The 82,636-nt window shown below is 47.7% G+C and carries 77 protein-coding genes, 3 tRNA genes, 2 rRNA genes and 1 pseudogene; 24 read left to right on the plus strand and 59 right to left on the minus strand.

What is annotated here, in order from left to right:
* The 8 genes from VIC_RS01845 to VIC_RS01880 all read right to left on the minus strand — a co-directional run.
* Window positions 1–719 (minus strand): 23S ribosomal RNA (locus tag VIC_RS01845); the annotation flags it as partial.
* Between the two features lie 375 nt (window positions 720–1,094).
* Window positions 1,095–1,170, minus strand: a tRNA-Val gene (locus tag VIC_RS01850).
* A gap of 30 nt (window positions 1,171–1,200) precedes the next feature.
* Window positions 1,201–1,276 (minus strand) — tRNA-Lys (locus VIC_RS01855).
* A gap of 2 nt (window positions 1,277–1,278) precedes the next feature.
* Window positions 1,279–1,354 (minus strand) — tRNA-Glu (locus tag VIC_RS01860).
* A gap of 89 nt (window positions 1,355–1,443) precedes the next feature.
* A 16S ribosomal RNA gene (locus VIC_RS01865) occupies window positions 1,444–2,996 on the minus strand.
* Window positions 2,997–3,462: 466 nt separating this feature from the next.
* Window positions 3,463–3,990: a menaquinone-dependent protoporphyrinogen IX dehydrogenase gene (gene hemG, locus VIC_RS01870; protein ID WP_006957431.1), complete on the minus strand. Its 528-nt coding sequence runs from the start codon at window positions 3,988–3,990 to the stop codon at window positions 3,463–3,465.
* 9 nt (window positions 3,991–3,999) lie between these two features.
* Entirely contained in the window at window positions 4,000–5,457 is a 1,458-nt protein-coding gene (locus tag VIC_RS01875) for a TrkH family potassium uptake protein (protein WP_006957432.1), read from the minus strand.
* 45 nt (window positions 5,458–5,502) lie between these two features.
* Window positions 5,503–6,126, minus strand: coding sequence for a YigZ family protein (locus VIC_RS01880; RefSeq protein ID WP_006957433.1), 624 nt, complete (start codon window positions 6,124–6,126; stop codon window positions 5,503–5,505).
* Between the two features lie 257 nt (window positions 6,127–6,383).
* Between VIC_RS01880 and fadB the strand changes: the two genes are divergently transcribed.
* The gene (gene fadB / locus VIC_RS01885) at window positions 6,384–8,555 is read left to right on the plus strand and encodes a fatty acid oxidation complex subunit alpha FadB (protein WP_006957434.1); all 2,172 of its coding nucleotides are present in this window, start codon (window positions 6,384–6,386) and stop codon (window positions 8,553–8,555) included.
* A 12-nt stretch (window positions 8,556–8,567) separates the two neighbouring features.
* A complete protein-coding gene (gene fadA, locus VIC_RS01890) occupies window positions 8,568–9,743 on the plus strand; it encodes an acetyl-CoA C-acyltransferase FadA (RefSeq protein ID WP_006957435.1) in 1,176 nt (391 codons plus the stop codon).
* Between the two features lie 72 nt (window positions 9,744–9,815).
* Here fadA and VIC_RS01895 read toward each other — a convergent pair whose 3' ends face one another.
* The gene (locus VIC_RS01895; protein ID WP_050778589.1) at window positions 9,816–11,435 is read right to left on the minus strand and encodes a diguanylate cyclase; all 1,620 of its coding nucleotides are present in this window, start codon (window positions 11,433–11,435) and stop codon (window positions 9,816–9,818) included.
* 152 nt (window positions 11,436–11,587) lie between these two features.
* Window positions 11,588–12,505, minus strand: coding sequence for a DNA-binding transcriptional activator PunR (gene punR / locus VIC_RS01900; protein WP_006957437.1), 918 nt, complete (start codon window positions 12,503–12,505; stop codon window positions 11,588–11,590).
* A 141-nt stretch (window positions 12,506–12,646) separates the two neighbouring features.
* On the opposite strand from punR, the gene punC reads away from it, so the two are divergent.
* Window positions 12,647–13,846 carry a purine nucleoside transporter PunC gene (gene punC, locus VIC_RS01905; protein WP_006957438.1) on the plus strand — a complete coding sequence of 400 codons (1,200 nt, stop codon included), beginning with the start codon at window positions 12,647–12,649 and terminating at the stop codon, window positions 13,844–13,846.
* Between the two features lie 46 nt (window positions 13,847–13,892).
* Here punC and VIC_RS01910 read toward each other — a convergent pair whose 3' ends face one another.
* Window positions 13,893–14,669, minus strand: coding sequence for a transporter substrate-binding domain-containing protein (locus VIC_RS01910; protein ID WP_006957439.1), 777 nt, complete (start codon window positions 14,667–14,669; stop codon window positions 13,893–13,895).
* Between the two features lie 91 nt (window positions 14,670–14,760).
* Here VIC_RS01910 and VIC_RS01915 point away from each other — a divergent pair, with 91 nt between their 5' ends.
* Complete coding sequence (locus tag VIC_RS01915; RefSeq protein WP_006957440.1) at window positions 14,761–15,501, plus strand: amino acid ABC transporter permease; 741 nt, start codon at window positions 14,761–14,763, stop codon at window positions 15,499–15,501.
* 45 nt (window positions 15,502–15,546) lie between these two features.
* Here the strand turns inward: VIC_RS01915 and glmU are convergent, their stop codons facing one another.
* From glmU to VIC_RS02025, 23 genes and pseudogenes are all read right to left on the minus strand, one after another.
* The gene (gene glmU / locus VIC_RS01920) at window positions 15,547–16,908 is read right to left on the minus strand and encodes a bifunctional UDP-N-acetylglucosamine diphosphorylase/glucosamine-1-phosphate N-acetyltransferase GlmU (RefSeq protein ID WP_006957441.1); all 1,362 of its coding nucleotides are present in this window, start codon (window positions 16,906–16,908) and stop codon (window positions 15,547–15,549) included.
* 152 nt (window positions 16,909–17,060) lie between these two features.
* Window positions 17,061–17,483, minus strand: a complete 423-nt coding sequence (locus tag VIC_RS01925; protein WP_006957442.1) for a F0F1 ATP synthase subunit epsilon — start codon at window positions 17,481–17,483, stop codon at window positions 17,061–17,063.
* Window positions 17,484–17,501: 18 nt separating this feature from the next.
* Window positions 17,502–18,905, minus strand: a complete 1,404-nt coding sequence (atpD, locus tag VIC_RS01930; protein WP_006957443.1) for a F0F1 ATP synthase subunit beta — start codon at window positions 18,903–18,905, stop codon at window positions 17,502–17,504.
* A 35-nt stretch (window positions 18,906–18,940) separates the two neighbouring features.
* Window positions 18,941–19,807: a F0F1 ATP synthase subunit gamma gene (atpG, locus tag VIC_RS01935; protein ID WP_006957444.1), complete on the minus strand. Its 867-nt coding sequence runs from the start codon at window positions 19,805–19,807 to the stop codon at window positions 18,941–18,943.
* 43 nt (window positions 19,808–19,850) lie between these two features.
* Window positions 19,851–21,391 (minus strand): annotated as a pseudogene (gene atpA / locus VIC_RS01940) (F0F1 ATP synthase subunit alpha).
* A gap of 13 nt (window positions 21,392–21,404) precedes the next feature.
* Complete coding sequence (atpH, locus tag VIC_RS01945; RefSeq protein WP_006957446.1) at window positions 21,405–21,938, minus strand: F0F1 ATP synthase subunit delta; 534 nt, start codon at window positions 21,936–21,938, stop codon at window positions 21,405–21,407.
* A 14-nt stretch (window positions 21,939–21,952) separates the two neighbouring features.
* Window positions 21,953–22,423, minus strand: coding sequence for a F0F1 ATP synthase subunit B (gene atpF / locus VIC_RS01950; RefSeq protein ID WP_006957447.1), 471 nt, complete (start codon window positions 22,421–22,423; stop codon window positions 21,953–21,955).
* A 72-nt stretch (window positions 22,424–22,495) separates the two neighbouring features.
* The gene (gene atpE / locus VIC_RS01955; RefSeq protein WP_006957448.1) at window positions 22,496–22,750 is read right to left on the minus strand and encodes a F0F1 ATP synthase subunit C; all 255 of its coding nucleotides are present in this window, start codon (window positions 22,748–22,750) and stop codon (window positions 22,496–22,498) included.
* A gap of 57 nt (window positions 22,751–22,807) precedes the next feature.
* Window positions 22,808–23,620, minus strand: a complete 813-nt coding sequence (atpB, locus tag VIC_RS01960; RefSeq protein WP_006957449.1) for a F0F1 ATP synthase subunit A — start codon at window positions 23,618–23,620, stop codon at window positions 22,808–22,810.
* Between the two features lie 8 nt (window positions 23,621–23,628).
* The gene (locus VIC_RS01965) at window positions 23,629–24,018 is read right to left on the minus strand and encodes a F0F1 ATP synthase subunit I (RefSeq protein WP_006957450.1); all 390 of its coding nucleotides are present in this window, start codon (window positions 24,016–24,018) and stop codon (window positions 23,629–23,631) included.
* 186 nt (window positions 24,019–24,204) lie between these two features.
* Complete coding sequence (locus VIC_RS01970) at window positions 24,205–25,086, minus strand: ParB/RepB/Spo0J family partition protein (RefSeq protein ID WP_006957451.1); 882 nt, start codon at window positions 25,084–25,086, stop codon at window positions 24,205–24,207.
* A gap of 22 nt (window positions 25,087–25,108) precedes the next feature.
* On the minus strand, window positions 25,109–25,882 hold the full coding sequence (locus tag VIC_RS01975; protein ID WP_006957452.1) for a ParA family protein: 774 nt from the start codon (window positions 25,880–25,882) through the stop codon (window positions 25,109–25,111).
* Between the two features lie 14 nt (window positions 25,883–25,896).
* Complete coding sequence (gene rsmG / locus VIC_RS01980; RefSeq protein ID WP_006957453.1) at window positions 25,897–26,529, minus strand: 16S rRNA (guanine(527)-N(7))-methyltransferase RsmG; 633 nt, start codon at window positions 26,527–26,529, stop codon at window positions 25,897–25,899.
* Window positions 26,529–28,424, minus strand: a complete 1,896-nt coding sequence (gene mnmG / locus VIC_RS01985) for a tRNA uridine-5-carboxymethylaminomethyl(34) synthesis enzyme MnmG (RefSeq protein WP_006957454.1) — start codon at window positions 28,422–28,424, stop codon at window positions 26,529–26,531. Before mnmG ends, rsmG begins: the two co-directional genes overlap by 1 nt.
* A gap of 448 nt (window positions 28,425–28,872) precedes the next feature.
* A complete protein-coding gene (gene mioC, locus VIC_RS01990; protein WP_006957455.1) occupies window positions 28,873–29,307 on the minus strand; it encodes an FMN-binding protein MioC in 435 nt (144 codons plus the stop codon).
* Between the two features lie 53 nt (window positions 29,308–29,360).
* Window positions 29,361–30,722, minus strand: coding sequence for a tRNA uridine-5-carboxymethylaminomethyl(34) synthesis GTPase MnmE (mnmE, locus tag VIC_RS01995; RefSeq protein ID WP_006957456.1), 1,362 nt, complete (start codon window positions 30,720–30,722; stop codon window positions 29,361–29,363).
* Between the two features lie 120 nt (window positions 30,723–30,842).
* Window positions 30,843–32,462 carry a membrane protein insertase YidC gene (gene yidC / locus VIC_RS02000; protein ID WP_039951178.1) on the minus strand — a complete coding sequence of 540 codons (1,620 nt, stop codon included), beginning with the start codon at window positions 32,460–32,462 and terminating at the stop codon, window positions 30,843–30,845.
* Window positions 32,463–32,464: 2 nt separating this feature from the next.
* Complete coding sequence (gene yidD, locus VIC_RS26085; protein WP_080555897.1) at window positions 32,465–32,722, minus strand: membrane protein insertion efficiency factor YidD; 258 nt, start codon at window positions 32,720–32,722, stop codon at window positions 32,465–32,467.
* Window positions 32,689–33,012, minus strand: a complete 324-nt coding sequence (gene rnpA, locus VIC_RS02005; protein WP_006957457.1) for a ribonuclease P protein component — start codon at window positions 33,010–33,012, stop codon at window positions 32,689–32,691. The genes yidD and rnpA overlap by 34 nt, the downstream gene beginning before the upstream one ends.
* Before the next feature lie 45 nt (window positions 33,013–33,057).
* Window positions 33,058–33,192, minus strand: a complete 135-nt coding sequence (gene rpmH, locus VIC_RS02010) for a 50S ribosomal protein L34 (protein ID WP_004411068.1) — start codon at window positions 33,190–33,192, stop codon at window positions 33,058–33,060.
* A 230-nt stretch (window positions 33,193–33,422) separates the two neighbouring features.
* On the minus strand, window positions 33,423–34,160 hold the full coding sequence (locus tag VIC_RS02015) for an amino acid ABC transporter ATP-binding protein (protein ID WP_006957460.1): 738 nt from the start codon (window positions 34,158–34,160) through the stop codon (window positions 33,423–33,425).
* The gene (locus VIC_RS02020; protein ID WP_006957462.1) at window positions 34,157–34,828 is read right to left on the minus strand and encodes an amino acid ABC transporter permease; all 672 of its coding nucleotides are present in this window, start codon (window positions 34,826–34,828) and stop codon (window positions 34,157–34,159) included. Before VIC_RS02020 ends, VIC_RS02015 begins: the two co-directional genes overlap by 4 nt.
* Before the next feature lie 125 nt (window positions 34,829–34,953).
* The gene (locus tag VIC_RS02025) at window positions 34,954–35,700 is read right to left on the minus strand and encodes an amino acid ABC transporter substrate-binding protein (RefSeq protein WP_006957464.1); all 747 of its coding nucleotides are present in this window, start codon (window positions 35,698–35,700) and stop codon (window positions 34,954–34,956) included.
* Window positions 35,701–36,117: 417 nt separating this feature from the next.
* On the opposite strand from VIC_RS02025, the gene dnaA reads away from it, so the two are divergent.
* The 5 genes from dnaA to VIC_RS02050 all read left to right on the plus strand — a co-directional run bounded on the left by dnaA (window position 36,118) and on the right by VIC_RS02050 (window position 43,141).
* Window positions 36,118–37,524, plus strand: coding sequence for a chromosomal replication initiator protein DnaA (dnaA, locus tag VIC_RS02030; protein WP_029235934.1), 1,407 nt, complete (start codon window positions 36,118–36,120; stop codon window positions 37,522–37,524).
* A gap of 70 nt (window positions 37,525–37,594) precedes the next feature.
* Window positions 37,595–38,695: a DNA polymerase III subunit beta gene (gene dnaN / locus VIC_RS02035; protein ID WP_006957468.1), complete on the plus strand. Its 1,101-nt coding sequence runs from the start codon at window positions 37,595–37,597 to the stop codon at window positions 38,693–38,695.
* Window position 38,696: 1 nt separating this feature from the next.
* Window positions 38,697–39,779, plus strand: a complete 1,083-nt coding sequence (recF, locus tag VIC_RS02040; RefSeq protein WP_006957470.1) for a DNA replication/repair protein RecF — start codon at window positions 38,697–38,699, stop codon at window positions 39,777–39,779.
* Window positions 39,780–39,792: 13 nt separating this feature from the next.
* A complete protein-coding gene (gyrB, locus tag VIC_RS02045; protein ID WP_006957472.1) occupies window positions 39,793–42,210 on the plus strand; it encodes a DNA topoisomerase (ATP-hydrolyzing) subunit B in 2,418 nt (805 codons plus the stop codon).
* 496 nt (window positions 42,211–42,706) lie between these two features.
* The gene (locus VIC_RS02050) at window positions 42,707–43,141 is read left to right on the plus strand and encodes an Hsp20 family protein (protein WP_006957473.1); all 435 of its coding nucleotides are present in this window, start codon (window positions 42,707–42,709) and stop codon (window positions 43,139–43,141) included.
* A 108-nt stretch (window positions 43,142–43,249) separates the two neighbouring features.
* Here VIC_RS02050 and VIC_RS02055 read toward each other — a convergent pair whose 3' ends face one another.
* The 3 genes from VIC_RS02055 to glyQ all read right to left on the minus strand — a co-directional run bounded on the left by VIC_RS02055 (window position 43,250) and on the right by glyQ (window position 47,717).
* Entirely contained in the window at window positions 43,250–44,500 is a 1,251-nt protein-coding gene (locus VIC_RS02055) for a valine--pyruvate transaminase (protein WP_006957475.1), read from the minus strand.
* Window positions 44,501–44,724: 224 nt separating this feature from the next.
* On the minus strand, window positions 44,725–46,791 hold the full coding sequence (glyS, locus tag VIC_RS02060) for a glycine--tRNA ligase subunit beta (protein ID WP_006957478.1): 2,067 nt from the start codon (window positions 46,789–46,791) through the stop codon (window positions 44,725–44,727).
* Window positions 46,792–46,793: 2 nt separating this feature from the next.
* Window positions 46,794–47,717, minus strand: a complete 924-nt coding sequence (gene glyQ / locus VIC_RS02065; RefSeq protein ID WP_006957480.1) for a glycine--tRNA ligase subunit alpha — start codon at window positions 47,715–47,717, stop codon at window positions 46,794–46,796.
* Window positions 47,718–48,195: 478 nt separating this feature from the next.
* Between glyQ and VIC_RS02070 the strand changes: the two genes are divergently transcribed.
* On the plus strand, window positions 48,196–48,750 hold the full coding sequence (locus tag VIC_RS02070; RefSeq protein WP_006957482.1) for a TMEM165/GDT1 family protein: 555 nt from the start codon (window positions 48,196–48,198) through the stop codon (window positions 48,748–48,750).
* A 208-nt stretch (window positions 48,751–48,958) separates the two neighbouring features.
* The gene (locus VIC_RS02075) at window positions 48,959–49,219 is read left to right on the plus strand and encodes a hypothetical protein (RefSeq protein WP_006957484.1); all 261 of its coding nucleotides are present in this window, start codon (window positions 48,959–48,961) and stop codon (window positions 49,217–49,219) included.
* Between the two features lie 54 nt (window positions 49,220–49,273).
* On the opposite strand, the gene tusA is transcribed toward VIC_RS02075, so the two are convergent.
* Entirely contained in the window at window positions 49,274–49,522 is a 249-nt protein-coding gene (tusA, locus tag VIC_RS02080) for a sulfurtransferase TusA (protein WP_038514221.1), read from the minus strand.
* Between the two features lie 135 nt (window positions 49,523–49,657).
* Between tusA and VIC_RS02085 the strand changes: the two genes are divergently transcribed.
* Together VIC_RS02085 and VIC_RS02090 are read left to right on the plus strand one after the other, a co-directional pair.
* The gene (locus VIC_RS02085) at window positions 49,658–49,843 is read left to right on the plus strand and encodes a hypothetical protein (RefSeq protein ID WP_006957487.1); all 186 of its coding nucleotides are present in this window, start codon (window positions 49,658–49,660) and stop codon (window positions 49,841–49,843) included.
* Between the two features lie 157 nt (window positions 49,844–50,000).
* Complete coding sequence (locus VIC_RS02090) at window positions 50,001–50,942, plus strand: LysR family transcriptional regulator (protein WP_006957489.1); 942 nt, start codon at window positions 50,001–50,003, stop codon at window positions 50,940–50,942.
* Between the two features lie 62 nt (window positions 50,943–51,004).
* On the opposite strand, the gene acuI is transcribed toward VIC_RS02090, so the two are convergent.
* From acuI to ilvG, 6 genes are all read right to left on the minus strand, one after another.
* Window positions 51,005–51,985 carry an acrylyl-CoA reductase (NADPH) gene (gene acuI, locus VIC_RS02095; RefSeq protein WP_006957491.1) on the minus strand — a complete coding sequence of 327 codons (981 nt, stop codon included), beginning with the start codon at window positions 51,983–51,985 and terminating at the stop codon, window positions 51,005–51,007.
* Between the two features lie 172 nt (window positions 51,986–52,157).
* Window positions 52,158–53,705 (minus strand): threonine ammonia-lyase, biosynthetic, encoded by a 1,548-nt coding sequence (gene ilvA, locus VIC_RS02100; protein ID WP_006957492.1) that lies wholly within the window; start codon window positions 53,703–53,705, stop codon window positions 52,158–52,160.
* Between the two features lie 3 nt (window positions 53,706–53,708).
* Entirely contained in the window at window positions 53,709–55,550 is a 1,842-nt protein-coding gene (ilvD, locus tag VIC_RS02105) for a dihydroxy-acid dehydratase (RefSeq protein WP_006957493.1), read from the minus strand.
* Between the two features lie 13 nt (window positions 55,551–55,563).
* Window positions 55,564–56,508, minus strand: a complete 945-nt coding sequence (gene ilvE, locus VIC_RS02110; protein ID WP_006957494.1) for a branched-chain-amino-acid transaminase — start codon at window positions 56,506–56,508, stop codon at window positions 55,564–55,566.
* A gap of 12 nt (window positions 56,509–56,520) precedes the next feature.
* Complete coding sequence (ilvM, locus tag VIC_RS02115; protein ID WP_006957495.1) at window positions 56,521–56,805, minus strand: acetolactate synthase 2 small subunit; 285 nt, start codon at window positions 56,803–56,805, stop codon at window positions 56,521–56,523.
* 1 nt (window position 56,806) lies between these two features.
* Window positions 56,807–58,453 (minus strand): acetolactate synthase 2 catalytic subunit, encoded by a 1,647-nt coding sequence (ilvG, locus tag VIC_RS02120; protein ID WP_006957498.1) that lies wholly within the window; start codon window positions 58,451–58,453, stop codon window positions 56,807–56,809.
* Between the two features lie 504 nt (window positions 58,454–58,957).
* On the opposite strand from ilvG, the gene VIC_RS02125 reads away from it, so the two are divergent.
* Window positions 58,958–60,481: a YifB family Mg chelatase-like AAA ATPase gene (locus VIC_RS02125; protein WP_006957499.1), complete on the plus strand. Its 1,524-nt coding sequence runs from the start codon at window positions 58,958–58,960 to the stop codon at window positions 60,479–60,481.
* Window positions 60,482–60,513: 32 nt separating this feature from the next.
* Here the strand turns inward: VIC_RS02125 and VIC_RS02130 are convergent, their stop codons facing one another.
* Window positions 60,514–61,500 (minus strand): DUF2860 domain-containing protein, encoded by a 987-nt coding sequence (locus tag VIC_RS02130; RefSeq protein ID WP_006957500.1) that lies wholly within the window; start codon window positions 61,498–61,500, stop codon window positions 60,514–60,516.
* 183 nt (window positions 61,501–61,683) lie between these two features.
* Here VIC_RS02130 and VIC_RS02135 point away from each other — a divergent pair, with 183 nt between their 5' ends.
* Entirely contained in the window at window positions 61,684–62,568 is an 885-nt protein-coding gene (locus VIC_RS02135; protein ID WP_006957501.1) for an acyltransferase, read from the plus strand.
* A gap of 55 nt (window positions 62,569–62,623) precedes the next feature.
* Here VIC_RS02135 and VIC_RS02140 read toward each other — a convergent pair whose 3' ends face one another.
* The 5 genes from VIC_RS02140 to VIC_RS26830 form a co-directional block, all read right to left on the minus strand.
* Window positions 62,624–63,244, minus strand: coding sequence for a thiol:disulfide interchange protein DsbA/DsbL (locus tag VIC_RS02140; RefSeq protein WP_006957502.1), 621 nt, complete (start codon window positions 63,242–63,244; stop codon window positions 62,624–62,626).
* A gap of 30 nt (window positions 63,245–63,274) precedes the next feature.
* Window positions 63,275–64,261, minus strand: a complete 987-nt coding sequence (locus tag VIC_RS02145) for a serine/threonine protein kinase (RefSeq protein WP_006957503.1) — start codon at window positions 64,259–64,261, stop codon at window positions 63,275–63,277.
* Window positions 64,262–64,316: 55 nt separating this feature from the next.
* Window positions 64,317–65,735 (minus strand): cytochrome c oxidase accessory protein CcoG, encoded by a 1,419-nt coding sequence (gene ccoG / locus VIC_RS02150; protein WP_006957504.1) that lies wholly within the window; start codon window positions 65,733–65,735, stop codon window positions 64,317–64,319.
* Between the two features lie 250 nt (window positions 65,736–65,985).
* On the minus strand, window positions 65,986–66,252 hold the full coding sequence (locus VIC_RS02155; protein ID WP_006957505.1) for a YihD family protein: 267 nt from the start codon (window positions 66,250–66,252) through the stop codon (window positions 65,986–65,988).
* Window positions 66,253–66,376: 124 nt separating this feature from the next.
* Complete coding sequence (locus VIC_RS26830; RefSeq protein ID WP_164492178.1) at window positions 66,377–66,544, minus strand: hypothetical protein; 168 nt, start codon at window positions 66,542–66,544, stop codon at window positions 66,377–66,379.
* A gap of 312 nt (window positions 66,545–66,856) precedes the next feature.
* Here VIC_RS26830 and VIC_RS02160 point away from each other — a divergent pair, with 312 nt between their 5' ends.
* Together VIC_RS02160 and trhA are read left to right on the plus strand one after the other, a co-directional pair.
* Window positions 66,857–67,654, plus strand: coding sequence for a sporulation protein (locus VIC_RS02160; protein ID WP_006957507.1), 798 nt, complete (start codon window positions 66,857–66,859; stop codon window positions 67,652–67,654).
* 84 nt (window positions 67,655–67,738) lie between these two features.
* A complete protein-coding gene (gene trhA / locus VIC_RS02165; protein ID WP_006957508.1) occupies window positions 67,739–68,392 on the plus strand; it encodes a PAQR family membrane homeostasis protein TrhA in 654 nt (217 codons plus the stop codon).
* On the opposite strand, the gene VIC_RS02170 is transcribed toward trhA, so the two are convergent.
* Genes VIC_RS02170 through def form a run of 6 tightly spaced genes read right to left on the minus strand, consistent with a single transcriptional unit; the run spans window position 68,389 to window position 74,709 of the window.
* Window positions 68,389–68,988 carry a DUF3157 family protein gene (locus tag VIC_RS02170; RefSeq protein WP_006957509.1) on the minus strand — a complete coding sequence of 200 codons (600 nt, stop codon included), beginning with the start codon at window positions 68,986–68,988 and terminating at the stop codon, window positions 68,389–68,391. The genes trhA and VIC_RS02170 overlap by 4 nt on opposite strands.
* Window positions 68,989–68,998: 10 nt before the next feature.
* Entirely contained in the window at window positions 68,999–70,444 is a 1,446-nt protein-coding gene (locus VIC_RS02175; RefSeq protein ID WP_006957510.1) for a TrkH family potassium uptake protein, read from the minus strand.
* A 10-nt stretch (window positions 70,445–70,454) separates the two neighbouring features.
* Window positions 70,455–71,831, minus strand: a complete 1,377-nt coding sequence (trkA, locus tag VIC_RS02180; protein ID WP_006957511.1) for a Trk system potassium transporter TrkA — start codon at window positions 71,829–71,831, stop codon at window positions 70,455–70,457.
* A 49-nt stretch (window positions 71,832–71,880) separates the two neighbouring features.
* Window positions 71,881–73,161, minus strand: coding sequence for a 16S rRNA (cytosine(967)-C(5))-methyltransferase RsmB (gene rsmB / locus VIC_RS02185; RefSeq protein ID WP_006957512.1), 1,281 nt, complete (start codon window positions 73,159–73,161; stop codon window positions 71,881–71,883).
* A gap of 56 nt (window positions 73,162–73,217) precedes the next feature.
* On the minus strand, window positions 73,218–74,165 hold the full coding sequence (gene fmt, locus VIC_RS02190; protein WP_006957513.1) for a methionyl-tRNA formyltransferase: 948 nt from the start codon (window positions 74,163–74,165) through the stop codon (window positions 73,218–73,220).
* 22 nt (window positions 74,166–74,187) lie between these two features.
* The gene (gene def / locus VIC_RS02195; RefSeq protein WP_006957514.1) at window positions 74,188–74,709 is read right to left on the minus strand and encodes a peptide deformylase; all 522 of its coding nucleotides are present in this window, start codon (window positions 74,707–74,709) and stop codon (window positions 74,188–74,190) included.
* 250 nt (window positions 74,710–74,959) lie between these two features.
* Here def and dprA point away from each other — a divergent pair, with 250 nt between their 5' ends.
* Genes dprA through VIC_RS02210 form a run of 3 tightly spaced genes read left to right on the plus strand, consistent with a single transcriptional unit; the run spans window position 74,960 to window position 77,157 of the window.
* On the plus strand, window positions 74,960–76,075 hold the full coding sequence (gene dprA, locus VIC_RS02200) for a DNA-processing protein DprA (RefSeq protein ID WP_006957515.1): 1,116 nt from the start codon (window positions 74,960–74,962) through the stop codon (window positions 76,073–76,075).
* 2 nt (window positions 76,076–76,077) lie between these two features.
* On the plus strand, window positions 76,078–76,557 hold the full coding sequence (locus VIC_RS02205) for a DUF494 family protein (protein ID WP_006957516.1): 480 nt from the start codon (window positions 76,078–76,080) through the stop codon (window positions 76,555–76,557).
* A gap of 15 nt (window positions 76,558–76,572) precedes the next feature.
* Complete coding sequence (locus VIC_RS02210; protein WP_006957517.1) at window positions 76,573–77,157, plus strand: DNA topoisomerase family protein; 585 nt, start codon at window positions 76,573–76,575, stop codon at window positions 77,155–77,157.
* Between the two features lie 49 nt (window positions 77,158–77,206).
* On the opposite strand, the gene VIC_RS02215 is transcribed toward VIC_RS02210, so the two are convergent.
* Window positions 77,207–78,340 carry a 5-(carboxyamino)imidazole ribonucleotide synthase gene (locus VIC_RS02215; protein ID WP_006957518.1) on the minus strand — a complete coding sequence of 378 codons (1,134 nt, stop codon included), beginning with the start codon at window positions 78,338–78,340 and terminating at the stop codon, window positions 77,207–77,209.
* Between the two features lie 4 nt (window positions 78,341–78,344).
* Window positions 78,345–78,830, minus strand: coding sequence for a 5-(carboxyamino)imidazole ribonucleotide mutase (gene purE, locus VIC_RS02220; RefSeq protein ID WP_006957519.1), 486 nt, complete (start codon window positions 78,828–78,830; stop codon window positions 78,345–78,347).
* Between the two features lie 196 nt (window positions 78,831–79,026).
* On the opposite strand from purE, the gene VIC_RS02225 reads away from it, so the two are divergent.
* The 4 genes from VIC_RS02225 (at window position 79,027) to VIC_RS02240 (ending at window position 81,697) form a co-directional block, all read left to right on the plus strand.
* Window positions 79,027–79,584, plus strand: coding sequence for an L-threonylcarbamoyladenylate synthase type 1 TsaC (locus VIC_RS02225; protein WP_006957520.1), 558 nt, complete (start codon window positions 79,027–79,029; stop codon window positions 79,582–79,584).
* Window positions 79,585–79,605: 21 nt separating this feature from the next.
* A complete protein-coding gene (gene hemF, locus VIC_RS02230) occupies window positions 79,606–80,523 on the plus strand; it encodes an oxygen-dependent coproporphyrinogen oxidase (RefSeq protein WP_006957521.1) in 918 nt (305 codons plus the stop codon).
* 75 nt (window positions 80,524–80,598) lie between these two features.
* Complete coding sequence (gene aroE / locus VIC_RS02235; RefSeq protein ID WP_006957522.1) at window positions 80,599–81,474, plus strand: shikimate dehydrogenase; 876 nt, start codon at window positions 80,599–80,601, stop codon at window positions 81,472–81,474.
* On the plus strand, window positions 81,431–81,697 hold the full coding sequence (locus VIC_RS02240) for a DUF1488 family protein (RefSeq protein ID WP_006957523.1): 267 nt from the start codon (window positions 81,431–81,433) through the stop codon (window positions 81,695–81,697). Before aroE ends, VIC_RS02240 begins: the two co-directional genes overlap by 44 nt.
* Here VIC_RS02240 and VIC_RS02245 read toward each other — a convergent pair.
* The gene (locus tag VIC_RS02245) at window positions 81,687–82,238 is read right to left on the minus strand and encodes a gamma carbonic anhydrase family protein (protein ID WP_006957524.1); all 552 of its coding nucleotides are present in this window, start codon (window positions 82,236–82,238) and stop codon (window positions 81,687–81,689) included. The two genes, VIC_RS02240 and VIC_RS02245, sit on opposite strands and share 11 nt — an antisense overlap.
* Between the last annotated feature and the right edge of the window lie 398 nt (window positions 82,239–82,636).

Consider the following 82,636-nt stretch of genomic DNA (forward strand, 5'->3'; position numbering starts at 1 on the left):
TCCTCCAGTTGATGTTACTCAACCTTTCAACCTGCCCATGGCTAGATCACCTGGTTTCGGGTCTATATCCAGCAACTCGACGCCCAGTTAAGACTCGATTTCTCTACGGCTCCCCTAGATGGTTAACCTTGCTACTGAATATAAGTCGCTGACCCATTATACAAAAGGTACGCAGTCACACCACGAAGGTGCTCCTACTGCTTGTACGTACACGGTTTCAGGTTCTATTTCACTCCCCTCACAGGGGTTCTTTTCGCCTTTCCCTCACGGTACTGGTTCACTATCGGTCAGTCAGTAGTATTTAGCCTTGGAGGATGGTCCCCCCATATTCAGACAGGATATCACGTGTCCCGCCCTACTCGATTTCACCTAAAATGCGCTGTCGGTTACGGGGCTATCACCCTGTATCGCAGAACTTTCCAGAACTTTCACCTGACGCATTATAGGCTTAAGGGCTAATCCAATTTCGCTCGCCGCTACTTTCGGAATCTCGGTTGATTTCTTTTCCTCGGGGTACTTAGATGTTTCAGTTCCCCCGGTTCGCCTCATTACCCTATGTATTCAGGTAATGATACCTGCTTATGCAGGTGGGTTTCCCCATTCGGAAATCCCAGACTCAAATGACTTTTACTGTCTAATCTGGGCTTATCGCAAGTTAATACGTCCTTCATCGCCTCTGACTGCCAAGGCATCCACCGTGTACGCTTAGTCACTTAACCATACAACCCCAAAGGGTCTTCTAGTCAAACAACCAAAGTTGTCTGCCATTATTTAAACATGATGCAGACTCGATTTTGCCGGACTCAAATATCTTTTTACTTTACTTTTTTATAAAAAGTGAAAACAAAAAGCCAAGAACACTTGAATGTGTGTTGGTACCTAATTCAAAGAATTAGGATTTGAGAACTTTTATTGAATAACAACGCATCTCAAAGAGATGGGGATTGTTGTTATTCGTCAGCTTTCCAAATTGTTAAAGAGCATGTTTCTTCACAAGGAAGTTACATTTTCTAAAGACTTTCAGCGGCAAAAATCCAACCACGTACGTATTACTGAAGTGGTTTGGAAATTTGAATCCAAAAATACTTAGAGAATGGTGGGCGATACCGGGCTCGAACCAGTGACCCCCTGCTTGTAAGGCAGGTGCTCTCCCAACTGAGCTAATCGCCCACATAAGTTTTAATTCTTCGTGGAGAAGAATGGTGGGTCGTGCAGGATTCGAACCTGCGACCAATTGATTAAAAGTCAACTGCTCTACCAACTGAGCTAACGACCCAATGGTATCCCGTAGGGGAGTCGAACCCCTGTTACCGCCGTGAAAGGGCGGTGTCCTAGGCCTCTAGACGAACGGGACACTAAGTTGAAGATATTGGGATATCTTCGTTCTCTTAAACTACATAAACCATCAATCTGTGTGGACACTCACCGTGAGTAATCATCGTATAAGGAGGTGATCCAGCGCCAGGTTCCCCTAGCGCTACCTTGTTACGACTTCACCCCAGTCATGAACCACAAAGTGGTGAGCGTCCCCCCGAAGGTTAAACTACCCACTTCTTTTGCAGCCCACTCCCATGGTGTGACGGGCGGTGTGTACAAGGCCCGGGAACGTATTCACCGTAGCATTCTGATCTACGATTACTAGCGATTCCGACTTCATGGAGTCGAGTTGCAGACTCCAATCCGGACTACGACGCACTTTTTGGGATTCGCTCACTTTCGCAAGTTGGCCGCCCTCTGTATGCGCCATTGTAGCACGTGTGTAGCCCTACTCGTAAGGGCCATGATGACTTGACGTCGTCCCCACCTTCCTCCGGTTTATCACCGGCAGTCTCCCTGGAGTTCCCGACATGACTCGCTGGCAAACAAGGATAAGGGTTGCGCTCGTTGCGGGACTTAACCCAACATTTCACAACACGAGCTGACGACAGCCATGCAGCACCTGTCTCTCAGTTCCCGAAGGCACAAGACTGTCTCCAGTCTCTTCTGAGGATGTCAAGAGTAGGTAAGGTTCTTCGCGTTGCATCGAATTAAACCACATGCTCCACCGCTTGTGCGGGCCCCCGTCAATTCATTTGAGTTTTAATCTTGCGACCGTACTCCCCAGGCGGTCTACTTAACGCGTTAGCTCCGAAAGCCACGGCTCAAGGCCACAACCTCCAAGTAGACATCGTTTACGGCGTGGACTACCAGGGTATCTAATCCTGTTTGCTCCCCACGCTTTCGCATCTGAGTGTCAGTATCTGTCCAGGGGGCCGCCTTCGCCACCGGTATTCCTTCAGATCTCTACGCATTTCACCGCTACACCTGAAATTCTACCCCCCTCTACAGTACTCTAGTCTGCCAGTTTCAAATGCTATTCCGAGGTTGAGCCCCGGGCTTTCACATCTGACTTAACAAACCACCTGCATGCGCTTTACGCCCAGTAATTCCGATTAACGCTCGCACCCTCCGTATTACCGCGGCTGCTGGCACGGAGTTAGCCGGTGCTTCTTCTGCAGCTAACGTCAAATGAATGCGCTATTAACACATCCACCTTCCTCACTGCTGAAAGTACTTTACAACCCGAAGGCCTTCTTCATACACGCGGCATGGCTGCATCAGGCTTGCGCCCATTGTGCAATATTCCCCACTGCTGCCTCCCGTAGGAGTCTGGACCGTGTCTCAGTTCCAGTGTGGCTGATCATCCTCTCAGACCAGCTAGGGATCGTCGCCTTGGTGAGCCATTACCTCACCAACTAGCTAATCCCACCTGGGCATATCCTGACGCGAGAGGCCCGAAGGTCCCCCTCTTTGAGCCGAAGCTATTATGCGGTATTAGCCATCGTTTCCAATGGTTATCCCCCACATCAGGGCAATTTCCCAGGCATTACTCACCCGTCCGCCGCTCGACGCCGTTATCGTTCCCCGAAGGTTCAGATAACTCGTTTCCGCTCGACTTGCATGTGTTAGGCCTGCCGCCAGCGTTCAATCTGAGCCATGATCAAACTCTTCAATTTAAGATTTTGTTCGGCTCAATGAATACTGAACATTACATAAAGTAATGTTTGAATTGACTGTGCTGAATCCGAAGATTCAATGGTCACTTCGTATCATTGAAACCTAATTTGATACCGAAGTATCGAATTGGATTATCATCAACGAGTGCCCACACAGATTGATAGGTTTATATTGTTAAAGAGCTTTCGTTTTAAGCCTTACTCAAAACGGACGGCCATTTTAGCGAGATAAAGTTTAGTGTCAACCACTTTTTTCAAACTTATTTTCAAGCGTTTCCACTTGGCTAATCGACCTTGCTAACTGAGTTTTATTGTTTCGAAACATAAGCTTCGAAGCGTTCCCGTGTCAGCGAGGGGGCATTATAGAGATCGAAATAATCTTGGCAACCCCTTTTATGCATTTTTTTACGTTTTTTTGCCTTTCGGTTAATATTTAAGCCCAAGCAGCCAAATTCCAACCTTATTTTCACAAATTGCTAAACTTTTGGGCAAATAAGGCGACTTTTTTCCAGTTGGTATATTCAACTTCTTTACTGGTGTCGGTCTCGCCGCCAGTCATACTCATGATGAACTTAATCATCACTTTATCGAACCAGTTATAGCGAGGGTAATAAAGCGCACCAGCAAACACACCTATCAGTTCCGGCTTCCAAGGCGATTTGACTAAGAACTTGCGGATGTAAGCACTGCCTTCCGGCGTATCTTTACCTTGGTCTTCTTTTCTGGCGGTTAAATTCACGCAGAAAAAACCGACCTTACCGGACTCCAGTTTCTCTTTGTGTCGCTCAATAAATTGATATAAGCGCTTGTTCAAATGCCCGTACCGTATTGAAGCACCGATCAACACTTTGTCGTATTGCTCGAAGTCGATGTGCTCTGCGCTGTGCAAATCGAGTGTTTCCACAGTCAGGTGTGAAAGCTCTTGCTCAATATATCGAAGAATCTTTTTTGTCTGGCCTTCACGAGAAGAATAGAGAAATAGTGCTTTAGTCACGAAAGCTCCTTAGCTTCGCCAAAAAGTCGGAGTTAGTAGAATCAATAAAGTAAAGATCTCAAGGCGCCCAAATAGCATAGAGACAATGAGTACCCATTTGGCCTTGTCATTCACATCGCCGAAATGCAACGCCACCTCTCCTAAACCTGGCCCAAGGTTGTTGAGTGTTGCTGCCACAGCAGAGAAAGCGCTTAGCTCATCCATGCCTGTTGCAATCAAACCCAGCATACATACTACAAAAACCAGCGCGTAAGCGGAGAAAAAACCCCATACCGCATCGACCACACGTTGAGACAAGGCGGTCCCGCCAACTTTGATGGTATAGACGGCTCTCGGGTGTACTAAACGCTTTAACTCACGCGCCCCTTGCAGGGTGAGCAACAAGATACGTATGACTTTCATACCGCCACCCGTTGAACCCGCACAACCTCCTATAAAGGAAGAAAACAGTAACAATACAGGTAGAAATAGAGGCCACTCTGAAAAGCCAGTTGTCGTAAAGCCGGCTGTGGTTGAGATAGACACCGTCTGGAACAGCGCCTGATCGAACGCATCATAGACGGAATCGTAGGAATGGTGATTCAGCAGGATAAGGAAGCACACGACAAAGAGTAGTGCTTGTATAAAGATGAAAGCGCGAAACTCAGGGTCCTTCCAGTAGTATTTAGGATGGACACCACCGGATGCAAACGCGGCAAAGTGCAAAGAATAGTTACATGCCGAGATTAACAAGAACACCACGGTAATCATGTTAATCGCATAGCTATCAAAGTAGCCCATACTAGCGTCATGGGTTGAGAAGCCACCAATCGCGATGGTCGAAAAGCTATGGCCAATGGCGTCAAACGGCGTCATACCCGCCAACCAGAATGCCAAGGCACACGCGATCGTTAAGCTCAGATAGATGTACCACAGCGCTTTCGCGGTTTCAGCAATTCGAGGCGTCATTTTACTGTCTTTAACTGGCCCAGGAATCTCAGCGCGATAAAGCTGCATACCACCAATGCCTAGTACGGGCAGAATTGCCACAGCAAGTACAATGATTCCCATCCCGCCGAACCATTGAAGAAACTGCCGATAGAAGAGCAAGGCTTTAGGCAACTCATCAAGGCCGACAATGACGGTAGCTCCCGTCGTCGTTAGAGCGGAGAACGATTCAAAAAAGGCATCGGTCACCGACACATTCGGGTTATCAGATAGTAAAAATGGGATCGATCCGGCGCTGCCAATAACCGTCCAGAACAGAACTACGATCAGAAAACCATCGCGTGCTTTAAGTTCATGCTTGTGGCGACGATTGGGCCACCAGCAAATGGCACCACAGATAAACAGGACAAAGAAAGTCGTGACAAATGGCACACCCGCACCGTCACGATAGATTAACGCGACCAGCGCTGGAGCTAGCATTGAGACACTAAAAAGGGCGAGCAATAGCCCGACAATCCGAATAATTGAACGAAACTGCATGAATTGATGATTACTGAAGCTGAGCTTCCGACTTCCTGATTATCTTTATTTTCCGTCTAAAGGGGTCACCAAGGCTTTGGCACCACTTTTATTGATTATGGTTTGGGTAAAGTCACTCACATAGCGAAGCTCGATTTCCACGACCATCTTTACTTGTTCACTATAGTCAGTCTCCACTTCTTGCGCGCTAAATTGCGGCAGTAAGGCCTGAACAATAGCAATAAAGCCATAGTCTAACTCCACTAATAGCTTTGTGGTTATTTTTTTCTCAATTGTTTGAAGAGACTTGAGCGCCTGCTGGACACCGCCGCCATACGCTTTTACTAAGCCACCCGTACCAAGTTTGATTCCACCAGAGTATCGGGTCACCACTGCAGTAATCTCGCCCACTCCAGAACCAGACAGTTGAGCCAAAATGGGTTTGCCTGCCGTCCCTGAAGGTTCGCCATCGTCACTGAATCCCCATTTCATAGAGTCTTCTGGCCGACCTGCTACGAATCCCCAGCAGTTATGCCTCGCATCTGAGTGCTGAGCTTTTACCTGCTCGACAAACGCCTTGGCAGCCTCTATCGAAGGGGTATGCGCTAGCTGAGTAATAAATACACTTTTCTTAATTTCTTCTTCAAATAGAGCAAGTTGAGCAGGAATAAGGTAGGGCTGGTCGTTCATACTATAGGGTCACTTTTTACTATCATGTCAGTTTATCATGCTCGCCTAATAAGAGCCCTTAAAAGATCGGCCACAGCGCACAATGTTAAACACTTGTTTAAAAAATGTATTGAATTTAATTCTGGCTGAGTCCACACTAAAATAACTGGTCTAACCAGAATAAAAATAAAGCGACATTTCTATATGCTGGCCCGCAAGCCGTGCGCTTGAGGCCGGTATACGCGCAATCCCAAGATTGTATGTCATGGAGATAGATAATGATTTACCAAGCCGAAACCCTACAGGTAAAGGAATTACACGACGGTATCGCTGAGCTAAGTTTCTGCTCACCAAATTCTGTCAACAAGCTCGATCTAGCCACACTGGAATCACTCGATAAAGCTCTCGATGCACTGAATGCACATCAGGGTCTAAAAGGTCTATTACTGACTTCAGATAAAGATGCTTTCATTGTCGGCGCAGACATCACCGAATTCTTAGGCCTATTTGCCAAAGAAGAAGCCGAACTCGATAAGTGGCTGCAGTTTGCTAACAGCATCTTCAATAAGCTTGAAGATTTGCCAGTACCAACCATTTCTGTGCTGAAAGGCCATACTCTTGGCGGCGGATGTGAGTGTGTACTTGCTACTGACATGCGCATTGGTGACAAAACCACCAGCATTGGCTTACCAGAAACTAAGCTCGGTATCATGCCAGGCTTTGGCGGCTGTGTACGCCTACCTCGCGTCATTGGTGCTGACAGTGCAATGGAAATCATCACACAAGGTAAAGCTTGCCGCGCAGACGAAGCACTAAAAATTGGCTTGCTAGACGCTGTTGTCGACAGTGAATCACTGTATGAATCAGCGCTAGCAACGCTCACACAAGCGATTAATGAGAAGCTTGATTGGCAGCAGCGCCGTAAACAAAAAACCTCTGCACTTACCCTGAGTAAGTTAGAAGCGATGATGAGCTTCACGATGGCGAAAGGCCTAGTGGCACAAAAAGCAGGCCCACATTACCCTGCGCCAATGAAAGCGGTCATCGCCATCGAGGAAGGTTCACGCTTTGCACGTAACGAAGCCCTAGATATTGAACGTAAGTACTTCATCAAACTGGCTAAGTCCGAAGAAGCGAAAGCATTGGTTGGCCTTTTCCTTAACGACCAGTACATCAAAGGTATTGCCAAGAAAGCGGCAAAACACGCCAACAAACAGACTGCACGCGCTGCCGTGCTCGGCGCTGGCATTATGGGTGGCGGTATTGCTTACCAGTCAGCCCTGAAAGGCGTGCCGGTTATGATGAAAGACATCGCTCAGGCATCTTTAGACCTCGGTATGACAGAGGCATCCAAGCTGCTTAATAAGCGCTTGTCACGCGGCCGTATCGATGGATTTAAGATGGCAGGTATTCTGGCATCAATTACTCCTAGCCTGCATTACGCGGGGATTGAAAATTCGGATGTGATTGTTGAAGCCGTGGTAGAAAACCCGAAAGTAAAAGCCGCGGTATTGAGTGAAGTAGAACAACAGGTCAGCGAAGATACTGTTATCACTTCCAATACTTCAACGATCCCAATTAACTTGCTGGCTAAGTCGCTTCAGCGCCCAGAAAATTTCTGTGGTATGCACTTCTTCAACCCCGTGCATCGTATGCCTCTCGTTGAGATCATCCGTGGTGAGCACACCTCCGATGAAACCATCAATCGCGTTGTTGCTTACGCCGCTAAGATGGGTAAATCGCCAATCGTCGTCAATGACTGCCCAGGCTTCTTCGTTAACCGCGTACTCTTCCCGTACTTTGGCGGTTTCAGCATGCTACTTCGTGATGGCGCGGACTTTACTAAAGTCGACAAAATCATGGAGCGCCAGTTTGGCTGGCCAATGGGCCCTGCTTACCTACTGGACGTGGTGGGTATTGATACCGCACACCACGCCCAGGAAGTCATGGCGCAAGGTTTCCCTGAGCGCATGGGTAAGTCATCTCGCGATGCGATTGATGCTCTGTTCGACGTCAACAAATACGGCCAGAAGAATGGCAGCGGGTTCTATAGCTACAGCGTAGATAAACGCGGTAAACCGAAAAAAGCCTTTAGTGACAAGATTTTACCGATTTTGTCTGAGGTATGCAGCCAAGCTCAAGAGTTCGATGATCAGACCATCATTCAACGTATGATGATTCCAATGATCAACGAAGTCGTGCTGTGTTTGCAGGAAGGCATTATAGCTTCTCCACAGGAAGCTGACATGGCATTGGTATACGGTCTGGGCTTCCCTCCATTCCGTGGCGGTGTGTTCCGCTACCTAGATAGTGTGGGCATCGCTGAATTTGTTGCGATGGCAGAGCAGCACCAAGATCTTGGTGCTATGTATCAGGTTCCACAAATGCTGATTGATATGGCTGCCAAAGGCGAAACCTTCTATGGCACTCAGCAACACGGTTCTATCTAAGGAGATTCCCACATGGCTTTACAAACAAGAAACGTCGTTGTCGTAGATTGTCTGCGTACACCAATGGGGCGCTCTAAAGGTGGCGCTTTCCGACACACACGAGCTGAAGATTTATCAGCCCATTTGATGAAAGGCATTCTGGCTCGTAATCCTCAGGTTAATCCGAGCGAAATTGAAGACATCTACTGGGGCTGTGTTCAGCAGACACTAGAACAAGGCTTCAACGTCGCCCGCAATGCCGCCTTGCTAGCGGGACTACCGATTGAGATTGGTGCAGTGACCGTCAACCGCCTATGTGGTTCTTCCATGCAAGCATTGCATGACGGGACTCGCGCTATCATGACAGGTGATGCAGAAATCTGCCTGATTGGCGGTGTTGAGCACATGGGCCACGTACCGATGAATCACGGTGTCGACTTCCATCCTGGTATGTCTAAAAACGTCGCGAAAGCAGCCGGCATGATGGGTCTGACAGCCGAAATGCTAGGTAAGCTGCACGGCATTAGTCGTGAGCAGCAAGACGAATTCGCGGCACGCTCTCATGCTCGCGCTCACGCTGCTACGGTTGAGGGTCGTTTTAAAAGCGAAATCTTGCCAACAGAAGGTCACGCTGCAGACGGAACCTTGTTCACGCTAGACCACGATGAGGTGATTCGTCCAGAAACATCGGTAGAAGGGCTTTCTCAGCTTCGTCCTGTATTTGACCCTGCGAATGGTACAGTCACAGCAGGTACGTCATCCGCACTTTCAGATGGTGCGTCTGCAATGCTGATCATGAGCGAAGACAAAGCCAATGAACTCGGACTTACAATTCGAGCTCGTATCAAAGGGATGGCGATTGCGGGCTGCGATCCTTCTATCATGGGCTATGGCCCAGTACCTGCAACGCAAAAAGCTCTAAAACGCGCAGGCCTGTCAATTGAAGATATGGATGTGGTTGAGCTTAACGAAGCTTTTGCAGCACAATCGCTACCATGTGCGAAAGATCTAGGTCTGCTAGATGTGATGGATGAGAAGGTTAACCTCAATGGCGGTGCCATTGCACTAGGTCACCCATTAGGTTGTTCTGGTTCACGCATCTCAACCACACTGATCAACTTGATGGAGTCAAAAGACGCCAAGTATGGTTTAGCGACCATGTGTATCGGTCTGGGTCAAGGCATTGCGACTGTATTTGAACGCCCATAGGCGCGTTGCTTAACATAACAAAGGCCAGCAAATGCTGGCCTTTTTATTTACCTGAATTTATTTACCTAAATTCTAAGCTGGGTTTTCTTCCAGCTCTACCACTTCTAGGCCGGGCTTCTTATGTGTCCGGTATTCGTCATAGTTTACGACTCGGCTTCGACCTAAATCTTTTGCCATATACAGAGCCTGATCAGCCATCTTGACTAGAGACTCCATATCTGAGGACGGCTTTGGATACGTTGAGACACCAATCGACACACCAAGCTGACCCAAAGATAAGCCTTTATGTTCCAGGTGCAGTGAGCGCACTGCTTCACAAAGAGTATTGGCAAACTCAGTCGCCTGCTTCATATTCGATTGCGGTAACAACACCGCCAGCTCTTCACCGCCTAAACGGCAGGCAATTTCATCATCCCCGACACTACGCTTCAGCAAGGCGCTGATTTCTTTGAGAACAAAGTCTCCAGCATCATGACCAAAGTTATCGTTAAAGCGTTTAAAGTGGTCTAAATCAAGCATCAACAATGACAGCGGCTGCTCTGACGTTGCCGAGTTCATCGCATGCTCAGTCAGTTTTTGCTCGAAGAATCGACGATTAAACAGACCCGTTAATGGATCGCTCAATGCCTGAGAGCGCAATTTCTCTTGGAGACTCAAATTCGCTAATGCTAAGCCTAAATGTTCAGCCACGCTGAATGCCAGCTGTTCAGTAATCTCATCGATCTCAACCTCACTCGAACCAAAATAGAGATGCATGATACCTATGGTATTTCCGTGTGCCGTAAGTGGGATACATAGGGTTTGATTGTCTCCCACGTTTTCCATATGTTCACAAGATAAAGTGTGGAATTCATCATTAGATTGATACACCCGCCCTTTGCGTAATGACCAGCACTCATCGGGAGCAAAGCTGCGACTACCTGGCCACTCTTCCCCCCAGTCTAGCTGAGTCACAAGCTGATTACGCGACGCACGCATCAGCGACACGCTACCATTCACATTGCCAAGAATTCTCGGTAGGACATCGGAGACTATTTTCTGCGCTTCAACCATGTTGTTGCAGGCGGCAAGCATATTGGCGAGCCGATGCATCAATTCAATCTCATTGGTACGCTGGCGAATTCGCTCATCTTGCTTAGTTTGTTCTTCTTCAACCCGTAGGTTGATTCGTCGATTGCTGAGATAGGAGGTACCGACCAAAAAGCCGATACTGAGTATGACCATAATCGTCAGAATGGTCATCAGCTCAAAAGTCATCTGCTTTAAGTGGTACATAGGCGAAGACAAAACAATCACAAAGTCATTGCCATTGATGCTTTCTTTTTTCGAGTAGTAGATGCGATCCGTTGATGTCACCGTACTGAAGCGAACATCACTGCCTTCACCGGTTTCCAGCGCTTGCTGGAAATCAGGACGGTTAGCATGATTTTCTACTCGCGCTAACGCGTGATCGGATAAGTCAGTATCGGCGATAACCAAACCAGAAGGATCAATCACCTGAATGCGCATTTGCGTATTTGCTTGGGTCAGATCGCCAATGTAGTCATCAACATCTAACTCAGGAGTGAACTTGGCGCTGTCTTCACGAATGACATAAATGACATCCGACATCAGCGAAATGAGGTGAGAACGTTCGCGCTCTATGACTAAACGTTCCAAGGTGATGTAAAAACCGTACAACCCAACCAGCATAGAAACCGACAAGGTCAAAATAGGCAGTACCTGCCATTTTTTGTCTACTATCCTCAAACTGCAGTACCTTAACAATTTACAGAATCATGTATTGGATAGTATCAAGCCGCTTGTAAATAACAATCTGCTAACATTAACAATTTGAATCTGGTTCAATTTGATGCATAACGCAGCCAGTCGTTGTGTAACTTATCCCCGCTACCAAGGTAGTCCACCATCCACTGAATTAATTTGTGATTGTCATCTTTGCGCCAAACTAGGCAACAACGGCTGATCGGCTTGTCATCTGGTAATAACTTCTCAACCAACTGACCTTCATGGATCAATGGCATCGCGATATGACGCGGCATATAGCCCACCCCAACACCATTTTTTAAGCACTCAATGGCACTATACCAGTTAGGCAGCAGCAAACGGCGCTGGTGAGGATAATGACCAGTGTGACGTTTGGGCAGCACATTAGAGGTATCATCAAGGCAGATCGCCGGAAACTGACTGACAAACTCTTCAGTCAGATTTTGCTGGCGTACACAAGCGTGGCTAGGTGAAGCGACAAATGCCCAATCTAGGATTCCCATATCCCGGACTTCAAAATCTCCACCAACGGGAATCGCCGACGTCGCACCAATAACAATATCGGCTCTGCCCTGAGAGATGGCTTCCCAAGAACCGTTGAACACTTCCATATTGATCTGCAGCTCAGCATAAGGAAAGGTCTGATAAAAATCCTCTATTAATGGCTTGAGGCGCTCCAGTTTAACGACATTATCTAAAGTCAGTTTGAGTGTTTTTTGCCAGCCATGCGCCGCACGCTTGGTTTGCGCTTTCACTTCTTCCATCTGTCGAAGCATTGCCCTTGCTTGTTCAAGAAACACTTCACCCGCGGGCGTCAGTTCCACCTTTCTGGGTAAACGACGAAACAGCACCACATCCAATTCCTGTTCCATTTGGCGAATACTGTAGCTGATGGCAGATGGTACTTTGTGCAAGACCTCCGCTGCCGCTGTAAAACTGCCTAGGCGAGCCACCGTATCCACCAGCTCTAACGAAGTTTGAGAAAATACACTCATAACAACCTTTCAAATTTTTTGATGAATAACCGCAAATTTTAGCGTTTCAATTTCACTATCACGAAAAATAGAATAGCAAAGTTAATAAAAAGGTTGGTGACAACTTATAACAATCAGTGAATTTTTTTGAATGGAAAGATGATGAAAATTTCTAAATTACAACTTTTCTATTTAGCCTCGTTATCAATGCTAGGTTTTATTGCTACAGATATGTACTTACCCGCTTTCAAAGCAATGGAAGGTGACTTTGCTACTGGTCCAGAACAAATTGCACTCTCATTAACTGTATTTCTGGTCGGTATGGCGATTGGCCAGCTTTTATGGGGACTGGCATCGGACAAATTTGGCCATCGAAATACGCTAGCCGCAGGTTTAGGTTTGTTTACCGTGGCCTCTTTTGGTCTTGCTTTCAGTGATCAAGTCTGGCAATTACTGACACTGCGCTTCATTCAGGCCATCGGCGTCTGCGCTCCTGCAGTTATCTGGCAAGCCATGGTCATCAAACGTTACTCCGGCAGCAGCCAACAAATCTTCGCCACCATTATGCCGTTAGTGGCACTGTCTCCCGCTTTAGCACCGCAGTTGGGTGTTGTTCTGGCAGATAACTTCGGCTGGCACAGTATTTTTGTTGCCCTGACGCTAATGGGGTTATTGCTGGTAGCCACGACGATGGCACAAAGCAATGAAAAGGAGCCAGCTAAGCAGACTAGCATGAGTTCAGACATCAAAGCGCTAGTAGGCTCAAAGACTTATTTGGGCAACGTTATGATGTTTGCGACGGCGTCAGCTGCATTCTTCGCGTACCTGACCGGTATGCCGGAAATAATGGCTCAGCTTGGCTACGAAGCCAAAGATATCGGTCTAAGTTTTATTCCGCAGACGATCGCCTTTATGGCTGGTGGTTACTTAGGTAAAAAAGGGGTGGCCAAATATGGGGATGAAAAAGTACTGCGTCAGTTGATTGGTTTATTCAGTGTCGCTTCACTGCTCGTGTTTATCGCCTCACAATGGCAGCTAACATCCATCTGGCCGATTCTTGCACCCTTCTGCTTGATTGCCGTTGCTAACGGTGCGCTTTATCCGATTGTCGTCAACCGTGCATTGGCCAGCGCTAAGCAGAGCCCAGCCACTGCAGCAGGGCTGCAAAATAGCTTGCAGATCTGCGTCAGCAGTCTCGCCAGTGCGTTAGTCGCGGCGATGGCGAGCCAAGCTCAAGTAGTCACGGGTATCGCTATCGTGATTTGTATGAGTGGTCTATGGCTTGGTTACATTGTTTCTAACCGTCAATTGTCAGAACAGTTTACCGCCCCCGACAATTCTCGTGTCGTCAGTGACGAGTAACCAATTAAAAAGAGCCGCGTTGTGCGGCTCTTTTTCTACAAAGCAATTACTTGCTCTTCAATCCCCACTTCTCAGCAGTTTGTTTGAAAAAGCCTTGGGTCTTTTTCAGTTCTACCCAGTGGTTAATGTAGTTAATCCATACTTGGTCGTCCTGCGGTAGCAGCATCGCAATTGGGGTAGGTTTGCGCGGCTCTTTTACAGGCACAATAGCCAGTTGTTTAAACTTCTCGACTAACGTAGCCGCTTCAACGTTCGATGTCACGGATACATCTGCACGGCGAGCTAATAACTCTTGGAAATCTCGTGCTGGCGCTTCAATCACAATGTGTTTTGCCGAAGGAAAGAATTCTTTCACCATCTTTTCTTGCACCGTACCCAACGTAGCTGCAACTTTTACCTCTGCCTTGTCAAAATCGCTCCAGTCTGAGAACTTTTGCAGATCTTTTTTCTGTACCACAGGAACGAAAGCCAAGTAGAAATAAGGTTGGCTATAGCCTGCTACCTTAGCGCGAGACATATTCAGAGAGGCACTGCCCGTAATGTCGTACTTATTGGCGGTAATGCCGTTGACCAGTGTTTTCCAATCCGTTGCAACATATTCAACCTTGACGCCTAAATCTTTGGCTAGCTCAGTGGTCACGTCGATATCAAAGCCTTTATAGCTATTGGTAGCTGGATCTTTCATCGTCATCGGATTCCAGTCCCCGGTCGTCCCTACTCGTAACACCCCGCTATCAAGAATCTCATGGAGTCGGCTGGTCTCGGCGGCCGCCTGACCGATTGATAAAATACACAGTCCGAGTGCTAGGATGAACTTGTTCATTTAATCTTCCTTAAAGTTATTACGCTCTGTGATAGTTCACTGCTAACATAGCAGCAACAAAGCAGTTTTTTTAGACAATACAGGATGTAATGTGACCTATCGTTATTTCTGGCTGGCAACCATTCTCCTTCTCACCGGCTGTAGTGACTATCAATGGGGCTGGTATGTACTCGATCCTTCAACGGAGCAAGGCCAGACAAACCTGAAGTTTCTGAGTGCCGGCTTTTACGACACCATCACAATTTCTCTTCTGAGCATGACTTTGGCAATGCTGATAGGTTTATTGGTCGCCCTACCTTCATTATCAAACGCAAGGTGGCTCAATGGTCTCAATAGAGTTTATGTTGAGGTCATCCGATCGATTCCTGTGCTGGTACTGCTATTGTGGGTCTATTATGGCCTACCGACACTGCTGGATATCTCACTCGATCATTTTTGGGCAGGTGTCATCGCCCTGACAGTTGCAGAAAGTGCTTTCATGGCGGAAGTTTTTCGCGGTGGGATCCAATCCATTGCCAAGGGGCAGCACGAGGCTGCAGAGTCACTCGGACTGAATTACTGGCAAAAAATGCGCCTGGTCATACTTCCACAAGCATTTAGACAAATCCTGCCACCACTAGGTAACCAGTTCGTCTACATATTGAAAATGAGCTCGTTGGTCAGCGTGATTGGACTGAGTGATTTAACGCGGCGGGCAAATGAGCTGGTGGTCAATGAGTATTTGCCTCTTGAGATTTATACCTTTCTGGTCCTGGAGTATCTGATTTTAATTCTGTTGGTATCGCAGGCAGTAAGATGGCTAGAGCAACGTATTGCTATTCCAAGTAACTAGCTATAAAAAACGCCGCAATAAGCGGCGTTTTTTAATAATTGAGGTTTACTTTTGTTTCACTGGGCGCTGCCAGCCTGTGATTTTGCGCTCTTTCGCGCGAGTAATCACTAACTCTCCTTCTGCAACGTCTTTAGTTAATGTCGTGCCAGCGCCGACGGTTGAACCATCCGCGATAGTAACAGGAGCCACCAGCTGACTGTCAGAGCCAATAAACACATCGTTACCGATGATGGTCTTAAACTTATTCGCACCGTCATAGTTACAGGTGATTGTGCCCGCACCGATGTTTGTGCGTTGACCAATTTCCGCATCACCCAAATAGGTCAGATGGTTAGCTTTAGAACCCTCGCCAATGCGTGCATTCTTCACTTCAACAAAGTTGCCTACATGAGAGTCGTTGCGCATCTCAGCACCAGGACGTAAACGTGTAAACGGGCCAACTGTACACTCTTCACCAACCGTCGCGCCTTCAATCACACTGTAAGGGCGAATGACACTATTGTCATCGATTTCACAATCTTTCAGTACACTTCCAGTACCAATGATCACGTTGTCGCCCAAGGTTACTTTGCCTTCAATGATGACGTTGGTATCGATTTCACAATCCATACCACACTGCAACTCACCGCGCAGATCAAAACGTGCCGGATCGCGTAACATCACTCCCTGTTCTAGCAGTTTTTGAGCTTGCATAGACTGAAAAGCACGCTCTAAACGAGCTAACTGAGCACGGTCGTTAACGCCTTCTACTTCAATTGGGTTTACTGGATGAACAGCTTCCACTGCACGGCCTTCATCATGAGCCGCGGCAATCACATCTGTTAAGTAATATTCACCCTGAGCGTTATTGTTGTTCAGGCCAGATAACCAACGCTTAAGATCACCGCCAGTAGCAACCATTACACCAGTATTAATCTCTTTGATCAGCTTCTGCTCTTCAGTCGCATCTTTCTGCTCAACGATGGCAACAACAGGGCCATTCTTGCGTACGATACGTCCATATCCCATCGGGTTATCCAGTACGACCGTCAGCAGCGCAATACCACCTGTAGGCTGTGCATCCAATAGGCTTTCGATTGTCTCTTCTGAGATCAACGGTACATCACCATAAAGAACAAGGATCTTCTCGTCATCTTCAAACTGAGGAGAAGCCTGATCCACCGCGTGTCCTGTCCCTAGCTGATCAGCTTGCAGAACCCAGTTCACGGACTCCTCTGCCAGCTCAGCCTGCATCTGATCACCGCCGTGGCCGTAAACCAAATGAATATTCTGCGCGCCTAAACCAGAACAGGTATCAATCACGTGTTTGGCCATGGGTTTACCCGCCAAGGTATGCAGTACTTTTGGCTTGTTCGAGTACATGCGAGTTCCTTTACCCGCTGCGAGGATCACCGCGCTAAATTTCATTCAGTAACCTATATGTGCTTGTTGTAAAACTGAGGGGTATTCTAGACACTAATCAAGAATTAGTTAATTGATCTGGAAAAATTTCTGTTAAAAATTAAGCAAAAAGGCGGTCATATGACCGCCTTTATCATTTTTAAAACACCGTAATTAAATTAACGGCGTTTTTTTGTCAGCTCGATAACACGTAGCTGAGCAATGGCTTTCGCCAGCTCACTGGCCGCTTGAGCGAAGTCCATATCGCCGTGCTGATTCTGGATACTCTCCTCAGCGCGACGCTTGGCTTCTTCTGCCTTCGCTGCGTCTAGTTCTTCACCACGGATAGCCGTATCAGCCAGTACAGTCGCTGTACCTGGCTGAACTTCCACCATACCACCAGAAACATAAATGATTTCTTCGTGGCCGTGCTGTTTCACAATACGCACCATACCAGGCTTGATAGCGGTCAGTAGCGGAGTGTGGCCGTGGAAAATACCCAGCTCACCTTCGCTACCGGTCACCTGAAACGTTTCAACACGACCAGAGAAGATTTTCTTCTCAGCGCTTACCACGTCTAGGTGAAAGGTTATTGGTGCCATATCGCCTCCTAGTTAGCCTTATAGCTTCTTCGCATTCTCGATAGCATCGTCAATTGCACCACAGTACATGAACGCTTGCTCTGGAATGTCGTCGTAATCACCAGCTAGTAGACCTTTGAAGCCACGTAGAGTCTCTTTAAGAGGTACGTAGATACCTGGGTCACCAGTGAATACTTCCGCTACGTGGTAAGGCTGAGTTAGGAAACGCTCAATCTTACGTGCACGAGATACAACTTGCTTATCTTCTTCAGATAGCTCGTCCATACCTAGGATCGCGATGATGTCTTTCAGCTCTTTATAGCGCTGAAGTGTCTGCTGAACGTTACGAGCGATGTCGTAATGCTCTTGACCTACAACTAGAGGGTCAAGCTGACGAGACGTTGAATCTAGTGGGTCGATCGCTGGGTATAGACCCATCGCAGCGATGTTACGGTTAAGTACAACCGTTGCATCCAAGTGCGCGAACGTTGTTGCAGGAGACGGGTCAGTCAAGTCATCCGCAGGTACGTATACCGCCTGTACAGACGTGATAGAACCTTGCTTAGTTGACGTGATACGCTCCTGAAGTACACCCATTTCCTCTGCTAGAGTAGGCTGGTAACCTACCGCAGATGGCATACGACCTAGAAGTGCTGATACTTCTGTACCCGCTAGTGTGTAACGGTAGATGTTATCAACGAACAGTAGAACGTCACGACCTTCGTCACGGAAACGCTCAGCCATTGTTAGACCAGTCAGTGCAACACGTAGACGGTTACCTGGTGGCTCGTTCATCTGACCGTAAACCATCGCTACTTTTGATTCTTCAGGCTTCTCAACGTTTACAACGCCCGCTTCCTGCATTTCAAAGTAGAAATCGTTACCTTCACGAGTACGCTCACCAACACCTGCAAATACAGATAGACCAGAGTGTTGTAGTGCGATGTTGTTGATAAGTTCCATCATGTTAACGGTCTTACCTACACCTGCACCACCGAATAGACCGATTTTACCACCCTTAGCGAATGGACAAACTAGGTCGATTACTTTCACGCCAGTTTCTAGTAGAGCTGTTTCGTTTGATTGCTCTTCGTAGCTTGGTGCTTCACGGTGAATAGAGTAAGTCTCTTCTGCACCGATCTCACCACACTCGTCAATCGCGTCACCTAGAACGTTCATGATACGACCTAGGGTCTTAGTACCTACTGGTACCGAAATTGGAGCGCCAGTGTTAACCACTTCAACTCCACGACGTAAACCATCAGAGCTACCCATTACGATACAACGAACTACGCCACCGCCTAGCTGTTGTTGAACTTCAAGAACTAGACGCTCTTTTGAGTCCGTTACGTTTAGAGCGTCATATACACTAGGTACTTCGCTCTGTGGGAACTCTACGTCGACTACCGCACCGATGATCTGTACGATCTTACCTGTAGCCATCGTTAATCCTCTAAACTATTTCGTTTTACCTAAGCTTAAACCGCTGCAGCACCTGAAACGATTTCAGACAGTTCTTGTGTAATCGCAGCCTGACGGGCTTTGTTGTACACAAGTTCTAAGTCTTCAATCAGGTTGCTGGCGTTGTCTGTTGCAGCTTTCATCGCAATCATTCGAGCCGCTTGCTCACAAGCAAGGTTCTCAACCACACCTTGGTATACCTGAGACTCTACGTAACGCACTAATAGTGCATCTAGCAGAGGTTGTGGCTCAGGTTCATAGATGTAGTCCCATGAGTGCTCACGCTGCATTTCTTCGCTATCTGATTTAGGCAAAGGTAGCAATTGATCGATCGTTGGTTCTTGAACCATGGTGTTCACAAATTTGTTGAACACTACATACAGACGGTCCAGTTCACCTTCATCGTATTTCTTCAGCATTACGCTTACAGAACCGATTAGGTCTTCTAAGCTTGGGCTATCGCCCAGACCAGAAACCTGCGCAGCGACTTTAGCGCCACTGTTGTTGAAAAATGCTGTTGCTTTAGAACCAACGACTGCTAGTTCCACTTCAGCACCTTTCTCTTTCCAAGCTTGCATGTCTATAACAGCTTTCTTGAACACGTTAATGTTCAAACCACCACACAAGCCGCGGTCTGTAGAAACGATGATGTAACCAACTCGCTTCGCTTCACGCTCTTCTAGGTACGGATGACGGTACTCTAGATTTGCGTTTGCCACGTGACCGATCACTTTACGCATTGTTTCAGCGTATGGACGAGAAGCTTCCATTGCATCTTGAGAACGACGCATTTTTGAAGCTGCTACCATTTCCATCGCTTTCGTAATTTTCTGAGTGCTTTTCACACTACCGATTTTATTACGTATCTCTTTTGCGCCGGCCATCGTTACTCTCCATTAGTTGGTGGCAGAGACTGCCACCGACCTATTACCAAGTTTGGGTTGCTTTGAAGTCGTCAGTCAGTTTCTTAAGCTGAGCTTCAACTTCATCGTGTAAGCACCCGTCTTGTCGATCTCAGACGCTAGTTCAGCGTATTGACCGCGAGCATACGATAGTAGAGCCGCCTCGAAATCTAGAACTTTGTTCAGTTCTACATCATCTAGGTAACCACGCTCTGCCGCGAAGATAGTTAGCGCTTGGTCAAATACAGACATTGGAGCGTACTGCTTCTGCTTCATTAGTTCTGTTACTTTCTGACCATGGTCTAGCTGTTTCTTCGTTGCTTCATCAAGATCAGAAGAGAACTGTGCGAAAGCCGCTAGTTCACGGTATGCAGCAAGTGCTGTACGGATACCACCTGATAGTTTCTTGATGATTTTCGTCTGAGCTGAACCACCTACACGAGATACTGAGATACCTGGGTCAACCGCTGGGCGAACACCTGCGTTGAATAGCTCAGTCTGTAGGAAGATCTGACCATCGGTAATCGAGATTACGTTAGTCGGTACGAATGCTGAAACGTCACCAGCTTGAGTTTCGATGATAGGAAGAGCAGTCAAAGAACCAGTCTTACCTTTCACTTCACCGTTAGTGAACTTTTCTACGTATTCTGCGCTTACACGAGCAGCACGCTCTAGTAGACGAGAGTGAAGGTAGAAAACATCACCAGGGAAGGCTTCACGACCCGGTGGACGTTTTAGTAGTAGAGAGATCTGACGGTAAGCGACAGCTTGCTTAGATAGATCATCATAAACAATCAGTGCGTCTTCGCCGCGATCACGGAAGTATTCACCCATCGCACAACCTGCGTATGGCGCTAGGTATTGTAGCGCTGCAGATTCAGAAGCCGATGCAACAACAACGATAGTGTTCGCTAGCGCGCCGTGCTCTTCTAGTTTGCGAACTACGTTAGCGATAGTCGATGCTTTCTGACCGATTGCTACGTAGATTGAGAAAATACCAGAGTCTTTCTGGTTGATGATTGCATCGATCGCCATTGCTGTTTTACCAGTCTGACGGTCACCGATAACAAGCTCACGCTGACCACGACCGATTGGGATCATTGAGTCAACAGATTTGTAACCAGTTTGAACAGGCTGATCAACCGATTGACGGTCGATTACACCTGGTGCAATCACTTCTACAGGTGAAGACAGTTTCGCTTCGATTGGACCTTTACCATCGATAGGCTCACCTAGCGTGTTTACTACGCGACCTAGTAGTTCTGGACCAACTGGTACTTCAAGAATACGACCAGTACCTGTAACTTTCATGCCTTCCTTAAGGTCAGCATATGGGCCCATTACAACTGCACCAACCGAGTCACGCTCAAGGTTAAGTGCCAGTGCATAACGGCCACCCGGTAATTCAATCATTTCACCTTGCATCACGTCCGCTAGGCCGTGAATGCGGATGATACCATCGCTTACCGAAACGATAGTACCTTCATTGCGAGCTTCACTAACAACGTCGAAAGATTCGATACGCTGCTTGATTAGATCGCTGATTTCCGTGGAATTAAGTTGCATGCTCCAATCCCCATTAAGACTGCAATGCATCGCTCAGGCGGTTCAAACGACCACGCGCTGAGTCATCGATGACTAAGTCTCCGGCTCGAATAATCACCCCACCAAGTAGGGCCTCATCTACACTGCAATTCAGCTTAACTTTGCGTTCAAGACGCTGCTCAAGTTTGCTGCTGATACCTGCAAGCTGCTCATCAGAAAGGTCTGATGCTGAAATCACTTCAACATCCACTTCTTTCTCATGCTCTTTTTTCAGAGCAAAGAACTGTTCACAAACATCAGGAAGGGCCGCTAATCGGCCATTCTGTGCCATTACCTTCAATAGGTTTTGGCCATGAGCATCAACTTGATCGCCGCAAACTGCTACAAATACTTCTGCCAGTTTATCGGCAGAAACCGAACCCGTTAGGAGTTCGTGCATCTGTTCGTTTTTAGCTACTTCAGCAGCAAAAGAAAGCATCTGACCCCATTGGTCCAACGCGCCTTTTTCCACTGCAAAGTCGAATGCTGCTTTAGCATAGGGGCGTGCGATAGTAGTCAAATCAGACATAGGCGCCCCCAGACTTAAAGTTTTGCAGTAATGTTGTCGAGAATATCTTTGTGCGCATCTTTATCGATAGAACGCTCAATGATTTTCTCAGCACCAGCTACAGCCAGAGTTGCAACTTGTTTGCGCAGCTCATCGCGTGCACGGTTGCGTTCAGCTTCAAGTTCAGCTTCCGCCTGTGAAAGAATCTTCTGGCGTTCTGCCTGAGCTTCTTCACGAGCTTCATCTAGAATTTGAGCTTTGCGCTTGTTCGCTTGCTCGATGACCTCTGTTGCTGTGCGCTTCGCTTCTTTCATCTGTTCAGAAGCGTTTGCTTGCGCTAGATCCAAGTCTTTTGCAGCACGTTCAGCTGCTTGTAGACCGTCAGCAATTTTTTTCTGACGCTCTTCGATCGCTTGCATCAATGGCGGCCATACATACTTCATGCAGAACCACACAAACAGTGCAAACGAGATTGCTTGACCTAGCAGAGTTGCGTTTATATTCACAACAGCTACCCCTTCTATTCGGACTTAGTATTAATCAATAACAAGCCAAAGCTCGTCGAAAGTTAAGAGTGATTAACCTAGTTGACCAACGAATGGGTTCGCGAATGTGAATAGAAGTGCGATTACGATACCGATCATTGGAACCGCATCAAGTAGACCCGCGATGATGAACATCTTAACTTGTAGCATAGGAGCCATTTCTGGTTGACGTGCTGCACCTTCAAGGAATTTACCACCTAGAAGTGCGAAACCAATCGCAGTACCAAGAGAAGCAAGACCGACGATAAGACCTACGGCGATTGCAGAAAAGCTCAGTAAAGTTTCCATTACTATCTCCAATTTATAGTTGTTGGCTAGTTGCCCAAATAAAAAGCTTTAAAAAAATTAATGATCACTGTCTTCGTGTGCCATTGACAGGTAAACAATTGTCAACATCATAAACACAAAGGCTTGAATCGTGATAACCAAGACATGGAAGATTGCCCACGGTAGTGAACCCATCCATTGCAAGTACCATGGTAGCATTGCCGCACAAAGAATGAATACAACCTCACCCGCGAACATGTTACCGAATAGACGCATACCAAGAGACAGAGGTTTCGCCAGTAGCGAGACAACTTCAATCAGTAGGTTAAACGGAATCATCAGTGGGTGATTGAATGGATGTAGTGCTAATTCTTTAGCGAATCCACCTAGACCTTTCACTTTGATGCTGTAGTAAATCATCAGAGCGAAAACGCCTAGAGCCATAGCCATGGTGATATTCACATCAGCAGACGGTACAACCTTAAGGTAAGGAATACCAAGCCAATGCTCTGCTGGGTAAGGTAAGAAGTCGATTGGCACTAAGTCCATCAAGTTCATTAAGAATACCCAACAAAAGATAGTCAGTGCTAAAGGCGCGATCAGTGGGTTGCGTCCATGGAACGTGTCTTTGACGTTTTCCGCGACAAATTCAACGATCATTTCTACAGCACACTGAAGCTTACCTGGTACACCCGCTGTTGTTCTCTTTGCTACCTTGTAAAAGATTCCTAGGAAAATTAAACCAGTAAACCAAGAAAAAAACAGGCTATCGATATGTACGTTCCAGAAACTTGCCTCCTCCGCTACAAGACCTAACTTATAAGTAGAAAGGTTTGTAAGGTGGTGGGAAATGTATCCGGACGCAGTTAGCGCTTCACCTGGCGCAGCCATAACTCATCCTATTTTTTGTTGTTAATGAATAGCACTGGCGCACAGATATTAATACCTAGAGCCAGCAAATAGGTTAGCTTAAGGGGAACAAGTTCCACCTGTATATACATGTAAGCAACGGAAAAAAGCGCCACTGTGATAAGGATTTTCAGTGCTTCACCGGCATAGAAAGAGTTCGCGATACGCTTTGCAGCGCGAGCCCCACCATACATGAAAGCAAACAATGCGAACACCGCATTCGCGACAACAAAAATGCCGCCACCAATCAGTGCTGAAAGCCCCCATTCAGCATTCACAGCCACTGCCATTCCTGCCGCCATTAGTGTAACCGCGCCAAACTGGATCATTAACAATCGCTTTGCAAGCTCTCGTCCTGGTCTAGCTAACGCAGCTACCATGTATTCGTACCTCGAGTAAAATCCACAGCGTTACTACCTCATGCTGGGAAATTGGCGAAAATTATACGGTGAGTCCTATTGAATGCAATTAAAACACCGCAAAAAGTTACAATTTTGTTTACAAACCGACAACTTCCGCACAAAAATTCGTTTTTTTACATAATTGACCGAGATCAATTATCTCATTTAGCCTTCAAGCTTGGCAATCAGTTGCTCTAATTTGTGAGGCTCATCAAGACTAATCGTGACTTTCGACGCGCCGTTCTTGGCACGCACGATTGCCACTTTAGCACTGAGCATTTCACTCAATTTCTGTGACATTTGTTGTGCCTCAGTGTCTTGAAGCTCATTTTTCTCTTCAGATTGCGGCTGGAGACACTTTTTCACTAACTGTTCTGTCTGACGAACTGTCATACGCTTCTTCGCGACCAGTTCAGCAACCTCAACCTGCTCTTCCCCTTCCAACGCCAACAGCGCACGTGCGTGGCCCATTTCGAGCATTTTTTCTGAAAGGAGATACTTGACGTCCATTTCCAGCTGATTCAGTCGCAGCAAGTTACTCACGGTAGCACGCGATTTACCAATCACCTCAGCCACTTGCTGGTGGGTGAGAGAAAACTCTTCCTGAAGACGATCGAGGGCGACAGCCTCTTCGATCACATTAAGATCTTCACGTTGAATGTTCTCGATCAACGCCATAGCGATCGCTGCGCGATCGTCAACGTTTTTGATCACACACGGTACTTGTTTGAGCCCCGCTTTGCGTGCCGCACGCCAACGGCGTTCACCCGCAATGATTTCAAACTTGTCATTTTCAACCTGACGAACCACGATCGGCTGAATAATCCCCTGAGACTCTATCGAAGCCGCTAACTCTTCTAGCGCTTCGGGCTCCATATCTTTACGCGGCTGATAAACACCAGGCTTAAGGCTATTGATGCTTAAATCTGTCAGCTCCCCATCAGAAGAAAGCTCTTGGCTGTGCAAGGCACTTTGCTGTTTTTCACGCGCGAGCGAGCTCGTTGAAAGCAGAGCATCAAGCCCTTTACCTAAACCACGTTTAGACATGAGACAAATTCCTTTGGTTGGGTTATGCAGGGACTTCATCGCGGCGCAGCATTTCTCCAGCTAGAGCCAGATACGCTTTTGCGCCTGCGGAGTATTTGTCGTAGTACATGGCAGGTTTACCATGACTTGGCGCTTCGGCCAGACGAACATTACGCGGAATAACAGTGCGGTACACCTTGTTACCAAAGTGCTTTTTCAACTGATCGGATACTTCGTTTGATAAGCGGTTACGAGGGTCATACATGGTGCGAAGCAGACCTTCGATTTTAAGATTTTCATTTACCACCGCTGCCAGCTTACTGATGGTATCCATTAATGCTGTTAAACCTTCCAGTGCAAAATACTCACACTGCATAGGAACCAAGACCGAATCTGCTGCGGCCATGGCATTGATTGTAAGAAGGTTTAGCGATGGAGGACAATCGATAAAGATGAAATCATAGTTATCGCGAACTGACGCAAGTGCATGTTTGAGACGAACTTCGCGCGCAAACACTTCCATCAGTTTGATTTCAGCCGCAGTGACATCGCCGTTGGCAGCAATCAAATCATAGTTGCCAGAGGTCTTGCGACACACGACATCATCAAATGCGACATCTTCAACCAGCAGCTCATAAGCGGTGGCATCGACCTGATACTTATCGACGCCACTGGCCATAGTAGCGTTACCTTGCGGATCGAGATCAATCACCAATACCTTACGCTTGGTCGCAGCCATAGACGCGGCTAAGTTGATGCACGTTGTTGTTTTACCAACTCCACCTTTCTGGTTGGCGATTGCTACGATTTTTCCCACGGTGAACCTCGCTTTTATTCCTTGCGGGATAAGATTACTAGATGACGCTTACCTTCCAATTCAGGAACTTGCAAAGCTTTGATGTCGGTCACAGAACACCAGTCCGGAAGCTGGTCAATCTCATCCTGAGGCAGTTGGCCCTTAAGAGCCATAAAACAGCCGGTTTGGGCTTTGGGTAAGTGATGACACCACTCCACCATATCAACCATAGAGGCAAATGCTCGGCTTAAAACGCCGTCAAATTTGTCTTGCGGCTGAAACTCTTCAACACGGCTTTGAATCGGCGTGACATTTTCGATCTTTAGTTCATGCAGCACTTGTTTAATAAAACGAATGCGCTTACCAAGGCTGTCGAGCAAATAAAATTCTTTGTCTGGATTCATGATAGACAAAGGGATCCCCGGCAGGCCCGGCCCGGTGCCAACGTCAATAAAACGCTGCCCTTGTAAGTGAGAGCTGACAACAATACTATCCAGAATGTGTTTCACCAGCATGTCACTAGGATCGCGTACCGAGGTCAGATTATAAGCTTTGTTCCATTTGTTGAGCATTTCAACATAACCAACAAGTTGATCTCGTTGATTATCTGACACCTCAAGCTTAGTTTGTGCGATCAATGCGTCCAGTTCAGTACGTAATGCGCTCATTATGCTTCCTCACCTTTCTTCAGCATGCCTTGCTTTTTGAGATGAACAAGCAAGATGGAGATGGCCGCAGGCGTAATTCCAGAGATGCGTGAAGCAATACCGATAGATTCTGGCTTCGATTCATTCAATTTCGCCACCACTTCATTCGACAGGCCTTTTACGTTGGCGTAATCCATATCAAGTGGCAGGTGTGTATGTTCATGGCGTAAGGATTTTTCAATCTCGTCTTGCTGACGCTTAATGTAACCTTCGTATTTAACTTGGATTTCCACTTGCTCTGCAGCCTGTTGATCCGCCAGCGCAGGTGCAAAGGCTTCTAGCTCTGTCAGCTGCTGATAGGTCATCTCAGGGCGACGCAGCAGATCTTCACCACTGGCTTCACGCACCATTGGTGTTTTTAGCAGTTGGTTAAGTGCATCAATGCCTTGTGACTTAGGGTTCATCCAAGTGTCTTTCAGACGCTGGCGCTCTTTGGTCATATTGTCGATCTTTTCGTTGAAACGCGCCCAACGAAGATCATCGATCAAACCAAGTTCTCGCGCCTGCTCTGTTAAACGCAAATCCGCGTTATCTTCGCGCAGTAGCAAGCGATACTCGGCGCGTGAAGTGAACATGCGATACGGTTCTTTGGTGCCCATTGTTGAAAGGTCATCAATCAAAACACCGACGTAAGCCTGATCACGGCGTGGGCTCCAACCGTCTTTGTCCTGACTGTACAAACTCGCGTTCAAGCCCGCCATTAAACCTTGCGCAGCCGCTTCTTCATAGCCAGTGGTGCCGTTGATCTGGCCAGCAAAGAACAAACCATTAATAAATTTGGTTTCGTAGGTCTGTTTTAAATCACGTGGATCGAAGAAATCGTATTCTATCGCGTAGCCTGGTCGCACAATGTGGGCATTTTCAAACCCTTTCATTGAACGAACAATCTGAACTTGAACATCAAACGGCAAGCTGGTGGAGATGCCATTTGGATAGAGCTCATGTGTATTCAGTCCTTCAGGCTCGATAAAGATCTGATGGCTGTTCTTGTCAGCAAAACGCATCACTTTGTCTTCAATCGACGGACAGTAACGTGGACCAATCCCCTCGATCACACCCGCATACATCGGGCTACGATCTAAGTTATTGCGGATCACTTCGTGTGTTTGATCGTTGGTGTGGGTGATAAAGCACGGGATCTGGCGTGGGTGCTGTGTTCTTTGACCCATAAAGGAGAACACAGGTGTTGGATTATCACCATGTTGTGCTTCAAGCTGGGAGAAATCAACACTTCGCGCATCAATTCGTGGTGGAGTTCCTGTCTTAAGGCGATCAACACGGAATGGTAATTCACGTAAACGATCCGCCAGAGCTATGGAAGGAGGATCGCCCGCGCGGCCACCTGAAGAGCTTTCCATACCAATATGGATCTTACCGCCAAGGAAAGTCCCAACCGTTAATACGACTGCTTTGGCATGAAAACGTAGTCCCATCTGTGTCACAACACCTACAGCTCTGTCCTGTTCAACAATCAGATCATCAACGGATTGTTGAAATAAGGTCAGGTTAGGGGCATTTTCTAATGCTTCACGAACATAGGCTTTGTACAGAGCACGATCAGCTTGAGCACGAGTTGCTCTTACTGCTGGACCTTTAGATGCATTCAGCGTTCTGAATTGAATACCAGCATGATCGATGGCTTGGGCCATTAACCCTCCCATCGCATCCACTTCTTTGACTAGGTGACCTTTACCGATGCCACCGATGGCTGGATTACATGACATCTGACCTAAAGTGTCGATGTTATGTGTCAGTAACAGCGTCTTTTGTCCTGTGCGAGCTGATGCGAGTGCGGCTTCCGTTCCTGCGTGTCCGCCACCGACAACAATGACGTCAAATTTTTCGTGATAAAGCATGAACTGACCTCTGGTATTCAATAGAGAGATGGGCAGATAAAAAGGAGCGCTATTCTACCTGCTTTCACATTGATAGAAAATCGCTTTTCGCGTTTTTAATCTAAGCCTCTGACAAAGCTTACTAATATAGGATCTCTATATATGATCTTTTATTAGATCTATTATAAGGATCGACGATCTCTGTGGATAAGTAAAAAATGATCAACAAGATCATGGATCTTAAACAGATCAAATGATGTGATCTTGCCTTGATCAGATCGAGGATTACCTGAGATCAAAATGGCTAGTTATTCACAGGCGAAAAATAGATCAAGAGTTGTTCTTTGGATAACTATAGGTTAATCACCGGATAGTTTGCATTTTATCCACAGCTAGAGCGATTAAAATTTCACCAGATTGAGAAAGAAGAGAGGAAGTGACAATGAGCAATCACTTCCTTATTGGGGGATTATAGGCTATCAATATGATCGGATAGCCAAGCTTCAGCGGCATCTTCAGGGACATCGTGATTGAGCACATCGATTGTCAGGCAATCTGCAACCGCTGTACCACCGATGTCCGCGAGTAGCGCATGAGCATGCTGGCCCGCAGCACAGAATGTATCGTAGCTGGAGTCGCCAATCGCAATCACGGCATACTTAACCCCAGACATTCTAGGTGGGGTGTCTTGCAGGGCCTGGATAAATGGCTGAATGTTATCTGGGTATTCACCAGCACCATGGGTCGAAGTGATCAGTAGCCAAGTACCTTCAGCCGGGATCTCACTCAGCTCAGGTTGGTTGTGAATGCAGGTCTCAAAGCCTTTTTCAATCAAGAGATCACTAAGATGATCTCCAACGTATTCAGCACCACCTAATGTGCTGCCGGTAATTATTTGGATCATATGGTTTCCTTTTACCTAAAAAACACGCGACTCAAAGGTCGCGTGTATGGGGATTATTTGCCAATACAGAAGGAGGAGAAGATACGCCCGAGCAAGTCATCTGAGCTGAACTCTCCGGTGATTTCATTCAGGTGCTGCTGCGCAATTCTCAGTTCTTCTGCGAGGATTTCGCCCGCCATGTAACCTTCCAGTTGCTGCTGACCTATATCAAGGTGTTCAGCAGCTTTTTCCAGCGCTTCTAGGTGACGACGACGAGCCATAAAGCCACCTTCGTGCCCACCCGCAAAGCCCATGCACTCTTTAAGGTGCGTACGCAGTGATTCGACGCCCTGACCCGTTCTGGCCGACAGACGAATCAACGTTGGATCGTTAACATGACAGATACCAAGTGTTTCATCGGTTTGATCGACTTTATTGCGGATCACTGTCATGCCGATATTGCTCGGCAATCGATCGACGAAGTCAGGCCAAATCTCTTTCGGGTCAGTGGCATCTGTGGTGGTGCCATCGACCATAAACAAGACGCGGTCGGCTTGCTCGATTTCTTCCCACGCACGTTCGATACCTATCTTTTCGACTTCATCTGACGCATCGCGTAGACCTGCGGTATCAATGATGTGCAGTGGCATGCCATCAATATGGATATGCTCTCTCAATACATCTCGGGTGGTGCCAGCAATATCGGTCACAATGGCAGACTCTTTACCCGATAGAGCGTTTAGAAGGCTGGACTTGCCCGCATTTGGACGACCGGCGATGACTACTTTCATCCCTTCGCGCATGATAGCGCCTTGTGTCGCTTCTTTGCGCACGGCGGTGAGGTTATCAATAATCGTCTGTAGGTCGGCAGAGACTTTACCATCGGCAAGAAAATCGATTTCTTCTTCGGGGAAATCAATTGCGGCTTCGACGTAGATACGTAGGTGTATCAGAGATTCTACCAAGGTTTGAATTCGGTTTGAAAACGCGCCTTGAAGCGATTTAAGGGCCGATTTTGCCGCTTGTTCTGAGCTGGCATCAATTAAGTCCGCAATGGCTTCGGCTTGAGCTAAATCGAGCTTATCGTTGAGGAAGGCGCGCTCTGAAAACTCACCTGGGCGAGCGGTGCGGATGCCGGGAATTTGCAGGATGCGTTTGATCAGCATATCCATTACGACTGGGCCGCCATGGCCTTGCAGTTCTAGGACATCTTCGCCAGTAAAGGAGTTCGGATTAGGGAAATAGAGCGCGATCCCCTGATCGAGCTGAGTGCCATCCTGAGCCGTAAATGACAGATACTCTGCGTATCTTGGACGTAATTCTTTGCCTGTTACCTCAGAAGCGACTTTGGCCGCAAGGGGACCGGATACGCGAATAATGCCGACACCGCCTCGTCCGGGCGCAGTCGCTTGAGCGACAATGGTCTCTGTAGTCATAGTGGTAGCCTTTGCGATGCATACCCTGTGAGGGTAAATAGTGAATGAGATGAATTGTAATCAGCCAAAAACAAAAAGGCGACCTTTTGGTCGCCTTTCTCGATTATTTACGCCGACTCGTTATTTTGAGTGCAAGCCTTTCTTCTCCAGCGCCTTATAAATCAGCGTCTGTTGGATCAGAGTAACGATGTTCGACACTAACCAGTAAAGAACCAGACCTGATGGGAAGAACAGGAAGAAACCTGTGAACAGAACAGGCATGAACGTCATGATCTTCTGCTGCATTGGATCTGTCACTGTGGTTGGGCTCATCTTCTGGATCAGGAACATGGATGCACCCATCAGTAGCGGCAAGATGTAGTAAGGGTCTTGCGCTGACAAGTCAGTAATCCAACCAAAGAATGGTGAGTGACGCAGTTCCACCGATTCCATTAGTGCCCAGTAAAGTGCAATGAAAATAGGCATCTGTAGAAGTAGAGGCAGACAGCCACCCAGTGGGTTTACTTTCTCTTTCTTGTACAGTTCCATCATTTCTTGGCTCATACGCTGACGGTCATCGCCGATACGCTCACGCATCGCTTGCAGCTTAGGCTGTAGCATGCGCATTTTTGCCATTGAAGTGTACTGTGCCTTAGTCAGTGGGTACATAGCACCACGCACAATGAAGGTCAGAACGATGATCGCTAGACCCCAGTTAGACACGAAGCTTTGAATGAACGACAGTAGCGTGTGCAGTGGTTTAGCGATAAACCATAGCCAGCCATAATCCACAACCAAGTCTAGATTCGGCGCAGTTTCTGCCATTTCTTGCTGAAGTTTCGGACCTACCCAAAGTGTCGCGTTGAATTTTGCTGAGTCACCCGTTGCGATGGTTTTGTTCGGCATACGAACACCAATGTCACCCAGGTTACCAATCACGCGAGTGTACAGGTTAGTACCTGGCTCGTTGCGAGGGATCCATGCAGACGCGAAGTAGTGTTGGATCATTGCTGCCCAACCCTGACCGTCTGGTAGGGTGATTGACAGGTTACGATCCTGCATATCGTCAAAGCTGTATTTCTTGTAACGCGTTTCTTCTGTTGAGTACGCACCGCCACGGTAAGTTGGCATAGTGATGCTGCCGCCCGCGTCCATCAAGTTTTGGCGCAGGTGAGCGTACATACCAAATGTCGCGTTGCTACCTGAGTTGTTGACTACATCGTATTCAACGTCAACCGCGTAGCTGCCACGCTTAACAATAAATGTTTTGGTGTACTCAAGGCCATTTGCTTGGTATGTCATTGGGATGCGAAGTTCATCCTGACCGTCTTCCAGAGTGAAGCTATCTGCATTCACTGAGTAAGCCGGACGATTTGAGCTACTCAGATCGATACCTTGAGGACCCACTAGACCACTTTGCGCAATGAATTGGTGACCTGGCTCGTTCTTCAGTAGAACGAATGGGTCTGATGAATCCAGTTCTGCAGAGTATTGATTGAGGTCTGCAGTGATAACATCACCACCAACCGTATCAATCGACAGAGTCAAGACGTCAGTTGTCACGGTAATCGTTTTAGCAGACGCTTGCTGCGCAGGCGCGGGATCTAAATCATCCGCAAGAGTAGGGGCAGGTAGAGTACTGCTTGATTGTGCCTGTTCAACCGGCTGTGGTGCTGGGTTCTTTGCGACTTGCCATTGTTGAAACAACAAGAAAGAAACCAGTGCTAGCGCGATTAACAGGATATTACGTTGAGAATCCATCGTTATTTATCTCTGTCTTGTTTCTGGACTGGTGGAACGGGATCAAAACCGCCCTCATTCAAAGGGTGGCATTTTAATAGACGTTTGCTTGATAACCAACACCCTTTTACAAAACCGTGAGCTTTTAGTGCTTCTATGGCGTAAGTAGAGCAGGTTGGAGTAAAACGACAGCGTGGTCCGATAAGCGGACTAATGAGACCTTGATAAAGACGGACGAATCCGATTGCTACCCACGCGAAGGGCGAGACAGGCGCTGCCATAATTTATCAAACAGTTTGAACATTTCTTCATTGCTCAGATCTTGGGCGCTTTTCTTGGCAATCACAACAAAATCTTTGTGAGCAAGCTGGTGTTGATTGTTACGAAAGCTTTCACGAGCAAGGCGTTTAAAACGATTACGACCAACAGCGGTTTTAATCTGTTTTTTGGGAACGGCTAAACCTAATCGAGGGTGAGATAGGTTGTTATTGCGAGCAATGATGGTGAAATGTGGTGAGCCAGCTCGATGAGCTTGCTGGAAGACATTTTGATAATGCTCGGGAGTTAACAAACGTAACTCCCGATCGAACGCGTACGTTTTCAAAATAATCGAAGATTACTTAGAAAGACGCTTACGGCCTTTTGCACGACGTGCATTGATTGTTGCACGACCGTTCTTAGTAGCCATACGTGCACGGAAACCGTGAGTACGCTTGCGCTTTAGAACTGAAGGTTGAAAAGTGCGTTTCATGATAATTACCTTTACTGATCAGTAGTTTTAGGTTCTTAGTTAACCCGGCGTGGGCCATTTGGTCTTCTTTATATATAAAGAGGACAAACCGACGCCTCTCAACAAAGAGGCGGAATTGTAATCACAGTCACACAAAGTGTCAATCATTGAGCAACTGCTAAATTCCGGCCGGGCGATTATACGTAGTGTGAGCAAAATCTCAAGGATCAAGCGATCTTCTTTGGTGATCTTTACTCAGCGCCTACTTGGCGAAGGAATCTCTGTAAACGAGGATCCTGTGGATTATTAAAGATATCCTGTGGAGAGCCTTGCTCAACGATATTGCCTTCCGCCATAAAGATCACGCGATCCGCCACTTCTCGGGCGAACTGCATTTCGTGTGTGACCACCAGCATGGTTTGGTGTTTAGTCGCTAACTCCTTCATTAACTGAAGAACTTCGCCGACCCACTCAGGATCTAGTGCTGAGGTCGGTTCGTCAAACAGCAATAATTCGGGTTGCAGTGCCATCGCACGTCCGATACCCACACGTTGCTGCTGGCCACCAGACAGCGCCGCTGGATAACTGTCTCCTTTATCGCCAAGGCCGATGTCGTCAAGAATCTGCTGAGCGCGTGCCAATGCTTGGTCTTTCTTCCAGCCGCGAACGGTGATGAGGCCTTCAGCAATATTCTGACGGGCGGTCATATGGGCAAACAAGGCATAGTTCTGGAAAACAAACCCTGTCTTACGGCGCAGAGCTAATACTTCCGCTTTGGTGTGCTTTTCAGTATCCACGCTTACGTCATCAATGGTGATGACGCCTTTGTCGGCATTTTCTAGAAAATTCACCGTGCGCAGCAGGGTGGATTTGCCCGTACCGCTAGAGCCGATAATGACAATAATCTCGCCCTGTTTGATATCGAGATCGATGCCTTTAAGGACTTCTGTCTCACCAAAGCGTTTGTGAATGTTATCTAACTTGATCATCTTACGTATGCCTTATTCAACTTAGCTTCTGCCCAGATTTGCACGCGAGTCAGTATTACTACAACGCCCCAGTAAATCAGCGCAACGGCAAGGAAAGCTTCGAAAAAGCGGAAGCTGGATGACGCTTCCATTTGCGCTTTTGCCATGATCTCCGCCACACCTAGCGTAAAGGCCAATGAGGTCGATTTGATCATATCAATGAAGTAGTTCATCAATGACGGCAGCGCCACACGCGTTGCCTGCGGCAAGATCACTCGGCGCATCGCTTGAGTCGTTGTCATGCCCACAGACAGGCTGGCTTCCATCTGGCTACGATCGATACCAATGATCGCGGCGCGGATACTCTCCGCCATGTATGCGGCAAAGTGCAGAGTCAAACCAATCACCGCGGCGCTGAATGCATCCAGACCGACTAGGAACGGAAAAATCTGCGGTAAGCCGTAGTAAAGCAGAAACAGTTGAACCAACAGTGGTGTACCACGGAAGAAGCTGATGTACAGCTGGCTTAACTGATCAAGAACGGGAACGCGAAATACACGGATATTCGCTAAAATGACGGCCAAAATCAGTGAAAATACTAAACCCCATGTCGCCATTTCCATGGTGGTGCCCAGATACTTGAGTAGTATCGGCATCAGGTTCAGCATGTAGTTAAAATCGAATCCCATAACGTATCCCAGTTAAAAATAAGCTTCTATACAAAAAGCAAAACCCACTGCAAAGGAAGGAAAGCAGTGGGTTAAGAGCAAATCCGGTTGAGTACCTCAACCAGACGAGCAATACTCAACAGTGGTTATTTAGTGATATCAGCACCAAACCACTTCTGAGAAATTTTCTCTAGTGTACCGTCAGCACGCATTTCAGCCAGTGCTTTATTCACTTCAGCCTGAAGCTTTTTGCCGTTGTCATTGTCAACGAAAGGCCAAGCGTTTTGAATCGTCTCAAACGGTTCGCCAGCAAGTTGCAGAGGTAGACCAGTTTTTTTGATCAGCTCAAGAGCCGATAGACGGTCCATTACAAACGCGTCTGCACGACCAAGTGCTACATCGTGTTCGATACCTGTATCGTAAGTCTTGATGTTGATCTTGCCGTCTTTGTCGTAGTTGCGTAGCAACTGCTCAAAGTTTGAACCTAGGTTAACCGCCACCGTTTTGCCTTCAAGATCTTTAATACCTTGGATGCTGTCGTTGCCTTTACGAACAGTGATCTGCGCACCATCAACAACGTATGGGTCAGCAAAAAGGTATTTGGCTTTACGAGCATCCGTCATCGTGATCTGGTTTGAAATCGTATCAATACGACCTGTCTCTAGCAGACCAAACAAACCAGAAAAGTTTGCCGTAACGTATTCCACTTTGTAATCGTTACGCTTACCAATCTCATCCCATAGGTCCACTTCGAAGCCTTGCAGCTTGTCTTGCTGAACGAAAGTGAATGGGAAGTAGCGGCCAGACATACCGACTTTAACTTCAGTCGCGGCTTGAACCGTCGCAGCAGAAAGCGCAATTGCTGCTACAGCAGCTTTAATCCAGTTTTTCATAGTACAACTCCATAGTTTTATGGGCACAAATACTACTGTCACTTTAGTTAATTAGATAAATAACCAAGAGCAATAACCTAGACGCCTGTGGAATAAGATAGCTTACTAAAGGTGGCCAGTCGTGTGAGTAAAGACGTAGCAAAAAATAAAAAGACGAGATTGGAATAAAATCACACCTTGCGAAAGCTTGATTCACAGACTTATCACCAGATGGCGGATCTGTGAGAAAAAGCGCAAATGTGGATCCTTATGTGAGTAAGAATAGGGCAGCTTGTGTTGATCTAGCGGATAATGACGTAAATATTGTGAATAACTTAGATCTTATTCACTGGATCGTCGATCATTTGCTGGCGATCTTGGTTATCAACAGGTAAAATTGCCAATCTTTTTCGATCATTAACTTTGAGTGGGGGCACCGTGTCATCTTCGCTTTGGTTGCAATGTATGCAGCAGCTTCAAGAAGAGCTACCAGCTACAGAATTCAGTATGTGGGTACGTCCGTTACAAGCGGAGCTCAATGACAATACTCTCACTTTATTTGCGCCTAACCGTTTTGTAATGGATTGGGTTCGCGATCGTTACCTCAACAGCATTAATCGTTTGTTGCAGGAATACTGTGGCAATGACATCCCAAGTTTACGCTTTGAAGTGGGGAGTCGCCCTGTTTCTGCACCTAAGCCAGCGCCGAAACGTACGCCAGCTGATGTGGCGGCAGAATCTTCAGCACCCGCTCAGCTCCAAGCGCGTAAGCCAGTACACAAAACCTGGGATGACGACGAGCAACAGGTGGCAGAGATCAACCACCGCTCAAATGTAAACATCAAGCACAAGTTCAACAACTTCGTTGAAGGTAAATCAAACCAACTCGGTTTAGCGGCCGCTCGTCAGGTGGCTGATAATCCAGGTGCAGCGTACAACCCGTTATTCCTCTACGGCGGCACAGGTTTAGGTAAGACTCACCTGTTGCACGCGGTGGGCAATGCGATTGTGGATAACAAGCCGAACGCCAAAGTGGTTTACATGCACTCTGAGCGATTTGTTCAGGACATGGTAAAAGCGCTGCAAAACAACGCGATTGAAGAGTTTAAACGCTACTACCGCAGTGTTGACGCCCTGCTGATCGATGACATCCAATTCTTTGCCAATAAAGAGCGCTCTCAGGAAGAGTTCTTCCATACCTTCAATGCGCTTTTAGAAGGTAATCAACAGATCATTTTGACTTCTGACCGCTATCCAAAAGAGATCAGTGGCGTAGAAGATCGCTTAAAATCCCGCTTTGGTTGGGGATTGACGGTAGCGATCGAGCCGCCTGAATTGGAAACCCGTGTCGCGATCTTGATGAAAAAAGCCGAAGATCACCAAATACACCTTGCTGATGAAGTAGCGTTCTTTATTGCTAAACGACTGCGCTCCAACGTACGTGAACTGGAAGGCGCGTTAAACCGCGTGATTGCTAATGCCAACTTTACCGGTCGCCCAATCACCATCGATTTTGTCCGTGAAGCACTGCGTGACTTACTGGCTCTACAAGAAAAGCTGGTGACGATCGATAATATTCAAAAGACGGTGGCGGAATACTACAAAATTAAAGTCGCTGATCTGCTGTCTAAGCGTCGTTCGCGCTCGGTTGCGCGTCCGCGCCAGCTAGCGATGGCGCTTGCAAAAGAGCTGACTAACCATAGCTTGCCTGAAATTGGTGATGCTTTTGGTGGCCGAGACCATACCACTGTTCTTCACGCCTGCCGTAAAATTGAACAACTGCGCGAAGAGAGTCACGACATCAAGGAAGATTATTCTAACCTGATTCGTACCCTTTCTTCTTAAATCACAGTATTCTAAGCACTAAATAGAATAATACCGTATTAAGCTAAACGAATTCTGATAAGAGCGTACTATGAAATTTTCCATTGAACGTAACCACTTACTTAAACCGCTGCAGCAAGTGTCTGGCGCGTTAGGTGGTCGTCCAACTCTTCCTATTCTGGGTAACCTGTTACTGAAAGTTGAAGACAATATGTTGTCGATGACGGCAACGGATCTGGAAGTCGAGCTTATCAGCCGCGTTGCTCTAGAAGGCGACTTTGAAGCGGGCAGTGTGACGGTTCCCTCGCGTAAATTTTTAGATATCTGTCGTGGCTTGCCTGACGACTCTGTCATCACCTTTGTTTTAGAAGGTGATCGTGTTCAGGTGCGTTCTGGACGTAGCCGATTCTCTCTATCTACCTTACCTGCTAACGATTTCCCGAATATTGAAGATTGGCAGAGTGAAGTTGAAGTCTCGCTGACCCAAGGTGAGCTACGCGGATTGATTGAGAAAACCCAATTCTCGATGGCAAACCAGGACGTGCGTTACTACCTCAACGGTATGTTGTTCGAAATTGATGGCACGACACTCCGCAGTGTGGCCACTGATGGTCACCGTATGGCGGTGTCTCAGGTTCAGCTAGGTGCTGATTTTGCTCAGCAGCAAATCATTGTGCCACGTAAAGGTGTACTGGAACTGGTTAAGTTGTTGGATGCGCCTGAACAGCCTGTGACACTACAAATTGGTAGCTCCAATGTGCGTGCCGAAGTGAACAACTTTGTCTTTACCTCTAAGCTGGTGGATGGCCGTTTCCCGGATTACCGCCGCGTGATGCCACAAACGACGACCAAAACGCTTGAAGCGGAATGTGATGAGCTGCGTCAGGCGTTCTCGCGTGCCGCTATACTGTCGAATGAAAAATTCCGTGGGGTGCGCGTCAACTTAGCGGATACGGAAATGCGCATTACCGCCAATAACCCAGAGCAAGAAGAAGCGGAAGAGATGCTGGATGTCAGCTTCGAAGGTGATCCGATTGAGATTGGCTTTAACGTCAGCTACGTCTTGGATGTATTAAATACTCTGCGTTGTGAAAAAGTACGCGTGTCGATGTCGGACGCTAACGCCAGTGCCATGATTGAAAACGTGGATGACGACGGCGCTATGTACGTGGTAATGCCGATTCGACTCTAGCATGCCGCTTTCACGTCTTATTATTCAGCAGTTTCGCAACATTAAAGCCTGTGATATTGAACTATCAGCAGGCTTTAACTTTCTTATAGGTCCGAACGGCAGTGGCAAAACCAGTGTTCTGGAAGCCGTCTACTTGCTCGGCCACGGCCGCTCTTTTAAAAGCTCTCTAACGGGCAGAGTCATCCAAAATGACTGCGATGAGCTGTTTGTGCACGGTCGTTTTTTGAACTCGGATCAATTTGAGCTACCAATTGGCATTAATAAGCAGCGTGATGGCTCAACAGAGGTTAAAATAGGCGGTCAATCCGGACAAAAACTGGCTCAATTGGCGCAGGTTCTGCCGCTGCAATTGATCCATCCGGAAGGGTTTGATTTACTGACGGACGGACCAAAACATCGCCGAGCATTTATCGATTGGGGTGTGTTTCACACTGAGTCGGCTTTTTATGATGCTTGGGGGCGGTTTAAACGTCTGAATAAACAGCGCAACGCGTTGTTAAAAACGGCCACCAGCTATCGTGAGCTGTCGTATTGGGATCAGGAGATGGCAAGGTTGGCTGAAAACATCAGCCAGTGGCGAGCCACATATGTTGAGCAGATGACCGAGAAAGCCACGGAAATCTGTCAGACATTTCTCCCCGAATTTGAGATCCAGCTGAAGTATTACCGAGGATGGGATAAGGACACACCTTATCAGGCAATTCTTGAGAACAACTTTGAACGGGATCAGGCACTGGGTTACACCTTTAGTGGTCCGAATAAAGCCGATTTAAAAATTAAAGTGAACGGGACTCCGGTTGAGGATGTTCTGTCACGAGGTCAGCTCAAACTCATGGTATGTGCATTGCGCGTGGCGCAAGGTCAACACCTCACTGAGATGACCGGCAAGCAATGTGTCTACTTAATTGATGACTTTGCCTCTGAATTAGATAGTCAACGTCGTAAGCGTCTAGCAGACTGCTTGAAGGAGACGGGGGCGCAAGTTTTTGTCAGTTCTATTACAGAAAGCCAAATCGCCGACATGTTGGACGAAAATGGCAGGATGTTCCATGTGGAACATGGCACAATAGAACAAAATATATAGTGGAAGATAACTCATGTCTGAAAATTACGATTCATCGAGTATTAAAGTACTAAAGGGCCTGGATGCAGTACGTAAGCGTCCGGGGATGTACATCGGCGACACGGACGATGGTACCGGTCTACACCACATGGTTTTCGAGGTGGTGGATAACTCAATTGATGAAGCGTTAGCGGGTCACTGTAAAGACATCATCGTGACGATTCATGAGGATTGCTCTGTATCGGTACGCGATGACGGTCGTGGTATCCCGACCGAAATGCACCCGGAAGAGAATGTTTCGGCAGCAGAAGTTATCATGACGGTTCTGCACGCAGGTGGTAAGTTCGATGACAACTCGTACAAGGTATCGGGTGGTCTGCACGGCGTAGGTGTTTCGGTAGTAAACGCACTGTCTAAGCAAGTGACTCTGACCATTCATCGTGGTGGCCAAATCCATACTCAAACCTATCACCATGGTGAGCCGCAAGCGCCACTTTCTGTGATTGGTGAAACGGACAAAACAGGTACGGAAATCCGTTTCTGGCCTAGTGAAGAAACCTTCTCTAATACTGAATTCCATTACGATATTCTGGCTAAACGTCTGCGCGAGCTTTCGTTCCTCAACTCAGGTGTTTCGATCAAGCTGGTTGATGAGCGTGAAGAAGATAAGAGCGACCACTTCATGTATGAGGGTGGTATTCAGGCATTCGTCGAACACCTGAACACCAACAAGACGCCGATCATCGAGAAAGTCTTCCACTTCAACGCTGAGCGTGAAGATGGTATTGCCGTTGAAGTCGCGATGCAGTGGAACGATGGCTTCCAGGAAAACATCTACTGTTTTACTAACAACATCCCTCAACGTGATGGTGGTACGCACCTTGCGGGCTTCCGTGCTGCGTTAACACGTACACTGAACTCGTTCATGGATAAAGAAGGCTTCTCGAAGAAAGCGAAAACTGCCACTTCAGGTGATGATGCACGTGAAGGTCTCACCGCAGTCATCTCTGTTAAGGTTCCGGATCCTAAGTTCTCAAGCCAAACCAAAGATAAGTTGGTGTCTTCGGAAGTGAAGTCAGCCGTTGAATCTGTGATGGGTGAAAAGCTGTCTGAATTCCTAGTGGAACACCCAACGGAAGCCAAGGCAGTTTGTAGCAAGATCATTGATGCAGCGCGTGCTCGTGAAGCGGCGCGCAAAGCACGTGAAATGACTCGCCGCAAAGGCGCGTTAGACCTAGCAGGCCTACCAGGTAAGCTGGCAGACTGTCAGGAAAAAGACCCAGCACTTTCTGAACTGTACATAGTGGAGGGTGACTCGGCAGGCGGCTCCGCAAAACAAGGCCGTAACCGTAAGAACCAAGCCATTCTTCCACTGAAAGGTAAAATCCTTAACGTTGAGAAAGCACGCTTCGACAAGATGCTCTCTTCGCAAGAAGTCGCGACGCTTATCACCGCACTTGGCTGTGGTATCGGTCGTGACGAATACAACCCAGATAAACTGCGTTACCACAACATTATTATCATGACCGATGCGGATGTCGATGGTTCGCACATTCGTACGCTGCTGTTGACCTTCTTCTACCGTCAAATGCCAGAGCTTATCGAGCGTGGCTATGTGTACATCGCTCAGCCACCACTTTACAAAGTGAAGAAAGGTAAGCAAGAGCAGTACATCAAAGATGAAGATGCGATGAACCAGTACCAAGTGGCATTGGCGTTAGACAATGCGTCTTTGCATGTCAACGCAGAAGCACCAGCATTAGCAGGTGAAGCGCTAGAGAAACTGGTTCAGCAGTACAATTCTGGTATTAAGCTGGTGGAGCGCATGAGTCGCCGTTACCCACACGCGCTGATGCATGAGCTGATCTACACACCGCGTTTAACGGCAGAGCAGTGCCATGATGCAGCAGCTGTTGAAGCATGGACCAAACAGTTGGTGGAGCAGCTTAATGCTAAAGAAGTGGGCGCAAGCCAGTACAGCTTCGAAGTAGAGCAGCACGCAGAGCTTGGTTTAAACCTGCCTAAGATTGTTGTACGTACTCATGGTGTGACACATGAGCATGCGCTGAGTATTGACCTGATTAACTCAAAAGAATACGGCAAGCTGGCCGATCTGTCGGAAGCGCTTAATGGTCTGATTGAAGAAGGTGCTTACATCAAGCGTGGTGAACGTACTCAGCCTGTTTCAAGCTTCGTTGAGGCACTGAACTGGTTAGTCAAAGAGTCACGTCGTGGCCTAAGCCTACAGCGCTACAAAGGTCTGGGTGAGATGAACCCAGAGCAGCTATGGGAGACCACAATGGACCCAGAGACGCGCCGTATGATGCAGGTAACGATTGAAGATGCTGTTGGTGCAGATCAACTGTTTACGACACTGATGGGTGACCAAGTAGAACCTCGTCGTAACTTTATCGAAGAGAATGCACTGAAAGTAGCGAACCTAGACGTTTAATCACTACGATGCGTCGTTATTTCGAATAATTTCTGCGTTCGGCGTACTCACATACACTTGTATGCTGCGTGCGCCTCACTTGAACTAATGCGAACTAACTTAGCCTCGAAGCAATTAATTTGATAGCTTCATTGCACTTAAAGCACTGCCTATTGGCGGTGCTTTTTGTGCCTGTAAGGCATTGAAAATTATTGGTTTGGCAAAATAATTGAAAATAATCCCTTGAAACTATTTTGCTCAATCCACATATCTAGTTGTGAAGAGGGAGGCTGTCTTGCTCACGAGAGAAGAAACAGAACCTCACTAACCGCCAATAGGGTATCGCTCAGGAGAGGATGACTTTAGAGGCACACAATTGAACTGATTTATAGCTACGTCCCAGAGTCAACAGAACCCGAGGAGTAGTGAATAAATCCCTTAGTCGGCAAGGCTCGAATACAGAATCGATCCGCGCAAACTCACGACTAAGACTATTGCTTACTATGAGGATAGCATTATGAGAACTGTAGATTTCACTCCACTTTACCGCAACGCAATCGGCTTCGATCGTCTATTCAACATGATGGAAGCGAACACTTCGAAGAACACTTCTGGCGGTTACCCTCCATACAATATCGAGCAAAAAGATGAAAACAACTACCGTATTACTATGGCAGTTGCAGGCTTTGCTGAAGAGCAGCTAGACCTTACTCAAAAAGAAAACATGCTGATTGTTAAGGGGGAGCGTAAATCAGAAGAAGAGAAGCAATACGTATATCAAGGCATCGCAGAGCGCGATTTTGAGCGTAAATTCCAGCTAGCAGACTATGTAAAAGTGGTGGGTGCAAGCATGGAAAATGGTCTACTGCACATTGACCTAGAGCGCGAAATCCCTGAAGCGATGCAACCACGTAAGATTGCGATTGGTGGTAACAACCTAATCGAAGGTTAACCCGTCATATTTGAAACCACTGGCTTTAACTAGCCAAATAGATCGGGAATAAGAGTGAAAGAGCACCATCTAGGTGCTCTTTTTTGATCTAACCGAAGCAGTGTTTACTTAGGCTTCTTGATACGCTTTCTCGACTTCTTCAGCAATAATCTTGATGCCTTTCTGCATCATTTCATCATCTTGAACGTAGTTCATGCGCAGACATTGGTGGGCGTGTTCCCAGCCATCTTCCTGACCAATGAAGAAGTATTCCCCCGGTACAATCAATACGCCGCGAGCTTTCAGTCTTTGGTACAGCTCCATAGTGGTGATTGGCAGTTCATCAAACCAAAGCCATAGGAAGATCGCCCCTTCTGGTTTGTGAATGCGAAAACGTGAGTCAGTGATGGCGGTTTGCAGCAGTTCGACAGCTCGCTGAGATTTTTGCTTATAAAACGGCTTGATAACATTGGTGCTGAGATTCAACAGGTCATCATTCTTAATCATATGGTGACCTAACGCAGGACCAAGGCTTCCCGGAGCCAAGCTGATGATGCCGTTCATATTGGTCATAGCCTGAGTCACTTCTTCGTTGGCAATCACAATCCCGCAACGTACTCCCGGTAGGCCGAGTTTAGACAGGCTCATACATAGGATGGTGTTTTCGTTCCAGAACGGCTGAACATCTTCAAAGATGATGTTCGGGAATGGCAGGCCATAGGCATTGTCGATGATGAGCGGAATGTTATTTTCGCGCGCCAGTTTATCCAGCTTGTGTATTTCTTCATCAGTGAGTACGTTGCCAGTGGGGTTGGTTGGACGTGAGGCACAAATGGCGGCAACCGAGTCATCGACTTTGAGTTGTTCGAAGTCGACATGGTATTTAAACAGACCATTGTCGAGCATCTCGATCTCTGGGTGGTAAGAGACAAAGATATCTTCATCTACGCCTGCATCGCCGTAGCCAATGTATTCAGGCGCTAAAGGCAGCAGAATTTTCTTATGCGAGCCATCTGGTTGTTTACCCGCCAGCAGATTAAACAGATAAAAGAAGCCGCTCTGACTGCCGTTAGTCAGGCTGATGTTCTTTTCTGATATGTTCCAGCCATAAGTGTCTTTTAATAGCTTAGCCAGAGCTTTGACAAACGCGTCTTTGCCTTGCGGGCCATCATAGTTGGCCATGGCGGCCACGAGCTCCCCGTTGGCGAGCATCTCCTCACTGGCTTGGCGAAAGTATTCGAGCATGGCTGGAATAGCGGCTGGGTTACCACCTCCGAGCATGATCGCACCTGGCGTGCGTAGGCCGTCGTTTAAGTCATCCATTAAACGCGTAATACCGGAATACTGATTGAATTTTTCACCAAACTTAGAGAATTGCATTTGTAGTTATACCTAATTCATTGTGATTGCTTTAAGTGTAATAGTTACTAGTCGAAGCTAGTAATTCCAAGACTCACCTTGAGCGTTGTGGTCTATGGATAATCGGGTAATCCCTGAACATACCTTAATGTGATTACGAGGCAAAGCACAAAATTCCGTCACTGATAAAAACAAAGCCCAACTCCGAGGAGTTGGGCTTCGTAGAACCTATATTGTTCGAGATATTACTTCTGTAGAAGTGAAACATCCGCGATCTGTAGGAATAAGTTACGCAGGTTGTTCAGTAGCGTTAGACGGTTCTTCTTCAATGCTTCGTCATCTGCCATTACCATGACGTTGTCGAAGAATGAATCGACTGGCTCACGCAGGTCAGCTAGCTTGCTTAGCGCTTGTTGGTAGTTACCTGTTGCGAACGCTGGCTCTAGCGCTTCTGTCATTACTTCAACGCTTTCTGCCAGTGCTTTCTCTGCGTCTTCTTGTAGAAGTGATAGATCGATGTCTGCTGCTAGCTCACCATCGAACTTGGCTAGGATGTTGCCTACACGTTTGTTGGCTGCAGCAAGTGCTTCTGCCGCTTCCAGTTCACGGAAGTGAGAAACCGCTTTAACACGTTGGTCAAAGTCAGATGGCTTAGTTGGACGATTCGCCAGTACCGCTTGGATGATATCCACGCTGAAACCTGCATCTTGGTACCATGCACGGAAACGACCTAGCATAAAGTCGATAACGTCAGCTTCTACGTTGTCGTTGGTCAAATGGTCACCAAACAGAGATTTTGCCTTAGCAATCAAATCTGTTAGGTCTAGGTTGTAGCCGTTTTCAACGATAATACGTAGCACACCTAGTGATGCACGACGAAGTGCGAATGGGTCAGAACCCTTAGGTGCTTGGCCAATACCGAAGATACCAACGATCGTATCTAGCTTGTCAGCCATTGCTACCGCAGAAGAAATGCCTGTGCTAGGCAGCTCGTCACCGGCGAAACGAGGCATGTACTGCTCGTAAAGTGCCAGTGCAACTTGCTCGTCTTCACCATCGTGAGTCGCATAGTGCATGCCCATTACACCTTGAGTATCGGTAAATTCGAATACCATAGATGTCATTAGGTCACACTTAGCCAGTAGGCCTGCGCGCTTAGATTTCTCAACGTCAGCATCGATTTGCTCAGCAATGTAGCCAGCAAGTTCTGTGATGCGGTCAGTCTTGTCTTTGATAGTACCAAGCTGCTTCTGGAAGATCGCTTGCTCTAGTTCAGGCAAGCGGTCGATAAGAGGACGCTTACGGTCAGTGTTAAAGAAGAACTCAGCATCCGCTAGACGTGGACGTACTACCTTCTCGTTACCTTCGATAACGTAACGAGGCTCTTTCGATTCGATGTTAGAAACAAAGATGAAGTTTGGTAGTAGCTTCTTGTTTTCGTCATACACTGGGAAGTACTTCTGGTCACCTTTCATGGTGTAAACCAGCGCTTCAGAAGGAACCTTTAGGAACTCTTCTTCGAACTTCGCAGTCAGTACCACTGGCCATTCAACCAGAGAAGTCACTTCTTCAACTAGGTCATCTTCTAGATCAGCAACACCGCCCACTGCTGCAGCGGCTTTTTGTGAATCTGCAAGGATGATCGCTTTACGTGCTTCGTAATCTGCCATCACTTTACCGCGCTCTTCTAGGATCGCTGGGTATTGCTCTGCAGATTCAATCGTGAATTCTTGCTCACCCATGAAGCGGTGACCACGGATAGTGCGATCTGATGCTACGCCAAGGATTTCACCTTCAATCAGGTCAGAGCCCATTAGCATAGTCAGTGTTTTAACTGGGCGGATAAACTGAGTAGTCTTGTTACCCCAACGCATTGGCTTCGCAATAGGTAGGTTACCCAGTGCTTTAGCTGCTAGGTCGACAACGATTTCAGACGTTGCTTGGCCTTTCACTTCTTGTTTGAAAAGAAGCCATTCGCCTTTGTCTGTTACTAGACGGTCAGCTTGCTCAACAGTGATGCCGTTACCACGCGCCCAACCTTGAGCGGCTTTCGTCGCGTTACCGTCCGCATCGAATGCGACAGAAACTGCTGGTCCACGTTTCTCAACCACTTTGTCCGCTTGGCCTTCAGCCAATGCAGTAACTTTAAGTGCTAGACGACGAGGAGCGGCGTACCATTTCACGCCTTCGTGTGCTAGGTCTGCACCTTTAAGTTCCGCTTCGAAGTTAGCCGCGAACGCTTCCGCTAGGGTGCGAAGTTGCGTTGGTGGTAGCTCTTCTGTACCCAGTTCAATTAGAAATTCTTTTGCCATGATTACTTCTCCTCGCCTTCTTTCTTACACATTGGGAAGCCAAGAGCTTCACGTGATGCGTAGTACGCTTCTGCAACCGACTTAGTCAGGTTGCGGATACGAAGGATGTAACGCTGGCGTTCTGTTACTGAGATAGCTTTGCGTGCATCAAGAATGTTGAATGCATGACCCGCTTTAAGAATGCGCTCGTAAGCTGGAAGCGGAAGTGGCTTCTCAAGCTCAAGCAGTTCTTTGGTTTCTTTTTCACATTGGTCGAAGAAAGTGAATAGGAAATCGACGTCCGCGTGTTCAAAGTTGTACGTTGACTGCTCCACTTCGTTTTGGTGGAAAATGTCGCCGTAAGTGACTTTGCTGCCGTCAGGTGCGATGTTCCATACGAGATCGTAAACCGAGTCTACTTCTTGAATGTACATAGCGAGACGTTCGATACCGTAAGTGATTTCACCGGTTACTGGTTTACACTCAAGGCCACCAACCTGCTGGAAGTAAGTAAACTGAGTCACTTCCATGCCGTTTAGCCACACTTCCCAGCCTAGGCCCCATGCGCCTAATGTTGGGTTTTCCCAGTTATCTTCGACGAAACGAATGTCGTGAACCAGAGGATCGACACCAAGTACTTCTAGAGAACCTAGGTACAGCTCCTGAATATTGTCTGGCGATGGTTTTAGCGCTACTTGGAATTGGTAGTAGTGCTGAAGACGGTTAGGGTTTTCACCGTAACGGCCATCGGTCGGACGACGTGAAGGTTGTACGTAAGCTGTAGACATTGGCTCTGGGCCAAGCGCTCGTAGACAAGTCATTGGGTGAGAGGTACCCGCACCCACTTCCATATCTAGCGGTTGAACAATGGTACAACCATTTTGAGCCCAATAATCCTGCAGCGCGAGGATCATTCCCTGGAAGGTTTTGATATCGTATTTTTGCATAAGTCAGGTTCGCGCGATTCTTCTGTTGCTGTTATTGATCAAATGTTCGCCGTAGTCATGGCGATTTCTATCACTTTCAGCACATTAATATAATGAAAATAACAATCAAGTATACCCAGATATTGCGTAGGGGAGTAGGGCTAATCTTGATTAATTCCTAGTCAGAATTCTCCTTTAATGGATTTTTAATGGCTTATTCGTCCAAATTTTCCTAAAAGGAAGTTTTTGACCACTTTGTTACTTGAGAAATGACATAGAGCTGGATAGAATTGCGCCCATCTTTGGGGAGTAGCTTACCAACACAATCAGCCTGATTGTTTGGTTCGTTCGTCAACATAATTGGTGCACAATCACCATGGCGCTCGAGACTCATCGCCTGATGGGTTTAGCAAGACCTTAGATAAACATCGTGAACCGGGGTGGGGCACGAGGTTTGTCTTAGGTTTAAAATAATTATCCCTGCCTCAATGAGCATGTCGTGAGCGTTTTAGCTATTTCAATTACCACTGTCGCTTTAGCCGAAATTGGTGACAAAACCCAGCTATTGTCTTTGCTGTTGGCCAGTCGTTATCGAAAACCGATACCGATTATCGCCGCTATTTTCTTCGCTACTATTGCCAATCACGCCCTTGCGGCTTGGTTAGGTGTGGTTGTGGCCGACTATTTATCACCTGAGGTGCTTAAGTGGGTCGTGGTGGCAAGTTTTCTCGCTATGGCGGGTTGGGTACTGATCCCAGATAAGCTGGATGATGACGATGAAATTTCTAACCGAGGGCCGTTTGTCGCCAGTTTTATTGCGTTCTTTATCGCTGAAATTGGTGATAAAACTCAGATTGCCACGTCTATCTTAGGAGCTCAGTTTGCTGATGCGTTGACGTTAGTGATAATCGGTACCACGCTGGGCATGCTGGCAGCTAATGTCCCTGTAGTTCTGATTGGTAAATTGTCAGCCGATAAAATGCCGCTCAACCTGATCCGTAAGGTGACGGCTCTGCTATTTATCGCTCTGGCGGTTGGCGCTGCGTTTTTCTAAAACGGTCGCTAACGTGCGATAAAAAGCGGATATCTGGTGGAGAAATGCGATAGATCAAACTCTATGCTAAATTCGTGTAAGGGCGTGATCGCTGACATATTCGTGTCATACTTGTCATGCTAACTTAACGGTGTGAATGATGTTACTCAAGGTGAGAAAGATTCTGTTTATTCTTCAAACACCTAGAGTATAGCGAGAGGGCAACATTATGCTTACACGTTATATGGGGATGACCCCAAAAAGTCAGAGTTATCTATTCACTTTCGGCTTGGTACTGTGTTTACTGGCAATGGTACTGACCGACATGTGGCTACCGATTGTTGCAGGTTCATTTGTGTTGACCGCGTTGACGGTTGAAGCCTGGATTCGAGTCGCGCACATTATCCCAATGCACGAAGAAATGCGGGCAATGCAAAAACAGCTGAGAAAATTGCAATCTGAAGTCCACACCATTGAATATGACGAATAAACAAACGGCTGCCCCAGGCAGCCATTTTTCACTTCAATTAGTTTAGCGTTAACGCTAATCCATTCCTTTCTTGATCAGATACTGATAAGGCAGCTCTTCAGTTTGAGCCGCAATCAGCTGGTGATCCATAAAGCGGCAGAAGCTCGGAATGTCACGTGTGGTGGATGGGTCATCGGCTTTTACCAGCAGAATCTCGCCCTCTTGCATGTTACGGATTGTCTTCCTGACCATCATCACGGGCTCTGGGCAGCGCAGTCCTTCTGCCTCTAAAGTCTGGGTCGCCTGTTCTGAATTGATTGTCATGGTCATATCTTTGGTTACCTCAATAGGGGGTAGATAATACTGGTGAAGAAAAAATATTCAATAACCCCTTGGCAAATCGATCAAATTGTTTTAACTTAGTTAACAAGTTGGTAACATTTAAAACAAGGAGCGCTTATGTTGACAGCTTTAGATCGTCTAACAATCTATTCCGTGCTGTGCTTTATTTCTTTTTGCGCACTTGTTTTACGTACACCAGCAGAATCGTCGTTTATGCCTTTGCTCGGCATGGTTGCGACGGTTGTAGGGATTTGGCTCGAGATGCATCGCTGGCCGAGCGCATCTGAAGAGCAAGAAAATTGATGGTTGAACTTCCAACAACCATTCTCAATTGTAACTACGCTCAATTACATTCCGACACTATCCCCATTTTTCTTGGGCTTCCCCGCTGAAAGGCGGGATTTTTTTTATCTAAAGAGTACAATTCAATAAATACACCCTTCATTTTAAGTGGCTATTTGTGGAATTAGAAGACATCTATCGCCGTGATCTGAATTTGCTGGTGGCGTTGCGGGTTTTAATCGAAGAGTGCAGTGTCAGTAAGGCAGCACATCGACTTAATCTTAGCCAGTCTGCGATGAGCCGAGTGTTAGGTCGGTTGCGTGATATGCTGGATGACCCTTTGTTTACACGCCAGGGGCAACACCTGATTCCAACCGAAAAAGCGCTTGAAGTCGACAAAGCACTGGGAGAGCCGCTGGAGTCTCTGCGTCAGGTGTTGTCTCCGATTCAAACTGAACCGCAAAGCTTTGAGAACACCTTCAATATCGCCACCACTGACTATGCGATGCAGACTATTCTGCCCTTTGCTTTGCCGCGTATTTATCAGGAAGCGCCCAATGTGTCGATTAACTTTCTACCTCTGCAACATGACCGATTAGCTGATCAGTTGACGTATGAGGGGGCGGATTTAGCCATATGCCGACCTATTGGCCCAGTAGAGCCACTGCGCAGTGAAATTCTTGGGCGTGTAGGGGTTTTATGTCTCTTATCTAAACAGCACCCGTTGGCCAACACGTCACTCAGTCTGAAGGACTACCTAACCTATCCACATGCGATGATTGCTATCAGTGATGGCGTCAAAGCGTTAATTGAGCAGGCTCTGGTCGATCAGCCAAAACGAAAAATGGTGCTGCGGGCTTATCATCTGGAAGCGGCATTGGCGATTGTGGATACCATGCCGCTGATCATTACGGTGCCAGCGGATTTAGCTTATCTGGTTGCAGAGCGTTACGATTTGGCGGTTAAACCTTTGCCGTTCCAGTTCACGCCGTTTGATTATTCTATGATCTGGCATGCACGTTGCGAGCACTCACCAGCACAGGAATGGCTGCGATCTGTGGTGAGAGAAGAGTGTAGCCGTTTGATTGCCAAACGTATCGCAGATATGGGATTGGATTAACACGATTTCGATCGATACAAAAAGAGCCAGCAATGCTGGCTCTTTTACTTTGAATCTTAGAATTACAGCTTAATCACAACGCGACCTGTTACTTGACCGTTAGTGATGTCTTCTGCGTACTTTGGTGCATCGGCAAGAGCCACTTCAGTACAGGCTTGCTCAAAGTAGCTGTCAGGTAGTAGTTCAACCAGTTTTTCCCAAGCGGCGATACGCTTCTCTGTTGGGCACATCACTGAGTCTACGCCTTGCAAGCGAACATTACGCAGAATAAAAGGCATCACTGTGGTCGGTAGGTCAAAGCCACCCGCCAGACCACAAGCGGCTACTGCGCTGTTGTAATCCATTTGCGCCAGTACTTTCGCTAGGACTTTGCTGCCCACGGTATCAACGGCGCCAGCCCAAACTTGTTTTTCCAGTGGGCGTGCGGGTTCTTCAAACTCGACACGATCAATGATGCGACTTGCGCCCAGCTTTTCTAGGAGAGGACCATTTTGTTCAATACGGCCAGTCACCGCCGCCACTTTGTAGCCGAGCGTTGCCAATAGCGTTACCGCTACTGAACCCACACCACCACTGGCGCCTGTGACCAGAATTTCACCTGACTCAGGTTTGACATCAGCGTCGATAAGCGCTTGAACACACAGCATGGCAGTAAAGCCAGCGGTGCCAACCATCATGGCCTTTTTGCTGTCGATCCCTTTTGGCAGTGGCACCAACCAGTCTGCTTTTAGGCGCGCACGTTGAGCCATACCACCCCAGTGATTCTCACCCACACCCCAGCCAGTTAATACGACTTTATCGCCGACTTGGTAACGTTCATCATCTGAGTGAGCAACGGTGCCTGCCATATCGATGCCCGGTACCATAGGGAAGTTGCGGATGATCTTACCTTTGCCAGTGATCGCCAGACCATCTTTGTAGTTGAGTGATGAGTAATCGACATCGATCAGTACGTCGCCTTGTGGCAACTGTGCTTCGTCGATTTGTTCTACAGAGGCGATGGTGCGTTTTTCTTCTTGGTTTAGAATCAGTGCGTTAAACATAGATGGTCTCCACTACGCGGTAGCAAACATTTAAAAACTGATATTGAGTGTAGACTGAAAGTCACTATGACTAAAATGAAACTTTAGCATTATATACATGCATACAGTGCATTGTGGAAAGTCGTATTGGGCAGTAAAGAAAAAGCCAGTCATGTGACTGGCTTTTTGATGATTAAGAAAGGAAAAACTTATACGACGGGTTGTCGGTTTCGTCTTTGCATTGATAACCCAGCTCTCGCAAATGGGCGGAAAATCGTGATAAATCGGCTTCATCCAGTTCAAAGCCACACAATACTCGACCATAGTCGGCACCATGGTTGCGATAGTTGAACAGACTGATGTTCCAATGTGTGCCTAATGTGCTGAGGAATTTCAGCAATGCACCTGGGTACTCTGGGAACTCAAAGCTGTATAGACGTTCTTTCAGCTGCTTCGACGGCTTACCACCAATCATGTAACGAATGTGCAGTTTTGCCATTTCGTCGTCTGACAAGTCGACCACAGGGTAACCACCTTCACGCAGATCGTGAATGATGTGTTCCAGCTCTTCCTGCCCACCTTGTAGACGGACACCAACAAAAATGTTGGCCAGATCGTCATCGTTGTAGCGGTAGTTGAACTCAGTGACCGCTCGGCCGCCAATTAAGTTACAGAACTCAAAGAATGCGCCTTGGCGTTCTGGAATCGTGACTGCCAGCAGGCCTTCACGTTTTTCACCCAGTTCACAACGCTCAGAGACGTAGCGCAGACCGTGGAAGTTCGTGTTCGCACCTGACAGAACAGTACCTAGGTTGCTGTTCTTAAGCTCGTTTTGCTCGGCGTATTTCTTCAACCCAGCTAAAGCTAGCGCACCAGAAGGCTCTGCGATAGCGCGCGTATCTTCAAAGATGTCTTTGACTGCGGCGCAAATCTCATCGCTGGAAACGGTAATGTGTCCATCGAGGTACTTTTGACATAAGCGGAACGTCTCTTCACCGATGCGTTTTACCGCGACGCCATCAGCAAACATGCTGACCTGATCGAGAACGACGGGCTCACCCGCATCTAAAGCTGCCTTAAGACACGCTGAATCTTCAGGCTCAACCGCGATGACTTTGATTTCTGGCATCAGCTGTTTGACCAACACCGCCACACCAGCTGCTAAACCACCGCCACCAACTGGCACAAAGATATGATCGAGATGACCATTTTGTTGCAGCATCTCAATGCCAATGGTGCCTTGGCCCGCGATCACTAATGGGTGATCAAAAGGAGGCACAAATGTATAGCCATATTGTTCTGACAAACGCTCGGCTTCAGCTTTGGCTTCATCAAAGTTATTGCCGTGCAGTACCACGTGACCGCCAAAACCACGTACCGCTTCGACTTTAATGTCAGGTGTGGTCTTTGGCATCACAATTGTGGTTTTGATACCAAGCTTAGTGCCGGAAAGCGCCATACCTTGTGCATGGTTACCCGCTGAGGCGGCAATCACGCCAGCGGCCTTCTGCGCTTCAGACAAACTGGCAACCATATTGTAGGCGCCACGTAGTTTGAACGAATGAACTGGCTGGCGGTCTTCGCGCTTGATTTGCACTTTGTTGCCAATTCGTTCACTCAGGCGTGGCATTTCCTGCAAAGGCGTTACCGTTGCTGCTTCATAAACCGGAGCTCTTAAGATATGGCGCAGATAGTCTGCGCCAGTCTGATGAGCTTTCCCTGAAAAGAGAGAATCAGACATAAGCTAGTCCTCTAGCTTAGATTTATCTCGCACTGCCCCTTTGTCAGCACTGGTTGCCATACTTGCGTACGCTTTGAGTGCAAAAGAAACTTCACGTTGACGATCGACTGGTTTCCAGCCCAGTTCGTCTTGTTTTGCACGGCGCTCAGCAAGTTCCTGCTCTGAGACTTCTAGAGAAATAGAACGGTTTGGAATATCAATTGCGATCATATCGCCTTGTTTCACCAGACCAATCGCACCACCATTCGCCGCTTCAGGTGAAGCATGACCAATGGACAGGCCAGACGTACCGCCAGAGAAGCGACCATCTGTCAGCAGTGCACACTCTTTACCAAGCCCCATTGATTTCAGGTAAGTGGTTGGATAAAGCATTTCCTGCATACCTGGGCCCCCTTTAGGGCCTTCATAGCGGATGACAACCACATCGCCTGCTTTGACTTTACCGCCTAAGATGCCTTCAACGGCGTCTTCTTGGCTTTCAAACACTACAGCAGGACCAGTGAATTTATGAATGCTCTCATCAACGCCAGCTGTTTTCACAATACAACCATCAAGAGCGATGTTGCCTGACAGAACGGCTAGGCCTCCTTCTTGAGAGAACGCGTGATCGATTGAACGGATACAACCATCAGCGCGATCATCATCAAGACGATCCCAACGACAATCTTGTGAGAAAGCTTTGGTAGTACGAATGCCTGCAGGGCCTGCGCGGAAGAACTTCAATACATCTTCATCTTCCGTTTGGATGATGTCGTATTGTGCTAGCTGCTCTTTCATTGAAAGGCCGAGCACGGTGCGCGCATCATTGTGAAGCAAACCTGCGCGGTCTAGCTCACCGAGGATAGCCATAACACCACCCGCGCGGTGTACGTCTTCCATGTGATATTTCTGAGTTGATGGCGCCACTTTACATAGGTGAGGTACTTTGCGAGATAAGCGATCGATATCTTCCATATCGAAGTCAATCTCACCTTCTTGCGCAGCAGCGAGCAGGTGAAGAATGGTATTAGTTGAGCCGCCCATGGCGATATCAAGCGCCATTGCGTTTTCGAATGCATCAAAAGTGGCGATATTGCGCGGCAGTGCAGATTCATCATCTTGCTCGTAGTAACGGCGTGTCAGTTCAACGATACGTTTACCAGCGTTGATAAATAGTTCTTCGCGGTCTGCGTGTGTCGCTAGCATTGAACCGTTACCTGGCTGAGAAAGACCAAGCGCTTCAGTCAGGCAGTTCATTGAGTTCGCTGTGAACATACCTGAACATGAACCACATGTCGGACATGCGCTGCGTTCGATCTGTTCACTTTGCTCGTCTGAAACTTTCGGGTCTGCACCTTGGATCATCGCATCAACCAAGTCTAGCTTGATGATTTGGTCAGAAAGCTTAGTTTTACCCGCTTCCATTGGACCGCCAGAAACAAAGATTACTGGGATGTTAAGGCGCATTGACGCCATTAGCATTCCCGGAGTGATTTTGTCACAGTTGGAGATACATACCATGGCATCGGCACAGTGAGCATTCACCATGTACTCTACCGAGTCAGCGATAAGCTCACGCGATGGCAGTGAATAAAGCATGCCACCGTGGCCCATTGCGATACCATCGTCGACTGCGATGGTGTTGAATTCTTTGGCTATACCGCCTGCTTTCTCGATTTCACCGGCGACCAGTTGGCCCATATCTTTAAGGTGAACGTGGCCCGGTACAAACTGAGTGAATGAGTTCACGACTGCGATGATTGGCTTACCAAAATCTTCATCTTTTACGCCAGTTGCACGCCACAGTGCACGAGCACCCGCCATGTTACGACCGTGAGTGGTGGTTGCTGATCTGTATTTAGGCATCTTACTACTTCCTTTATTTTGCCGCGTCTGCTGGGTAAACGTAATCTAACCAGCCCCACTTATCTTCAGTGGTGCCGTTGAATAGTCCAAAGTAAGCTTCTTGCAGCTCTTTGGTGATAGGGCCGCGTTTACCGCTGCCTACGTCAATTTTATCTATGGTTGCAACAGGAACGACCTCTGCTGCAGTACCTGTCATAAACACTTCGTCTGCTAGATAAAGTGCTTCGCGAGCAATGTTTGCTTCGCGTACTTGGTAACCTTTGTCACGAGCGATGGTCATGATCGAATCACGAGTAATGCCCGGTAGGATGGCGCTGGTTGCTGGTGGCGTGGTGATCACACCATCTTTAATCACAAAGATGTTCTCACCTGCGCCTTCAGATAAATAACCATCAACACTTAATGCAATACCCTCATCGTAGCCATGACGACGTGCTTCACCGCCAACCAGCAATGAAGACAGGTAGTTACCGCCAGCTTTCGCTGCGGTTGGAATGGTGTTTGGCGCCGCACGGTTCCAGCTGGAAATCATCGCATCGACCCCTTTCTCCAAGGCTTCTTCACCTAGGTAAGAGCCCCATGGGAAAGCGGCTATGATCAGGTCCATTTCGGTGCCCTGCGGTGGACACACACCGAGGCCAACATTGCCAACAAAACCTAGCGGACGAATATAAGCGCTATCGAGTTTGTTCTCGCGCAGTGTTTCGCGCGTCGCTTCCATGATTTCATCCACAGAGTAAGGGATAGGGAAACGGTAGATTTTGGCTGAATCCTTCAGTCGCTTCGCATGCTCACGATGGCGGAATATAATTGGTCCTTTAGGCGTGTTGTAGCAGCGCACACCTTCAAATACTGAAGTACCGTAGTGCATCGCATGAGTCAATACGTGAACATTCGCTTCTTTCCACGGTACCAGCTTGCCATTAAACCAAATGTAATCCGCTGTTGTAGTAGCCATTATTGCCTTCCTTTATGCACAAATTTTTTGTTGTAGGTTGTTATTCGGTAGCTCGTCACTGGCGATTTGTGTTACCTCAACCGTGCGCACATCCCAGAGCTTTTCAATCTGATTGGTCAGAAAGGAGATCGGACGATCGCTGTCGACGATGATCTCGACACTGGCAATCTTGCTCTCATGGTTCTGTGTGCCTGCAACTTGTCTAACAATGAAACCACGATGGCGAACCACACGAAGAACACGCTCCAGCAGTACCGGTTTGTCGTCTGCTTTAATGTCGATTAGATATCTTTCCATCTTATGTGTTCTCCAGCATGTCATTGTTAGAAGCACCTGGTGGCACCAGTGGCCACACGTTTTCTTCTTCGTCGATCAAAACGTGTAGCAAGTACGAGGTTTTACTTTCCAGCATTTCCTGAATCGCCGGCTCAACTTCTTCTTTTCTCGTGATCGTTTTTCCAGGAATATCAAACGCTTTCGCTAAGGTGATGAAATCTGGGTTGTCATCCAGAATGGTTTCACTGTGGCGACCATCAAAGAACAGCGACTGCCATTGACGTACCATGCCTAAGCGTTGGTTGTTCAATAGAACGATTTTGACTGGAATCTGGCGACGTTTTAGCGTACCCAGTTCCTGAACGTTCATCATGAAAGAGCCGTCACCTGTAATAAGGATAGACTGATCATCCGGACGTGCGACCGCGGCACCCATAGCGGCAGGAAGGCCAAAGCCCATGGTGCCTAAGCCTGCGGATGTGATGAAGTTTTGTGGGTCACGTGGCTGAATATGCTGCGCTGCCCACATCTGGTGCTGACCTACATCGGTTGAGACCATTGAACTATCAGGCATCATGTCGGACAACTGTTTGAGCATACCCGGAGCAAAAATTAGATCACCCGGGTGGTCGTAACGCCACTTAAAGCCACTACGCAGACTTTCACTGTGCTTGACCCATGGCGTGATGTCTTGAGTCAGCTCGAGTTGAGGAAGAAGGGAATTGATATCACCGCGCAGTGGCGCATGGGCGTGACGCAGCTTGTTGATCTCAGCGGCATCGATGTCGATATGGATAACGCGAGCGTGAGGGGCGAACGTTTCCAATTTACCTGTGACTCGGTCATCGAATCGCGCGCCAACAGCAATCAACAGGTCACATTCTTGAACGACTAGGTTCGCGGCTTTGGTGCCGTGCATACCCAGCATGCCAAGGTAATGTGGGTCGTGACGTTCGATAGTACCTAAGCCTTTCAGGGTGCTGACCGAAGGCATTGGGTTTAAACGTAAGAATTCGCGAACGGCTTTTGTGGCTTTACCCAGTTGTACACCACCACCAACATAAAATACTGGTCGGGTACTTTGTGAAAGAAGCTCCTGAGCGGCAGAAATGGCTTCTGCTTTAGGAACGGGAAGCGCTGGTGGTGTGAATGGAGGTAAAACGTCAACCGGTGCCTGAGCCAGCTGAACATCTTTAGCGATGTCGACAATCACTGGTCCTGGTCGGCCTGCTTTAGCGACTTCAAACGCTTCGGCTAAAGTTGGTGCAAGCTCTTCAATCTCAGTCACGAGGTAGCTGTGCTTGGTACAGGATAGCGACATTCCTATCACATCCATTTCCTGGAAAGCGTCTGTCCCGATGTGGGAACTGGCGACCTGACCCGTGATTGCCACCATTGGGATCGAATCCATAAACGCATCGGCCAAACCGGTTACTAGGTTAGTGGCACCGGGACCAGATGTTGCCATACAGACTGCGACATCTTGAGTCGCGCGTGCCATACCGATAGCGGCCATCGCTGCACCTTGTTCGTGACGGCAGAGGATGTGCTCGACGCCACCGTCATACAGCGCGTCATAAATTGGCATGATGGCACCGCCTGGATAGCCGAATACGGTTTTGATGCCCTGTTGTTTTAATGCGGCTACGACTAATTCAGCACCTGTCATCGTAAGCCTCCTTGACTACCTAAGTAGTAATGTTGTGTTGTTGTGCACGTCATGTGCGCTCCCATTCTTCCTGCCAGCTCGCGGCTGAGCTCTTTATTTTTCTGTCTGCCTGACTAAGTCAGTGTTTATTTTTCGCTGATTTTCAGCGTTTAAGTTGAAAAAAACCCCCGGACTTTATCAGTGCGGGGGTTTTTTTGAATTTGGTGTTTTATTTTTCGCCCACCAGCCCCCGCGCGGAATCAATAATGACCACGATAATCAGGACAATCAGTGCGTTAATGCGGGCGTCGAAATTCATATTCTTTTCTAATGTTGTGCTTACGTAATATGGTACGAAATTGTTTGCGTCACTAGTGGTAACATAGAATTCCGTTACGTGACAAGCAAAAAGTCATTCTTTTTTCACATTCTCTCATCATCTCACCACGCTATATAACAAGATTGTTAGAAAAGTGCGCAAGTTATCAAACAGATAAATAGATAGCAGAGAGTGTAGGAAAAATTATGGGTTTAGCCATTATTTACAGTCGGGCATCGGTGGGGGTTGAAGCGCCACCTGTGACGGTAGAGGTGCATATCAGTAATGGAATGCCGGGGTTCACTCTGGTGGGATTACCGGAAACCACGGTCAAAGAGTCACGTGACCGAGTGCGCAGCGCGATCATCAACTCTCGATTTGAGTTCCCAGCCAAGCGAATCACAGTCAATCTTGCACCTGCCGATCTGCCCAAGGAGGGAGGGCGCTTTGATTTGCCGATTGCACTTGGCATTCTCGCTGCTTCAGAGCAGATTCCAGTCAGCGGTTTGGCGGAAAAAGAATTCGTTGGTGAGCTGGCTTTGTCGGGGGAACTGCGAGGAGTGAAAGGGGTATTGCCTGCAGCGCTGGCAGCCAACAAAGCACAGCGAAGCTTGGTTGTGCCTCATTACAACGGAGATCAAGCCGCGTTAGTGGGCGAAGAACAGCATAAATCTGCCCAAAGCTTACTGGAAGTGTGCGCCGATCTTTGCGGCCAACAAAAGCTTAGCCTGCATCAAACACAAAATCTGCACCGAGCGGTGGATAATGGCCGCGACTTGCAAGACATCATTGGTCAGCAGCAAGGTAAACGTGCTTTGGAGATTGCCGCGGCAGGTAACCACAACTTGTTATTTTTAGGCCCGCCTGGGACGGGGAAAACCATGCTCGCCTCGCGTTTGTGCGATTTGCTGCCGGAAATGAGTGACGACGAAGCAATGGAAACTGCATCTGTTGCGTCGCTGACTCAGCAGGAGATTAATGCGCTTAACTGGAAGCGGCGCCCCTTTCGTGCACCGCACCATTCAAGTTCAATGGCAGCGCTCGTCGGCGGAGGCACAATCCCAAGGCCGGGTGAAATTTCTTTGGCGCACAATGGGTTGCTGTTTCTTGATGAAATGCCAGAGTTTGAACGTAAGGTGCTTGACTCATTGCGTGAGCCACTGGAATCCGGGGAGATTATTATCTCGCGTGCTCAGGGCAAAACTCGTTTCCCTGCACGCTTTCAGCTGGTGGGCGCCCTTAACCCGAGTCCGACGGGGTATTACGAAGGTAATCAGTCGAGAGTTAATCCACAAACCATTTTACGTTATCTGAGTCGGTTATCTGGCCCTCTACTGGATCGTTTTGATATGTCACTTGAGATCCCAGCGTTACCTAAAGGTACTTTGGCCGAAGGGGGCGATCGTGGTGAACCTACAGAAGTAGTTAAGCAAAGGGTTCTCAATGCCAGAGTCTGTATGCTGGAGCGCTCCAATAAGGTTAATGCACTGTTGGGCAGTCGCGAAATAGAGGAGTACTGCCCATTGAAAAAAGAAGATGCGCAGTTTTTGGAGAGTGCGCTGCACCGACTTGGGTTGTCAATTCGGGCTTATCACCGAATCATTAAGGTCGCGCGCACTATTGCTGATTTAGATGGTCAGTCGCAGATTGCTCGCAATCACCTGGCTGAAGCGTTGGGATATCGGGCAATGGACCGATTGCTTAAGCAATTGACCGCTCAGGCGGTGTAAAAAAGCCCGCACTGGGCGGGCTGTACTTCAACTTAGAATTGGTAGTTCATACCGACCGAGAGCAAATACTGGTCTTCATCGTAGAAGTCGATGTTGGAGTCGGTTTTGGAGTAGCCAGCAAATGAAACCAGCGACCAGTCTTGCCAACCCATAAACTCTTGATATTCATACGCGGCAAAGAAGCTCAGTTCATCTTCGTCACGTGCCTTACCATAAATTGCATTGATGGCGTCGTAAGAACGGTTAGTATACCCAGCGGTCAGTGCGAACTGGTGGCGGTTCATGATCTTAAAGTAACTTAGCTCACCGCCAACTGAATCGAGTGAGTTGGCATCTCCGTCGGCATCAGTTTTGATGTAGGTGAGTGAAGGCTGCAAGAACGAAGTGCGAGTCAACGGTAGACGATAGTCACCTTTTAGATAGATCGATGAAGAGTCACGCTGAAGAGCATTTCGCTCTGCGGTTGTTAATGATGTATCACTGACACCAGATTTTTCATCGTCAATATCGCGGGTTGCATACGCGGTGTCTAGGCTGAAGTTAGAGCCCATAATATTGTTGAACTTCAGACGGAATGCATTGCCTGTTTCGTCTGTGGTTTGACGCTCTTGGCCCGTCAGGAATGGGTCAGACCAAGTTTCGCCCGACATCACTGTCGGTAGGAAAGAGGCATCAATCACCATACCTGACGCAAGTTGTTGCTTATATCCTAGCTCCAGCGCTAATGTACCGACAGCGATATCTTCACGAGCCATACCTACGTAAAACTGTTTGTCTAAATTTGTACCGAAGGTATAGGCCAAGCTACCAAGTGGCAGTACTAGCGCACCGCTGTCTGAAGAGGCCGTTTGATTGACATCATTGATGGTTTTATCGCCATCGGTATTGAAGTTTGAAGTGGTAGAGGCAAATCCAGCGCTGAGTGACACTTCACCACTAAATCCTGCTTGTTCTGATAGCTGAGCCATCGTTGGAAGGGCAACCAGCGACAGGGCTATTAGAGAGAGTTTGGCTTTCATTGAGGGTTCTCCTTGTTATGAACCTTTTGACATTAGATAAGTGGTTGTCGAAGTTTTGTCGAACTAATCTGACCATCGTCAGAGTGATTCCAATGTGGTTACGGACTTGTATAATTACACGCTGTTTTATTATTCATAAATGAAACGTTATAAATTCTATCTGGGATCTCATTAATAAGCGTTATGTTTGCATACCTACTCCTTGTTCTGAATGTGGCTCTGGTCATCCTTAACTCAGCTTTTTGCTCGATCGTCATTTGTATCATTGCTTTGATTAAAGCCGTGTTACCAAAAGGTAAATTGCAGGCAAAAGGTACTGCAATGGCTAATCGGGTGATGTGGCTGTGGGCGACCATTAACTCCGGCATTCTTTCCTTGTTCAATCGTGTCGAATGGGACATCGAAGGCGGTCAAAGTTTAAGGAAAGACGGCTGGTATTTACTGATCAGTAACCACCTAAGCTGGACCGACATTGTTGTATTGTGCTGTGTGTTTAAAGACCGCATTCCTATGCCGAAGTTCTTTCTTAAGCAACAATTATTTTACGTTCCGTTTATAGGAATGGCGTGCTGGGCGCTAGATATGCCGTTTATGCGTCGCTATTCCCGAGAGTATTTGATTCGCCACCCGGAAAAGCGTGGTCAAGATTTGGCAACAACTCGTCGATCTTGTGCCAAGTTCAAGCACACCCCAACGACGGTGGTGAATTATGTGGAAGGCACACGTTTTACTGAGCAGAAGCAGAAAAAGAGCAAAGCAGGCTATCAGTATTTGTTGCAGCCCAAAACGGGGGGAATTGCTTATACGTTGGCGGCCATGGGCGATCAGTTTGAAAACATTATTGATGTCACGCTAGCGTACCCAGAAAACACCGATAAACCGTTTCGCGATATGCTGATGGGACGAATGACCAAGATAGTCGTACGCATTAAAGTGTTGCCTGTCGATGACAGCGTTCGTGGGGATTACTTCAACGATAAACCTTACAAGCGCCAGTTTCAGCAATGGTTGGGTGATATATGGCAGGATAAAGATGAACTGCTAAAAGAGATTCATCAGGATAAGTAGATCAATCGAATACTAAAAAGGGAGCCAAGGCTCCCTTTTTTACGTAATCAACTTATTACTTTTTAGTCAGTAGGAAGTTAACCAACTCGAAGTATTCGTTAATTGTTTTGATGCTCTGTGCCTGAACAAGGTACTTATTGTTTACGACCACTGCCGGTACGCCAGATAGGCCGCTGTCTTTAAACTGCTTGTCGAAGCGGCGCACCATAGAGTCAACGGCAAAGCCTTTGAATGCTGCATCAAATTTCTTCGCATCAATGCCTTCGTCTAGGAAGATTTGACGCAATTCTTCATCATTTTTTGGTGGCTTACGCATGTTGTGAATGCGGTTAAACATGACTGGTACCATTTTGTCTTCCACTTTCAGCGCTACCATGGTCGCGTAGGCTTTGCTCATCGACTCACCCATGCTACCACCCATGAAGGAAACGTGATTTTTCTGGAATTTAGCCCCTTCTGGAAGTTGAGCTTTTAGCTGTTCGATGATTGGCTCAAACGTATTACAGTGAGGGCAGTAGAAAGAGAAGAACTCGGTCACGGTTGGCTTTTGTGAAGCCTTGCTGAGAGAAGCTGAAGGAATATCAAGAACTTGATAATGTTCACCTTCTTTGAATTGAGCGGCGTGAGCAGAAAGGCTCAACATAACAGTTGCGACAAGTGCAAACAGCTTTTTCATTATTGACTCCATGTTTGTCATTTTGGCTTCTTACCACTGAGGCATCAGTGAGAGTGGTGGCTCACTCAATGCCGAAATTTGTTCTTTGAAAGCTAATACCTGGCTTTCCCAGTATTTTGGATCATCAAACCACGGGAAGGCGATAGGAAAAGCAGGATCCTGCCATCTTTTTGCCAACCATGCCATATAGTGCACCATACGTAGACCGCGTAAAGGTTCAATTAGTTTCAATTCGTTGGTATTAAAGTCGTTAAACTCCTGATACGCCTCAAGCAGAATATCTAATTGCATCAGTTTATCGGCACGCTCGCCATTAAGCATCATCCACAAGTCTTGTACTGCCGGTCCATTACGAGAGTCATCAAGATCGACAAACATTGGGCCGTCGCGCCAGAGAATGTTCCCCGGATGGCAATCACCGTGAAGGCGAATGATGTTGGCTGAGTCATCCCATTGTTGTTGCAGCGATTGAATCAACAAGTCTAAGTCATTGAAGAAGGCATTCTCCAGATGAAATGGAATAAACTGTGATTGCTCCAGAATCTTACGTGGTTGATGCAGGTATTCTTCGAGGCTGATGGTGGGTCTGTGCTTAAAGGGCATTCGAGCGCCGACTTTATGGATTCGACCAAGGAAACGACCTACGCCTTCCAATTGTTCGAGGTTATCCACTTCAAACTGGCGTCCGCCAACACTGGCAAACAGTGCAAACAGATACCCCTGATATTGATGCAGAGTTTGCCCCTGAATTTTTATCGGTGGGGCAACCGGGATATCGGATTCAATCAGCTCCAGAGTAAAGTCGTGCTCTTCTTGTATCTGTTCTGAACTCCAGCGCTCGGGGCGATAAAACTTCACCACATAACGTTGACGCTCTTCATCAGTAAACTGATAAACACGGTTTTCATAGCTGTTGAGTGGCAGAAAGCCGGATTCGGCGCGAATGCCGATGCTTTCCAAGGCGTACCACATAAAGTCGGGTGTCAGAGCATCAAAGTTAAAGGCTAGTTGTGTCATAAATAAAAAGGGCTCATTGCTGAGCCCTTTTCCATGTTTTAGGTAGAGGTAGCCGCTAAAGTTTTTTTATAAAGCGGCTTTCTACTTCAATCGTAAAGTCTTCGCTATCGGACAGTATAAACTGAATTGTCGCAACAGGAGAGCTGAGATTGTCCGGATTGACGCCTAAGCTCATTGGCAGGTTGTACACTTCACCCGGTGAAACGTGGACAGTTTGTTTGCCATACCAAGAAACATCAGTGAGCCCTAACACATCCAACTTATACTCTTGAGTTTGCTGAGTTTTGTTGATGATCTTCAGTGTGTAGGTGTTTTCTACTTCGCCGGAGCTGTTGACGCGGAATAACTGATTACGGTCACGCAGCACGCTAAGGCCTGCTGGGTCAACGGCTGCCACTTGGGCAAAGAAGAGACCGATCATGACTAACAGTACCGCGCCATAGCCAAGTAATTTAGGGCGCATGACTTTGGTATTTTTTCCTGACAAACGATGCTCTGTGGTGTAGCTGATCAGGCCTTTTTCATAGCCCATACGATCCATCGTATTGTCACAGGCATCAATACAAGCGCCACAGTTGATGCACTCATATTGCAGGCCATCGCGAATATCGATACCGGTCGGACAGACCTGCACACACAGGTTACAGTCGATACAGTCGCCTAAACCCAGAGCTTTTGGATCGGCTTTACGTGAGCGAGCACCACGAGATTCGCCTCGTTTTGTATCGTAGCCAACGATGAAGGTATCTTTATCAAACATGGCTGACTGGAAGCGCGCATACGGACACATGTGGACACACATGATCGAGCGCATCCAACCTGCATTAGCGTAGGTACAGCCTGCAAAGAATAGCACCCAGAACACTGGCCAGAAATCAGCGTTAAAGGTGAAGAACCCGAGAACAAGATCTTTGATCGGAACAAAGTAGCCGGTAAAGGTGAAACCTGTTGCCAGTGCAATGGCCCACCATGCTAGGTGCTTAAGTCCTTTACGCATTGCAAGATTAGCGGTCAGCTTGCCTGAGTCTTGTTTGCGGCGTTTGTTGGCGCTGCCTTCTAGCTTCTCTTCAAACCAGATGTACATGAAGGTCCAGACGGTTTGAGGACACAAATAGCCACACCATACTCGGCCTAAGAAGGTGGTGAGGAAGAACAGACCGAACGCGGAAATCATGAACAGCAATGCCAGCAAGGTCAGATCTTGCGGGTAAAGTGTGGTACCAAAGAAGTTAAACTGCTGATGACCAAGGTCTAATAGAACTGCCTGACGTTCCCCGTACGGAATCCATGGCACCATAGCGAAGAGAACCAGTAGCAACCAGCCTCCGTAGCGACGTAACTGTTGAAATGTGCCCTTACTTTCACGCACGTAGATGCGGTTGCTCGGGTTAAACCTGTCCCCAGTGTTTTTGTGCGTCTTGGGGTTAAAGGTCTTGGGAGTCACGTCTTTTATCTCAATTTTGTCCTGACTCATTACGCTTCCTTCTTGGGCTAAAGGCGAGATTTCTTAGCGATCCCGCTCTGCGACTTTGCTCTTTAATATTTTAGTATTTTCTTATGGACGGCGATTATATACGCAATCATTTTTTTATTTCTTTAAGGCTATCAACCTTTAACAACAAAGATCAGTACAGTTTTATAAATAAATTGCCTAACAGTTTTGCCCGTCTAAATGATTTGGATATAAAAAAAGCGACCCTAAGGTCGCTCTGGCCTAAGCCTGATTATTTGATGATGCCACGCGCCCGCAGAATCGCGGTTTTAAAATCGTCTTCCTGATCTTTTTTCAGCCCCGGAATCATTTCATCTTTGCTGCTGTTGCGCATTTTGAGGTGGTAGATCAGTACATCGTCGGTGAGATCTTCCAGTTTACCTTCGTAACCTGCTTCCTGCGCGAGCTGGACAATAAACTGCAGCAGGTTCATTTGCTGATCTTTTTGCCATTCAGGCTCGAGTAGCTCGAGTAGTTCTTCAATGCGATGACACTTCATCGGCTTTCTCCACACTTTCTATGTTGGTATGCGGTTAAGGTACCAAATCAGACAGGCCAATACCATGGATTCAGGGATGGGAGAATGAGAAAAGAAAAAGCGCAGTGGAGACTGCGCTTTATGCCTATGCCGCCTTAGTGACTTTGGCTGAAGAAGAGGACATTAACGCTGTCTTTTCTACTAAAGTCATTCCGGGCGCGAGTTTTTGTGCCGCTGGAGTAGTGACAAAGCCACCACGACGACGCATCGCACGGTTTGTGTGCGACGTACACCTGACTGCTGTTGGGCGCATTGATTAACCTAACTGCCAGGCACATCCATTGCCGAACTTATGGCCTGATTAGCTATGAGTTGCGCTTCATTACTGAAGAATGGCTCTTCTGGCTCACGCCAATCCAAGTAGCTAATCAGGAATAATGATATGAAATATGCATATCAGGGATCAGATTAGCATCATCTGATCAATTGATCGATATCTAATCGATCTTGTTTGTTTCCTCTCACTACAATTATGTGAGAGGCGTAGTAGTAGTGAGACAAGTGTGCGGATTAGTATGATACCGTGTGATTATGTTGATGGCTGCGCTTTACCAAGGAGGTGTGCATGTCGTTTTTTAAGAAAACCCTCGCGAGTTTTGGTATCGGTTCTGCAAAAGTCGATTCCGTTCTACAGCAAGAAGTGCTGTACCCGGGTGAAAAGGTCAATGTGACGATTCATGTCTACGGCGGCTCGACGGCGCAGGAAATTGATAACATTGAGATGAAGCTTTATTGCCGCTACATCAAAGAAGTACCAGCCAATCAAGACAGAGACGAGCATAACAGCGGCCATATGCGTCGTATGCCGACCAGCTATACCTTGGCTCACTGGACGTTGCCGTATGCATTTACCATTGAGCCGGGAGAAACGCGTGATTTTGAAGTCGAGCTGGACGTGCCATGGAATGCGCCCGTCACCATTGGCGACTCCAAAGTGTGGTTGGAAACCGGGCTGAATATTGCCTTAGCTAAAGATCCCAGTGACACTGATATTCTCACAGTACGTCCTGATCCTTTGTTAGATGGCATCTTTACGGCTTTGGAAGAGCAGGGGCTGCGTATCCGTCAGGTTGAGTGTGAAGCGGTAGAGGGATTTGAGCTGCCTTTTGTTCAGGAGTTTGAATTTGTGCCGACCACGGGGCCTTTCCACGGTCGCTGGCGTGAATTGGAAATGGTGGCGTATCGCAGTGATGATGAATTACAGATGTGGTTTGAAATTGATCGTCATCGTGAAGGTGCAAGGGGAATGCTAGCGAGCTTGTTAGGCGGTGGGCAGTTAAAACGTCAGCTGACGCTCTCCGTTCATACCCCAGCAGATCAGGCAGGTCAGCAAGTTTTAGAGTATCTCGACAGTCACTCTTAACGTAAAGTTAACAGTTTGGGCTTACAAGTGTAAGCTGAATGTGCCATACTTTGGAGTAAATATTCCACCAGAGTATGGCTTGTTATGTCGACCAATCACACTGCACCTTACAGCGTCAAAGAAGAAATCGCCAATACACTGACCCACGGTATCGGTATGGTACTTGGCATAGTGGGCTTGGTGTTGCTGCTGATCAAAGCCGTTGATCACAATGCGGATGCTCTGACTATTACCAGTATGAGCATCTACGGTGGCAGCATGATCGTGCTGTTTCTGGCTTCTACTCTGTATCACGCGATTCCTTATCAGAAAGCCAAGCGGGCGCTGAAGACGTTTGATCACTGTGCGATTTATTTGCTGATTGCTGGCAGCTATACACCATTTCTGCTCGTCAGTCTCAGAACGCCTTTGGCGATTGGTTTGATGATCGTCATCTGGACCATCGCGCTGGTCGGCATCATCATGAAATTGGCGTTTGTTTATCGTTTTAAAAAGCTTTCGCTTGTGACGTATTTATTGATGGGTTGGCTATCGCTGGTGGTCATTTATCAACTGGCGTTGAATCTGGATGTCGGTGGACTCACTTTGCTGGCCGCGGGTGGAGTGATCTATTCACTGGGCGTGATTTTCTATGTCGCTAAGCGCATCCCATTTAATCATGCCATTTGGCACGGGTTCGTTTTAGCAGGATGCGCTTGTCATTTTCTGGCGATTTACCTCTATGTCGAGCCGATCTAACGTGTTTCGAGATTAATGACTTTGGCGGTCACTAAGTACTGCTCAGCTTGATCGATCGCCAGTTCAATCGTTTTACCCTGCTCTGCTTGTTGAGGGCGTAGATACGTGTCGGCCATGCGTTTGATAGATTGCCATACTTTGACCGATTCTTTGCTCAGCACGTCTCCCGAGGTCGTCGAGACCTGAATTTCGATTTCAACTAAAATCACTGACTGGCTACTTTGGTTGGTTACTGAGGTTGGAATCATTAACTGACCATCTTGATAACTCACCGCACCTAATAACACTTCCACGCCTGAGTCAGACAGCTGCATGGTGGCACGATCGCTACCGACAGTGACAATGGTTCCTACCGCTTTTTCGATCAGCGGAATGGCTGCCACTTTGGCTTTTTTGACCGGAATAGTAGCGGCTGGCTGAGTGGTCTCTTCAACTGCTGCCATTTCATCGGTTTTGTTTGCTTCCACTGGCACTACATATTGCCAAGTGAAGTCGTCATTAAGCTGGACTTGGCGACCATCTTCGAGAGTGACAGTTTGGCTGGCAAACACCAATGAACTGGTTAGCAAGGTAAAGAGTCCGATTAGTTTTTTCATTGTTGTGTCCTTAACGTCGCCAGAAAGCCGGGAAAAACAGCACCAATAAAGTGAGTATCTCCAGTCGCCCCATCAGCATTCCAAAGCTGAGCAGCCACTTAGCGGCATCTGGTAATGGGGCAAAGTTACCTGTCGGCCCAATCACTGCACCCATGCCAGGACCAACGTTGGCCACGGCGGTGATAGACCCAGAAATGCTGGTAATAGGATCCAATCCCAATGCGCTTAAGCATCCAGCAATAAAAATAATCGTGATAAAGAACATCAGTGCGAAAGCGACTACAGAGCGCACGATGTCATCGTTCACCGGCCTATGATTGTAACGCTGAACAAATACCCCAGAAGGATGAATAAGCTTCATCATCTGTTTGTTGAGTAGCGTCATCGCAATCTGAAAGCGGAAGACTTTGATTCCGCCGGAGGTTGATCCTGAACAGGCCCCCGCCATCATTAAGAAGGCAAACAAGGTGGTTGGCAGTGCGCCCCATGCGGTGAAGTCTTCTAGACCAAACCCTGTGGTTGTCACGACAGAGACGATATTGAACATCGACACCCGTAGCGCATCCATAACGCTGTAGCCATCTCGTATCACTAACCAAGCTGAAATGATCAGGCTGGTGATAAGAAACAGGTAGGTGAAACCGCGTACTTGCGCGTCATTGATTAACTCATCTACCCGGCGCTTGCGCATCGCTGCCACAAACAGCAGGAAGGGCAATCCACCTAGGAACATAAACAGAGTCGCTACCCAATGAGACCCTTTAGAAAAGTGGTTCATTGAGCCATCTGAAGTGGAATAGCCGCCTGTCGAGAGAGTGGTGAACGAGTGGTTAATCGCCTCGAACAAATTCATGCCAGTCAGAAGATAGCCGACCATGCACAAGCCAGTCAGAATCAGGTAGACCAACACGATGTTTTTGGCCACGGTCTTGGCGCGGGGGCTGCTTTTATCTGACCAATCAGAAGATTCGGTATGGAAAAGCTTCATACCACCGACGTTGAGCATCGGCAACACCGCGACCGCCATGACAATGAAGCCGATTCCGCCAAGCCACTGCAAGATAGAACGCCACAACAAGATGCTCGGAGCCATGTCATCCAGCCCACTGAGTACGGTTGAGCCGGTTGTCGTAATGCCAGACATGGTTTCAAAGTACGCATCGGTAAAGCTGATGTGGTTGATAAACACAAACGGCAGAGCAGCAAAAGCACTGGCGACCATCCACACCAGACTGGTGATTAGGAACATATCGCGCGCGCTGAGTTTGAAATGCTTAGTACGACCGATTGTCAGACAGACGAAGGCAGCAAGGTGGGTGATGACCACTGATTGGCCAAACTCAAGAAACCCTGCAGTGCCTGTAAAGAAAGCCACCAGAGTGGGGACGTACATGAATAGGGCCAGTTTAGACAGAACCAGCCCGATAACAAACAGTACAGGACGGAAGTTGACCATAGTGTCAATCCTAGAGGAAGAAAGGACTCGGTTGGAATAGCGCTTCGACGTCTGGGACGTACTTCTTATCCACCAGGAACATCACTACGTGGTCGTCTTGCTCAATCACAGTTCGGTCATGAGCTATTAGGACTTCTTCACCACGAACAATCGCACCGATTGTTGTGCCCGGTGGTAGTTTGATGTCGCCAATCGCGCGGCCAACGACTTTAGATGTGGTTTCATCACCGTGAGCGATGGCTTCGATAGCTTCTGCTGCACCGCGACGTAGTGAAGAGACGTTAACAATATCAGCCCGACGGACGTGCGTTAGCAAGGCGGAAATCGTTGCTTGCTGAGGTGAGATAGCGACGTCAATGACGCCACCCTGAACCAGATCCACATAGGCACCGCGCTGGATAAGCACCATCACTTTCTTGGCTCCCATGCGTTTCGCCAGCATGGCGGACATGATATTCGTTTCGTCTTCATTGGTCAGGGCGATGAACACGTCGACCTGATCGATATTTTCTTCGGTAAGTAATTCCTGATCCGCAGCGTCACCACAGAAGACAATGGTGTTTTCCAGCTCTTCAGACAGCTTTTCAGCGCGCTGGTAACTGCGCTCAATCAACTTGACGCTGTAAGACTGCTCAAGGCGCTTAGCTAAGCTGGCGCCGATGTTACCACCCCCGACAATCATAATGCGGCGATACGGCTTTTCCAGTCTCTGCAGTTCACTCATGACCGAACGGATGTGGTTACTGGCAGCGACGAAGAACACTTCATCATCGGCTTCGATAATGGTGGTGCCCTGAGGACGGATAGGACGCCCCTGACGGAAAATAGCGGCAACGCGAGTATCTATGTGTGGCATGTGCTCACGCAAGGCCGATAGGGCATTACCAACCAGCGGGCCACCGTAATATGCTTTCACCGCCACTAAGCTGACTTTCTGTTCGGCGAAGCTCACCACTTGCAGTGCGCCTGGATATTGGATCAGGCGCTCGATGTAGCTGGTTACCAATTCTTCAGGTGCGATCAGGTGGTCAACCGGAACGGCACCGGATTGGAATAGCGCTTCTTTCTCGGCCAAGTATTGTGGCGAGCGGATACGAGCGATACGGTTGGGAGTATTAAACAGAGAAAAGGCAACCTGACAGGCGGCCATATTGGTTTCATCCATATTGGTCACGGCGACCAACATGTCGGCATCTTGTGCGCCGGCTTCACGCAGCACATCAGGGTGACTGGCGTAGCCGTTCACTACCCGTAAATCATATTTATCTTGCAGCTCACGCAGTCGGTCGCTATTTCTGTCGACTATGGTGATGTCATTGTTTTCACCGACCAGATTCTCTGCCAGTGTACCGCCTACCTGACCAGCGCCAAGAATGATGATTTTCATACCGTTTCTCGTCTAACCAAAATTTAGGGGATCGATGATCCCCGAATTACTACGCGATTTTTGTCAGGATGGCGTAATAAAAGCCATCCATGTCCTCTTCGCCTGGAAGCACTTGGCGTCCTGGGTTGTCTACCGGCGAACCTTCTAACTGAGCATTCGCGGTGCGCGCCAGAAACGCTTTCACCTGTTCGCTGTTTTCCTGTGGTGTGATAGAGCAGGTCGCATAAACCAGCGTACCGCCCGGCTTCAGCTGTTGCCACATCGCATCCAGAATCTCGCTTTGTAGTTTTGCTAAGGCTGCAATGTCATCACCACGACGCAGCCATTTGATGTCTGGGTGGCGGCGAATAACACCCGTGGCCGAACAAGGTGCATCGAGCAGGATGCGATCAAATTGCTCGCCTTGCCACCAATCTTTTGGCTTACGTGCGTCACCGCAAATAACTTGCGCTTTCAGTTGAAGGCGTTGCAGGTTGTCGTGTACGCGTTTGAGGCGGCTGTCATCACAGTCAATAGCCACTATCTGGGCATCTTGAGTACGCTCAAGAATATGGGCGGTTTTGCCTCCTGGTGCAGCACAACAATCTAGAATTAACTCGCCATCTTTTGGCGTTAGGTAGTTAATCGACAACTGAGCAGCAGCATCCTGAACAGAAACCCAACCTTTCTCAAAGCCTGGCAATTTTGTCACGTCGCACGGGGCGGCCAATTTTAGGGCGTCGCTCGCTTCACTGTGAATGCTGCTATCTATGTTTTCATTTTTGAGCAGTTGCTGGTATTCGTCACGGCTGTGATGTTGTTGATTCACACGCAACCACATTGGTGCTTTGCTGTTGTTGGCTTCAATAATGTCTTGCCATTGCTGTGGGTAGGCGTCCTGAAGCAGTTTAAGTAACCAGCTCGGGTGACCGTATTTACCAGCATTGTGGCTCATGGCATGAGCATCTAACTCTTCTTGGTTACGTTGATAGTTACGTAACACTGCATTGATTAAGCCGCGTAGGCGTGGGCCTTTGAGCGTTTTGGTGCCTTCGACGGTTTCACCGACGGCTGCGTGCGCTGGAATACGCATAAAGCTCAGTTGGTAAATACCGACCAGAATCAGGTGGTGGAAAACGCGTTGTTTGCCTTTAAGAGGCTTATCCATCAGCTCATTCGCGATCGATTCAAGGCGAGGTAAATAACGCAATGATCCGTAACAGATTTCCTGTAACAACGCTTGATCGCGAGGTTTGACTTGTTGTTGAGCCGCGGGAAGTGCGTTAGACAGAGACTGGCCTTTATCGACCACTTGGAAAAGGACATTAGCCGCAGCAGCGCGAACATTCATGTTGAATACCTTAACAGTAAGGGAGGGTGTCTCCACCCTCAAAAAGTACGTATAAATTAGGTCAGCTGTGTGCCGACTTCAAACCAGCTGGCACGCGAGTTGAGGATATCCTGAACCGGCATGGCTTTTTTACCGGGTACCTGAAGCTGTTCGAGAACCAGAACATGCTTGCCAGTGGCAATGTAGATCCCCGTTTTATCTGCTTGAAGTATGGTGCCGGGTGCCTCAGTTGTCGTTTGAACGTCAACGCGGCTTTGCCAGACTTTGATGCTGTTGTCGGCTGCTTCAAAATGGCTCATCGGCCAAGGGTTGAAGGCGCGCACACAACGTTCAATATGCTCAGCGTCATCATTCCAGTTAATGCGTGCTTCTTCTTTGCTGAGCTTTTTGGCGTAATTCGCCAGCTCGTCATCTTGCTTTTCAGGTGACGCTTTGCCGTCAGCAATGTCAGCCAGACACTCGACCAGAGCTTGCGGGCCAAGTCCAGCCAGCTTTTCATACATAGAAGCGCTGGTATCTGTGGCTTCGATCGGCAAAGTTGCAATTTTCAGCATATCGCCAGTATCTAAGCCGATATCCATCTGCATAATGGTGACGCCTGTTTCCTGATCGCCGGCCCAAATAGAGCGCTGGATAGGGGCGGCACCGCGCCAACGTGGCAGAATCGAACCATGGACATTGATACAACCCAGCTTCGGTGTATCAAGTACGGCTTGTGGCAGCAATAAACCGTAAGCGACCACGACCATCAGATCCGCATTCAAATCAGCCAGTTCTTGCTTGGCGTCATCTGACTTAAAGTTTTCTGGTTGGTAAACCGGGATATCATGCTCAAGCGCGATATTCTTGACTGGGCTGGCAGTCAGCTTCTTGCCTCGGCCCGCTGGACGATCTGGCTGGGTGTAGACCGCAATAACCTCGTGCTCCGAAGACAACAACGCCGCCAAGTGACGGGCGGCGAAGTCCGGAGTACCGGCAAAAACAATTTTCAAAGGTTTGCTCAAAGTACGTTCCTTTAGTGAGCCATTAGGCTTGGCTGGCTTGCTTTTCGTTAAAGCGTTTGATTTTTGCCAGTTTGTCCTGAATGCGCTTGCGTTTTAGAGGCGAAAGATAATCGACAAAAAGTTTGCCTTCTAAATGGTCAAGCTCATGCTGAACACAGATTGCAAGCAGGTCATCTGCTTCAAATGTGTATTCTTTGCCATCACGGTCAAGCGCTTTCACCGTGACTTCCGCAGCACGCGAAACCAGTGCTCGTGCACCAGGAACAGACAAACAGCCTTCCTCAATGCCATCTTCGCCACGCTTATCAAGAATTTCAGGGTTGATCAAAACCATTGGCTGATCGCGAGTTTCTGAAATATCGATAACGACGATACGTTGGTGGAAATCAACCTGGGTTGCTGCCAGACCAATACCTTCTTCGTCATACATGGTTTCAATCATGTCGTCGACGAACTTTTGAATCTCAGGGGTCACCTTCTCTACTGGTTTTGCAACAGTGCGAAGGCGCTCATCTGGGAATGTTAATACTTGTAATACAGACATATACACTCGAAATGTTGAACTGAGCCGAATCAGGATAAACCTTGTTGGCTCAATTCTAGACATTTTGCCACTCAAATGACAGCCTCATTACACTTTTGCGTATTTTCCCCGAGTTAAATTGCACTGTGAATCATGTCAAATTTGGCGAACACTGAGTAGCCAAGCTTTGTTTGGAATAAGAGGTTTAGGCTGACTCTCTCTAGCTCATCAGTGTCGTGTAACAAGGTGTTAGGCCGGATTAAATTTTCCTATGACGAAAGAAGAACTGACGGCTTGGCTGAGCTTGTACTTTACGCCGCGGATTGGGCCCAAAACGTTTCAGCGTCTGGTAGCGGTAGACTCTCCAGTTAACATCATTGACTCTTCACCCGAGACATTACGCCGTTTAGGCTTTTCCGACTCGCAACTGAATTATCTCCAACACCGAGCTGCCGAGGATATTGAGGCGTGTTTCGAGTGGCAAGCAGAATCAAGTGCCAGAACCATTCTACCTTTGAGTGATCAGCGTTATCCGGCACTACTGAAACAGGCTGACGCTGCGCCAGCAATACTGTTTGTTGAAGGTCAGCTAGAGAGTCTATCTCGGCCACAAATGGCGATTGTGGGCAGTCGCAATGCCAGTATTGATGGGCTTAACACCGCACGCAGCTTTGCAACCCAGTTGGTGAATCAAGACATGGTCGTGACCAGCGGCTTGGCGCTAGGCGTTGATGGTTATGCTCATGATGGGGCACTCAATGGTAATGGCCAAACCATCGCCGTGCTCGGTTGTGGCTTAAATTCTGTGTATCCGGCACGGCATAAGAAGTTAGCTCAACGAATCGTTCAACAAGGGGCGTTGGTGTCTGAGTTCCATCCTAATGTGAAGCCAAAAGCCGATAATTTTCCACGCCGAAATCGAATCATTAGTGGTTTGTCATTGGGCGTTTTAGTCATAGAAGCGGCAGAGAAAAGTGGCTCTCTGATCACCGCTCGCTATGCGATGGAGCAAGGCCGCGAAGTGTTTGCGATTCCCGGCTCGATTCATCATCCCCATGCGAGAGGTTGTAACCTGTTGATAAAACAGGGTGCGTGTCTGGTTCAGCAGGTTTCTGACATAACCGATGAAATTGACAGTCTGATTCGCTGGTCTGATGTTAATAAGCCGCCAGTGCAAAGCGATCTATTTGAACAAATTGATTGCAAAGAAGAATTGCCATTTCCTCAGCTGTTAGCTAACGTAGGAAGTAAGGCTACACCAGTTGATATTCTTGCAAGCAGGACCAATATACCTGTGCATGAAGTCATGATGCAGCTCTTGGAGCTTGAGCTCTCAGGGCATGTTGTTGCGGTTTCCGGTGGCTATATTCGAAAGGGGAGGGGCTAGCTATGATGATGGATATCCTTATGTATCTGTTTGAAACTTACATCCATAGCGATGCGGAGTTACAGGTCAATCAAGATGAGCTAGAAGAAGAATTACTTCGTGCTGGCTTTCATCAAAAAGACATCTATAAAGCCCTTGTCTGGCTGGAAGAGTTGGCTGCATTGCAGCAAAGCGAAACGCATTCCGCGATTTCCATTTGCAGCACATCTACCTCAACGCGTATCTATACCGCGAAAGAGTGTGAGCGCTTAAACCTTGAATCGCGAGGTTTTCTGACTTTCCTTGAGCAGGTCAATGTGCTGACGACTGAGACGCGTGAAATGGTGATTGACCGTATCATGGGGCTTGAAACAGACGAGTTTGAACTGGATGATCTGAAATGGATTGTGCTGATGGTTCTGTTCAATGTTCCAGGTAATGAAAACGCCTACACGCTTATGGAAGAGCTGTTGTATACCAAAGAGCAAGGTATTCTTCACTAAACTCCATGAGTGGCTATGAGCGGTAAAATAGATCATCAGTTGTTTTCGGCCCATGAGCACGCTTTAGAACATAAAGCGTGCCCTAAATGCCAGTCTGAGCAGCGCGAGGGCGAGCTACAACTTCGTCACGGCAAGCATGGCCCGTTTTTGGGCTGTAATCAGTATCCAACCTGCGACTTTATCCAACCTTTACATCAGAATGACGGCCATATCATTAAAGAGCTGGGCGTACCTTGTCCGGAGTGCTCTAATGAATTGGTGCTCCGCCAAGGGCGTTACGGTATGTTTATTGGTTGCAGTCATTATCCGCACTGTGACCATATCGAGTCGCTTGAGCAACCGACTGAACAAGAGGTTCAAGCAGAACATGCGTGCCCGGAGTGTGGCAAAGGTCATTTGGTCGAGAGGAAGAACCGTTTTGGCAAAGCCTTCTTTGCCTGCGATAACTACCCTAAATGCAAGTTTGCGGTCAATCAGCAGCCAGTTAAGGGTAAGTGCGAAAAATGTGGTTTTCCTTTATTGATCGAGAAGAAGCTCGCTAGTGGGATTAAACATCAGTGTGCCGATCGAAAATGCCATCACACCCAGAATGAACAATAAAAACGGCGCTGTTTCAGCGCCGTTTTTGTTTTTATTAAGTTTGCGATGACTAGTGCTTAATGTGACGCGCGATCTCATGAACCGCCGCGAAAGCATCCGCGTCTAAGACTTCTGCCAGAGCAGATAATTGACGTTGCAGTTCACCACTGTAATCACCACACACGTTAATGTGGCCCATCTTACGTCCTGCGCGTTTGTCTTTCCCATACCAGTGAACGTGACATCCCGGCATAGCGAGTACGCTTTCTGGCAGGGTATCTTCACCGAGGATATTGATCATCGACGTTTCGCGGATCAGCTTGGTGCTACCCAGTGGCATGCCACACACTGCTCGTAAGTGATTCTCAAACTGACAGGTTTCTGCGCCTTGTTGTGTCCAGTGGCCAGAATTATGGACACGAGGTGCGATTTCGTTGACCAATAAGGTGCCATTCAAATCAAAGAACTCGAGGGCCAGAACGCCTACATAGTTGAGCTCGTTAGCTACCGCAGTGAACATCTCTTGTGCCTGTTGTTGCAACTCAGTATCGGCTATGGCTGTTGAGACGCTCAGTACCCCGTTGGTGTGGACGTTTTCTGCAAGTGGGTAGACCGCGACTTCGCCATTTTTACCGCGTGCACCGACAAGTGACACTTCACGTTGAAAAGGAACAAACTCCTCCGCAACAATCGCTTGTGTTTCGGTGGCGCCAATACACGCTTCCATCTCAGCCCATACTGCGTCTATTTGCATTGGGTCTTTGAGTCGCCACTGGCCTTTGCCGTCATAACCACCTAAGGCACTCTTTAGTACCATTGGGATACCGACATACTCTATAGCGTGAGCAAAGTCTTCGCGTGTTTGGATTACATGGTATTTGGCGTTGTGGACCTTAGCCCTGTCCAGCAATGCTTTTTCGATTCGTCGGTCACCGCCAGCTTTGATGGCGTTGGCAGAGGGGAAGAGCTTTCCGCTTGCTTGGCAAACATCAAGAATATCATGTGGGATATGCTCGAACTCGGCGGTAATCACATCTGCTTGCTCAATCGCATTGTCCAACCCTTTTCCCAGTAGCGACTGAGTCAATGGATGGACGATATTCTCGCTCGCAACATCATACGCGATAATATCGATGTTCAGAGGAGCTCCAGCCAGTGACATCATGCGTGCCAGCTGTCCCGCTCCAAGCACTAACACTTGCATGGGATTAGTCCTCTGCCGGGTTTGGATTCGCTAACACGGTTTCAGTTTGCTGGTTGCGAAATGCTTCGACTTTCTCCATCACGGCGTCATCATGTGTGCCGATGATCTGAGCCGCGAGAATGCCCGCATTCGCCGCACCTGCTTCGCCAATGGCCAATGTGCCTACCGCGATACCTTTTGGCATTTGAACAATTGATAGTAGAGAGTCCATCCCTTTTAGTGCACGCGATTGAACAGGGACACCGAGAACAGGTAAGCTAGTGAAAGCGGCCGCCATGCCTGGTAAATGAGCAGCGCCACCAGCACCGGCAATGATGACTTTCAGGCCGCGCTCTTTAGCGCTGTTGGCATAATCAGCAAGAAGCTGCGGAGTACGGTGAGCTGACACCACTTTTGTTTCATATTCGACGCCAAACTGATCCAGCATTTCTGCTGCTAGTTTCATGGTTGGCCAGTCAGATTTAGAACCCATGATGATACCGACTTTCATCTTAAACTCCTTTAATGCAACTCTATTGATGAGCAGATAAATTTGAGCGCATTATACGGGGATTTTACTATCAAGCAAACGTTTGCGCGAAGTTTAAATCCAGATTGACACAATTTATAAATAAATAGCTTTAGTCACTACCAATGATTATTTGTAAACTTAGTGATTAGACAGTACATCAGACAGGAAAGAATCAGTGGATAATTTTGAGCAGGCTCTGTTGGCTCTGAAAAACGGTGAAGTGATTGCGTACCCGACGGAGGGTGTATTTGGTGTCGGTTGCGATCCTGACAACCCTGAAGCGATTCAGAAACTATTAGAACTGAAACAAAGGCCAGTGGAAAAAGGTCTGATCCTGATCGCTGCTAGCTATGAACAATTGCTGCCGTACATTGATGAGTCTCAGCTGACGGATGAGCAGCTACAGAAAGTCCATCAGACTTGGCCTGGCCCCGTTACTTGGATTATGCCGTGCAGCGACAAAGTGTCGGATTGGGTTTCAGGCCAGTTTGACTCGATTGCGGTGCGTGTGACTGATCATCCTTTGGTACAAAAGATGTGTAATGCGCTTGGAAAGCCGTTAACCTCTACCAGCGCAAATTTGACCGGTGAACCCCCTTGTATGACGACCGCAGAAGTTGAACAGCAACTCGGTGATCGCTTAGTCGCAATTCTGGCGGGAGACACGGGTGGGCGAGACAAGCCAAGTGAAATTCGCGACGCAAAAACATCCAAGGTATTAAGACAGGGTTAACCCTGCAAAGGAAGTAGAAACATGTCAGCCATCGACAAGCAAGCAGTGAAACAGTTCCTGATGGAGCTACAGGATTCCATTTGTCAGCAACTTGAACAGGCCGACGGCCATGCTGAGTTTATAGAAGATGCGTGGAGTCGTGAGCCTGGTGAACGTTTAGGTGGTGGTGGCCGCACTCGAGTGATGAAAGAGGGGGCTGTATTTGAGCAAGGTGGTGTGAACTTTTCGCACGTACAGGGAAAAGAAATGCCAGCGTCGGCTACGGCACATCGCCCTGAACTTGCAGGCCGTCGATTTGAAGCGATGGGCGTGTCCTTGGTCATGCACCCGAAAAACCCTTATATCCCCACATCCCACGCCAATGTGCGTTTCTTTATTGCAGAGAAAGATGGTGAAGCGCCTATCTGGTGGTTTGGTGGTGGCTTTGACCTGACACCTTTCTATCCGTTTGAAGAAGACGCCCAATATTGGCATAACACTGCTAAAGAGGTGTGTGCACCGTTCGGCAGTGAAGTGTATCCAGAGCATAAAGCGTGGTGTGACAAATATTTCTACCTACCTCATCGTGATGAAACACGTGGTGTTGGCGGTTTGTTCTTTGACGATTTGAATCATTGGGAGTTTGATAAGTGTTTTGATTACATCAAAGCCGTTGGTGAAGGGTATTGCCAAGCCTACCTGCCAATTGTCGAGCGTCGCAAAGCAACCGAATACGGTGAGCGAGAGCGTCAGTTCCAGCTCTATCGTCGTGGTCGCTATGTTGAGTTTAACTTGGTTTATGACCGCGGAACGCTGTTTGGCCTGCAAAGTGGTGGGCGTACGGAGTCGATTCTGATGTCGATGCCACCACTGGCGCGATGGGAATACAGTTACCAAATTGAGCCGGGAACCCATGAAGCAGAGCTATATCAGGACTACTTGAAGCCTCGCGATTGGTAACACTTTCTTCCTTATAGGGTTAATGATAGGGTCATTGGTTTGCAATGGCCCTTTTTGTTTTGAGTAGGTAAGGATATGACCCAGCAGATAGATCGTTATGCCGTTTTTGGAAACCCGATAAGCCAAAGTAAGTCTCCCTTTATTCATACGCTGTTTGCTCGTCAAACCAATCAGTCACTGACGTATACCGCTGAACTGGCTCCTGTGGATGGATTTGTTGCGGCGGCTGAAACTTTTTTTGCTCAAAACGGAAAAGGATGCAACGTCACTGTGCCATTCAAGGAAGATGCTTACCGACTGGCTACACGTTTAACAGAGCGGGCTCAGTTGGCGGGTGCCGTCAATACACTGAAAAAGCTCGATGATGGTGAGATCTTGGGTGATAACACCGATGGTGAAGGGCTGGTACAGGACCTACTGCAGAATCAGGTCGTGATTGAAGGTGCAAGAATTCTCTTGATCGGTGCAGGAGGTGCGGCTCGTGGTGTAATCAAGCCTTTACTTGACCAAAGCCCTGCTGAAATTGTGATTACCAACCGGACCTTATCCAAAGCGCAGACACTACAAGAGATGTTTTCCAGCTTTGGTCCGATTAAAGCGGTTGAGATGGCACACATCGAACAGAGCTACGACATTATCATCAACTCGACGTCTTCCAGTCTCAGTGGCGAGCTGCCTGCGATTTCATCGGCAATCTTCTCACCTAACTCTACCGTTTATGACATGATGTATGGCTCTGGTCACACGACATTCAATCAGTGGGCAATTGAGCATAATGCGGCGGTGGTATACGACGGATTGGGCATGCTGGTGGGGCAGGCTGCGGAAAGCTTCATGTTATGGCGAGGCATCCGCCCAGGGACAAAACAAATTCTACGCGAATTAAGAAAGAATCTAGAGGGTATGTATGAATCAGTCGATTCTGTTTCCCGATATGCAGCATTGGGATGACCACCTGCAAGCAATCGTGTTTCCCGCTCAGCAGTCAGGTGCGTTGATAGAGTGCGTGGTTACCTTGAATCAGCTGGAAGTCTTGGCTGGGCAAAAACTTCAAGGAGCTGAGCAAGCTCTTGTTTGCTTTAGTCAGCACCGGTTTGACCTGGAAGAGTTAGCCGAAGAGCTGATTGAAGACGAAGCCTTCAATCAGTCAGGGCAAGTCGAAGTTATTTGCTAATCACATCGACATGATGCAGGTAATCTTCTTTGTTCTGCACATAATTGTCGGCTGACTTTTGTAGGAAGGCGCGTTCTTTATCATTAAGAGGACGTGCCTGTTTGACTGGGCTGCCTACATACAAGTAACCGCTTTCGAGAGTTTTTCCCGGTGGGACCAAACTGCCAGCGCCAATCATGACGTCTTCTTCTATTACCGCACCATCCAATACAATCGCGCCCATACCTACCAGCACCCTGTCTTTTATAATGCATCCATGCAGCATCACTTTATGACCGACAGTGACATCGTTGCCAATAATAAGCGGGTAACCATCAGGGTTTTCCTGATTTTTGTGCGTAACATGCAATACGCTGCCGTCTTGGACATTGGTTCGTTTGCCAATGTGAATATGGTTGACATCACCGCGAGCCGCAACCAAAGGCCAGATGCTCGAATCATCGCCAATTCTAATATCGCCCACCAACACTGAGCTTTGATCAATATAGACACGCTCACCAATGACGGGGCGTGTATCTTTATAACTACGCAAGGCGCTCATTTTTTCTCCTTATATAGAGGAATTCTGGATAAACAGAGGTAGAAGAGTAAGGAAAATAGCTATCTTTGAATAGAAAATACTCAAACGGCAAAAAAATCAAAAAAAACTGCAAAAAGGGGTTGCCAACGTGACGTCGATCTCTATAATGCCCCCTCGCTGACACGGGAACGCTTCGAAGCTTCTGTTTTGAAACGATGAAGCCCAGTTAGCAAGGTCGATTAGCCAAGCGGAAACGCTTGAAAATAAGTTTGAAAAAAGTGGTTGACACTAAACTTTATCTCGCTAAAATGACCGCCTCTTCCGAAGTGATGTGAGTCACAAAGAAGAACGCTCTTTAACAATATAAACCTATCAATCTGTGTGGGCACTCGTTGATGATAATCCAATTCGATACTTTG

This window comes from Vibrio coralliilyticus ATCC BAA-450, assembly GCF_000176135.1.
GTDB lineage: Bacteria > Pseudomonadota > Gammaproteobacteria > Enterobacterales > Vibrionaceae > Vibrio > Vibrio coralliilyticus.

Coding starts and splice junctions, on each gene's coding strand:
- VIC_RS01875 (WP_006957432.1), bottom strand. CDS start 5,457: ATGCAGTTTCGTTCAATTATTCGGATTGTCGGGCTATTGCTCGCCCTT.
- VIC_RS01880 (WP_006957433.1), bottom strand. CDS start 6,126: ATGAACGACCAGCCCTACCTTATTCCTGCTCAACTTGCTCTATTTGAA.
- fadB (WP_006957434.1), top strand. CDS start 6,384: ATGATTTACCAAGCCGAAACCCTACAGGTAAAGGAATTACACGACGGT.
- fadA (WP_006957435.1), top strand. CDS start 8,568: ATGGCTTTACAAACAAGAAACGTCGTTGTCGTAGATTGTCTGCGTACA.
- VIC_RS01895 (WP_050778589.1), bottom strand. CDS start 11,435: ATGCTGGTTGGGTTGTACGGTTTTTACATCACCTTGGAACGTTTAGTC.
- punR (WP_006957437.1), bottom strand. CDS start 12,505: ATGAGTGTATTTTCTCAAACTTCGTTAGAGCTGGTGGATACGGTGGCT.
- punC (WP_006957438.1), top strand. CDS start 12,647: ATGAAAATTTCTAAATTACAACTTTTCTATTTAGCCTCGTTATCAATG.
- VIC_RS01910 (WP_006957439.1), bottom strand. CDS start 14,669: ATGAACAAGTTCATCCTAGCACTCGGACTGTGTATTTTATCAATCGGT.
- glmU (WP_006957441.1), bottom strand. CDS start 16,908: ATGAAATTTAGCGCGGTGATCCTCGCAGCGGGTAAAGGAACTCGCATG.
- VIC_RS01925 (WP_006957442.1), bottom strand. CDS start 17,483: ATGGCACCAATAACCTTTCACCTAGACGTGGTAAGCGCTGAGAAGAAA.
- atpD (WP_006957443.1), bottom strand. CDS start 18,905: ATGGCTACAGGTAAGATCGTACAGATCATCGGTGCGGTAGTCGACGTA.
- atpG (WP_006957444.1), bottom strand. CDS start 19,807: ATGGCCGGCGCAAAAGAGATACGTAATAAAATCGGTAGTGTGAAAAGC.
- atpH (WP_006957446.1), bottom strand. CDS start 21,938: ATGTCTGATTTGACTACTATCGCACGCCCCTATGCTAAAGCAGCATTC.
- atpE (WP_006957448.1), bottom strand. CDS start 22,750: ATGGAAACTTTACTGAGCTTTTCTGCAATCGCCGTAGGTCTTATCGTC.
- atpB (WP_006957449.1), bottom strand. CDS start 23,620: ATGGCTGCGCCAGGTGAAGCGCTAACTGCGTCCGGATACATTTCCCAC.
- VIC_RS01965 (WP_006957450.1), bottom strand. CDS start 24,018: ATGGTAGCTGCGTTAGCTAGACCAGGACGAGAGCTTGCAAAGCGATTG.
- VIC_RS01970 (WP_006957451.1), bottom strand. CDS start 25,086: ATGTCTAAACGTGGTTTAGGTAAAGGGCTTGATGCTCTGCTTTCAACG.
- rsmG (WP_006957453.1), bottom strand. CDS start 26,529: ATGAGCGCATTACGTACTGAACTGGACGCATTGATCGCACAAACTAAG.
- mnmG (WP_006957454.1), bottom strand. CDS start 28,424: ATGCTTTATCACGAAAAATTTGACGTCATTGTTGTCGGTGGCGGACAC.
- mioC (WP_006957455.1), bottom strand. CDS start 29,307: ATGATCCAAATAATTACCGGCAGCACATTAGGTGGTGCTGAATACGTT.
- mnmE (WP_006957456.1), bottom strand. CDS start 30,722: ATGACTACAGAGACCATTGTCGCTCAAGCGACTGCGCCCGGACGAGGC.
- yidC (WP_039951178.1), bottom strand. CDS start 32,462: ATGGATTCTCAACGTAATATCCTGTTAATCGCGCTAGCACTGGTTTCT.
- yidD (WP_080555897.1), bottom strand. CDS start 32,722: ATGGCAGCGCCTGTCTCGCCCTTCGCGTGGGTAGCAATCGGATTCGTC.
- rpmH (WP_004411068.1), bottom strand. CDS start 33,192: ATGAAACGCACTTTTCAACCTTCAGTTCTAAAGCGCAAGCGTACTCAC.
- VIC_RS02015 (WP_006957460.1), bottom strand. CDS start 34,160: ATGATCAAGTTAGATAACATTCACAAACGCTTTGGTGAGACAGAAGTC.
- VIC_RS02020 (WP_006957462.1), bottom strand. CDS start 34,828: ATGGGATTCGATTTTAACTACATGCTGAACCTGATGCCGATACTACTC.
- VIC_RS02025 (WP_006957464.1), bottom strand. CDS start 35,700: ATGAAAAACTGGATTAAAGCTGCTGTAGCAGCAATTGCGCTTTCTGCT.
- dnaN (WP_006957468.1), top strand. CDS start 37,595: ATGAAATTTTCCATTGAACGTAACCACTTACTTAAACCGCTGCAGCAA.
- recF (WP_006957470.1), top strand. CDS start 38,697: ATGCCGCTTTCACGTCTTATTATTCAGCAGTTTCGCAACATTAAAGCC.
- gyrB (WP_006957472.1), top strand. CDS start 39,793: ATGTCTGAAAATTACGATTCATCGAGTATTAAAGTACTAAAGGGCCTG.
- VIC_RS02050 (WP_006957473.1), top strand. CDS start 42,707: ATGAGAACTGTAGATTTCACTCCACTTTACCGCAACGCAATCGGCTTC.
- VIC_RS02055 (WP_006957475.1), bottom strand. CDS start 44,500: ATGCAATTCTCTAAGTTTGGTGAAAAATTCAATCAGTATTCCGGTATT.
- glyS (WP_006957478.1), bottom strand. CDS start 46,791: ATGGCAAAAGAATTTCTAATTGAACTGGGTACAGAAGAGCTACCACCA.
- glyQ (WP_006957480.1), bottom strand. CDS start 47,717: ATGCAAAAATACGATATCAAAACCTTCCAGGGAATGATCCTCGCGCTG.
- VIC_RS02075 (WP_006957484.1), top strand. CDS start 48,959: ATGCTTACACGTTATATGGGGATGACCCCAAAAAGTCAGAGTTATCTA.
- tusA (WP_038514221.1), bottom strand. CDS start 49,522: ATGACAATCAATTCAGAACAGGCGACCCAGACTTTAGAGGCAGAAGGA.
- VIC_RS02085 (WP_006957487.1), top strand. CDS start 49,658: ATGTTGACAGCTTTAGATCGTCTAACAATCTATTCCGTGCTGTGCTTT.
- acuI (WP_006957491.1), bottom strand. CDS start 51,985: ATGTTTAACGCACTGATTCTAAACCAAGAAGAAAAACGCACCATCGCC.
- ilvA (WP_006957492.1), bottom strand. CDS start 53,705: ATGTCTGATTCTCTCTTTTCAGGGAAAGCTCATCAGACTGGCGCAGAC.
- ilvD (WP_006957493.1), bottom strand. CDS start 55,550: ATGCCTAAATACAGATCAGCAACCACCACTCACGGTCGTAACATGGCG.
- ilvE (WP_006957494.1), bottom strand. CDS start 56,508: ATGGCTACTACAACAGCGGATTACATTTGGTTTAATGGCAAGCTGGTA.
- ilvM (WP_006957495.1), bottom strand. CDS start 56,805: ATGGAAAGATATCTAATCGACATTAAAGCAGACGACAAACCGGTACTG.
- ilvG (WP_006957498.1), bottom strand. CDS start 58,453: ATGACAGGTGCTGAATTAGTCGTAGCCGCATTAAAACAACAGGGCATC.
- VIC_RS02125 (WP_006957499.1), top strand. CDS start 58,958: ATGGGTTTAGCCATTATTTACAGTCGGGCATCGGTGGGGGTTGAAGCG.
- VIC_RS02130 (WP_006957500.1), bottom strand. CDS start 61,500: ATGAAAGCCAAACTCTCTCTAATAGCCCTGTCGCTGGTTGCCCTTCCA.
- VIC_RS02135 (WP_006957501.1), top strand. CDS start 61,684: ATGTTTGCATACCTACTCCTTGTTCTGAATGTGGCTCTGGTCATCCTT.
- VIC_RS02140 (WP_006957502.1), bottom strand. CDS start 63,244: ATGAAAAAGCTGTTTGCACTTGTCGCAACTGTTATGTTGAGCCTTTCT.
- VIC_RS02145 (WP_006957503.1), bottom strand. CDS start 64,261: ATGACACAACTAGCCTTTAACTTTGATGCTCTGACACCCGACTTTATG.
- ccoG (WP_006957504.1), bottom strand. CDS start 65,735: ATGAGTCAGGACAAAATTGAGATAAAAGACGTGACTCCCAAGACCTTT.
- VIC_RS02155 (WP_006957505.1), bottom strand. CDS start 66,252: ATGAAGTGTCATCGCATTGAAGAACTACTCGAGCTACTCGAGCCTGAA.
- VIC_RS26830 (WP_164492178.1), bottom strand. CDS start 66,544: ATGCGCCCAACAGCAGTCAGGTGTACGTCGCACACAAACCGTGCGATG.
- VIC_RS02160 (WP_006957507.1), top strand. CDS start 66,857: ATGTCGTTTTTTAAGAAAACCCTCGCGAGTTTTGGTATCGGTTCTGCA.
- trhA (WP_006957508.1), top strand. CDS start 67,739: ATGTCGACCAATCACACTGCACCTTACAGCGTCAAAGAAGAAATCGCC.
- VIC_RS02170 (WP_006957509.1), bottom strand. CDS start 68,988: ATGAAAAAACTAATCGGACTCTTTACCTTGCTAACCAGTTCATTGGTG.
- VIC_RS02175 (WP_006957510.1), bottom strand. CDS start 70,444: ATGGTCAACTTCCGTCCTGTACTGTTTGTTATCGGGCTGGTTCTGTCT.
- trkA (WP_006957511.1), bottom strand. CDS start 71,831: ATGAAAATCATCATTCTTGGCGCTGGTCAGGTAGGCGGTACACTGGCA.
- rsmB (WP_006957512.1), bottom strand. CDS start 73,161: ATGAATGTTCGCGCTGCTGCGGCTAATGTCCTTTTCCAAGTGGTCGAT.
- def (WP_006957514.1), bottom strand. CDS start 74,709: ATGTCTGTATTACAAGTATTAACATTCCCAGATGAGCGCCTTCGCACT.
- dprA (WP_006957515.1), top strand. CDS start 74,960: ATGACGAAAGAAGAACTGACGGCTTGGCTGAGCTTGTACTTTACGCCG.
- VIC_RS02205 (WP_006957516.1), top strand. CDS start 76,078: ATGATGATGGATATCCTTATGTATCTGTTTGAAACTTACATCCATAGC.
- VIC_RS02210 (WP_006957517.1), top strand. CDS start 76,573: ATGAGCGGTAAAATAGATCATCAGTTGTTTTCGGCCCATGAGCACGCT.
- VIC_RS02215 (WP_006957518.1), bottom strand. CDS start 78,340: ATGCAAGTGTTAGTGCTTGGAGCGGGACAGCTGGCACGCATGATGTCA.
- purE (WP_006957519.1), bottom strand. CDS start 78,830: ATGAAAGTCGGTATCATCATGGGTTCTAAATCTGACTGGCCAACCATG.
- hemF (WP_006957521.1), top strand. CDS start 79,606: ATGTCAGCCATCGACAAGCAAGCAGTGAAACAGTTCCTGATGGAGCTA.
- aroE (WP_006957522.1), top strand. CDS start 80,599: ATGACCCAGCAGATAGATCGTTATGCCGTTTTTGGAAACCCGATAAGC.
- VIC_RS02240 (WP_006957523.1), top strand. CDS start 81,431: ATGAATCAGTCGATTCTGTTTCCCGATATGCAGCATTGGGATGACCAC.
- VIC_RS02245 (WP_006957524.1), bottom strand. CDS start 82,238: ATGAGCGCCTTGCGTAGTTATAAAGATACACGCCCCGTCATTGGTGAG.